At 72.2% G+C, this 115343-nt stretch carries 101 protein-coding genes and 3 pseudogenes (2 of these 104 running past the window's edge); 47 read left to right on the forward strand and 57 right to left on the reverse strand.

The annotated features are described in order from the left end of the window. Both BN6_RS27900 and BN6_RS49170 read left to right on the forward strand, forming a co-directional pair. On the forward strand, positions 1 to 2123 hold the 3' portion of the coding sequence (locus BN6_RS27900) for an AfsR/SARP family transcriptional regulator (RefSeq protein WP_041314306.1). Its footprint begins 649 nt before the window's first position; 2123 of the gene's 2772 nt are visible here — the last part of the coding sequence; its start codon lies off the left edge, out of view; its stop codon occupies positions 2121 to 2123. 121 nt (positions 2124 to 2244) lie between these two features. After that, positions 2245 to 2465 (forward strand): annotated as a pseudogene (locus tag BN6_RS49170) (transposase); the annotation flags it as partial. Between the two features lie 23 nt (positions 2466 to 2488). Here the strand turns inward: BN6_RS49170 and BN6_RS46055 are convergent. Then, complete coding sequence (locus tag BN6_RS46055; protein ID WP_041314309.1) at positions 2489 to 2782, reverse strand: hypothetical protein; 294 nt, start codon at positions 2780 to 2782, stop codon at positions 2489 to 2491. 307 nt (positions 2783 to 3089) lie between these two features. Then, on the reverse strand, positions 3090 to 3539 hold the full coding sequence (locus BN6_RS27910; RefSeq protein ID WP_015103171.1) for a MarR family transcriptional regulator: 450 nt from the start codon (positions 3537 to 3539) through the stop codon (positions 3090 to 3092). Between the two features lie 73 nt (positions 3540 to 3612). Here BN6_RS27910 and BN6_RS48160 point away from each other — a divergent pair, with 73 nt between their 5' ends. From BN6_RS48160 to BN6_RS27920, 3 genes are all read left to right on the forward strand, one after another. Continuing rightward, positions 3613 to 4116 (forward strand): hypothetical protein, encoded by a 504-nt coding sequence (locus BN6_RS48160; RefSeq protein WP_197540204.1) that lies wholly within the window; start codon positions 3613 to 3615, stop codon positions 4114 to 4116. A gap of 130 nt (positions 4117 to 4246) precedes the next feature. Further along, the gene (locus BN6_RS48165) at positions 4247 to 4393 is read left to right on the forward strand and encodes a hypothetical protein (protein WP_015103173.1); all 147 of its coding nucleotides are present in this window, start codon (positions 4247 to 4249) and stop codon (positions 4391 to 4393) included. Positions 4394 to 4717: 324 nt separating this feature from the next. After that, a complete protein-coding gene (locus BN6_RS27920; RefSeq protein WP_197540205.1) occupies positions 4718 to 5695 on the forward strand; it encodes a chymotrypsin family serine protease in 978 nt (325 codons plus the stop codon). A 55-nt stretch (positions 5696 to 5750) separates the two neighbouring features. On the opposite strand, the gene BN6_RS27925 is transcribed toward BN6_RS27920, so the two are convergent. Then, positions 5751 to 6305, reverse strand: coding sequence for a hypothetical protein (locus tag BN6_RS27925; protein WP_015103175.1), 555 nt, complete (start codon positions 6303 to 6305; stop codon positions 5751 to 5753). Between the two features lie 369 nt (positions 6306 to 6674). Between BN6_RS27925 and BN6_RS27930 the strand changes: the two genes are divergently transcribed. Further along, the gene (locus BN6_RS27930) at positions 6675 to 7193 is read left to right on the forward strand and encodes a pyridoxamine 5'-phosphate oxidase family protein (protein ID WP_231904768.1); all 519 of its coding nucleotides are present in this window, start codon (positions 6675 to 6677) and stop codon (positions 7191 to 7193) included. A 781-nt stretch (positions 7194 to 7974) separates the two neighbouring features. Here BN6_RS27930 and BN6_RS27935 read toward each other — a convergent pair. From BN6_RS27935 to BN6_RS45070, 6 genes are all read right to left on the reverse strand, one after another. Next, positions 7975 to 8550 carry a snapalysin family zinc-dependent metalloprotease gene (locus tag BN6_RS27935; RefSeq protein ID WP_015103177.1) on the reverse strand — a complete coding sequence of 192 codons (576 nt, stop codon included), beginning with the start codon at positions 8548 to 8550 and terminating at the stop codon, positions 7975 to 7977. Between the two features lie 313 nt (positions 8551 to 8863). Then, the gene (locus BN6_RS27940) at positions 8864 to 9421 is read right to left on the reverse strand and encodes a hypothetical protein (RefSeq protein ID WP_015103178.1); all 558 of its coding nucleotides are present in this window, start codon (positions 9419 to 9421) and stop codon (positions 8864 to 8866) included. Positions 9422 to 10240: 819 nt separating this feature from the next. Beyond that, positions 10241 to 11272, reverse strand: coding sequence for a MerR family transcriptional regulator (locus BN6_RS27945; protein ID WP_015103179.1), 1032 nt, complete (start codon positions 11270 to 11272; stop codon positions 10241 to 10243). Then, positions 11259 to 11987, reverse strand: a complete 729-nt coding sequence (locus tag BN6_RS27950; protein ID WP_015103180.1) for a HEAT repeat domain-containing protein — start codon at positions 11985 to 11987, stop codon at positions 11259 to 11261. Before BN6_RS27950 ends, BN6_RS27945 begins: the two co-directional genes overlap by 14 nt. Before the next feature lie 156 nt (positions 11988 to 12143). Continuing rightward, a complete protein-coding gene (locus BN6_RS45065) occupies positions 12144 to 12503 on the reverse strand; it encodes an FAD-dependent oxidoreductase (RefSeq protein WP_015103181.1) in 360 nt (119 codons plus the stop codon). Next, a complete protein-coding gene (locus tag BN6_RS45070; protein ID WP_015103182.1) occupies positions 12497 to 12712 on the reverse strand; it encodes a hypothetical protein in 216 nt (71 codons plus the stop codon). The genes BN6_RS45065 and BN6_RS45070 overlap by 7 nt, the downstream gene beginning before the upstream one ends. 408 nt (positions 12713 to 13120) lie before the next feature. Between BN6_RS45070 and BN6_RS42545 the strand changes: the two genes are divergently transcribed. Continuing rightward, positions 13121 to 13603, forward strand: coding sequence for a hypothetical protein (locus tag BN6_RS42545; RefSeq protein WP_148303054.1), 483 nt, complete (start codon positions 13121 to 13123; stop codon positions 13601 to 13603). A gap of 21 nt (positions 13604 to 13624) precedes the next feature. Then, positions 13625 to 14014: a hypothetical protein gene (locus BN6_RS27965; protein ID WP_015103184.1), complete on the forward strand. Its 390-nt coding sequence runs from the start codon at positions 13625 to 13627 to the stop codon at positions 14012 to 14014. A gap of 60 nt (positions 14015 to 14074) precedes the next feature. Here the strand turns inward: BN6_RS27965 and BN6_RS27970 are convergent, their stop codons facing one another. The 6 genes from BN6_RS27970 to BN6_RS27990 all read right to left on the reverse strand — a co-directional run bounded on the left by BN6_RS27970 (position 14075) and on the right by BN6_RS27990 (position 17384). Further along, positions 14075 to 14758, reverse strand: a complete 684-nt coding sequence (locus tag BN6_RS27970) for a type 1 glutamine amidotransferase domain-containing protein (RefSeq protein WP_015103185.1) — start codon at positions 14756 to 14758, stop codon at positions 14075 to 14077. Between the two features lie 34 nt (positions 14759 to 14792). Further along, entirely contained in the window at positions 14793 to 15017 is a 225-nt protein-coding gene (locus tag BN6_RS27975) for a hypothetical protein (protein WP_015103186.1), read from the reverse strand. A 104-nt stretch (positions 15018 to 15121) separates the two neighbouring features. After that, positions 15122 to 15499: a hypothetical protein gene (locus BN6_RS27980; RefSeq protein ID WP_015103187.1), complete on the reverse strand. Its 378-nt coding sequence runs from the start codon at positions 15497 to 15499 to the stop codon at positions 15122 to 15124. 297 nt (positions 15500 to 15796) lie between these two features. After that, the gene (locus tag BN6_RS27985; RefSeq protein WP_015103189.1) at positions 15797 to 16183 is read right to left on the reverse strand and encodes a hypothetical protein; all 387 of its coding nucleotides are present in this window, start codon (positions 16181 to 16183) and stop codon (positions 15797 to 15799) included. Positions 16184 to 16674: 491 nt separating this feature from the next. Continuing rightward, on the reverse strand, positions 16675 to 16830 hold the full coding sequence (locus tag BN6_RS47505; protein ID WP_173430499.1) for a DUF6307 family protein: 156 nt from the start codon (positions 16828 to 16830) through the stop codon (positions 16675 to 16677). Further along, positions 16827 to 17384 (reverse strand): DUF5994 family protein, encoded by a 558-nt coding sequence (locus tag BN6_RS27990; protein WP_015103191.1) that lies wholly within the window; start codon positions 17382 to 17384, stop codon positions 16827 to 16829. Before BN6_RS27990 ends, BN6_RS47505 begins: the two co-directional genes overlap by 4 nt. A 544-nt stretch (positions 17385 to 17928) precedes the next feature. Between BN6_RS27990 and BN6_RS27995 the strand changes: the two genes are divergently transcribed. The 4 genes from BN6_RS27995 (at position 17929) to BN6_RS28010 (ending at position 21917) form a co-directional block, all read left to right on the forward strand. After that, a complete protein-coding gene (locus BN6_RS27995) occupies positions 17929 to 18831 on the forward strand; it encodes an acyl-CoA desaturase (RefSeq protein WP_041314318.1) in 903 nt (300 codons plus the stop codon). Between the two features lie 42 nt (positions 18832 to 18873). Continuing rightward, positions 18874 to 19257 (forward strand): HPF/RaiA family ribosome-associated protein, encoded by a 384-nt coding sequence (locus BN6_RS28000; protein WP_015103193.1) that lies wholly within the window; start codon positions 18874 to 18876, stop codon positions 19255 to 19257. Between the two features lie 84 nt (positions 19258 to 19341). After that, complete coding sequence (locus BN6_RS28005) at positions 19342 to 19665, forward strand: helix-turn-helix domain-containing protein (protein ID WP_015103194.1); 324 nt, start codon at positions 19342 to 19344, stop codon at positions 19663 to 19665. Between the two features lie 494 nt (positions 19666 to 20159). Next, positions 20160 to 21917: a M28 family peptidase gene (locus BN6_RS28010; protein ID WP_015103195.1), complete on the forward strand. Its 1758-nt coding sequence runs from the start codon at positions 20160 to 20162 to the stop codon at positions 21915 to 21917. A 142-nt stretch (positions 21918 to 22059) separates the two neighbouring features. On the opposite strand, the gene BN6_RS28015 is transcribed toward BN6_RS28010, so the two are convergent. Beyond that, the gene (locus tag BN6_RS28015) at positions 22060 to 22902 is read right to left on the reverse strand and encodes an alpha/beta fold hydrolase (RefSeq protein WP_015103196.1); all 843 of its coding nucleotides are present in this window, start codon (positions 22900 to 22902) and stop codon (positions 22060 to 22062) included. A 62-nt stretch (positions 22903 to 22964) separates the two neighbouring features. Between BN6_RS28015 and BN6_RS28020 the strand changes: the two genes are divergently transcribed. Together BN6_RS28020 and BN6_RS28025 are read left to right on the forward strand one after the other, a co-directional pair. Continuing rightward, positions 22965 to 23699, forward strand: coding sequence for a TetR/AcrR family transcriptional regulator (locus tag BN6_RS28020; protein WP_015103197.1), 735 nt, complete (start codon positions 22965 to 22967; stop codon positions 23697 to 23699). A 116-nt stretch (positions 23700 to 23815) separates the two neighbouring features. After that, a complete protein-coding gene (locus tag BN6_RS28025) occupies positions 23816 to 25027 on the forward strand; it encodes a GNAT family N-acetyltransferase (protein WP_015103198.1) in 1212 nt (403 codons plus the stop codon). 21 nt (positions 25028 to 25048) lie between these two features. Here BN6_RS28025 and BN6_RS28030 read toward each other — a convergent pair whose 3' ends face one another. Further along, a complete protein-coding gene (locus tag BN6_RS28030; protein ID WP_015103199.1) occupies positions 25049 to 25498 on the reverse strand; it encodes an Lrp/AsnC family transcriptional regulator in 450 nt (149 codons plus the stop codon). Between the two features lie 161 nt (positions 25499 to 25659). Between BN6_RS28030 and BN6_RS28035 the strand changes: the two genes are divergently transcribed. Continuing rightward, on the forward strand, positions 25660 to 29097 hold the full coding sequence (locus BN6_RS28035) for an indolepyruvate ferredoxin oxidoreductase family protein (RefSeq protein ID WP_015103200.1): 3438 nt from the start codon (positions 25660 to 25662) through the stop codon (positions 29095 to 29097). On the opposite strand, the gene BN6_RS48170 is transcribed toward BN6_RS28035, so the two are convergent. Together BN6_RS48170 and BN6_RS28045 are read right to left on the reverse strand one after the other, a co-directional pair. Beyond that, entirely contained in the window at positions 29001 to 29618 is a 618-nt protein-coding gene (locus BN6_RS48170) for a DUF4926 domain-containing protein (protein ID WP_015103201.1), read from the reverse strand. The two genes, BN6_RS28035 and BN6_RS48170, sit on opposite strands and share 97 nt — an antisense overlap. A 59-nt stretch (positions 29619 to 29677) precedes the next feature. Beyond that, positions 29678 to 30043, reverse strand: a complete 366-nt coding sequence (locus tag BN6_RS28045) for a YybH family protein (RefSeq protein ID WP_015103202.1) — start codon at positions 30041 to 30043, stop codon at positions 29678 to 29680. A gap of 94 nt (positions 30044 to 30137) precedes the next feature. Between BN6_RS28045 and BN6_RS28050 the strand changes: the two genes are divergently transcribed. Next, positions 30138 to 31019, forward strand: coding sequence for a LysR family transcriptional regulator (locus BN6_RS28050; protein WP_015103203.1), 882 nt, complete (start codon positions 30138 to 30140; stop codon positions 31017 to 31019). A gap of 436 nt (positions 31020 to 31455) precedes the next feature. Then, positions 31456 to 31995, forward strand: a complete 540-nt coding sequence (locus tag BN6_RS42550; protein WP_015103204.1) for a DUF5994 family protein — start codon at positions 31456 to 31458, stop codon at positions 31993 to 31995. Positions 31996 to 32190: 195 nt separating this feature from the next. Here the strand turns inward: BN6_RS42550 and BN6_RS28060 are convergent, their stop codons facing one another. Then, positions 32191 to 32913: a GntR family transcriptional regulator gene (locus tag BN6_RS28060; protein ID WP_015103205.1), complete on the reverse strand. Its 723-nt coding sequence runs from the start codon at positions 32911 to 32913 to the stop codon at positions 32191 to 32193. A 150-nt stretch (positions 32914 to 33063) separates the two neighbouring features. Here BN6_RS28060 and BN6_RS28065 point away from each other — a divergent pair, with 150 nt between their 5' ends. Then, positions 33064 to 34263 (forward strand): ROK family transcriptional regulator, encoded by a 1200-nt coding sequence (locus BN6_RS28065; RefSeq protein ID WP_015103206.1) that lies wholly within the window; start codon positions 33064 to 33066, stop codon positions 34261 to 34263. Here the strand turns inward: BN6_RS28065 and BN6_RS42555 are convergent. Continuing rightward, positions 34260 to 35147: a DUF4365 domain-containing protein gene (locus BN6_RS42555; protein WP_015103207.1), complete on the reverse strand. Its 888-nt coding sequence runs from the start codon at positions 35145 to 35147 to the stop codon at positions 34260 to 34262. The two genes, BN6_RS28065 and BN6_RS42555, sit on opposite strands and share 4 nt — an antisense overlap. A gap of 151 nt (positions 35148 to 35298) precedes the next feature. Next, a pseudogene (locus BN6_RS50295) lies at positions 35299 to 35508 on the reverse strand (proline racemase family protein); the annotation flags it as partial. 152 nt (positions 35509 to 35660) lie between these two features. On the opposite strand from BN6_RS50295, the gene BN6_RS28075 reads away from it, so the two are divergent. Next, the gene (locus BN6_RS28075) at positions 35661 to 36617 is read left to right on the forward strand and encodes a DNA polymerase domain-containing protein (RefSeq protein ID WP_015103208.1); all 957 of its coding nucleotides are present in this window, start codon (positions 35661 to 35663) and stop codon (positions 36615 to 36617) included. Positions 36618 to 36649: 32 nt separating this feature from the next. On the opposite strand, the gene BN6_RS28080 is transcribed toward BN6_RS28075, so the two are convergent. Next, positions 36650 to 37435, reverse strand: coding sequence for a hypothetical protein (locus BN6_RS28080; RefSeq protein WP_015103209.1), 786 nt, complete (start codon positions 37433 to 37435; stop codon positions 36650 to 36652). Between the two features lie 256 nt (positions 37436 to 37691). On the opposite strand from BN6_RS28080, the gene BN6_RS28085 reads away from it, so the two are divergent. Both BN6_RS28085 and BN6_RS49175 read left to right on the forward strand, forming a co-directional pair. Next, positions 37692 to 38993, forward strand: a complete 1302-nt coding sequence (locus tag BN6_RS28085) for a M28 family metallopeptidase (RefSeq protein ID WP_015103210.1) — start codon at positions 37692 to 37694, stop codon at positions 38991 to 38993. Positions 38994 to 39074: 81 nt separating this feature from the next. Next, positions 39075 to 39857: a hypothetical protein gene (locus tag BN6_RS49175; RefSeq protein WP_041314329.1), complete on the forward strand. Its 783-nt coding sequence runs from the start codon at positions 39075 to 39077 to the stop codon at positions 39855 to 39857. A 327-nt stretch (positions 39858 to 40184) separates the two neighbouring features. Here BN6_RS49175 and BN6_RS50300 read toward each other — a convergent pair. From BN6_RS50300 to BN6_RS28130, 9 genes and pseudogenes are all read right to left on the reverse strand, one after another. After that, positions 40185 to 40325 (reverse strand): annotated as a pseudogene (locus BN6_RS50300) (methyltransferase domain-containing protein); the annotation flags it as partial. A gap of 22 nt (positions 40326 to 40347) precedes the next feature. Further along, a complete protein-coding gene (locus BN6_RS47020) occupies positions 40348 to 40512 on the reverse strand; it encodes a hypothetical protein (RefSeq protein WP_015103212.1) in 165 nt (54 codons plus the stop codon). Positions 40513 to 40560: 48 nt separating this feature from the next. Continuing rightward, complete coding sequence (locus BN6_RS28100) at positions 40561 to 40944, reverse strand: hypothetical protein (protein WP_015103213.1); 384 nt, start codon at positions 40942 to 40944, stop codon at positions 40561 to 40563. 58 nt (positions 40945 to 41002) lie between these two features. After that, on the reverse strand, positions 41003 to 42580 hold the full coding sequence (locus BN6_RS28105; protein ID WP_015103214.1) for a dipeptide ABC transporter ATP-binding protein: 1578 nt from the start codon (positions 42578 to 42580) through the stop codon (positions 41003 to 41005). Beyond that, a complete protein-coding gene (locus BN6_RS28110; RefSeq protein ID WP_015103215.1) occupies positions 42567 to 44849 on the reverse strand; it encodes an arylsulfatase in 2283 nt (760 codons plus the stop codon). Before BN6_RS28110 ends, BN6_RS28105 begins: the two co-directional genes overlap by 14 nt. A 16-nt stretch (positions 44850 to 44865) precedes the next feature. Further along, positions 44866 to 45663 (reverse strand): ABC transporter permease, encoded by a 798-nt coding sequence (locus BN6_RS28115; RefSeq protein WP_051075774.1) that lies wholly within the window; start codon positions 45661 to 45663, stop codon positions 44866 to 44868. After that, positions 45660 to 46619, reverse strand: a complete 960-nt coding sequence (locus tag BN6_RS28120; RefSeq protein ID WP_015103217.1) for an ABC transporter permease — start codon at positions 46617 to 46619, stop codon at positions 45660 to 45662. The genes BN6_RS28115 and BN6_RS28120 overlap by 4 nt, the downstream gene beginning before the upstream one ends. Continuing rightward, positions 46616 to 48181, reverse strand: a complete 1566-nt coding sequence (locus tag BN6_RS28125) for an ABC transporter substrate-binding protein (protein WP_015103218.1) — start codon at positions 48179 to 48181, stop codon at positions 46616 to 46618. The genes BN6_RS28120 and BN6_RS28125 overlap by 4 nt, the downstream gene beginning before the upstream one ends. After that, entirely contained in the window at positions 48178 to 49365 is a 1188-nt protein-coding gene (locus BN6_RS28130; RefSeq protein ID WP_015103219.1) for an ROK family transcriptional regulator, read from the reverse strand. Before BN6_RS28130 ends, BN6_RS28125 begins: the two co-directional genes overlap by 4 nt. A 316-nt stretch (positions 49366 to 49681) precedes the next feature. On the opposite strand from BN6_RS28130, the gene BN6_RS28135 reads away from it, so the two are divergent. Together BN6_RS28135 and BN6_RS28140 are read left to right on the forward strand one after the other, a co-directional pair. Continuing rightward, positions 49682 to 50629 carry a TauD/TfdA dioxygenase family protein gene (locus BN6_RS28135; protein WP_015103220.1) on the forward strand — a complete coding sequence of 316 codons (948 nt, stop codon included), beginning with the start codon at positions 49682 to 49684 and terminating at the stop codon, positions 50627 to 50629. A 175-nt stretch (positions 50630 to 50804) separates the two neighbouring features. After that, positions 50805 to 53003, forward strand: coding sequence for a hypothetical protein (locus BN6_RS28140; RefSeq protein ID WP_015103221.1), 2199 nt, complete (start codon positions 50805 to 50807; stop codon positions 53001 to 53003). 4 nt (positions 53004 to 53007) lie between these two features. On the opposite strand, the gene BN6_RS42560 is transcribed toward BN6_RS28140, so the two are convergent. Next, a complete protein-coding gene (locus BN6_RS42560) occupies positions 53008 to 54660 on the reverse strand; it encodes a caspase, EACC1-associated type (RefSeq protein ID WP_015103222.1) in 1653 nt (550 codons plus the stop codon). Positions 54661 to 54888: 228 nt separating this feature from the next. Here BN6_RS42560 and BN6_RS28155 point away from each other — a divergent pair, with 228 nt between their 5' ends. From BN6_RS28155 to BN6_RS28180, 6 genes are all read left to right on the forward strand, one after another. Continuing rightward, positions 54889 to 55320: a hypothetical protein gene (locus BN6_RS28155; protein ID WP_015103223.1), complete on the forward strand. Its 432-nt coding sequence runs from the start codon at positions 54889 to 54891 to the stop codon at positions 55318 to 55320. A gap of 308 nt (positions 55321 to 55628) precedes the next feature. Next, positions 55629 to 56723 (forward strand): hypothetical protein, encoded by a 1095-nt coding sequence (locus tag BN6_RS28160; protein WP_148303055.1) that lies wholly within the window; start codon positions 55629 to 55631, stop codon positions 56721 to 56723. A 49-nt stretch (positions 56724 to 56772) separates the two neighbouring features. After that, complete coding sequence (locus BN6_RS28165) at positions 56773 to 57318, forward strand: PadR family transcriptional regulator (protein WP_015103225.1); 546 nt, start codon at positions 56773 to 56775, stop codon at positions 57316 to 57318. Beyond that, the gene (locus BN6_RS28170) at positions 57315 to 59360 is read left to right on the forward strand and encodes an NADPH-dependent 2,4-dienoyl-CoA reductase (protein WP_015103226.1); all 2046 of its coding nucleotides are present in this window, start codon (positions 57315 to 57317) and stop codon (positions 59358 to 59360) included. The genes BN6_RS28165 and BN6_RS28170 overlap by 4 nt, the downstream gene beginning before the upstream one ends. 291 nt (positions 59361 to 59651) lie before the next feature. Beyond that, positions 59652 to 61220 (forward strand): PH domain-containing protein, encoded by a 1569-nt coding sequence (locus BN6_RS28175; RefSeq protein ID WP_015103227.1) that lies wholly within the window; start codon positions 59652 to 59654, stop codon positions 61218 to 61220. Between the two features lie 99 nt (positions 61221 to 61319). Next, a complete protein-coding gene (locus BN6_RS28180) occupies positions 61320 to 61931 on the forward strand; it encodes an HD domain-containing protein (protein WP_041314341.1) in 612 nt (203 codons plus the stop codon). A gap of 6 nt (positions 61932 to 61937) precedes the next feature. Here the strand turns inward: BN6_RS28180 and BN6_RS28185 are convergent, their stop codons facing one another. After that, the gene (locus BN6_RS28185) at positions 61938 to 65147 is read right to left on the reverse strand and encodes a S8 family serine peptidase (protein ID WP_015103229.1); all 3210 of its coding nucleotides are present in this window, start codon (positions 65145 to 65147) and stop codon (positions 61938 to 61940) included. Between the two features lie 118 nt (positions 65148 to 65265). Continuing rightward, a complete protein-coding gene (locus BN6_RS28190) occupies positions 65266 to 66069 on the reverse strand; it encodes a helix-turn-helix domain-containing GNAT family N-acetyltransferase (protein WP_015103230.1) in 804 nt (267 codons plus the stop codon). A 381-nt stretch (positions 66070 to 66450) separates the two neighbouring features. On the opposite strand from BN6_RS28190, the gene BN6_RS28195 reads away from it, so the two are divergent. From BN6_RS28195 to BN6_RS28205, 3 genes are all read left to right on the forward strand, one after another. Continuing rightward, entirely contained in the window at positions 66451 to 67584 is a 1134-nt protein-coding gene (locus BN6_RS28195; protein ID WP_015103231.1) for an HAF repeat-containing protein, read from the forward strand. Positions 67585 to 68713: 1129 nt separating this feature from the next. Then, positions 68714 to 69433: a helix-turn-helix domain-containing protein gene (locus tag BN6_RS28200; protein ID WP_158509454.1), complete on the forward strand. Its 720-nt coding sequence runs from the start codon at positions 68714 to 68716 to the stop codon at positions 69431 to 69433. A gap of 487 nt (positions 69434 to 69920) precedes the next feature. After that, positions 69921 to 70580 (forward strand): LmbU family transcriptional regulator, encoded by a 660-nt coding sequence (locus BN6_RS28205; protein ID WP_015103233.1) that lies wholly within the window; start codon positions 69921 to 69923, stop codon positions 70578 to 70580. A gap of 264 nt (positions 70581 to 70844) precedes the next feature. Here BN6_RS28205 and BN6_RS28210 read toward each other — a convergent pair whose 3' ends face one another. Continuing rightward, positions 70845 to 72383: a 4-hydroxyphenylacetate 3-hydroxylase family protein gene (locus tag BN6_RS28210; RefSeq protein WP_015103234.1), complete on the reverse strand. Its 1539-nt coding sequence runs from the start codon at positions 72381 to 72383 to the stop codon at positions 70845 to 70847. A 579-nt stretch (positions 72384 to 72962) separates the two neighbouring features. Here BN6_RS28210 and rfbA point away from each other — a divergent pair. The 4 genes from rfbA to BN6_RS28230 are packed head-to-tail and all read left to right on the forward strand — an operon-like array spanning position 72963 to position 77444. Continuing rightward, on the forward strand, positions 72963 to 73835 hold the full coding sequence (gene rfbA, locus BN6_RS28215) for a glucose-1-phosphate thymidylyltransferase RfbA (RefSeq protein ID WP_015103235.1): 873 nt from the start codon (positions 72963 to 72965) through the stop codon (positions 73833 to 73835). 59 nt (positions 73836 to 73894) lie between these two features. After that, a complete protein-coding gene (locus BN6_RS28220) occupies positions 73895 to 75019 on the forward strand; it encodes a class I adenylate-forming enzyme family protein (protein ID WP_015103236.1) in 1125 nt (374 codons plus the stop codon). Further along, the gene (locus BN6_RS28225; RefSeq protein WP_015103237.1) at positions 75016 to 76548 is read left to right on the forward strand and encodes an aromatic amino acid ammonia-lyase; all 1533 of its coding nucleotides are present in this window, start codon (positions 75016 to 75018) and stop codon (positions 76546 to 76548) included. Before BN6_RS28220 ends, BN6_RS28225 begins: the two co-directional genes overlap by 4 nt. Continuing rightward, positions 76545 to 77444: a methyltransferase domain-containing protein gene (locus tag BN6_RS28230; protein ID WP_015103238.1), complete on the forward strand. Its 900-nt coding sequence runs from the start codon at positions 76545 to 76547 to the stop codon at positions 77442 to 77444. The genes BN6_RS28225 and BN6_RS28230 overlap by 4 nt, the downstream gene beginning before the upstream one ends. Before the next feature lie 72 nt (positions 77445 to 77516). On the opposite strand, the gene BN6_RS28235 is transcribed toward BN6_RS28230, so the two are convergent. From BN6_RS28235 to BN6_RS28310, 16 genes are all read right to left on the reverse strand, one after another. Next, positions 77517 to 78251 carry a hypothetical protein gene (locus tag BN6_RS28235; protein ID WP_041314345.1) on the reverse strand — a complete coding sequence of 245 codons (735 nt, stop codon included), beginning with the start codon at positions 78249 to 78251 and terminating at the stop codon, positions 77517 to 77519. 32 nt (positions 78252 to 78283) lie between these two features. Next, positions 78284 to 79558: an activator-dependent family glycosyltransferase gene (locus BN6_RS28240; protein WP_015103240.1), complete on the reverse strand. Its 1275-nt coding sequence runs from the start codon at positions 79556 to 79558 to the stop codon at positions 78284 to 78286. 5 nt (positions 79559 to 79563) lie between these two features. Beyond that, entirely contained in the window at positions 79564 to 80832 is a 1269-nt protein-coding gene (locus BN6_RS28245) for an activator-dependent family glycosyltransferase (RefSeq protein WP_015103241.1), read from the reverse strand. Between the two features lie 61 nt (positions 80833 to 80893). Beyond that, complete coding sequence (locus BN6_RS28250; RefSeq protein ID WP_015103242.1) at positions 80894 to 82171, reverse strand: activator-dependent family glycosyltransferase; 1278 nt, start codon at positions 82169 to 82171, stop codon at positions 80894 to 80896. A gap of 257 nt (positions 82172 to 82428) precedes the next feature. Beyond that, positions 82429 to 83691, reverse strand: coding sequence for an activator-dependent family glycosyltransferase (locus BN6_RS28255; protein ID WP_015103243.1), 1263 nt, complete (start codon positions 83689 to 83691; stop codon positions 82429 to 82431). 5 nt (positions 83692 to 83696) lie between these two features. Beyond that, positions 83697 to 84956, reverse strand: a complete 1260-nt coding sequence (locus BN6_RS28260; protein ID WP_015103244.1) for an activator-dependent family glycosyltransferase — start codon at positions 84954 to 84956, stop codon at positions 83697 to 83699. A gap of 5 nt (positions 84957 to 84961) precedes the next feature. Then, entirely contained in the window at positions 84962 to 86236 is a 1275-nt protein-coding gene (locus tag BN6_RS28265; RefSeq protein ID WP_015103245.1) for an activator-dependent family glycosyltransferase, read from the reverse strand. A gap of 23 nt (positions 86237 to 86259) precedes the next feature. After that, positions 86260 to 87522: an activator-dependent family glycosyltransferase gene (locus tag BN6_RS28270; RefSeq protein WP_015103246.1), complete on the reverse strand. Its 1263-nt coding sequence runs from the start codon at positions 87520 to 87522 to the stop codon at positions 86260 to 86262. Between the two features lie 21 nt (positions 87523 to 87543). Then, the gene (locus tag BN6_RS28275) at positions 87544 to 88806 is read right to left on the reverse strand and encodes an activator-dependent family glycosyltransferase (protein ID WP_015103247.1); all 1263 of its coding nucleotides are present in this window, start codon (positions 88804 to 88806) and stop codon (positions 87544 to 87546) included. Positions 88807 to 88811: 5 nt separating this feature from the next. Then, positions 88812 to 90095: an activator-dependent family glycosyltransferase gene (locus BN6_RS28280; RefSeq protein WP_015103248.1), complete on the reverse strand. Its 1284-nt coding sequence runs from the start codon at positions 90093 to 90095 to the stop codon at positions 88812 to 88814. A 22-nt stretch (positions 90096 to 90117) separates the two neighbouring features. After that, on the reverse strand, positions 90118 to 91386 hold the full coding sequence (locus BN6_RS28285) for an activator-dependent family glycosyltransferase (RefSeq protein ID WP_015103249.1): 1269 nt from the start codon (positions 91384 to 91386) through the stop codon (positions 90118 to 90120). A gap of 13 nt (positions 91387 to 91399) precedes the next feature. After that, a complete protein-coding gene (locus BN6_RS28290; RefSeq protein ID WP_041314348.1) occupies positions 91400 to 92407 on the reverse strand; it encodes an NAD-dependent epimerase/dehydratase family protein in 1008 nt (335 codons plus the stop codon). A gap of 252 nt (positions 92408 to 92659) precedes the next feature. Continuing rightward, positions 92660 to 93652: an aldo/keto reductase gene (locus tag BN6_RS28295; RefSeq protein ID WP_015103251.1), complete on the reverse strand. Its 993-nt coding sequence runs from the start codon at positions 93650 to 93652 to the stop codon at positions 92660 to 92662. A 386-nt stretch (positions 93653 to 94038) separates the two neighbouring features. Next, on the reverse strand, positions 94039 to 95748 hold the full coding sequence (locus BN6_RS28300) for a PH domain-containing protein (RefSeq protein ID WP_015103252.1): 1710 nt from the start codon (positions 95746 to 95748) through the stop codon (positions 94039 to 94041). After that, positions 95745 to 96275, reverse strand: a complete 531-nt coding sequence (locus tag BN6_RS28305) for a PH domain-containing protein (protein WP_015103253.1) — start codon at positions 96273 to 96275, stop codon at positions 95745 to 95747. The genes BN6_RS28300 and BN6_RS28305 overlap by 4 nt, the downstream gene beginning before the upstream one ends. A 368-nt stretch (positions 96276 to 96643) precedes the next feature. Next, positions 96644 to 96988, reverse strand: coding sequence for a hypothetical protein (locus tag BN6_RS28310; protein WP_015103254.1), 345 nt, complete (start codon positions 96986 to 96988; stop codon positions 96644 to 96646). 366 nt (positions 96989 to 97354) lie between these two features. On the opposite strand from BN6_RS28310, the gene BN6_RS28315 reads away from it, so the two are divergent. The 3 genes from BN6_RS28315 to BN6_RS28325 are packed head-to-tail and all read left to right on the forward strand — an operon-like array spanning position 97355 to position 99792. Then, positions 97355 to 97903 carry a GNAT family N-acetyltransferase gene (locus tag BN6_RS28315; RefSeq protein WP_041314352.1) on the forward strand — a complete coding sequence of 183 codons (549 nt, stop codon included), beginning with the start codon at positions 97355 to 97357 and terminating at the stop codon, positions 97901 to 97903. A 15-nt stretch (positions 97904 to 97918) separates the two neighbouring features. Further along, a complete protein-coding gene (locus BN6_RS28320) occupies positions 97919 to 99211 on the forward strand; it encodes a cysteate synthase (protein WP_015103256.1) in 1293 nt (430 codons plus the stop codon). A 47-nt stretch (positions 99212 to 99258) separates the two neighbouring features. Beyond that, a complete protein-coding gene (locus tag BN6_RS28325) occupies positions 99259 to 99792 on the forward strand; it encodes a GNAT family N-acetyltransferase (RefSeq protein ID WP_015103257.1) in 534 nt (177 codons plus the stop codon). 88 nt (positions 99793 to 99880) lie between these two features. On the opposite strand, the gene panD is transcribed toward BN6_RS28325, so the two are convergent. Beyond that, positions 99881 to 100303: an aspartate 1-decarboxylase gene (panD, locus tag BN6_RS28330; RefSeq protein WP_015103258.1), complete on the reverse strand. Its 423-nt coding sequence runs from the start codon at positions 100301 to 100303 to the stop codon at positions 99881 to 99883. 345 nt (positions 100304 to 100648) lie between these two features. On the opposite strand from panD, the gene BN6_RS28335 reads away from it, so the two are divergent. The 6 genes from BN6_RS28335 (at position 100649) to cysC (ending at position 107021) form a co-directional block, all read left to right on the forward strand. Further along, positions 100649 to 101758 (forward strand): DegT/DnrJ/EryC1/StrS family aminotransferase, encoded by a 1110-nt coding sequence (locus tag BN6_RS28335; protein WP_015103259.1) that lies wholly within the window; start codon positions 100649 to 100651, stop codon positions 101756 to 101758. Between the two features lie 74 nt (positions 101759 to 101832). Beyond that, positions 101833 to 103239: an NDP-hexose 2,3-dehydratase family protein gene (locus tag BN6_RS28340; protein ID WP_015103260.1), complete on the forward strand. Its 1407-nt coding sequence runs from the start codon at positions 101833 to 101835 to the stop codon at positions 103237 to 103239. A 103-nt stretch (positions 103240 to 103342) separates the two neighbouring features. After that, positions 103343 to 103954 carry a dTDP-4-dehydrorhamnose 3,5-epimerase family protein gene (locus BN6_RS28345; protein WP_041318432.1) on the forward strand — a complete coding sequence of 204 codons (612 nt, stop codon included), beginning with the start codon at positions 103343 to 103345 and terminating at the stop codon, positions 103952 to 103954. 67 nt (positions 103955 to 104021) lie between these two features. After that, entirely contained in the window at positions 104022 to 105017 is a 996-nt protein-coding gene (locus BN6_RS28350) for a Gfo/Idh/MocA family protein (RefSeq protein WP_015103262.1), read from the forward strand. Between the two features lie 58 nt (positions 105018 to 105075). After that, positions 105076 to 106305, forward strand: a complete 1230-nt coding sequence (locus BN6_RS28355; protein ID WP_015103263.1) for a class I SAM-dependent methyltransferase — start codon at positions 105076 to 105078, stop codon at positions 106303 to 106305. A gap of 188 nt (positions 106306 to 106493) precedes the next feature. Next, positions 106494 to 107021, forward strand: coding sequence for an adenylyl-sulfate kinase (cysC, locus tag BN6_RS28360; RefSeq protein ID WP_015103264.1), 528 nt, complete (start codon positions 106494 to 106496; stop codon positions 107019 to 107021). Positions 107022 to 107075: 54 nt separating this feature from the next. On the opposite strand, the gene BN6_RS28365 is transcribed toward cysC, so the two are convergent. The 3 genes from BN6_RS28365 to sigC form a co-directional block, all read right to left on the reverse strand. Next, positions 107076 to 109430, reverse strand: a complete 2355-nt coding sequence (locus tag BN6_RS28365) for a penicillin acylase family protein (RefSeq protein WP_231904770.1) — start codon at positions 109428 to 109430, stop codon at positions 107076 to 107078. A gap of 146 nt (positions 109431 to 109576) precedes the next feature. After that, a complete protein-coding gene (locus BN6_RS28370; RefSeq protein ID WP_015103266.1) occupies positions 109577 to 110836 on the reverse strand; it encodes a DUF418 domain-containing protein in 1260 nt (419 codons plus the stop codon). Between the two features lie 362 nt (positions 110837 to 111198). Beyond that, a complete protein-coding gene (sigC, locus tag BN6_RS28375; protein WP_015103267.1) occupies positions 111199 to 111768 on the reverse strand; it encodes an RNA polymerase sigma factor SigC in 570 nt (189 codons plus the stop codon). Positions 111769 to 111832: 64 nt separating this feature from the next. Between sigC and BN6_RS28380 the strand changes: the two genes are divergently transcribed. Then, entirely contained in the window at positions 111833 to 112600 is a 768-nt protein-coding gene (locus tag BN6_RS28380; protein WP_015103268.1) for a zf-HC2 domain-containing protein, read from the forward strand. A gap of 406 nt (positions 112601 to 113006) precedes the next feature. Here BN6_RS28380 and BN6_RS28385 read toward each other — a convergent pair whose 3' ends face one another. Continuing rightward, positions 113007 to 113435 (reverse strand): DUF7144 family membrane protein, encoded by a 429-nt coding sequence (locus BN6_RS28385; RefSeq protein WP_148303057.1) that lies wholly within the window; start codon positions 113433 to 113435, stop codon positions 113007 to 113009. Between the two features lie 275 nt (positions 113436 to 113710). Here BN6_RS28385 and BN6_RS28390 point away from each other — a divergent pair, with 275 nt between their 5' ends. Beyond that, positions 113711 to 115343, forward strand: the 5' portion of a protein-coding gene (locus BN6_RS28390; RefSeq protein WP_015103270.1) for a glycoside hydrolase family 15 protein. 206 nt of this gene lie beyond the right edge of the window; 1633 of the gene's 1839 nt are visible here — the first part of the coding sequence; its start codon is at positions 113711 to 113713; its stop codon lies beyond the right edge, outside the window.

Below are 115343 nucleotides of genomic sequence, written 5' to 3' on the forward strand. Positions count from 1 at the left end.
GTCGGCATCGAGACTGGTTGGCGGAGGAATTGGGCGCGGATCCGCGCGATTCCCTGCGGAGCCTGCATCGCCGGATTCTCGCCTCCGACCCCACCTTGGACGCCGTTGCACGTCCCGCCTCGACAGTCACACCGGTGGTCGTCCCTCGGCAACTGCCCGCGGTCCCTGCGGCCTTCGTCGGCCGTCTGGACGAACTCGGTCGTCTGGACATCGCAGGGGATGCGTCCTTCACGACCACGGTCGTCTCCGCGATCGCGGGCAACGGCGGTGTCGGGAAGACGTGGCTGGCGCTGCACTGGGCACACCGTCGGCTGGACCGGTTCCCCGACGGTCAACTGTTCGTGGACCTGCGCGGATTCGGTCCCGACGGACGACCGATGGAGGCAGGCACGGCCTTACGCGGGTTCCTCGACACGCTGGGCGTACGGCCGGGCGCTGTCCCCGCGGACCCGCACGCCCAGTCGGCGCTGTTCCGCAGCCTGGTCGCCGGCAAGCGGATGCTGATCGTGCTCGACAACGCGGCTACCGCCGACCAGGTAGAACCGCTGCTGCCCGGCGGTGGTTCCTGCACCGTGCTGGTCACCAGCCGCAACCACCTTCCCAGCCTGATCACCCGGCACGGAGCCCACCACCTGGCGCTGGACGCGCTCACCGAGGCCGAGGCCCGCGCACTGCTGACCCATCGCCTGGGCGCGGCCCGCGCCGATGCCGAGTCCGCGGCGATCGACGCGATCATCACAGCGTGCGGGGGCCTCCCGCTGGCGTTGGGCATCATCGCCGGCCGGGCACAGTTGCGGCCCGGTCTCCCGTTGTCCTTACTGGCCACCGAAATCATCGAATCGGGCTTGCACGCGCTCGACGACGAAACCGCCGGCCTGCCGGCCGTGCTGTCTTGGTCCTACCGGGCGCTGAACGCCGACCAAGCCACCGCGTTCGCGTTGCTCGGAGTCGCGCCGGGCCCTGACATTGCCCTCGCGGCCGTTGCCGCACTGCTCGACCGACCTCTGTCCGTGACGCGCACGGTGCTGCGGGGCCTGGTGCACGCTTCCCTGCTGGAGCAGGACTCGCAGGGCCGCTACCGGATGCACGACCTGGTCCGCCAGTACGCCGCCTCGTTGCCCGTACGGGACGGCGGCCTGGCACGGCGGCGGGTCCTCGACCACTACGCCCACACGGCGAGAACCGCGATGCGCCTGGTGCATCCGCGCATGCGAGACTTCGCGCACGACCCTGGCTTACCAGGACACGCCCCGGAGCCGCTGGCATCACGGGAACAAGCGTGGTTGTGGTTCCGCCATGAACAACGGTGCGTACTGGCCGCCCAACGCCTCGCCATCGACCTGGACGACCACCGGACCGCTTACCTTATCGCGCGCTATCTGTACCCGTTCCACTTCATGACTGCGGATTTCGCACACGAGGTCGAGTCGTGGCGGACCGCGCTTCCCGCCGTTCTGCGACTTGACGACCCGACAGCACATGGCGACGCCTACCGCTCCCTCGGCTGGGCACTGTGTTCAGTGGGCCGACTCGACGAGGGGACACGTTACCTCGACACCGCGCTCGGTATCGCCGAGGAGACCGGCGACGACCGTTGCCTGTCAGGGGTCTACATCGCTTTCGCCCTTGCCTTGGGTGACCAAGGGAGGCACGCGGACGCACTGCGCAGCGCCACCCAGGCCATCCACCTCATCAGTCGAACTGAACCCTCGCCGAGCACGAGCACGGCCCGGACCATCGCCGCACACCACGCGGCCCGCCTTGGACACCACGACCTTGCCACGGCGCACTGCCATGCCGTCCTGCAGGAGTTGCGCGGACACCCCGACCGCGACATCGAGGCCAACGTCCTGTTCACCTTGGGCCTGGTGGCCATTGGCACCGGTGACACCCGACACGCCGTGACCCAGCTCGAAACCGCTCTCGCCCTCTTCCGCGACGATGCCAACACCTTCATGCAGGCCGACACCCTGGAAAAGCTCGCCGAGGCACTAGACGCCCTCGACCACCACGACCAAGCCCGCCGACACCGGCGGGCCGCGGCGTCGCTTTATCTAGCCCAGCAACGTCAGAACGATCTCCGTCGCGTCCGGCAACAAGAAAGCAATCAGTCGCAACGCTGAACGGGACGCTGTCACACCCGCACCGCACAGCCGTTTCCACACCGGCAGTGTCGCTCCCGACAAAGTCGGACCGCCGAACTCGACAATCCTTCGCCTGGTCCACGCCTCAAACTGGCAGGACGCCCGCTACCCCGCCATCATCCGGCTCCAGGACAACGCCTGGGCCGAGTTCGTGCCGTTCCTGGCCTTCGACGTCGAGATCCGGCAGGTGATCTGCCCGACCAACGCCATCGAGAGCGTCAACGCCCGCATCCGCCGCGCGGTCACTTCCCCCACGAGCAGGCCGCACTCGAGTGCGTATACCTCGCGGTGACGAGCCTGGACTCGACCAGCACCGGACGCAAGCAACCCTCTTCAACCCCGACTTACACCGCTCGTTTGACCGACCGATGGCTCATCCTGCCCAACGGGGCCGCGACGGTCACCGCCGCCTGCCGGACGTCCCCGCCCGGGAAATGGGCAGCATCGCGGAAGTTGCCGCCGGCCTGCTGAGCGCGAGGATTGTGCTGTCCGAACCAGACAGACTGTTCCGGCCCTGCGAATGGTGCGTGCAGATGCACGTCACCGTGCAGGACACCGGCCTGCGCCACCGTCGCGCGATCGACCGCGACCGCGTGCTGGCCGCCCTCCGCCGGAACCCCGCCCACCGGCTCACTCACCCGATCCCGCTCTCCACGCCTCGGCCGATTCCGACCCGCGGCACGGCAACGATCACACCTTCGCCAGCCCGGCACACTGCAGGACTGCGGACATGGCCCAGTGCCACCTCCCGGCCGAATCAGGCGTCGGGACTGCTTCACGGCACCACTGTCCGAGCGGCGATGCGGACTGACCGCTGCCACCGGCTGTGAACCCTGCGCCCCAACGGAGAGCGATCTAGGCACTATCCACAAAGGACAGTTTGGGTCCGTTGTTTGGCGGGTTGAGGGCGTTAAGTGCCGAGCAGGGTTGGCGACTCGCTGGCGGTCAACTTCCGGACGTGTCGCGGCTCGTGGTCAGCTTTCGGGTTTCTTCGCGGAGCACCTCCGCCGTTCGGGTCGCCCAGTCGGCGATGAGTTGCTGCTGTTCGGGGTTGTAGCGGGCGGTCACCTCGCCCATTGCCGCGTTGAGGCCCGCGAAGGCGCTGCCGAGTGCATTGCCCACGGCCGTGACCAGGACGCGTCGACGGTCGGTCGGGTCGGGGTCGCGGCGGGCCAGGCCGGCGCGTTCCAGGCGGTCCACGACGCCGGTCACGGCGCCCGGCGTGAGGTTGATCCGCTTGGCGAGGTCGCCTGCCGTCATCGGACCGTGACGGCCGATGAGGGCGAGCGCGCGCTGGTCGACGGCGGTGACGCCGAGGTGCGCGCCCACCGCTTCGTGGAACGCCACCACGGCGGTGCTCAGCTCGCGTCCGAGGTCACGCCCGAGGTCGCTCATGGGAGGCACTTTACCGTGGCCAATATTTCAGTACACTGAACTAAAATGTTCAACCTGGGAGGAACCTGTGCGGATGTGGGGCGCGGAGCTAAAGCTGGCGCTGGAGGTGCCGCACTGGACGTGGCGGTTCTACCTGCGGCACCTGCCGTTGATCGTGGGACTGTCGCTGATCCCGTCCGTTCAGCGGCTGATCGCCGTGAACTGGGGCATCCCCGGCGGGTGGGCGGTGGCGTCGGAGATCGTCGTCGTGGCGGTGCGGGTTGGGCTCGTGCTGGCCGTCGGACGGCTCGCGCTGCGCGGCGGGAAGGCGACGTGGGAGCGGTTCACGACGTTCGCGACGGCGCACTGGCGGAGCCTGGTGTGGCAGGGCGTGCTGCTGTGCGTCGCGTTCCTGGTGTTCGACGTGGTGGCGGAAACCGTCGTCGGCGGGCTGCTGCCGACGGAGGCGCGGCAGGGCTACCAGGCGGTGCTGCTGTTCGTGAAGAACCCGACGATCATCGCGTTGACGCTGGTGTGGTGGGTCGGGCTGGTGCGCCACACTTCGTGGACGGCGCAGGACCGGCGCGTCGCGGTGTGAAGGCCAGTGATGGCCGTGGTGCGGTGCAAGGCTCGATCACCGATGCCCTGGCCCGCTGCGACGCGTTGCGCCTGCGCCACGGCCTGTTCACCTCCACCCCCGACGCCGCCACGGGCGCAACCAGCACGGCGTGGCCCGTCGGCTCCGCTCCGGACTGCCGTATGTCTCCGCCTTGCCGGTGGCCGGGCTGCGCGCCGACGCGGACCGGCTGGCACGGGACATCCGCGAGCCGAACACCGCCTACCACGCGCTGATCCCGGACGACGAGGTTGGGTAAGGGGTTTCCCGAGGCGCCCTCTCCGGCAGATCGCCATGCCTGCCTCCTGGGTCACGGCGCCGCACGTTTCCCAGGAGTAGAGCCGGTATCACGTTCCCGCCGCCTCGCCCGTTGCTCGGATTCGACCGGCGCGCTTTCTGCCGCAAGGCAAAGACGGCGGGTCGTGCCCTGCTCTTACGACTGCCCCTATGGGCACACGTCGACCGAGCCGTATCTGGCATCCCCATCGGTCCGTCTTCCCTTGCGGGAGAAGCGGAAGGCATCTCCCAGCTCACGAACATCCCATCTGTGAAGGGAAAGCACGTGCGCCTGAGGAAGAAACTCTTGACCTCGTTCATCGCCGCGCTGGCCGTCGTGTCGTTCTCCGCCGGGACGGCCCAGGCCGACGACAAGAACGGCGGCGTCGCGAAGCTGGGCGGGCAGCCGCCGGTGGCGGCCGACGTCGCCGCGGCGAAGTCCTCCCCGACGGTGAGCGCCGCGGCCAGACAGGTCTCGGCCACGATCCAGTCGCGGATCGTCGACCACGTCCGGACTCGCGGCACCACGCACACGTTCGGCACCTACGCCGACGCCCTGACCGGCAAGGTCGTCGTGGAGACGGACGCGCCCGCCCACGTCGTGGCCTCGCTGGTCGGCGATCACGCCGGATCGGTCGAGGTCCGTCGGCAGACCGCCAAGGACGACTACAGCCGGCGGGACGACGTCCCGGCCTTCTGGGGCGGTTCCGGCATCACCTTCGCGGCCCCGAACGGCCACTGCTCGGCCGGTTACACGGTGCAGAACTCGGTGGGCACGCGGTTCATGGTCACCGCGGGGCACTGCTTCGCCGACAACGCGGTGGCGGTGACCGAGCTCGGCGGGCGGGTCGTCGGCACCGCGAGCGGCAACGGCTTGTCCGGCCAGGACATGGTGCTGCTGGGCGGGCAGTCGTACAGCCCGTTCATCTACGTCGGCGGCGTGGACAGCGGGACCGGCCACCACGTGGCGTCGGCGTCGGACCCCGTCATCGGCTTCGCCAACTACTGCCACAGCGGGCGGACGACCGGCGAGCACTGCGGCCACACCGTCAGCAGCACCACGGGGACGGTGTGCACCTCCAGCGGCTGCAAGTCGCCGGTCATCGTCTACAGCGGCGGCACGCTGCCGCAGGGCGGTGACTCGGGCGCCCCGTTCTACGCCCTGAGCGTGGGCGGCACCGACAAGCACATCCGGGGCCACCACATCGCCAGCAGCGGCAGCACCCGGTACGCCGAACCGTGGAGCCGGGTCCAGGCCCGGTACGGCGTGTCGATCGTGACCTGAGCCCTGCTCCGCAACGCGGCCGGGAGCGGATCCGCACCGTCCCGGCCGCACCCGTTCAGACCACCTCGATCGGCCACGGGCCTCCCGCGACCACGACCGCCGGCCCGTCGTCGCGGTTGACCACCACCACGGCGAACACGTCGTAGCGCCCGGCGTCGAGCGGCTCGGCCGCCGCACAACCCCGGACGCTCCCCCGCGCGCTGAACTCCCGGCCAGTGCCGGGGCGGAGGTCGATCGACGCGCCCACCGAGTCCTTGGCCGGCGGCGTGGCCACGACCTTGCCGCCCGACGCCACGTACACGTCGGCCTCCGGGGACGTCGTGCCCGAGACCGCGGCCCCGGTGCTGGTGAGCTTCACCGTGCCGGCGAACGCCCCGTCCCCACCCCGGTCGACCCGGGCCGCGAACTCCCCGGTCAGGGTCAGGCCGTCCACCCGGCCGGGCAGGACGTCGACGCCGTCCCCGCACGCGAGGGCCGCGACCTCGTCGGGTGTCCGTTCCACCGACTCGCCTCCTGGGGACGGTGCCGCCTGGTCGCCGCCGGGTGCGCATCCGGTCGCCACCACCAGGGCGAGTCCGAGCACCACGGTGATCGATGGTGTCCACGGCATGTGCGCCTCACTCCCCGTGCGCCTCGTCGGTCACCAAGTGGACGGAAGGCACCCGGCCCGCAGTTGCTCGACAGACGACACCACAACCGCCCGACCAACACATCGCTTTGCGAGGCCCAAGTATGACCGTGGTCACAGATCGACATCCGCCGGAATGACCGCCCACGATCTAACGGTTGAACCGGAGGTCAAACGTTAGAATCGAAAAGTCCCGCTCACGCCTGCCCTGCGCCAACCCGAGGCCGCGACCGGCGAGGCCGCTCCCTGACCTGGAGGACAGCGATGACCAGCCGCTTCGCTCAAGTCATGTTCACCCCGGAAGTCCAGCTCCACCAGCAACAGCACGGCAGCCGGGACGCCTACTCCAGGATGGCCGACGCCGCCGGGCCGGTCCGCGACCGGATCGGTCCGGACGAGGCCGCGTTCATCGCCGAACGTGACAGCTTCTACGTCGCCACCGTCGGCACCACGGGCTGGCCCTACATCCAGCATCGCGGCGGCGCACCAGGATTCCTGCGCGTTCTCGACGAACACACGCTCGGCTTCGCCGACTTCCGCGGCAACCGCCAGTACATCACCCGCGGCAACCTCGACCACGACGATCGCGTGGCCCTGTTCCTGATGGACTACGCCAACCGCACCCGGATGAAACTCATCGGCCGCGCCCGCGCCGACGACTCACCGGAGATGGTCGAGCGGCTCTCGGTTCCCGGCCACAGCGGCAAGATCGAGCGCGCCGTGCTCATCGACGTCGAGGCGTACGACTGGAACTGCCGCCAACACATCCCCCAGCTGTTCCCCCGCGACGCCGTCGAACAGGCCCTCGGCACGCTCCGCGAGCGGATCACCGAACTCGAACAGGAGAACGCCCGACTCCGGCAGCGTTGACCCCCAACACCTTCAGCAACGACCAGCGACCGGACGCCCTGTCGTGCCGCCGATCGGACGCTGAAACGCCTGCTTCTGCCGATGTGCGTAGGCTTTGTGGCCCGAAAGCTCTCCGTCCAGAACGGTGACGGCGCCCGCCTGGGTCGGGCCGGGGTGCCGAAAAAGCGTTGACCGGCGGTCGGCAGGGTGAACATCATGGCCGACGTGCAGCAGTGACCAGTGAAGCCCAAGGGTTGACGGCGGGGTCGAGCAACTCCCCCGCCGCCCTCCGCCGTGCCGCCCGACGCCCGCACCGCGTGATCGGTGCGGGCCGCACTCCACTGGTTCCGAGGCGACTCACCGCACCACGCCTCCTGCACGAGCACCGGAGACCACCGAAGCCATGAGCGACCTCCGCAGTACCGTCCTGCCCGCCGAACGCACCGTGTCCGGCCACGACCGCCAAGCGCTCTGGGCCGTCGACACCCTCGGACTGTCCGCCGTCCACGCACAGCGGGCACCCGTCCGCGAACGCATCCACGCCCCACTGCCCGAACGCGACCGGCGACGGATGTTCCAGGGCGACGAACACCTCCACGGCCCGTCATCCGGCCGGGGCGGCCACGCCACCCGGCAAGGCCGGGTACGAGCCGGACGAGAACGACACCTCGGCACCGGGGCCCGACACGCCGCGCTCCGCGCCCGACTACGGGGCCGAGGCCGCCGCCGGCTGTGAACGGCGGTCATCCGGACGAGCGGCCGGCCCGGAGTTCGGGGCCGGCCGCCGTGGAGGGTGTGGTTCCTAGAACACGAAGCAGTCGGCGAAGCCGGCTTCACGGGAGTCCGGCGCGACGGCCGCCGCACGGCCGCCCGCATTGCGCTCGGCCCGGGCCGCCTCGGTCGAGTGCGGCGTGGTCGACTTGCAGGACACCGGCGAGCTGTGGCCCGACATCAGGTGGTCGCAGCGGCCGTTGCGGTTGTCCGGCAGGCCGAGGATGTGCGCCAGTTCGTGCGCGGCGATCCTCGGCGGGTAGAAGCCGTCGTTCACGGCCTGGCGGCCCATGTACACCGTGCCCCGGCCGAAGCCGGACGTGGTGGCGCGCGGCCAGCCGTTGTCCGCGTACACCCGGATGGTCGCGTTGCCTCCGGTGGCCGGCTTGAGCTGGACGTTGCGCACGGCCTTGTTCCAAGCTTCCGCGCCCTCGTCGACCGCGGCCTTGAACTCCTGGGCCTGGCTCGCGTCGTAGTAGACGATGCGTACAGCGGTCGGCGCTGCCACGGCCGTGCCGCTGCCGAACCCCTGTACCAGGGTGAATGACAGCAACAGGGTGATGGCCGTCGCCAGTGAACGAGCGGTACGGCGAAGGGTCGTCGTCATGGGTCACCTTTCGATCTGCCGCTTGATCCGGGTCCTCGGTCGCGATGCCCGGACACAGGGTGGTGGCGCACGCGCCGTGACACACGCGACGTGCCCACTGCCGCCGCAACCGTTGCCCAGCAGCGCTGCGGACGGCCAAGTCTGAGAATCCTCCTCCCTTCGAGCCGCTACCCGGAACCTACTTTCTTCCTGTCTCTGCTGATTCGTGGTGACTGCGGCGCATTCGACGACAGCACCACGATGGTCCACAGTGGACAATTCCCGCTCGGGGGGATTCCCGTTCGAGATCCAGCCCGGCGGCCTCCCCTGCCCTTCACAGGTTCGGGAAGACAGCCACCAAGAACCACTGGACCAGCACCGCCCAGAACGCGGTGGTGGCCAGGAGGATCGGCAGCGGGTTCCGCCACGGCAGGAGCAGGAAGGGGTGGACGACCAGCCACGCCGGCTTGCCGTACTCGCGCACGACGCCGCGTGCCGCGTTCGAGAGCGGAACCCCCGGCTCCACGCGGCCCAGGAGCGCCTCGGACACCAGCCCGTAGAACCTGAACACGACCGGGAAGAGCCACAGCGCGACCACGCGGATGAGGAACGTTTCGGAGGAACCCCCGACGTAGACCACCAGCGCCATCACCAGGCCCGCGACCAGCGTGGCGGCGTAGAGGGCTCGCAACACCGCTGAACGGTGACCGCCGTCGCCGACGCGGTCGTGGTACGGATGGGTGCGCGCCAAGTACTGGTGCAGCCGCAGGTGACGGAACTGGTAGGTGGCACCGACCTGGCGCAGGACACCTCGCCGATGAGCGTCGTCCAGAAACGCCACGATGCGCACGGGCAGGCGGCTGGGCACCTTGAGGCCGGCGACACGCAGCACGCCGAGCGCTCCCCACGCCGAGGCCGCCCACAGCGAATTCCACCTCGAAGGAGTGGCGGAGTCGGTCCACGCCGGTGAACACCAGCAGCAGGTATCCGTACAAGACCGCGAAACCGAGCCCCACGGCCATGCTCGCCGCGACGCCCATCCCCGCTGCCCGCAGAGCGCGCAGGAGTTGTGCCGGTCTGGTCGGGAAGCGGTTCGGTGCGTAACGGTGGGCTCGACAGACGTCCGGTGGCCATCACCCCGGTCCCGACGGCGAACCCGAGTCCGGCTGCGGCCTCCGGCTGTATGCGGTACGCGCCAAGCCGACCATCAGGGGCGTCGACAAGGCCGTGGCCAGCGCGCCCGCGGGTTGGTGGAGCAGGGTGCTCGGCCACGGGGTCCCACTTGGCGGCGAAGCGTTGCGGTGTCGCCTCTCGCAGGTAGGTGGTCACGTCGTCCGGTCGCAGCCGGTCAGCGGATCGGTTCTGCTGCCTCGCCAGGCGCAACGCGGCGATCGAGGCGTACCGCCCCGGCACGCCGACCAGGAGGCTGAGCAGCAGCCCCAGGACACTGGCCCAGTCGTCCGCCTCGGCCAACGTCCGCCCGGCCAGGAACAACGCCACTCCGGCTACCACGGCCACCAGCCGACCACGACCACGGCTGCGCCGGATCACCCAAACCTCCGCCTGAGGTACAGGATGACGGACGGACGTGACGCGAGCCTGCCCTCAGCCGGGCCGTCAGGGTCGCGGCACCGCTCGCGCAGGACAGCGGCGTGATCACCGTGCATGTGTGCTGTCCGGCGAAACACGGCCGGAGTGTCGCGACGGCGACCTAGGAATCCTCGCGATCCCGTGCGGAGCGTTCGTCGAGGACTCCGGCGAGGGCCGTCGCGACGAGGGCGACCGCGCGGTCGTCGTCGTGGGACAGGCGACGCAGGACGTCCCGCGCGGTCGTCCCCGCCAGTTCGACCAGCGCCTGGGTCAGGCGTATCCGCGTCGCGGAATCCGCTGTGGGCGCGGCGAGTTCGGCGACCAGCGCGGTCATGATCCGGTCCGCCCACCCCGGGTCCGCGGACAGCGTTCCCAGAACCTCCGCCGCGTCGACGTCGTGGGAGCCCTCGACCACCATCGCGACGAGTGCCGGCACGGCCGCCGGCACGCCACGCCTGCCCAACGCCAGGGCGGCGTGCCCGCGCACCGTCGCGTCCGGGTCGCCGAGCGCGTCGGCGAGCACCGCGGTGGTGCCCGGTGCCTCGTCCATCGCGGCGATCGCCGACACCGCCCGCCGCCGGACTTCCACGTCCGCCGACCGCGCACCAACGGCCAGCGTCGCCACGCCGTCCTCGCCCGACCTGGCCAGCGCCCAGCGCAGGGCACCCGCGACGTGGGGATCGGACTCGGCCAGGACCGCGCCGGCCAGCAGCTCGGCGGGGACCGGGCCGTCCGCCGGCCGGGCCAGCACGGCCTGCTGCCGGCGCGCGGCGCTGGTCGAGTCGAGCCCCTGCATGAGCTCGACGATGCGCAGGACGCCCTGCCAGCCGGCGGGTGCCGACGCGTCGACCGCGCGCAGCCGCTCCAGCAGCTCCCGTTCGCGCTCCAGGCGTTCTTCGGTGACCCGGATGAGGTCGCCGACCAGGGCGGACGGCGTGAACGTCGGGTCCTGTAGCGCGCGTCCGACCTGCTTGAGCGAGAGGCCGAGGGTCCGCAGGCTCTCCACGTGGAAGATCCGACGGACGTCCTCGGCGGAGTACTCGCGGTAGCCGCCGACGGTGCGGCCGGTCGGTCGGACCAGTCCGAGGGCGTCGTAGTGCCGGAGCATCCGGGTGCTCACGCCGGAGTGGCGCGCCACGTCACCGATCAGCACCGTCGGTCTCCGCCGGCTCGACCACCCCGGACGCGGCGACGGCGGCGGCTCGTTCCGGGCCGAGCGCGACGACCCGGGTCGCCTCGGCGATGGCCGCGTCGTAACCGAGGTCCGGGTTCCGCGACAGGAGCACGGTGGCGTGGGCGTGCGCGGCGATCACCGGGTCGGGGTTCGTCGCCGCTTTCGCCAAGGCGGGCTCGAACACGTCACCGAGGTCGACCAGGGCCCGACTCAGGCTCAGCCGCACGTCGCGGTCACCGCGGCCGAGCTGCGTGACCAGGACGTCGACCAGGCCCGTCCGCTCGTCCTCGGGCACGAGGGCGACCGCGACGCGCCACGCGGTCCGCGCGACCTCGTCGTCGGCGTCGCGCAGCATGTCGCGCGTGATCCACGCCCACGCGCTCCTGTCGCCGATCTTGGACAGCGTGTGCAGCGCCTGGCTGCGGGCCTGGCCGCGCTCGGAGTCGAGTTCGCGGCGGATCCGGGGCAGGGTGATCTCCGGCGCGAGCCGGGTCAGCGCCCAGGACAGCATGTCCCGCACGAAGAAGTCGGGCTCGACCGCGCACCGCTCGACGAGCGTCTCCAGGTAGCCGGGGTCGGGGTTCGTGCCGACCGCCAAAGCCGCCTGGAGCCGGACCGACGAGTCGCCGGCGCTCAGGGCGTTGGCCACGTGCGTGTTGTGCGCGGTTCCGTGTGTCGTGTTGATCGGGACCACCTCCTGCGCCCAGTGGACGCCTTGTCACCGTGTCAAGGTCAAGCCCGCGACCAGCGGATCAGAAGATCGACCGGTGCACCCAGCACGGCCGGTAACCGTAGCGGACACCGCAGGTGATCGCGCGGCAATAAACCGCGACCACGCAGCCGCACGTCGTCACGGGGTCGGGCGGTCGGCCATTCCCGACTCGGCCGTGTCCGGTCGGGTGGTGAGCGGGCCGGGATCGTAGGTGTAGAGCCATCTCGTGGCCTTCGGGTAGACCCGAGGGAAGACGATCGGCATCACGAGGTCGCGGATGCGGGACGCGAACCGGCCCGCTGTCTTGGCGTCGCGGTTGGCGGCGGCCGCGTCGACCATCTTGCCGACCCGTGCCCGTCGCTCCCGGTCGAACCCGGTCAGCGCGTCCTCGACGGACAGCGCGTCGCGCAGTCGCTGTGCCGGCATGACCGCGTCCTCCAGCGCCATGGATGCGCCCTGGCCCGCGCCGACCGGGTGCGCGGCGTCGCCGATCAGCACCGTCCGGTCCCGGTGGCGAAGGTTTCCAGCAGCTCGTCCATCTCGACGGTCCGCGGGTCCCGAACGTGCGGAGCGCTGACCTGGGCGGACCACCAGGTGGTGCTGTCAGGTGCGGTGAGGTGCACGAACGCGCCACGCCGCGCGAAGATCATGTCGAACGACCCGGTGGGGCGGCCGAGCCCGGTCGACGTGCCCGACACCGTGTACATGCCCGCCTAGCGCGGCTCGGGCGCGGTCGGCTCGACCACGGCCCGCATACCCGACCAGATCCCCTCCGCTCCCACCACCAGGTCCGCGCCTTCCGGCCGACCGCCCACCCGCCGACCGGTGACGACCAGCGCCCCCGACCGCACCGCTTCGGCGCGCAGCGCGGCGACCAGGTCGGCACGTCACAGCGTCATGGCGGGCCGGGGGTCCTCGGCGAGCCGACCACGCGGCACGTCGCCGAGCAGCCTGCCGCCACCCGACCACATCCGCTGCCGCCACACCGGAAAACCCGCCTGCCGCACCGGTTCCAGGCAGCCCAGGCCTCCAGGCAGCGCAGGCCGTTCGCCGCCAGGCTCACGAACGACCCCACGGGACCCGCCGGGTCCTCGTACGCCTCGTACACGGTGACCTTGATCGCGCTCCACGAGTCCGCGATGACCGACGGCCACAGCCCCGACCAGGCGTGGCGACGACTGACCCAGGACACCGCCGTGCTGCGCGAACACCTGGAGTGGCTGGCCGAGCAGGGCCGCCCGCTGCCCGGCGACCCCGCCCTGGTCGCCGCCGCCATGGGCGGCATGCTGTCCAGCCTCGCCTACGCGATCCTGCGCACCGACACCACCGGGCTGTCCGACGACCAGGTCCTCGACACCCTCACCGCCCTGCTCGCCACCGGCCTGCGCGGGACCTGGCCGGGGTCCACCTCCGGGCTGGGCATCGCAGCAGCCAGGAGGTCGGCGAAGTGGGCGCCGGCGGTATCCACGGCTGCCGCCAAGCGGATGTTTCCGGGGGCGAGCCGGGGCCGGGGCGCGGTGTGGTGGGGTAGAACGGCGTGGGGTGCGGACGATGTCCCGGCGGGCCTTTCGACTCGGGTCCCGCACCTGCCCACGTGACTTCGACGGAGAGCAGGCCTCGTGACCCGACTCGACCGCTCCGGGCGCCGCGCCCTCGTCTGGGGCGGCGTCGCCCTGCTGACCAACGGCCTGACGCTCCTGCACCTGCTCCTGGACCGGAAAGTCGCGTCGGACTCCCCGCTGGACGTGGACACCACGACCGTGATCGTCGTCGCCACCACCGCGATCACCGTCCTGGCCCTGGTCGCCTCGATCACCGCGCACCGGTTACCCGGGCTCGTGCTCGGGGCCACGGCCGTGCTGACCCTGGCAGCCGCGGCGGCCATCGGCTACGTGGGCTTCGCCTGCCTCGACAACCGCCTGGTGTTCGCCCTGCTCGGTGCCGCCGGGATGATCAACCTCGCGGCGACCCTGCCCTCCATGGCCCAGGACAAACCGGCGCCCCGATGAGATTCCCGACCGCACCGCCGACCTGAGCCGGCGTCGTCGTGCCGAGCGCCGCCGGGCTGCTCACAGGAGGTCGGCGACCTTCTTCGCCGTCTCCCGCGCGGAGCCCGGGTTCTGGCCGGTGACGAGATTGCCGTCGACCACGGTGTACGAGACGAACGGCAGTACCGCTTTCCGGTACAGCGCACCGCGTTTCTTCATCTCCTCCTCGGCGTTGTAGGGCACCAGCTCGTCCACCTTCGCGAGCACTTCCTCGCGCCAGGCGAAGCCGGTGACCTCGCGCCCGGCGACGAGGTGGGAGCCGTCGGACAGGCGGGTGTTGAGCAGGCCGCAGTAGCCGTGGCAGACGGAGGAGACGATGCCGCCGCGTTCGAAGATCTCGCGGGTGATCCGCTGGAGTCCTTCGCTGTCGGGGAAGTCGTACATGACCGCGTGGCCGCCCGTGAAGTAGATCGCGTCGAAGTCCGCGGCGTCGATCTCGTCGGGAGCGGCCGTGTTCTCCAGCAGCGCCATGCGGGCGGGGTCGGCGCGCCACTGCTTGGCGGTCTTGTCGTAGTTGGGGAACTTCAGCGATCGGGGTTCGAGCGGCGACGGGCCGCCCTTCGGGCTGACGATCGTCTGCTCGAAGCCGCGATCCTCGAAGATGCGGAAGGCGTGGGTGAGTTCGGACAACCACAGGCCGGTGGGGTGGGACGGGTCGTCGTAGTGCCCGACGTTGGTGACGACGTTCAAGATGCGCTTGGCCATGCGGGATCCTCCTGGTGTGACGAGCGCCGGGGCGTCACGGTTGTCGGGTGGGACGGGCGACTTCGGCATTGTCGGGCCGGTCGGTGTCGGGCGCGACCTGACGTGCGCACCTCGCCTGCCGTGAGCGCGCCGAAAGGATCTCGGCGAACGCGCCCAGACCCGCCTTGCGGTAGGCGCGTCCCAGGATCGAGACCGCCTCCGTCCAGTCCGGGGTGGGCTCGTCGGCGAGCGAGCGGATCAGGTGCACCTCCCGAGCCACGCTCACCACCCTTGTCAGCCGGGTGGAGCGGGCGCGTGCGGGAAGCGGGTGGCGGGCAGCGGGCCGGCCGGTAGTGGCAGGTCGAGCGGAGGGAACGTTGGGCGTCATAGAGGGCGCTCAGGGGCGCCGTTCCGTTCGTGCGCCGCCTCTTCCACATCCAGCACCCGCAACGGGTCCGCTAGTGCGGAGATCTCCGCGCGCAGGCGCTCGGTACCGGGCGTCCGGTCGACCAACCGCTCCAGCCACCCGGCCACGTCGTCCAGCTCCGCCGCCGGCCCGTCGACCAGGTGGTCGGACAACGCGGTCACGAGCACGTCGAGGTCGTCGCCCGGGAACAGCCGCTCGACACCACCGCGCGTCACAGCGGGCAGGACGGTGCTCAGCGGCGGCCACGCCGATGCGGCCATCCGGTCGTCCTGGGCGAGGGCGTCGGCGCCGACCCCGTACTCCGCCAGAAGGCGCAGGGCCTCCCCCAACGCCACCCATTCCGCCGCGACCCTCAGCGGGTCGCCGCCAGCCGACGCCCGTAACTGCCCGGCCGCACACGTTCCCGTCCCTCACGCCCCGGGGCACCCGCCCGCTCCGCCTGGGCGCACAACTCGTCCACCAGCGCGAGGTGCGCTGCGGTGTAGCGGGGCACGGTCGTTTCCCGTCCTCGTGGACGAAAGGCAAGATAGCGGGATCACGACGTGGTGCCTCAGGCGCTCTCGCAGGCGCGGCCCACCGCGCCGAGATGGGTAGGGAGGTGCGCACCTGCGCGAACGGGTCGTGGCCTGTCGTCAGCGGTCGGCGCGGCGGCTGGACGGGTCGGCCAGGGAGGCGACCAGTGCGTCCCAGTCACCGGAGTGGCAGGACCAGCGGGCCAACGGGAGCTTCGTGCGGTTGCCGTTCCGGCCGACCGCGAACAACCGGCCGCCTTCGGACTCCAGGCGCTGGTAGGGGTAGTCCTTCGGCGCCCGGCCGATGACCATCACCCAGACCGCGTCGGGCAGCACCGCGAAGTACGGGCGCACGAAGTACGACCAGCCGAGGGCGATCCCCACCACGCCCACCACGATCGCGACGCTGAACGTGCCCACCACCGTCGCCCAGATCCCCAGGGCCAGCAAAGCGACCCCGATCAAGAGGACGAACCAGGCGATGACCGGGCTGAAACGGACCTTCATGCACACCTCTCCCGAACGGCGGTCGAAGGAGTGCGAGGGTAGGGGAGGTCGGCTGTCGGCGTGGGCGGTTCGCGGGAGGTTCGGCACGGTGCGCACGACGCTGTGGTCACCGTGTCGCAAGACGATCCGCCGAACCGCCGCAGGGACCGCACCCGGTCTCGGCGGCGGGCGGTGCGCCGACGATTCCGAGGGTGGTCTCCGCGACCGGCTCGGGCGGGTGGTCGTCACCCGGTTCCGCGCCCCGGCACGGCTCTGTTCAACGAACATCACCGGCTCGCCCAAGACGTCCTGATCGCCGCGACCGGACGCCGAACAGGGACAGTGCCGTCTACAGTGGACAGTCTGGCGCGCAGTGGGCCACCAGCCGCGGCCGACTCGTCGCGATCTGTCCCGGCGATGCCGACGAGCCGCTGGGTGCAGCGGTTGCCCGTCGGCGGCGCGGCGCGGTCTTCACGACCTCGAAGGCGGGGTGGTGCGGCGGGGGTCGGCGATCAGCGGACCTTCTCCGGGATGCGGTCGAGGGCGACCAGCACGTGCACGGCGAGGTCTCGCGCGTCCTTGGTGCTGAGCTTGGAGTGGGTCGACAGGGTTTCCTGCACGAGCGCGATCCTGTGCTCGTACAAGGACACGAAGGTCGATGTCGTCATGAAGTGCACCTGTTCTTCTGTTGGGGGATCCGACCGCCGCCCGCTTCCCGGCCGTCGAAGACGACGCGGGTCGGGTCGGTCGGGTGTCGTGGTGGCGCGGTCGCCTCGCCGCCGGCGGCGAGGAGTTCGCCGACGGTCTGGACGTTGTCGCGGTCCACAGCGAGGGTCATGATCCGGTGCGCGGCGGCCGGTTCGGTGTTCGGCGGCACGACCAGCAGCGTGATCCGGCGCTTGTCCGCCGCGATCAGGTCGACGGTGTGCGCGGGTTGCGAGGTGAACCCGTCCAGTCGGAGCTGACGGCCGCTCGCGGCGACGCGGCGGTGCGCGGAGTTCCACTCGGCGAGGCCGTAGTTCACCCGCACGATCTCGCCCAGCCGCGCCGTGAGCGCCGCCGGCAACGCGGGCAGCTCGGCGGCGAGGTCCCGGGAACGCGGCCACCAGGCACCGTCGACGTGCCCGGCGGCGTGCGCCACCGGCCGCAGCCGAAGTCGCCGCGGGTGCCGGGGCGGCTCGGTGACCGGCGGGGCGAGGGGAAGGTGGGGTGCCGACGTCATGCCGGAACTCCCGTCTCCGGCCGGAAACGGCCGATTCGCTGCTTCGTCGAGCACGACATGGGCTTGACCGCCCACATTCGGGGTGTTCTCGACAACCCGACCCTACACTCATCGGCTCGCGATCCTGCCACATTTCGGTTTATCCGGAAATTCTCCCCGATCGTGATTTTTCCGGAGAAATTCACCGCATGCCCGATTTTACGTGTAGCATCAAAGTGGAGGCGATTTTCCGGAATTTCACCGCCCACCCGCGCGCCGCTGACGCCCCTGCCTGAGCCGCCGAACGGACCGGCCGCATCACGAGGGTTGCCGCCACCGCGAACCGGGTATCCGTCGAGCATGACGATCTGGCCCGAGTCGTCCGCCGCCCGTGTTCGCGCCCAATCCCGCCACGCCTGATCCAGCCGCGCCCGATCCCCGCCGATCGCCCCCACTCCGCACTGGTCGCCCCGGACCCCGGCGATGGAGCACACATCCCGTTTCCGGAGGTACGAGAGTGAGCACGAGAATCGCATCCGACCTTTCCCCAGCCGCGCCGCAGCCCATGGTGGCCGGCGAGAAGACGACGACCGAGATGTTCCTGGTCAAGTTGTTCGCCGTGGTGCCGGCGCTGGCGCTCGCCGCGGCGGTCCCGCTGGCGTGGGGCTGGGGCCTCGGCTGGGTCGACCTCGGCCTGGCCGCGTTCTTCTACACGCTGACCTGCCTCGGGGTGACGATCGGGTTCCACCGCTACTTCACGCACGGCGCGTTCAAAGCCACCCGCGGGCTGCGGATCGCGCTCGCGGTGACCGGCAGCATGGCCATGCAGGGCCCGATCATCGGCTGGGTCGCCGACCACCGCCGGCACCACGCCTACGCCGACCGCGAGGGCGACCCGCACTCCCCGTGGCTGTTCGGCACCTCGGCCCGCGCGCTGGCCAAGGGGTTCTGGCACGCCCACCTGGGCTGGCTGTTCCAGCGGGAGCAGACCAACGCCGCCCGCTTCACGCCCGACCTGCTCGCCGACGCCGACATCCAGCGCGTCAACCGCTGGTTCCCCGCGCTGACGGTCGTCACGCTGCTCGCGCCCGCCCTCGCCGGCGGGCTGATCACGTGGAGCTGGTGGGGCGCGGCGACCGGGTTCTTCTGGGCCGGCCTGGTGCGCGTCGCCGTGCTGCACCACGTCACGTGGTCGGTGAACTCGATCTGCCACCTGATCGGCGACCGGCCCTTCACCGCACGCGACAAGTCCGCGAACTTCTGGCCGCTGGCGATCCTGTCGATGGGCGAGTCCTGGCACAACTCCCACCACGCCGACCCGACCTGCGCCCGGCACGGCGTGCGCCGCGGCCAGGTCGACGTCTCCGCGCGGCTGATCCGGGTGTTCGAGAAGCTCGGCTGGGCCACCGGGGTCCGCTGGCCGCGCCCGGAACGACTGGCCCGCAACCTCAAGACCACCGCCCCCTGACGTCAGCGGGCGCAGCACCATCCACACAGGACGGACGAGCACATGCGCGAAACCCCCCAGGGTGAATCGATCATCGCCCAGCGCCTCCACCTCTCCACCGGCTTCCTCGCGTCCGAGCACGGCTGGGTCACCGAACACCTGGCCGCACTCGGGTCGCGGTTGCGCTCGTTCCACGACGACCAGGTGGAGCTGGAGATCAGCCTGAAGGACCGCCAGGGCGTCGACCAGCGGGTGACCCTGGAGTGCTGGATCAACCGGACCCCGCGCCTGCACCTGGTCGCCACGTCCTCGAAGCGCGACCTGCCCGCGGCGCTGAGCGAGGTCCGCAACGAGCTGATCCGCCAGGTGGACGAGGCCAAGACCCGCACCGAACCACGCCACAACCGGACCTTGCGGGTCGTCCCCGACCTCCCCGAACCGGAGTAGTCCCCGCCGCCGGCGCTCCGAACCACCCACACGTGCGATGCACACACGGTACGTCGGTCGCGCACACAGTACTAGACTGGCCTCGTGAAGTCGGAAACCTCATCGCAGTTGTGGGACTACATCCGGAAGAACCTCGACAACAGGGGGCTGACGACCGGCGACCTGGCGCGGGCGACCGGTGTCCACCGGAGTCGGTTCACCCAGTGGCGGCAAGGGCGGTCGATCTCCATCACCACGGCGCGCTCGGTGGCCGGCCTGTTCGACACCGGCGTCTTGGAGGTGCTGGTCGCCGCCGGGCTGCTCGGGGACGACGAGGTCCACCTGCAACGGGCCCAACCCGATCTGGCCCTGCTCACCGATGAGGAACTGCTCGCCGAACTCGGCCGCCGCCTCCACGCGCGCCGGTGAGCGGCACCGGGCAGGACGTCCGGTGGTGCTGCGCCGGGCGGGGATGCTCCACAGTGGCCGGCTCGGGATCCCGGCCGTCGGACGACGGGCCGCTGAAGCACGAGCCCGTGGCGGCACGTACCGCCGGCGTGCGCCATCACACCGGCTCCGACCCGCCAAGTGGCGTACGGGAGCTACTGCATGTCGCCGCGTCCGGCTTCCCGGTCCACCGTCGCCTTCCGGGTGCGGTCGGCAGCGGGCACGGCCCGGAGTTGCACCGAAAACCCCTGCGTCAACGGTGAAACTACCGAAATGTCCGTTCCCTTGGGACAGTCGTCCGGTAGGCAACCCCAAAGTGTGCCGGTACGCCGCCGTCTCCGGTACCTACCGGAAGCCCTAGTTCGCCGAGCGTCCGCAATGCGACGCTTCGCTGGTTCGGCCGGGGCCACCGCACACCGCCCATACCTGCTGGGCGGGGACGGCCGGACAATCCCTGCCTCACGAGGAGCATTCGGATGAAGCACAGAACCCTGGGTGCGGCGGTCGCTCTCGCGGCCCTCGCCTGGGTGACGACGTCCGCGGGGCCCGCGCTGGCGACCGACGCCCAGCAGCCCGGCGCAACCGCCACCGCCACCGCGCTCGCGGCGCCGAACATCGACGTGGCCGCGGTGCAGGGCCACCTGACCCAGTTCCAGTCCTTCGCCACCAGCGGCGGCGGCAACCGGCGGGCGGGCAGCAGCGGCTACACCCAGTCGCTGGCCTACGTGAAGGCCAAGCTCCAGACCGCCGGCTACACGGTGACCGAGCAGCGGTGCACGAGTTGCACCTACGTGTCGAACAACCTGATCGCGGACTGGCCCGGCGGCGACGCCAACCAGACCATCATGTTCGGCGCGCACCTCGACGGCGTGTCGGCGGGTCCGGGCATCAACGACAACGCCTCGGGTTCCGGCGCGCTGCTGGAGAACGCCCTCCAGCTCGCCGCCCGCAACCCCACGATGACCAAGCACGTGCGGTTCGCCTGGTGGACCGACGAAGAGCAGGGCCTCAACGGGTCGCGGTTCTACGTGGGCCAGCTGACCGCCGCGCAGAAGTCGGCGATCAAGGCGTACTACAACTTCGACATGGTGGCCTCGCGCAACGCGGGCTACTTCATCAACAACATCAGCACTGCCGCGGCCGCACCGCTGCGGGAGTACTGGACGTCGTTGAACCTCTCCCCCGAGGAGAACGTCGAAGGCGCGGGCCGCTCGGACGACGCGTCGTTCCAGCGGGCGGGCATCGCGTCCTCGGGCTACGCCACGGGCGCGTCGGCGCGCAAGACCAACGCGCAGGCGCAGAAGTGGGGCGGCACGGCCGGCGGCGCGTACGACGCCTGCTACCACAGCTCGTGCGACACGACGAGCAACATCAACCCGACGGCGCTGGACCGCGCGTCGGACGGCATCGCGTACACGATCTGGAAGCAGGCCGTGAGCGACACGCCGGCGAGCGACTTCTCGCTGTCGGTGAGCCCGGGTTCGGGTTCGATCGAGGTCGGCAACACCGGCACGTTCACGGTCAACACCCAGACGACGTCCGGTACCGCGCAGAACGTGGCGCTGACCGCGACCGGCCAGCCCACCGGCGTGTCGGTGGCGTTCAACCCGTCGAGCGTGCAGTCCGGTTCGTCGTCCACGGCGACCGTGTCGGTCGGCTCGACGGTGGGCAGCGGCACGTACCCGATCACCGTGCGGGGCGCGGGAACCGTCGCCAAGACGGCGACGTACACGCTCACCGTGACCGGTGGCGGCGGCGGTAGCGACTTCTCGCTGTCGCTGAGCTCGTCCTCGGGTTCGGTGGAGGTCGGCAACTCCGGCACGTTCTCGGTGAACACCGCTACCACGGCGGGCTCGCCGCAGACCGTGTCGCTCTCGTCGAGCGGCGCGCCCAGCGGGGTCACCGTCGCGTTCAACCCGTCGAGCGTGCAGTCCGGCGCGTCGTCCACGGCGACCGTGTCGGTCGCGGCGACGGCGACCGCCGGCACGTACACGATCACCGTGACCGGCTCGGGCACCTCGTCCCGCTCGGCCACGTACACGCTGACCGTCACCGGCGGCGGCGGTCCGGGCGGGTGCAACGGCGTGCCGGCGTGGACCGCTTCGGCGTCCTACGTGCCGAACGACCTGGTCTCGCACAACAGCCACAAGTGGAAGTCGGTCTGGTACTCGGTCGGTGCGGAGCCGGGTCACCCGAACTCCTGGGCCGTGTGGCAGGACCAGGGCGCCTGCTGATCCCCCAGCGGCTGATTCCCAGCACCTGATCGACGGCACCTGATCGACGGCACCTGATCGACGGCGGCTGCCGGCTCACCCGAGCCGGCAGCCGTTGTCGTTCCAGCGCGGCGCTCTGGCGGCCGTGGAGGTGCGGCGGAAGTCAGGACGTGGCAACGGTCCTCAGCCACGGGGTCAGGACGGGGAGGACCGCGTCGGCCCGCATGGCGGTCATGTGGTCGGTGTCGGGGACGAGTTCGACCGCCCAGCCGCGGCGGACCAGTTCGTCGCGGTGGCGTCGGAGCGCGTCGGCGATGACGACGTGGGCGTTGTCCCACTTGGGCCCGTAGGTGATGTTGTCGTTCTCGCCGGCGAACACGAGCCTCGGGACGTCCAGCCGGTCCAGGGCGGCGCGTTCGTCGAAGTCCTGGAGCGACTCGTAGAGGGTGACGTACTGGCGGGTCTGGTCCGGGTTCAGGGTCACCTCGACGGTGTCCCAGTCCCCCGGCACCGCTTCGGTCTCGGCGGGTTGCCCGCCGGCGAGGGCCAGTCGGTGGGTGGCGAGCGTGACGGTGAGCATCGGGCCGTAGGGGGCGTCCAGCGGCGGGAAGCCGCCCATGGCCAGGGCGGTGAGGCGGTCGGTGCGGATCGCCAGTTGGAGGCCGGCCAGCCCGAGCCAGGAGTAGCCGTAGTAGGCGAAGCGGTCCGCGCCCGCCGCGTCGGCGATGGTGAGCAGGTCCGCGGCGACGGCGGTGGCGTCGAGGGTGTGCGGTTTCGGGTGCTGGGCCAGGTGGCCCTCGTAGTCGGCGGCGACGACCCGGAAGCCGGCGTCGGCGAGGCTCGTGGCGAGGGTGTGCCCCAGGTTCGGGTCGGCGCCCCACGCGCGCATCCGCTCGGCCGTGGCGTCGTCGCTCAGGGCTGTGCCGACGGGCAGCAGGACCGCCGGCCCGTCGCCCAGGACCGACACCTCCAGGGTGGAGCCGTCGTGGAGTCGTGCGGTGGTCATGGGGTGCCTCCCGGGAGTCATGAAAACACTATACGCGGTAAATACTATAGGCTGTAAGGACTATGAGTTCCGATCAGGACGTCGACGCCCACGTCCGCCGGCTGTGGCGACACCGCGGCACGACGCTGCCCACCCCGCGCCGCGGCCCCAGCAGGCAGTTGGACCTGGACGAGATCCTGCGGACCGGCATCGCGATCGCCGACGCCGAGGGCCTGCCGGCGGTGTCGACCCGGGCGATCGCGGCGAAGTTCGACAAGACCGCGATGGCGCTCTACCCGTACGTGGGCACCAAGGAGAACCTGCTCGCCCTCATGCAGGACCACGCCTGCGCCCTGCCCGTGTGGGACGACCCCGGCACGAGCCTGGCCGACGCGCTCCAGGCGTGGGCGGACGCGCTGTTCGACCTGTACCTGGCCCACCCGTGGCTGACCGAGCGGCCGTGGTCGCAGGCCACGCAGGGCCCCAACGAGCAGGACTGGCTCGAACGCCTGCTGGGGATCTTCCACGCCTGGGACGTCCCGTCCGGCGCGCTCCCGCCGACCGTCACCATGCTCTACGCCACCGTCCGCGCCACCGCGAACACCGCCGCCGCGTACCGGCGGATGGACGGGCAGGACGTGACGGAGTGGAGCCGGCACGCGCGGGCGACCGCCGAGCAGATCCCCGACCTGCGCGACCGCTACCCGCTCTCGACCGGCCTCGTCCCGCTCACCCCGCACTGGCGCGACAACCCCCGTGCCGCGCTGACCGGTGCCGTCCGGCTCGTCGCGGCGGCGTTGGGCACGACCACCCGCTGATCGGAAGGCCCGAGCCGGCCGGACGCAATCCGCTTGACGTGGCAACGAGTCGACTGTGCACTGTGGAGGGATGCCACGGGTCGTGGCGCCGGTAGCGCGAGGAGGCTGCGGCAGCGATGGAGATCCGCCCCACGACCGACGAGGACTTCGACGTCTTCGTCGCCACGCTGCACGCCGCGTTCGGCCGCTTCCCGGACACCCCGACCGACGGCGGTGGGCTGTGGTGGTCGGCGACCGAGATGGACCGCAACCTGCTCGCCGTGACGGCGGACGGGCGGCCGGTCGGCACGGCCGGCGCGTACTCGTTCGAGCTGACCCTGCCGGGTGGGGCCGTCGTCCCGGTCGCCGGGGTCAGCGTCGTCGGGGTGCTGCCCACGCACCGCCGCCGGGGCGTGCTCAGCGCGATGATGCGGCACCAGCTCGCCGACCTGCGGGCGCGCGGGGAGGTCGTCTCCGTGCTGCTGGCCTCCGACGCCCGGATCTACGGCCGGTTCGGCTACGGGCCGGCGACCTACGCGCAGCGGCTGGAGGTGCCGCGCCACCGAGGGGCGTTCGCCACCCCGCGAGCCGGCGCGGCCGACGACACCGGCACGGTCGAGGTGCTGCGCCGGGCCGAGTGCGGTGAGCTGCTGGAACAGGTCTACGACCGGTACCGGCGGGCGCAGCCGGGCGCGCTGGGCCGTCCGCACCGCTGGTGGGCGCTGCGCGCCGGTCAGCCGCCGATCGCGCCGGCACCGCGCTACATCGCCCTGCACCGCGACGCCGCCGGCGTCCCGGACGGGTACGCCTGCTACTCGCTCGGCAACGCCGGCACCCTGACCGTGGACGAGATCATCACCGCCGACGACGCCGTGTTCACCGCGCTGGCCCGGTTCGCGCTCGGCCACGACCTGGTCACCGAGGTGGTGTTCAAGCAGGTGCCGCGCGACCACCCGGTGCGCTGGCAGCTCGCGGACTTCCGCGCCGGCGTGGTCGCCGAGGACACCGACTGGCTGTGGGTGCGGCTGCTGGACGTCCCGCGCGCGCTGACCGCGCGCGGCTGGTCCGCCGACGGCGAGCTGGTCCTCGACGTCGAAGACCCGTTCCTGGGCGAGCGCGGCCGGCACCTGCTGACCGTCCGGGACGGCGTGGCCACCTGCGTGCCCACCGACCGGGAGCCCGACCTGTCGCTGGGGATCGACGACCTGGGCTCGGTCTACCTCGGCGGCACCGCCCCGAGCACGCTGGTGCGCGCCGGGCACGTCACGGCCCACCACCCGGCCGCGGCCGCCCGCGCCGACGCCCTGTTCCGCACCGAGCGCCCGCCGCACTGCGTGCACTGGTTCTGACCCGGCGGCCGGGCGGGCCGGTCAGCCGTCCTGGCCCCTGGTCCACGAGTCCAGGGCGATGAGCGTCTTGGTGCCGGTGACCTGGTGGTGGCGGCGGATCTCGTCGATGGTGCGCTGGAGGTGGGCCATGTCCCGCACCCGCAGCCAGACCAGCGCGTCCGGGTCGCCCGCGATGGTGAACACGGCCTGCGCCTCGGGCATCCGGGTCGTGGTGTCGAGGATGTCGGAGACCTTGGTGTTGCCGACGAACCGGAGTTCGGTAAACGCCTCGATCCCCCAGCCGAGCTTGGCGTGGTCGATCTGCACGGTGAACCCGGTGATGACGCCGATCTGGGTCAGCCGGTCGATGCGCCGCTTCACCGCCGCCGTGGACAGCGTGACCCGGCCCGCGATGTCGGACAGCGTCCGGCGGGCGTCCTCGCGCAGCAGGGCGAGGATCTCGTGGTCGGTGGCGTCGAGTTGTTCCGGCACGGCCGCCAGGGTAGTTCACCACGCAAAGGATCGGTCCTGTCACGGGGGTGGGCGCGTGTTCTTTGCGTCGCGACGGCAAGATGCGCGCCGGATGTTGCGGCACGTTCGGACACCGTGTGGTGTGACCCACACCGCATCGGTGTCGAGTGAAGGAGCACGGCGTGGAGGCGTTCACGTTGGAGGACCGCTACCTCCGGGAGGACGGGGTCGTGCACCTCAGCGGGGTGCAGGCCCTGGTGCGGGTGCTGTTCGACCGGGTCCGCCACGACCGGGGCCGGGGCGAGGACACCGCGGTGTTCGTCTCCGGCTACGAGGGCTCGCCGCTGGCCGGCTACGACCTGGAGCTGGCCCGCCGCGCCACCCTGCTGGCCAAGCACGACGTGGTGCACCGGCCCGGCCTCAACGAGGAGCTGGCCGCGACCTCGGTGATGGGCAGCCAGCTCACCGGCGCGCTGCCCGGTCGCCGGTACCGCGGGGTCACCGGCGTCTGGTACGGCAAGGCACCCGGGCTGGACCGGGCCACCGACGCGCTGCGGCACGCCAACCTGGCCGGCACCGACCCGCACGGCGGCGCGGTGGCGCTGGTCGGCGACGACCCGAACGCGAAGTCGTCCACCGTGCCGTGCGCGTCCGACCTGGCGCTGGCCGACCTGGCGATCCCGGTGTTCTACCCGGCCGACTCGCAGGACGTGCTCGACCACGGGCTGCACGCGGTGGAGCTCTCCCGCGCGGCCGGCGTGTGGTCGTCGCTGAAGATCGTCGCGAACGTCGCCGACGCGTCCAGCACCGCGCTGGTCTCCCCGGGCTGGACCGCGCCGGAGATGCCCGGCCACGCCTACCGGCACAAGCCCACCTCGCGCCTGCTCGGCACCGAGCTCGCCGGTCTGGAGCGCAGCCTCTACACCGTGCGGCTGCCGCTGGCGCTGGAGTACGTGCGCGCGTCGGGCGTGAACCGGATCGTCCGGGGGCGCGCCGGCGACCGGGTCGGGATCGTCACCGCGGGCAAGTCCTACCTCGACGTCCGGCAGGCGCTGGACCGGCTCGGGCTGACCGGGGACACCCTGTCCCGGCACGGGATCCGGCTGCTCAAGCTCGGTGTCATCCACCCGGTGGAGCCCTCGGTCGTGCGCGAGTTCGCCGACGGCCTGGACACCGTCGTCGTCGTGGAGGAGAAGCGGTCGTTCATCGAGGCCGCGGTCAAGGACGTCCTGTACGGCCGCGCGAACGCGCCCGCCGTGCACGGCAAGACCGGCCCGGACGGGCGGACGCTGTTCGGCGAGATCGGCGAACTCGACCCGGACGGCATCGCCACCGGCCTGGCCCGGCTGCTCGCGCCGCTGGGCATCGAGTCGGTCGACGCGTGGCGGCAACGCGGCCGGCGGGAGCGGATCGCCGTGCCGCTGCTGGCGCGCACGCCGTACTTCTGCTCGGGCTGCCCGCACAACTCGTCCACGAAGGTGCCGGAGGGCACGATCGTCGGCGGCGGCATCGGCTGCCACACGATGAGCCTGTTCATGGACCCCGAGCAGGTCGGCTCGCTGGTCGGGGTGACCCAGATGGGCGGCGAGGGCACGCAGTGGATCGGCATGGCGCCGTTCGTGGAGACGCCGCACTTCACCCAGAACATCGGCGACGGCACGTTCACCCACTCCGGCAGCCTCGCGGTGCGGGCGGCGGTCGCGGCGGGGGTGAACGTCACCTACAAGCTGCTCTACAACTCGGCGGTGGCGATGACCGGCGGGCAGGACGCGGTCGGCGGGCTGCCCGTGGAGAAGATCGCCGCGCTGCTGCTGCTGGAGGGCGTGCGGAAGGTCGTGGTGACCAGTGACGCGCCGCGCGCGCTGCGCCGTCGCTCGTTCCCGGCCGGCGTCGAGGTCCGCGACCGCTCCGAACTGCTGCGCACGCAGGAGGAACTCGCCAAGGTCGGCGGCGTCACCGTGCTGATCCACGATCAGGAGTGCGCGGCGGAGAAGCGGCGCAAGCGGCGGCGCGGCAAGCAGGAAGCGCCCGCGACCCGCGTGGTGATCAACGAGCGGGTGTGCGAGGGCTGCGGCGACTGCGGCACCAAGTCCAACTGCCTGTCCGTGCAGCCGGTGCCGACCGAGTTCGGCCGCAAGACCGCGATCCACCAGTCGTCGTGCAACGTCGACTACTCGTGCCTGGACGGCGACTGCCCGTCGTTCCTCACCGTCGTGCCCGGCGGCGGCAAGCCGCGCCGGTCGGCGGCCGGCGAACTGGCCGCCGACGCCGTGCCCGAACCCGTGCGGGGCGGTCCGGACTTCGCCGTGCGGATCACCGGCATCGGCGGCACTGGAGTGGTGACCGTCGGCCAGATCCTGGCCACGGCGGCGGTGCTGGAGGGCCGGCACGTGCGCACCCTGGACCAGACCGGGTTGGCGCAGAAGGGCGGCGCGGTGGTGTCGGACCTGAAGGTGACCGCGGCCCCGACCGACCGCGCGGCCAAGCTGGCGGCCGGCGAGTGCGACCTGTACCTGGCGTGCGACGCGCTGGTGGGTGCGGACCCGGCCAACCTGGCCTCGACCGACCCCGCGCGGACGGTCGCCGTGGTGTCCACGACAGAGGTGCCGACCGGGAAGATGGTGGTCGACACGTCGGTGGCGTTCCCCGAGCCCGGCCGGATCCACTCGGTGCTGGAGTCGGCGACGGCGCGGACCGTGGCGCTGGACGCCCGCGCGGTGGCCGAGGAGCTGTTCGGGGACGGGCAGTTCGCCAACATCCTCCAACTGGGAGCCGCCTACCAGACCGGCGCGCTGCCGCTGCCCGCGGCCGCGATCGAGCGGGCCATCGAACTCAACGGCGTGGCGGTGGCCGCGAACGTGCAGGCGTTCCGCCACGGCCGCCGCCTGGTCGCCTCCCCCGCCTCCGCCGCGCCCACCCCTCCGGCCGAGTCGGCACCGGCGCTGTCTCCGGCGGCGCGGGCGGTTCGCGCGGTGGTGCGGGCCGAGCCCGGGACGGAACTGGCGCGGGTGCTGGACATCCGGGTGCCGGAGCTGGTCGCCTACCAGGACGAGAAGTACGCGCGGGCCTACGTCGAGTTCGTGGAACGGGTGCGGGTGCTGGAAGGCGGGTCCACCGACGTGACGGTGGAGGTGGCTCGCAACCTGTACAAGTTGATGGCGTACAAGGACGAGTACGAGGTGGCACGCCTGTCGCTAGACCCTGCGCTGACCGAGAAGATCAAGGCGGAGTTCGGCGAGGGGGCGCGGGCGGCCTACCGCCTGCACCCGCCGGTGCTGCGGGCGTTGGGGATGAAGAAGAAGATCGCGCTGGGCCCGTGGTTCCGGCCGGTGTTCCGGGTGCTGGCGGCCGGCCGGAAGCTGCGCGGGACACGGCTGGACCTGTTCGGGTACGCGCACGTGCGGCGGGTGGAGCGCGAACTGGTGACCGAGTACCAGGCCGCCGTGGTGCGGGCGTTCCGGGCGTCCGACGTGGACCGCGCGGCGGTGGCGGAACTGGCCGCCCTGCCGGACATGGTGCGCGGCTACGAGGACGTGAAACTGGCCAACGTCAAGCAATACCGCGACCGCCAACAGGAAATCCTGGCCCGGCTGGCCGACCTCCCCGTGCCGACGGCCTGACCCGGGAGCGGCGGAGCCCCGTCACGGCGGCTCCGCCGCGCCTCCCCGACTGCCGACGCCCCCAGGCCCGTGGCGGGTCGACCTCGGAAGCGCAGCTGATCAGGGCGCAACGTCAGCAGCGCCGTCGTGCGGCCGTCGTCGTCCACGAACTCGACCTCGTAGTCGGTCGGGTACTCGTCCACCACGGTGCCCACCGCGCCGCTGCGCAGATCGTGCTCCGGCAGGTCCACCACCAACTCGGCGATCTCGTGGAGCCGCATCCGGTAGCTCGCGGCGGTCCCGTACCAGCCGGTGACGTGGTCGAGAGCCTCCATGACGAGTTCTTCCTCGGCTTCGCGGCCCTGGCTCCGCATGTCCAGCATGAGCCCGGTCAGCACGTCGATCAGCAGCCCCTCCGGCACACCGTCGGCCTGACGCCGAACCGTCAACGCGTGGATCCGCCGGTAGTCCCGATCGCCGTCCAAGACCTCCAGCACCGCTCGCGTGAACTCGACGCTGTCGAATCGAACAGAATGCCCCACGGTCGCCACCTCCCAGAGGGCCCCATGATTCCGCACTCGCCGTGCGTCGAGGGGTGCGATCAGCCGGTCGGGGTGACGAACTCCGGCTGGTCGAGCAGGCGCAGCCAGCTGCCGTCGGGCTGGCGGCGGACGACCTGGGCGCGTGCGCCCGAACCGTCCTTGGGCGGGGTCGAGGTGAGCGCGATGTCGTCGCTGACCAGGGTCGGCAGTGGGGTTTCCAGTTCGAAGCGGGGGTTGTGGGCCAGGACGCCCGCCCACAGTTCGCGGATCGCCTCGCGGCCCACCGTCTGACTGCCCGGCGGGTAGGCCAGGACGGCGTTCTCCTCGTAGAGGGCGGCGACACCGGCCGCGTCGCCCGCGTTCGACCGCTCGACGAACAGGCGGGTGAGGTCTTCGGGGCGCATGGCCTTCTCGTGGTCCGTCATGGTTCCTCCTCGTTGAGCCGTTGTGCTACCAGCCTCGCCGCGATCGGAGCAGAAGTCCAACAGATGGTTCTGATGGGAACTAGAATCCTCAGTCATGGAGCTGAGGCAGCTGGAGTACTTCGTCGCGGTCGCCGAGGAGCGCAACTTCACCCGCGCCGCCGAGCGCGTGCACATCAGCCAGTCCGGGGTGAGCGCTCAGGTCCGGCAGCTGGAACGCGAGCTGGGGGCGGAGCTGTTCGACCGGTCCGCGCGGACCGCCACGCTGACCACGGCGGGGAAAGCGGCGCTGGAGCACGCCCGCGCCGCGCTCGCCGCCGCCGAGGCGGTCGGGCAGGCGGTGGGCGAGGTGACCGACCTGATCCGGGGGCGGCTGGACCTCGGGATGGTGATCGGCTGCACCGTCACGCCGCTGTTCGACGCGCTGGCGGCGTTCCACCGGGCGCACCCCGGGGTGGAGATCTCGCTACAGGAGGCCAACTCCGACCAGATGGTGGACCGGGTCCGGGCCGGCACCCTCGACCTCGCGCTGATCGGCGCGGCCGGCGGCACCCCGGACGGGCTCGCCGCGCTGACGGTCGTCAGCGAACGGCTCGTCGCGGCGGCCCCGCCCGGCCACCCCGCCGTGGACGGCCCGCTCACCCTGCGGAACCTGGTCGGACACCCCCTGGTGTGCATGCCGCCGGGAACCGGGCTGCGCGCGGTGTTCGACCAGGCGTGCGCGGCGCACGGGGTGCGGCCGGCCATCGCGCTCCAAGCCAGTGCGGCGGACGCGATCGCCGACCTGGCCGCGCGCGGACTGGGTGTCGCCGTGCTCAGCGAGTCGATGGCCGAGCACTACCGGGACCGGCTCGACGCCGTGCCGATCAGCGACGTCGACACGCCTGGACTGCTCGCCCTGGTCTGGAAGCCCTCGCGGGGCCCGGCCGTGCGCGAACTGGTGGCGCACTGCCGGCGGGCGTTCGCCACACCGGCGTGACGCGCCGGGTCAGCTCGATGCCCCCAGGGGCCGACGCCGCCGATGCGCTCGACAGCACCACGCGCGGGTCGCGTTCGATGTTGCGCACCTTGAGGTGCCGGGACATGTGGCCGCTGACCAGGTCGTCACCGTCGAGGCCCAGCCGGATCACGGTGACCTGCGGGCTGCCGTCGGCGTTGACTAGTGGGCGCTTGTCGTGCGCTCGCTGCGGGGCGCGTACGCGTTCCGGCGCGTAGGGTCGGTGTTGTCCGGCATGAGGCGCCCTGTCCGAGCGACACCCGGATCTCGCTTCCTGTGAATCTCGGTCGACACACCACTGGCGGGGGCCCTGATGGCCGTGGCCGTCCTGCCCTGGCCGTCGGAACCGCCCGACTGCGCCGGCCGTCCGCAAGAACCCAGGCTGACCGCTGTCGCGGCCGGAGATCGGAGCACCGGCATGACGTCGGTCCCGTCCACCACCCCCACCACCGACCGGACACGCCCGCCGCTGCGGCTGAGCCTCAAGCCGCCCGCGCTGCCGACCGGGCACGTCGACGGCGCGTGGTGGCCGCGTTCGCGCGACCTCGCCGCCGAACTCCCCGCGCTGGCCGAAGCCCTCGCCGACCGGCTCGGCGTCGTGGCCCGGGTGGTGTTCGCCGAGACGTTCTGGGGATCGACGGTGCCCCAGGTCGAGGTGAACGCGCACCCCGTCGCGCTGGTCGGGTTCGCCGCGCTGGACACCGACGTCGTGCAGGTCGCCGGTGCCGACCGGCGGCACCTGGACCTGCTGGTGATCCCACCGGACGCGGAGAGCCCGGCGGCTGCCCGCGCGCTGGCGCTCGCCGCCGCGGACCACACCCGCCTGCCGGCCCGGATCCTCGCCGCGGCGGGCATCTCCACCACGCGCGCTCCGGTCGTGGTCGAGCACTCACCCGTGCACCGCACGCGACACCGCACCCACACCGGCGGACCGGAGCGGACCCGCCCGGCCGAGTGACCGACAGCCGCTCGGCGAGCGAAGTGTCCTTTGTGGACGATGGAAGAGCCGGATTGCGCCGGAGCCGTTGCGGCTGCTCGCGCACCCCGTTGTGCGGGACGAGCAGACGGTCTCGGTGGTCGACACGGCGGTGCGACCATCGTCGAGACGGCTGGGCGCACCGGCTGGGCGCGGACCGGCTGGGCGGCCGGGCGGTCAGCCGGTGAGCGGGATGGTGAACTTCGGGGCCGAGCCGCCGGTGCTCGACACCGTTGTCGTGGCCTCGACGGGAGTGCCGGACGAGCCGTGGGTGATCCGGTGGACCACCAGGACCGGGGCGTCGACCGGGATGTCGAGGGTGTCGGCCTCGTGCCTGCTGGGCAGGCGGGCGTCGAGCTGCACGGTGGCCACGATCGGGTCCAGCCCGGCGTTGCGCAGCAACGGGGTCAGGTCCGGGTGCGGGGTGTCGGTGCGGTCGGAGATGTCGTGCCCGGTGTGCTGCTCGATGGTGGTCGCCACCGCCTTGGGCAGCCACTGCTGGTCGATGCTGGTCACCCTGGTGCCGGTGTGGTGGTGGCGGATCCGGTGCACCACCAGGCTGCCGGTGGTGAGCCCGAACCGGCCGGCGACGTCCGGGCCGGCGGCGGTCCAGCCGCTGAGGACCACCTTCGGGTAGGTCGCGCCGTCCGGCAGGATCCGCGGCGCCTGGGGCTGCGACGGGACCGTCGTGCCGCAGACCAGCGTGCCCAGGCCCTGCTTGGACGTGGCGACGCCCTGGGCCACCAGCACGGCCACGGCCGCGCGCGCGGTGCCCCGGGCCACGCCGAACTTGTGCATCAGGTCGTGCAGGGTGGGCAACGCGCTGCCCACCGGGTACTCGCCCCGGTCGATGGCACCGATCAGGTGATCGGCGATGAGCCGGTACTTCACGTCTTCCACAGTCGCTCCCCCCAAGCCGAATCTCACCGCAGGGACGTGAGCTGGGCGCACTTAGTAACGAACCGTTCGATACTCTGCTATGGTCTGGACCATCTGTCAAGGGCTTGGACCTGCTAGCGTGCGCGACGAGAGCACGGAAGCGAGGCGCACGTGTCATCCGGATCGGCGGCCACCGGGCCCCACGTGCTGCGGCGGATCAACGCCGCGGCCGTCCTCAACGCGCTGCGCGACGCCGACGGTCACACCGCCACGGTGTCCGACCTGGTGGTGGCCACCGGGCTGTCCCGGCCGGCGGTCACCCGGGCGCTGACCGCGCTGGCCGAGGCGGGCATCGCGGAGTTCTCCGGCCCCACCGAGCACCAGATCGGCCGCCCCGCCCAACGCGCCCGCTTCCGCGCGGAGCTGGGCCACGTGGCGGGCATCGACGTCGGGCCGCACAAGGTCCTGGTGATGATCGCCGACCTGGCCGGCAACGTGCTGGCCGAGCGCGAGGCCGTCAGCCCGACCGGACCGGACATGGTCCCCATGCTGCGCAGCACGCTCACCGCCGTGTCCGTCGAGGCGGGAGTGACGCCGACGGACCTGTGGTCGGTGGCCGTGGGCACGCCCGGGATCGTGGACCACGAGCGCGGCGAGGTCGTGCTGGCCCCGAGCATCCCCGGCTGGTCCAGCCTGCCGGTGATCGCCGAGCTGCGCGACTGGCTGGGCTGCCCGGTGGGCATCGAGAACGACGTCAACCTGGCCGTGGTCGCCGAGCGGTGGCGCGGCGAGGCGGGCGACAACCTGCTGTTCGTGCAGTGGGGCGAGCGCATCGGCACCGGCATGGTGATCGACGACAAGCCCTACCGCGGCGCGTCCTCCGCCGCCGGCGAGCTCGGCTTCATCGACCTGGTCACCGACCTGGACGACGAGCCCAAGCCGGCGACCGACGGGCTGGGCGCGTTCGAACGGCTGGTCGGCGCGGGCGAGATCCTGCGCCTGGGCGTGCAGCGCTGCGACAGCCCGCTGCGTGACCTGCTGGCCGAGGGCACCGACATCGCCCCGCTGTTCACCGCGGCGGAAGCCGGCGACCCGGCGGCGGCCTCGGTGGTGGACACCATCGCGACCCGCTTCGCCCGCGGCCTGGCCGTCCAGCTCCTGATCATGGACCCGCAACGGGTCGTCGTGGGCGGCGGCGTGTCCCGCGCGGGCGAGGTCCTGTTCGACGCGGTCCGCAAACGCCTCGGCCGGATGCTCCTGGTCCCGGTCGACCTGCGGGTGTCGGCGCTGGGCGCGCGCAACGTGGCCCTGGGCGCGGTCCGGATGGCCCTGGACCACGTCGAACAACGCCTCACCGCACTGCTGTCCTAGACGTCCGGAAGAGCCGGCGCGGACCGCCACGACCGGCTCGCGTCCGCGCACGCGCGGAGCCAGGCCAGTTCACCCTGGTTCACGATGAAGGTGTCTCCCACCACCGGCGGAGTGTCCACGAACGACCGGAGGCCCACCTCCGGCAACTGCTCGGCCAGGTGCCCCCTCTCCGCGTTGCCCAGGAAATCGGCCAGCTCGGCCAAGGTCGTCAGACCGAGCGCCGCGTACCGGTCGCCCCGGGTGAGCGCCTCCGGGGTGATCTCGATGGGCCGCCAGTCCCAGTCGTGGTGCAGCAAGCTGGCGCTGTGATCGCCCCGGCGCTGGTGGTAGACCATCTCCTCCCCGTACTTGTTCATCCAGAACGAGATGTAGTCGGTCGTGTCGAACACCTGCCCGCTGAGCTCGCTCAACGCCAACCGCAGCTGCCCGCGTTCGGCCACGTACTCGCGCATCCTCCCCACGAACAGCGGCATCGACGCCTCACTCAGCACATCGGTCCGCGAGATCGCGATCGAACGGAGCACTTCCCCGTCAGCTCTGGCGCGGCGGAGCTGCTGCGACGCATTCGCCCAGTACAACTGGTCCGTACCGGGGTCGTGGACGACGCACACGACCGGGACGTTGGACTTGAGCCACGAACTGCCGTGACGTCCGACCTTGACCCGGTACCCGCCTCCCGCGCGGTACGAGACGCCGCCCTTGACCTGGACGGCAATGGTGTCCCCGGTGGTTCGTCCGCCCTCGACGAACCGGACGTACAGATCTTCGCCGAAGTCGTTGTGGCCATCGATCTTCTGAACGATGTGGGAGTGCTCCTGCATGAGGGCGGTCACGCGGTTGACCGCGCGATCCTCGATGATCCTCTTCGGGTCGACGCTGCTCAACTTCTCCACCGTTCAGGGGACGCGCCCGGTTTGGTGGCAGCGGGCGCGGATGCGCTTGATCTTGCCCGGCCGGTCCGCTGATGATCCACCGCTGGAAGCCGCGCGGGAACGGGTCGGTCGGGTCCAGCAAGTACTGGGACATGCCCGGTTGTCCAGGCTCGGCCGACAACGTCCCCAGTACGGCGGTGTGGTCGGCTAAGGAATTGGCGGTCAGGCGGCCGGTGAAGCGGGTGACGATGAAGGAGTCGTTGACGAAGTCCTGGTGCGAAGGGCGTTCGCCGCGGGCGTGCAGTTGGGCCATCCGGGCGCAGGCTCCCGGCCCGCACGGGGAACGGTCGAACCAGCCGGGGTGGATGGCCATCGCTTTGCGCGAGTGGGCACCGGCGTGGTCGGGTGCGGTGAACTGGTCGACACCCAGCACCCCGCCCCGCCCGCACACCGCTCACGACCGGGCACCCTGCCCCATCCGCGAGCCCACTTGCCGAGCGGACCGCGACCGGGGAGGGTGGTCGGGTGGGTGCTGCCGAACAACGCGACGGTGTGTCGCTGACCAACCTGGACCAGGCGCTGTTCGACGGTGCCGACGCCACCAAACGCGACCTGGTCGACTACCTCGACGCCGTGCGCGACCGGATCCTGCCCGGACTGGCCGGACGGCCGCTGTCCGTCGTGCGCGTGCTGCGCGGCCAGGACCCGTTCATGCAGAAGAACGTCCCCAAGTACACACCGGACTTCGTCAAGACCACTCCGGTGTGGGCGGACGCGTCCAAGCGGCAGATCAACTACGCCCTGTGCGACGACCGCAAGACCCTGCTGTGGTTCGGGAACCAACGCGCCGTGGAGTACCACGTCCCGCTCAGCCTCGTGGACGACCGCGAGCACCCCCAGTACGTCGTCCTCGACCTCGACCCGCCCGAGGGCGAGCCGTTCGGCGCGGTGGTCGGCGCGGCCCGCCTGGTCCACCGGGCGCTGACCGACGCGGGCCTGTCCGGCGCGGTGAAGACCAGCGGTGCCAAGGGTTTGCACATCTTCGTGCCGATCACGGCGAGCGATGACGACGCGGCCGCCGCAACCCGCGCGCTGGCCGCCCGCGCCGAGCGGATCGACCCCGCGATCGCCACCACCGCCTACATCCGCGAGGAGCGCGAGGGCAAGGTGTTCCTCGATTCGACGCGCGCGTACGGCGCGACGGTCGTCGCCGCCTACAGCCCCCGGATCCGCCCCGGCACGCCGGTGTCGTTCCCGGTGTCGTGGGACGACCTCGACCAGGTCACGCCACGCGACTTCACCCTGCGCACGGCCGTGGACCTGCTCGGCGACGCCGACCCGTGGGCGTCCGCGCTGCCCGCGCCACAGGCGCTGCCCGAGGACCTCGTGGCCGAGGGCCGGGAGATCCCGGTCGCCCGGGTCGTCGCGATGCACGAGGGCAAGCGCCGCGCACGGGCCCGTCGGGCCGAAGGCTCGGAGTGACCGGTTAGCCAGAAACAGCTACCCGGAGACGGCTACCCGGAGACGGGCTCCAGCCAGTTGTAGTGGCCGGGCTGCCCCATCCGCTCCCAGCGGCTCCACCCGGTGCCCGGGTAGTACCAGGGGCCCGGCTCGTCGCGGTCGAGGCGGTCGTAGGTGATCACCGCGTCACGGGCCGTCTTGCACTCCGGGTGCTCCGCGGCGAACCGCACGACCCTCGGACGCACGGCGAACGTCCACTCCCGCACCGGAGTGGCCTGGTCGTCGGTGAGCCACCAGGTGCACCAGTCGGTCTCGCCCCAGTGCAGGCTCGTGGCCCAGTGGCAGGCCAGGCGCACCACACCGGCGTCGGCGGCCGGGCCCGTCAGCGCGTCCACGCGGGCCAACCACGGCCGCAGGTCGTCGTGGACACAGGCCAGTCCGCAGAGCAGGGTCACGACGTCCGGGGCGGGCCAGGTCTCGACCGCGGTTGCCAGCACGTCGCCGAGCGCGTCCTCCAGCACTCGGCGGTCCTCGTCCGGCCACGCCGACAGGTCGGCGAAGTCCGGCGCGAGGCTGCGCAGCGCCCGGTCCACGTCAGTGCTCCGCGCCGCCACGAGGGCCACGAGCCTGGGCGCGAACCGCCGCCACAGCCCTCGCCACGTGGCCGGACTCCAGTGGCCCGAGGGCTCCAGCACGGCCCGTTCCAGCAGGTCGTCCGGTACCAGGTGCGGGTCGCCCGCGAGCAGCCGGAGGTCCTGGTCGGCGTAGCAGGCCCCGCACCCGTCGACCAGGTCGGCGTCCCCGGCGGCAGCGAGGCGGTGCAGATCCTCTGTGGACATACCGCCGAGCGTAGGTCGGCGCCGCCGGTGCTCCCACCGGAATACCGGGCCGGCTGCCGGCCGCCCGGTCGTTGCGCTGTGTGTCTGGAACGAGGGAGTGTTGCGACAACGAGGGGGTTTAGTCGTAACTGAAACAACAGCGCCGGCGGAGATGTCGGAATTGCGTCCGAATGTGCTACGACGAACGTCGCTACCGCCGAATTGCCGCAGGCCGCAGGCTCGACACCGGCTATCCCTACACCCTGCGGAGGCAGCCATGTCCTTGAAGAGGACGACGCCGCTGGCGAGCGCCCTGCTCCTCGCCACGGCCCTGCTGAGCCCACCAGTGGCCTCGGCGGCACCCGGCGCGCTGGCCGTGCCGGACATCTCGTTGGCCAACGTCCAAGCCCACCTGAGCAGCTTCCAGACCATCGCCAACAACAACGGCGGCAACCGGGCGCACGGCCGGCCCGGCTACCGCGCCTCGTTGGACTACGTCAAGGCGAAGCTCGACGCGGTCGGCTACACGACGTCCATCCAGCAGTTCACCAACAGCGGCGCGACCGGCTACAACCTGATCGCCGACTGGCCCGGCGGCGACGCCGACAACATCCTGATGCTCGGCGGCCACCTGGACAGCGTGAGCGCCGGCCCCGGCATCAACGACAACGGCACCGGGTCGGCGGGCATCCTGGAGGTCGCGCTGACCGTGGCTCGGGAGAACCTCAAGCCGCAGAAGCACCTGCGGTTCGGCTGGTGGGGCGCGGAGGAGCTGGGGCTGATCGGCTCCACCTACTACGTCAACCAGCTCCCGGCGGCGGAGAAGTCGAAGATCAAGTCGTACCTGAACTTCGACATGACCGGCTCGCCCAACCCGGGCTACTTCGTCTACAGCGCCAGCGGCCAGCCCAGCGGTTCGCTGGCGCTCCAGCAGACGCTCGAAGCCGGGTTCACCGGCAAGGTCGCCACCGAGCTGACGTCGGTGGGCGGGCGCTCCGACCACGCGGCGTTCGCGCGGGCGGGCATCCCGGTCGGCGGCCTGTTCACCGGCGCCGAGGTCACCAAGACCGCGGCGCAGGCGTCGAAGTGGGGCGGCCAGGCGGGCGTCGCGTTCGACCGGTGCTACCACCGGGCGTGCGACACGTCGAGCAACATCGACAACACCGCGCTGGACCGGATGACCGACGTGATCGCGTACTCGCTGTGGACGCTCGCGGGCACCGGAACCCCGCCCGGCGGCGAGAAGTTCACCCAGGACGAGGACCTGAACCTGCCCGACCAGGCCACCGTCGAGAGCTCGCTGACCGTGTCCGGCATCTCCGGCAACGCGCCCACGGCGCTGGTGCTCGGCGTGGACATCACCCACACCTACCGCGGCGACCTGGTGATCGACCTGGTCGCGCCGGACGGCACCGCGTTCCGGGTGAAGAACTCCAGCAGTGACAGCGGCGACAACCTCGTGACGACCTACACGGTCAACGCGTCCGGTGAAGCCGCGAACGGCGTGTGGAAGCTGCGCATCCGCGACGCGGGTCCACAGGACGTCGGCAAGCTCAACAGCTGGTACCTGCAGTTCTGAGGTGGGACCGGCGGCGGGTCGCCCGCCGCCGGTTCGCGAAAAGGGCTCGGCCGGGCCGGCGTGCTCTGCGACGATCCGGTCGTGGTCACCGCCCAAGCGCTCTGCGAGCTGTTGACCGACCTCGACGCGCCGGGCCGGCTGGAACGCCCGCGGCTGACCGCGCCCGAGGTGCTGCACGAACGGGTGGAACGGCTGGCCTTCCGGCTGGAACGGGCGGCCGGGCGGTGCGCGGTCGAGCGGTCACCCGCCGGTGCCGACCACCACGGCCGGCTCACCCTGCCCGGCCCCGTGACGATCGTGGTCGGGCGCTACGGCTTCGAGGTCGCGTTCGCGGCCGGCCCGGTGCTGGGCGAGGAGCAGTTCGCGCGGGTCAAGACGGCCATCCACCAGACCGGGTTCCACACCCTGCCCGACGTGGCCGCGCTGGTGCCCACCCGGCCCGGCGGCGTGCCGCGCCGGGTGGTGACGGCGCGCTCCGGGGAGGAACTGGCCGGGCAGGTCGCGCGGCTGCCGTCGACCGGGGACGTGGGCGTGCTGCGCGACCGGATCCTGCGCGCGCTCGGGCTGCCGGTGACGCCGGTCGACGGCGTGCCGGAGGCGGTGGACCCGCTCCCGCCGCACCGGGTCCTGGTGGAGGTGGAACGGGTGGCGGCGTGCGTGGCGGCGCTCGCGGCCGGCGCGGACGAACTGCGGTGGGCGGCGATCGACGACGTGGTGCTGGACCGGCCGGGCATGGAGGCGATCAAGGCGATCCGCGACGAGTTCCACTGCGCCGTGGGGGACGCCGTCGAGCGCTACGACCGGCGCACCGAGCACCTGCTGCGCACCCGACCGCACGGGATGGCCGCCGGCACCGCCGCCTGAGCACCAGCCGGCCCGGCCCCACGCGGCGAGGGTGAACTGCGGGACGTCCCGGAAGGTCGGGTCGGCCGGCAGGTCGTGGAAGCGGGCCAGGTCGTCGGGGGTGATCGCGGACGTGGCCAGCAGGTCCGGGGCGGCGCTCGCGACCAGTTCGGCCCAGCGGTCGTCGGGACCGCCCATGCGGCCCAGCAGGCCGGTGTGGTCGACCTCCCGCAGGCCGGCGGCGAGCAGCCGAGCCGGCAGGCCGCGCGCCCACTGGACGTCCGAGCCCCGGTCGCGGTAGTGCCGCAGGTAGGCCGCCATGATCCGGGTGACGACCGGGTAGGGGGAGGACTCCGGCGGCAGGTGGAACGGGTCTTCCAGGACCAGCCAGCCGCCGGGTTTGAGCCACGTGGTGGCGCGCGCGACGAGGTCGGCGCGGTCGGCCAGGTGGCAGAACAGGTACCGCGCGTGCACCAGGTCGAACCGGCCGGGCGCGAAGTCGCCGGCGACGCTACCGCCCCCGAGCGCTAACGCTCCGAGTCGTCCGCCCGGTGTCGACCGGGAGTCCGAGGGGGTCGGGGTCGGGCGTGGCCTGCCGCAGGTCTCGCGCGGTCTCCTTGGCCTCGTCGATGAGCTCGCGGGTGTGGTCGAGGTCGGCTTCGCTCGGTTCGGTCATGGCGCACCTCCACGACCGGGGTTGCCGGCCCCGGCCGGGCCAAACCGGTCAGCGGTGGCTGCCCTTGACGTCCTCGAACCACCACCGGGGCGGCGGGTGCACCCAGCGGACCAGCAGCAGCACCAGCACGAGCCCGAGCGCGCCCACCGCCGTCGCGGGCCACGCCCACGTCCGGCGGGTGGTGAGGGCCGCCTCGCAGGTGGCCACGGTCTCGGCCACCTGCGAGGCGGGGCGCTTGCCGCCCGGGTCGTGGGCGACCGAGCTGGGCAGGCCGGTGGCGACGCTGCCGCAGTCGACCGCCTCGCCCCGGCCGCCCTCGACGCCGATGGTCAGCACCAGGCCGGAGCCGCCGACGAGCAGCAGGAGGCCGAAGACGAAGGTCAGAACCGTGTGCAGGTATGGGTTCACGGAGAACTTCTCGCTGCCCGTCACACCTCCATCCTCCCAGGTCCACGACGGTGTTCCAGCGGAAACTCCCGTTTTCGGCCGATCACGCCGGGACGTCGGCGAGGCCCGTCCGTCTGGCCCGCTGGGCGACGGGGTCGGGCAGCGGGACGGCGTCGACCAGCCGTCTCGTGTAGGCGGCGGTGGGGGTCCGCAGCACTTCGTGGTGCGGGCCGTGCTCCACGACACGACCGTTGTGCAGCACGGCGACGCGGTGTGCGAGGGAGTCGACCACGGCCAGGTCGTGGCTGATGAACAGGCAGGCGAAACCGCGTTGTTGTTGGAGTTCGGTCAGCAGCGCCAGGATCGACGCCTGCACGGACACGTCCAGCGCGCTGGTCGGCTCGTCGGCGATGAGCAGGTCCGGGTCGAGGGCCAGCGCCCGCGCGATGCCGACGCGCTGGCGTTGGCCGCCGGAGAGCTCCCGGGGCCTGCGGGTGGCGAAGTCGGCGGGCAGCCGCACCGCGTCGAGCAGTTCGGCGACCCGGGCCCGGTGGTCGCCGGGGGCGCGGTGCACGCGCAGCGGTTCGGCGACGCACTCGGCGATCGTCATCCTGGGGTTCAGCGAGCTGCCCGGGTCCTGGAAGACGAAGCCGAACCGGCGGCGGGCCGAGCGCGGATCGGTGTCCAGGACCAGGGCGGTGCCCGCGTCCGGGCGCAGGACGCCCGCCGCCACCCGGCCCAGGGTGGACTTGCCGGAGCCCGATTCGCCCACCAGGCCGACCACTTCGCCGCGCGCCACGTGCAGGTCCACTGTGGACAGTGCGGTGAAGTCGCCGTAGCGCACGGTCACCCCGGTCAGCCTCAACGCGTCCGCGCCGGTGTGCGGCAGGGCCGGGTCGCGGTGCCCCAGCCGGGGGACGGCCGCCAGCAGCTCCCGGGTGTACGCGCGGGTGGGCGCGGCGAACAGCTCGTCCACCGGGGCCTGCTCGACCAGTTCGCCCCGGTGCAGCACGGCCACCCGGTCAGCCAGGTCGGCGACCACGCCCATGTTGTGGGTGATCAGCAGGATCGCGGTGCCCAGCCGGTCGCGCAGGTCACGCAACAGGGCCAGGATCTCGGCCTGCACGGTCACGTCCAGCGCGGTGGTCGGCTCGTCGGCGATGATCAGGTCCGGCTCGTTGGCCAGCGCCAGCGCGATCACCACCCGCTGCTTCTGGCCGCCGGAGAGCTGGTGCGGGTAGTGCCGGACCCGGGTGGCCGGGTCGGGGATGCCGACCAGGTCGAGCAGCCGGACCGCGTCCCGGCGGGCCGTCTGCCGGGTCAGCCCCCGGTGGGCCCGCAGCACGGCGGCGATCTGCCACCCGACGGTGTGCACGGGGTTGAGCGCCGTCGCCGGTTCCTGGAAGACCATGGCGACCGAACGCCCGCGCACCTCCCGCAGGGCCTCCTCGCCGGCACCCACCAGTTCGCGGGTGCCCAGCAGCACGCTGCCGCGCACCCGTGCGGTCGGCGGGAGCAGGCCCAGGACGGCGCGGGCGGTCACGGACTTGCCGGAGCCGGACTCCCCCACCAGCGCCAGGATCTCGCCCGGCGCGACGGTCAGGTCGAGGCCGCGCACCGCGCGGACGTCACCGAAGGAGACCTCCAGGCCGGAGATCGTCAGCAGGTCAGTCGTAGACACGTTCGGCCTCCGCCCACAGTCGCGCCACCAGCTTCGGGTCGTAGTCGGCCTGCTCCCCCGGTTCGTAGCGCACCCGGTGCAGCGTGCCGGTGAACGGGAACGTGCCGTCGCGCACGTGCGATTCCCAGTCGACCGGGCCGCCCCGGTCCGCGCCGACGCTGATCCCGGTGAACGGGGCCAGGCCGATCAACTGCGGTACGGGGTCCAGCGCCGCCGCGCCGGAACCGGTCTCCAGCACGAACTTCCAGCGGAACCCGGGCAGCGCCTCGGCGCGCAGCACCACGCGGGCCTCGCCTTCGGGGACCGGGACCGGGGTGGTGCGGTGGATGTCGCCGTACGCGTTGTAGGTCAAGTGGGCGTGGCCGTCGTCCACGTGCACGACGTAACCACCGCCCTGGTCGCCGTGCGCGAACAGCACGCCCCGGTCACCGGCGGTGGTCTCGACGTCGGCGAACGCCGTGAACGAGCGGAACTGGACGAGCTGCGCCGAGCGGTAGCGCTCCAGCAGCGGGGTTCCGGGGTAGAGGTCGACCGGGCGTTCCAGGCGCTCGTCGGACGGCCGGCGCAGCGATGCCGCCGGGCTGTGGTCGGTCAGCGGGAACACCGCGTTGTGCCAGGCGGCGGCCTCCCAGGCGGCGGCCAGCTCGGCGAGTTTCGCCGGGTGCCCGGCGGCGACGTCCGTGGTCTCGGTCGGGTCCTCGGCGACGTGGTAGAGCTCCCACTCGCTGTCGTCGTACGGGGTTCCGGGGCGGTGCCGGGTGACGATCTTCCAGCCGTCGGCGTAGTAGCCCCGGTTGCCGCCGGTCTCGGTGTACTGGGTGGTGTGCGGGCTCGGCGCGTCGGGCGAGCGCAGGACCGGGACGGCGCTGACGCCGTCCTGCTCGGCGGCGGGCACGCCGTGGCGGTGCTCCGCGCGGGGCACGCCGGCGAGGTCGAGCAGGGTCGGCGCGACATCGGTGACGTAGACGTACTGGTGGCGCAGCCCGGGTTCCAGCCCGGCGGGCCAGTGCACGATGAACGGCGTGCGCACGCCGCCCGCGTAGGTGTCGAACTTGTAGAGCCGGAACGGGGTGTTGGACGCCTGCGCCCAGCCGCGCGGGTAGTGGATGGTGGTCTGCGGGCCACCGAGGAGGTCCAGTTCCCTGGCCACGTCCCGCTCCCAGTCCCCCGGCACGCCCGGCACGTGCACGAACTGGCTGAAGTAGCTGCGGGTGCCCTCCACGCCGCCCTCGGCGGTCGCGCCGTTGTCGGAGGTGAACACGATGACGGTGTCGTCCAGTTCCCCGTGCCGCCGCAGCGCTTCGACGATCCGCCCGACGCTGTCGTCCACATTGGACAGCGAGGCGGCGTAGACCTCCATGTACCGGGCGAACAGCTCCTGGCGTTGCGGGGACAGCTCGTCCCACGGCGACACGTCGGGGTTGCGCGGTGGCAGCACGGTGTCGGGCGGGAACAGGCCCTCGGCGAGCTGCTTGGCGAACCGGCGGGACCTGATGACGTCCCAGCCCTCGTCGTAGCGGCCCCGGTAGCGGGCCAGGTCCTCGGGTTTCGCGCCGAGCGGGCCGTGCATCGCGTGGTGGGCGAAGTAGAGGAAGAACGGCTTGTCGGGATCGTTGGCGCGCAACGTGTCGATCATCCGCACGGCCCGGTCGGTCAGGTCGTCGGTGAGGAAGTACCCGTCCGGGTAGTCGCCGTCGTAGGGGCTGTTGTCCCAGACCAGCCGGTGCGGGTGGTGCAGGTTGGTCAGGCCCTCCAGGCTGCCGAAGTACCGGTCGAACCCGCGCTGCACCGGCCACGACGAGCGGTCCGCCGCGTCGTGGCTCGCCGCGTCCCGGGTCAGGTGCCACTTGCCGACCGCGAACGTGGCGTACCCCGCGTCCCGCAACGACTCCGCGAGCGAGGGCGCGTCGTCGGGCAGTTGGAACGAGTACGCCGGGTAGCCCGGGTCGGCGTTGGCCGGGAACGCGAACCCCGCGCGGTGCGGGTTCAGCCCGGTCAGCAGGGCCGCGCGGGACGGCGAGCACAGCGGCGTGGTGTGGTAGTTGGTCAACCGCAGGCCGCCGGCCGCCAACGCGTCCAGGTTCGGGGTCGCCACTTCGCCGCCGAACGGGCCGATGTCGGCGTACCCGAGGTCGTCGACCAGGACCACGACGACGTTCGGGCCGCGCGACCGGCGTTCGGCGGGCCACGCGGGGCGCGAGGCGGCGAACGTGCGGCCGACCCGGCCCGCGAAGCCGTCGTAGCCCCGGGCGTGGGGTGGGATGGTCATCGGGAGCAGTCCTTCCTCAGCCCCGGGCCGCGTTGGCGGCCTGGGCGATCAGCTGGAAACCCAGCACCAGCAGGGCGGTCACGGCCAGCGGGCTGAGCGCGAACAACGGGTTGAGGTCCAGGTAGCGCAGCGACGTGGTGAGCACCGCGCCCAGCGACGGGTCCGGCGGGCTGACGCCGATGCCGAGCACGCTCATCGCCCCCTCGATGAACACCGCCACCGACATGGACAGGGCGAGCTGCACGACGACCGGCTCCAGCGAGTTGGGCAGCACGTGGGTGCGCAGCACGTGCCCGCGCCCGCCGCCGATCACCTCCGAGGCGGTCACGAACTGGGCTTCGCGCACCCGGAGCACGGCGGAGCGCAGCAGCCGCCCGAAGATCGGGATCTCCACCGCCACCACCACGATCACCACCGACGTCGTGCCGGGCCCGATCACCGCCGCCAGCCCCACCGCCAGGATCAGCTGCGGGAACGCCAGCAGCACGTCGAACAGCCGTTGCACGGCGACGTCCAGCGCGCTGGTGAACGTCGCCAGCGCCCCGATGGCGCACCCGATCAGCGCCCCGAGCGGCACCGCCGTGAGGCTGATCAGCAGGTCGACCCGGATGCCGGACAGCAGCCGCGCCAGCACGTCCCGGTTGAGGTCGTCGGTGCCCAGCGGGTGCGCGGCGGAGGGCCCGAGCAGGTTGGCGTCCGGGATCTGCTGGTAGGGGTCCCACTGCACGAGCAGCGGCCCGACGAGCCCGGCCAGCGCGACCACCCCGACCAGGACCAGCCCGACCAGCCCACGACCCCGCAGCAGCGCGTTCACCTCTTGCCGCCCAACCGGATCCGGGGGTCCAACGCCGCGTGGGCCACGTCGGTCAGCAACTGCACGACGACGAACACCGTCACCGACAGCATCAGCAACACCTGCACCACCGGGTAGTCGCGCCGGGTGACACCTTGCTCGACCAGCAACCCCAGGCCCGGCCACGCGAAGATCGACTCGACCAGCACCGCGCCGCCCAGCAGCGCACCGGTCTGCAACCCCAGCGTGGTCACCGCGACCGGCAGCGCGCCGCGCAGCGCGTGCCGCACAACGATCTCCCGTCCGCGCACGCCGGCCGCGCGGACCGTCGTCACGTAGTCCTGGCGCAGCTCACCGCGCAGCGTCTCGGCGAGGAACCCGGTCAGCACGCCCGCCACCGGCAGCGCCAGGCACACCGCGGGCAGCACCAGGTACTGCGCGGTGATGTCGACCCGGTCCAGCAACCCGGCGGGCGGCACTCCCCCGGTCGGCAGCAACCGGAAGAACACCCCGAACACCAGGATCAGCACCACGCCGGTGACGAACGTCGGCAGCGCCACCGACGCGGTGTGGAACGCGGTCAGCAGCCGGTCCACCCACGGGTTGCGGGTCGCCGCCCACACCGGGCCGAGCACCAGCGCGGTCAGCACCGCCAGCAGCAGCGCGGCCAGCGTCAGCGTCGCGGTGTTGGCCAGCCCGTCGGCGACCAGCCCGGCGATGTCGCCGCCGATCAGGAACGACCGCCCGAGGTCGCCGGAGAGCAGCCCGCCGACCCAGTGCAGGTACTGCGCCACGACCGGCCGGTCCAGGCCGAGTTCGGCGCGGATCGCGGCGACCGCCTCGGGTGGCGCGTCGGCACCGGCCAGCACCGCCGCCGCGTCCCCCGGGATGGCCCGGATCAGCAGGAAGATCAGCACCGACGCCAGCCACAGCACCACCAGCGCCGACGGCAGCCGGCGCAGCAGGTAGCCGATCACCGCAGGTGCGCCTTGCCGAGGTCGAGCTCACGCCGCCGCGACCAGTCCACGCCCTGCAACGCGTCGCGCGCCACGAACTGCTCCAGCACCACGCCGATCTCGGCCAGGAAACCGCCGTCCAGCAACTGCTCGGACACCTTCCGGTACGCGGCGACGGCCTCTGGGCCGGTCGCGGCGGGCAGCTTCCACGCGGCTTCCGCGGCGCCCGTGTACTCCGGCGAGGAGAAGTGCGAGGCGTTGCGGCGGGCGTTGAACGGGTAGGCGCTCACCGTCAGCGTCGCCGGCGACAACTGCGCCCACGAGTGGTTGGTGGTCCACAGGCCGGGGAACTGCGCGCCGATCAGCTGCTTGACGAACTGGGTGGAGTCGACGGGTTCCAGCTTCACCGTGATCCCGGCCTCCGCCAGGTTGTTCTGCACGACCTGCGCGATGGCGGTGAACACCGGGTCGTTGCCGACGTACGCGAGCGGGATCTCCGGCACCGGCGCGCCGTGCTCGGCCAGCAGCGCCTTGGCCTTGCCGACGTCACGCCGGTAGCGGCCGTCGAGTTCCTCGTCGTAGGCCGGACTCGTGCGCGGCCACGGCAGCGAGGCCGGGTATCCCTTGTCCCGGAACACTTCCTTGATGATCCGGTCGCGGTCCAGCGCGTAGGCCACGGCCTGGCGCACCTTCGGGTCGTCCAGGCCGGGCGCGGTCACGTTCAGACCCACGTACGCCTGGAGTTCCGCGCCGTCCAACGGGATCGAGCGCAGGCCGGGCGTCGACGCGGCGGCCTCCGCGTCCCGGTAGCCGATGCCGCGCGCGAGGTGCACCTGCCCGGACTTCACCGCCGCCAGCAGCGACTGCCCGTCCGGCACGACCCGCACGTGCACGCCGTCGAGGTGGGGCGCGCCGTCCCAGTAGTCGGCGTTGCGGGTGAACGTCAGGTCGGTGTTGGGCCGCCACGACTCGAACGCGAACGCGCCGGTGCCGACGAACCGCTTGCCGGTCGCGATGTCGCCCGCCGTCTCGGAGTCGATCACCGGCACGGTCGCCAGCAGGTCGAACAGGTTGCTCACCGGGTGGTCCAGGCGCAGCACGACCTGGTCGGGCGCGGGCGTCTCGACGGCGGTGACGACCTTGGCGGTGCTGATCAGCTGGCCGTTCCACTTCGGGTCGGTGTAGGTCGCCAGCGAGAACTTGACGTCCGCCGAGGTGAACGGCCGGCCGGTGTGGAACTTGACGCCCTGGCGCAGCTTCAGGGTCACCGTCCGGCCGCCGTCGGTCGCGGACCACTCGGTGGCCAGCGCGGGCTTGGGGTCGAGGCTGTCCCGGTCGTAGTGCACCAGGTTGTCGTACACCAGGCCGACCAGGGTGGTGATGGCCGCGTTGCTGTTGGTGAACACGTTGGCGGGCACCAGGTCCAGGTTCACCCCCACCTCGGCGACCCCACCCTGTTCGGGCGCGGCCGACGGGTCGCCGGCGGAGGTCCGCGCGTCCACCGCCGACTGGCAGGCCGTGGCGGCGAACAGCAGCGTGGCCCCGGCGAGGGCCTTGAGCGTCGCACGTCTGGTCAGGTTCATCGGGCGGTTGCCTTTCTGGCGTCGTCGAGCAGGTCCAGCGGGTGGTCGAACAGCCGGTTGAGCAGGCCGGTGCACGCGGCGGTCGCCTGCAGCGCGGGGCCCAGGCGGGTCACCGAGACGATGTCCGCGCCGGGCAGGGTGGTGGTCTCGGCGAACGCCCGCAGCAGGTCCGGCAGGCGTTCGGCGGGGTCGGTGATGGCCTGGCCGCCGAGCACCACGCGGTCCGGGTTGAACGCGTCGCGCAGCAGCCCGACCGCACGGCCCAGCGCGGCGGCCCGGTCCGCCAGCAGCCGCCCGGCCGTGCCGTCACCGCGCCGCGCGGCGGCCCGGACCAGCCGGATGTCGGCTTCGGCGACCACACCCGCGCGGACCGCGCGCTCGGCGACCGTGCGATCCGCGACGGTCGCCTCCAGGCAGCCCGTCGACCCGCACGGGCAGCGGGCGTCGCCGCCGATCGGCAGGTGCGCGACGCTGCCGCCGCCACCGGGGCCGCGGTGCAGCGCGCCGTCCACGGCCAGCGCGACGCCGACCACCTCGCGGGCGTAGAAGTAGAGCAGGCTCGACACCCGCGGACCCCAGCCGAACAGCAGTTCGGCGTTGGCCATCGCGGCGACGTGCCCGTCCAGGTGCACCGGCAGGCCGGTGGCGCGGTGCAGCAGGTCGGCGGCCGGCACCCGGTGCCAGCCCAGCCGCTCGTGGTCGAGCAGGCCGCGCGCCGAGTCGACCAGGCCGCCGCTGGCCAGGCCGATGCCCACCACCGTGCGGCCCGCGCGGCGGCGCAGGAACGAGCGCACCTTGCCCGCGATGTGCGCCAGCGCGTCCTCCGCGCTGCCGCCGGGCGTCGGGATCTCGTCCGAGTCCAGCAGCGTGCCGCGCAGGTCGGCCAGGCCGTAGGTGGTCGTGCTCACACCGATGTGCACGCCGCACGCGGCGAACACCGTCTCGTCCAGCGCGATCGGCACCCGCGGCCGGCCGATCGCCCCGGCCGGCACCAGGTCGGGGAACTCGCGCAGCAGGCCGACGTCCATCAGCGCGGCGACCTGCCTGCTCACCGTGGGCATGCTCAGCCCGGTGTGCTGCCCGATCGCCGCGCGCGACAGCGGGCCCTCGCGCCGGATCACCGACAGCACGGCGGCGGCGTTGGCGGCGCGGACGCCGGGGCGGGCGCGCGGGGTCTCGATCACGGTGGCGAACCTCTCCGGAGCGGTTCTCGGGCAGCACGGGGACGCCCGTTTTCGTTCGGGCGGGCAAGGAAGTCACGGGAGGCGGCGGACGGCCGGCGGCGAAGGTCAACAACAGCGGTGCACAGGCGAAGACTCCGTGTGTCCACTTCGGAAGTCAACGACGTCCGGGATATGGAATGCCGACGCCCACTTATTTTCAGTGCTTCACGGAACCTTGTTGGCGCGGCCGGGCCGTTCGTACCGTCGAGACGCGGGCCGGGTCCCGCTCTGCCGGCCGCGAATCCGCGGCGCGAACCGTTCAGCCGAAGGGAACACCGTGAGCGTGTCTGTGGAAAGCGTGGGGGCGGACGTGGCCGAGGCGTCGGTCGGGGCGTCGGTCGCCCGGCTCGGCTCGGCCATCGGCGCACGGGTCGACGGCGTGCGCCTGGGCGGCGACCTCGACCCCGGGACCGTCGCGACGATCCGGGCGGCGTTGCTGGCCAACAAGGTCATCTTCTTCCGCGGCCAGCAGCACCTGGACGACGCGGGCCAGCTCGCGTTCGGGGAGCTGCTCGGCACGCCGACGCTGGCGCACCCGACCGTGCGCGGGCGTGACAACGTCAACGTGCTGCCGATCGACTCCGACTACGGCAAGGCCAACAGCTGGCACACCGACGTGACGTTCGTGGACCGGGTGCCCGCCATCAGCATCCTGCGCGCGGTGCACCTGCCCCCGTACGGCGGCGACACGACGTGGGCCAGCACCGTGGCCGCCTACGAGACGCTGCCGCCGTCGTTGAAGGCGTTGGTGGACAACCTGTGGGCGGTGCACACCAACGCCTACGACTACGCGGCCAACATCGACGAGTTGCGCATCGGTGGTGTGGACGTGAAAACGGAGGAATACCGCAAGGAGTTCGTGTCCGACCTGTACGAGACCGAACACCCGGTGGTGCGCGTGCACCCGGAGACCGGCGAGCGCGCGCTGCTGCTCGGGCACTTCGTCAAGCGGCTGGTCGGCTTGTCCTCCACCGAGTCGCAGGCGGTGTTCCAGTTGCTCCAGCAGCGGGTCACGCGGTTGGAGCACACCGTGCGCTGGCACTGGCAGGACGGCGACGTGGCGATCTGGGACAACCGCGCCACGCAGCACTACGCGGTCGCCGACTACGACGACCAGCCGCGCCGCCTGCACCGCATCACGCTCGCGGGCGACGTGCCGGTGAGCATCGACGGCACGCCGAGCGTGGTGCGCAAGGGCGACGCCACGCACTACTCCGCCTTGTGACCCCGTGCGGCGGCACGGACCGGGCACGCGACACGCACCCGGTCCGTGCCGCCGCTGCTCATTCACGATCGCCGGCAGGTCATCAACGGTCGTCGGGTGTGGGTCGCAGCGGGGTGATCGGGGGTCGGAGCCCGGTGTTAGTGTGCGGCCGAGCGCACTCCGGGGGAGATCGTCGGTGGATTCCGTGGAGCAGGACGTGTGGGTGTCGCTGCGCGAAGCCCAGGCCATGGAGCACACCGGGAGCCGCACCGAACTGCTGGCCGGGCTGGTGCGCCGGGCCGACGCCGGGGACGTGCCGCGCGCCACCTACCTGTCCCGGCGGCTGCTCGCCGACGCGCACCGGGTCGACGGCCGGTGGGACGAGGTGTTCCGGCTGTTCCGCGAGTGCCTGGACGAGTACGACCACCGGCCGTGGCGGTTCGACGACGAGGACGAGGTCTCGCTGCTGAGCTGGCACGCGTGGCTGGTCGGCTGCATGGTCGACTTCCCGGACCTCTCGCTGGTCGAGATCACCGCCGCGCTGGACGACGTGGAGCGCCGGTTCCTGGCCGCCGGGTTGGGCTTGCACGAGGTGCACGCGGCCCGGCGCGGGGTGGCCGCGCACCTGGGCGACTGGCCCACCGCCGACCGCGCGTTCCGCCGCTGGGCCGACACGGCCGATCCCGCCGGCGACGACCGGTGGCGGCGGCTGGTCGAGGTGGAGCAGTTGCTGGCGCGCGGCGAGGAGGCGTCGACGGCCCGCGCGCACGAGCTGGCCCGGCCGGTGCTGGCCGATCCGTCGACGGTCGACCGGGCGGCGGTGTCGGCGCGCAGCCTGATGTTGCTGCCGGTGGCGCGGACGGGCGCGTGGGCGGACGCCGTCGTGCTCTACCGGCGGTTGCTGCGCGGCATGTCCGGCGAGTTCCACTCGTTGGAGGAGCACGGCCGGATCGTCGAGTTCTGCGCGCTGACCGGCAACGAGGACGCGGGCGTGGACTGGCTCGGTCCGATGCGCGGGTTCCAGGCGCGCCGCCGGCCGCTGGCGACCATGGAGTTCGCCGCGTCGGTCGCGGTGCTGGCCCGGCGGATGGTGGAGCTGGGGCGCGGCGACGCCGAGCTGGACCTGGGCGAGGACCCGAACTCGGGCCCGTTCCGGGTGCTGGCCGACCGGATGCGGCGGCTCGCGCTGGACCTGGCGGACCGGTTCGACCGGCGCAACGGCACGTCCGCGCAGGGCGACCGGATCCGCGCCCGGCTGGCCGCCCGGCCGCTGGTGGAGCACCTGCCGCTGGCCCCGACCACCCGCCGGCCGCTGCCCACCCTGCCGCCGCCGCTGCCCGCCTCGGCGCTGCTGGACCGGGCGGAGTGGCACGACCTGCGGTGCGAGCCGGACGAGGCGCGGGCGTGCCTGGCGGTGCTGCCCGCCGGGCTGCCGGAGGACCTGGCGGCGCGCGAGGCGGAGCTGCGGGCGAAGTTCTTCCAGAGCGGCCGGACCGAGCCCGAGCTGTGGTGGGCGGCCGACGTCCACCGGCGCAACGGCGACCTGCGGCGGGCGCTGCTCGTGCACTGCTGGCTGGGGCTGTGGATCGTGGCCGAGGGGCGGCCCGCGCAGGGCGCGGCGCTGACCGCCGACGCGGTGGCGGGCCTGCGCCGGCTGGGCGACGAGACGGCGTGCGCATGGGGCGAGCACTGGGCGGCCTACGTGGCGGCGGCGCTCGGCCGGCCGGCCGAAGCGGAGCAGGCGGTGCGGCGCGGGCTGCGGCACGCGACCGGCGACCCGCTCGCCCGGGGCTCGCTGCTCCTGCTCGACGCGTCGCTGTTCCCGGACCGCACGGTGGGGTCGGCCACCGCCGCGCTGACCGCGTTCGTCGAGGCGGAGGCCCCGGAGAAGGCGCTGGAGGCGTTGGCGCACTTGGAGAACGCCGACGCGCACCACGGCCTGGTCGACCCGCTGCTGGCCCGGTTGGCGGGCCGGCGGGACCGGCTGGTCGGCCGGCTGCGCTACCTGCGGGCGTGCGCGCTGATCGACGCCGGCCGGCTCGCCGAGGCGGCGGACGACCTGAACGAGGCGATCGGTCAGGCGTCGCTGCGGGCCGGCGGCGCGACCGTGGAGCAGTGGTACCGGCTGGCGCAGGCCGACGACGCCGCCGGGCGGCACGAGGACGCGGTGGACGCGGGCCTGCGCGCGGCGGCGTGGCTGGACCACCTGCGCGACACCGAGGACGCGGGCTGGGCGGAGTGGGCCGACCACGCCCGCTACCTGGTGGCGGAGAACTTCCACCGGCTCGGCGACCGGGCGGCGGCACTGCGCGAGTACCGCCGGGTGGCCGACGGCGGCGGCCCGCTGGCGGCGTCGGCGTTCGTGGCCGGCAGCGTCCTGCTGGACGCCGGCTGACCGGTCAGCGCGCCGCCGGCAGGGCGGCGACCACTTCGAGGTAGAAGTCCGCGATGCGGCGCAGGCCCGGCTCGTCGGCGGTGGTCTTCTCGGCGCGGCTGCGCCCCGACACCTTCGGGTCGTCCACCACGTGGGCGAGCGCGGCGAGGGCCTCGAAGTCGTCGCCCAGTCCGAGCGCCAGCACGGTGAGCGGCGCGGGCGCGTCGCCCACCAGGCTCGCGTACGCCTCCTTCCACTGGTCGGCGAGGTTGGTGGGCCAGCCGTCGGTCAGGAACGCGATCACCACCTCGGCCACTTCCTGGCCGGTGGCCGCGAACCGCGCCGCGTCCTGGCCGATCCGCTCGCGCAGCAACGTGAACGCGGCCGCGTACGAGGTCGCGCCCCGCACCCGCAATGCCGGCACCAGCGTCGTGTCGGCGGCCTCGGAAGTCATGGACAGCACCACCTGGGCGTCCGAGCCGAAATCGATGAGGCCGAACCTCAGCACCTCGGCGCCGGAGGCGGCTTGGCGAATCTGGCGCAGGATCTCCGGCACGGCCGCGTTCACGGCGTCGATCCGCTTCCCCGTCATTGAATACGAGACGTCCACGACCAGGTACAGCGGGACCACCCGGGTCGGCGCGCGGGGCGGCGCGGCGGGAGGCCGCACCTGCTGCCCCGGCGTGTCCACCGAGCGCAGCAGTTCACGGGCCCGCTCGGCGACCACCGGCACGTCCTCGGCGGCGACGAGCTGGAGGCGCTGGTGGGCGGCGAGGACCTGGCCGGGTTCGGCGGAGGTGAGCCACTCGCCGAGCGAGCGCACCGAGCCCTCCCGCACGTACGGCAGAGGGCTTTCCAGGCTCGCCTTCAGGTGTTCGGGCAACGGGGTCGGGACGACGGCCGCGCCGAGCGGGTTGCGGGCCAGGATGATCGAGTCCACGCCCCGGAACAGCCAGCGCTGCGGGGTCTGCGGCCGGTCCGGGTGTTCCCGCACCCGGTCGGCGGCGAACTGGAACGCGTCCTCCACGGTGATGTAGCCGGTGTTGTCGCGGTCGGCGGCACCGGTGCGCAGACCGTCCACCAAGGCGGCGGTGAACACCGAACCCCCTTGGGACACCAGGGCTTCACCCTCGAACGAGTACTCGGTGGCACCGGACGCGGTCAGCACCGCCCGCCCGCGACCGCCCACCAGCCGGCGTTCCAGGTCCACCTCGGTCCCGCCGGCCTTCGCCCCGCGCTCGAACGCGCCGCTGAAGCAGCAGTCCAGGATCAGCACCTGACGGCCCGCGCGGCAGTCGTCCAGGCGTTCCAGCAGCCACCGCGACTCGACCGCCGTGGACGCCAGCCAGTCGCGATCGGTGTCGGCCGTGGCGAAGTACAGCCTGCCGCGTGCGTCGACCAGGCCGTGGCAGGACAGGTAGACGACCACGAGTTCGTCGGAGTTCCGCTCACCCAGGAACCGGTCGACCGCCCGGCGCACGTCGGACTCCGCGCGCTCGGACACCACCGTGACGTCGAACCCGCCGATGGCGGGGTCGGACAGCACCTCGGTCATACCCGTGGCGTCGACCGCCGGGGACCGCAGCTTGGCCAGCCGTTCGTCCGCGTAGACACCGTTGGCCAGGACCAGCGCGGCACGCGAGTCGGCGGGCTTGGGTGCCGGGTGTCGCAGGTGCACGTGCCCGTGTCCTCCTCCTGGCGTCGGGGAGAAGAGTAGCCACGCCCGCGCGGTCGTCCCTCCGGCCGCCGCCATACCGAGACCGGCTCGGTTGCCGGGCTCGTCCGGACGGGTGAACGGAGATCGGGACGGGTAACAGCCGCCGACCCGTCCGGTATACCTCCGGTCGAGTGGCCCGCACGTCGCCGACGGCGCAGGAGGCCGACCCACGAAGGGCGAGGCGGGGACGTGACCGGACTGATGACCGCGAGCGCGGACGTCCTCTCGGCCGAGCAACTGCCGCTGCTCCAGCTCGGGTTCACCGCGTGGGTCGTGCTCGCTGCGGCGACCGGGGTGGCACTCGCCGTTGTGCTCCTCAGCCGCCGGCTGCAAGCGCGCGACCAGAGGGCCGGGGTCACCGTGACGTTCGACGGTGACCGCACGGTGCGGAGCTTCCGTTTCACGCTCACCGTGCGGGGCCACCACGTCGAGATCGCTCACGGGCCGGGCACCGGGCCCGCGTACGAGATCAGGAAGACCGGACCGACCACCGCGGAACTCACTCGACCCAACGGTCACCCGCTGCGGCTGGAGCACGACGTCCCCGTGCGCCTGGGTGAGGGGATCTGGTTGAAGTACGTCGACAACGGTCGTGGGGCGCAGGATGACGAACTGCTCTGAAACGCCGTGGTGAGGAGGTTCGGATGACCGCCACGGACGTGGTCGACCAGTTCGTGCTCGAAGTGCCGTACGACTACTTGAGAATTCGCAGCTCTTCGATGCGGCCCTCGCGAGCAGAGGAGTGGGCGCGGAGACTCCGGCCGTTCCTCCAGGACACGATGGAGTTTTCGGGGGCACCGGCCTCGTGGCTCGCCTACTACGCGTTCGACGGGTTGGGCAGAGCGGTGGTGTGGCGGGCGCGTGGCCGGCTCGACGCACATGTGGTGGTCGGTCCCGACCACGTGCTGACCCCGCGCAGGGCGTTGGCGATGGCGACGTGGGACGGCTGGAGAACGGCCGACGGCAACAGCGGGACCGGCATCATCCCGATCTCCAAACTCGCCGCCCAGGATCTTCCAGTGGACGCGGACAGCGGCTTCCCGTCGAAAACTCACCTGACTTCACTGATCGCCGCGCGTCTGCGGAATCCCGAGGCGCCTCTGGCGGTGGTGGGAGCACCCGAGGCGAAACTGATACCGCTTCTGCTCGGGCTCGTCGAGGCGGTGGGTGAGCGGGCGGGCTCGCGGTTGTGGACGTTCTCGACCCACGTGACGGCGGCTTTCCTCTCCTCCCCCCACGAGGACGAGCCGGAGATCGTGTTCCTGCCCGGGATCGACCGGCGGCCGGAGGCCGTGCACCGGACGGTGGTCTTGCTGGACGAGCCGGGGCCGGAGGACTCGCACTGGCAGGCGGCATCACGGTTGGCCGACGCCTATGTCTCCTCCCGCACAGGGCGGCCGTCGGGCGCCGGCAGCATGAAGTTGGCGACCGCGCTGCGTCACGCGAAGTCCCCGGAGGAGGCGGCGGGCGTGCTCGCCGCGATCGAGGAGGCAGGACCGCGGAAGTCGGCGTCGGAGCGGCGGGCGAACCGCGCAATTCTGCTGGACCAGGACTTTCCGTACGGCACGGACAGCGGACGCGCGCCGATCGACGTCATCGGGGAGCAACTGCCGGTCGTCTACCCGACGGTCGCGAAGCTGTGTTTCGGCAACGCCATGGAGGACATCACCGCGTCGGACGAGAGCACCCTCCGCGAGCTGCATGCCCTGCTGCTGGACGGGACGATTTCGACGGAGTTCGTCCGGGCGCTGGTCGGTCAGGCGGTAGCGGCCGGGAAAGCGCACCTGCTGGCGCACGTGATCGGCGTCCTCCAGCTTCGGAGTGATGGTGCGCCGGTGACCGAGGAGGTGTGGCACCCGGCACCGCAACCACAGCTCGTGAGGAGCGACAGCCCAACCCCGCTGCCGCCGGTGTTCACGGTGGTGCGGTGGGTGGCGCGGCCGGGTATTGCGGCGGTGTTCGTGCTGGTCGGTCTGCTGATGTTCCTGCTCGGACTGATCGTCGGGCTGCTCCCGTACCAGTAGGTGTGCAACTGGTTGCACAGCACGCCAGTGCATATTACTGTCCGGTAGCATGGCGTTGGAGCACGCGATCCTGGTCTCGTTGGAGGAGCGCCCCGGCACCGGCTACGAGCTGGCGCGGCGGTTCGGCAAGTCCATCGGGTTCTTCTGGGCGGCCACCCACCAGCAGATCTACCGCACGCTCAAGCGGATGGTCGGGCTCGGCTGGGTGACCGGCGAGGAGATCGCCCAGGACGGCCGGCCGGACAAGCGGCTCTACCGGGTCGCCGACGCGGGGCGGGTTGAGGTGGCGCGGTGGCTGGCCGAGGCGGGCGAGCCGACCACCCTCCGGCACGAGCTGTCGGTGAAGGTCCGGGGCGCGTCGCTGGGTGACGTGGCCGCCGTGACCGCCGAGGTGGCCCGGCACCGGGACGTGCACGCCCAGCGGCTCGACGCCTTCCTCGCCATCGAGCGGCGGGACTTCCCGGACCCGACCGCGCTGGCCGGGCAGCGGCTGCACCAGTACCTCGTGCTGCGCGGCGGCGTCCGGGCGGAGCGGGCGCTGGTCGAGTGGTGCGACGAGGTGCTGGCCGCGATGCGGGAGGACGACCGCCGATGACCGACTACCCGAACCTGCTGCGCCCGCTGGACCTGGGCTTCACCACCCTGCGCAACCGGGTGCTGATGGGTTCCATGCACACCGGCAACGAGGACCGCTCCAAGGACTTCGGCGCGCTCGCCGCGTACTTCGCCGAACGGGCGCGCGGCGGCGTCGGCCTGATGGTCACCGGCGGCTTCTCGCCCAACCGCGCGGGCTGGTTCTACCCGTTGTCCGGCAAGCTCTCCACGCCGCGCGAGGCCCGCCACCACCGCGAGCTCACCGACGCCGTGCACGAGGCGGACGGCAAGATCGCCGTCCAGCTCCTGCACGCGGGCCGCTACTCCTACCACCCCCTGGCGGTGTCGGCGTCCGCGATCAAGTCCCCGATCTCGAAGTTCCGACCACGCGCCCTGTCCGACCGAGGGGTGCGCGCGCAGGTCGCCGCGTTCGCGCGCAGCGCCGAGCTGGCCCGCGAGGCCGGCTACGACGGCATCGAGATCATGGGTTCCGAGGGCTACCTCATCAACCAGTTCCTCGCGCCCCGCACCAACAAGCGCACCGACCGGTGGGGCGGCAGCCCGGCGAACCGGCGGCGGGTCGCCGTGGAGGTCGTGCGCGCGTGCCGGCGGGCCGCCGGGCCCGACTTCATCGTGATCTACCGGCTGTCGGTGCTCGACCTGGTGCCCGACGGGCAGACCTGGGACGAGGTCGTGGCGCTGGGCCAGGAGGTCGAGGCGGCGGGCGCGACCATCATCAACACCGGGATCGGCTGGCACGAGGCGCGCGTGCCCACCATCGTCACGTCGGTGCCGCGCGCGGCGTTCGCCGGGGTGACCGCGAGGCTGCGCCCGCACGTCGGCATCCCGGTGGTCACCTCCAACCGGATCAACATGCCGCAGGTCGCCGAGGAGGTGCTGGCGCGCGGCGACGCGGACCTGGTGTCGATGGCGCGGCCGTTCCTGGCCGACCCGGAGTGGGTGCGCAAGGCCGAGACCGGTCGCGCCGACGAGATCAACACGTGCATCGCGTGCAACCAGGCGTGCCTGGACCACACGTTCGCGCTGAAGAAGGCGTCCTGCATGGTCAACCCGCGCGCCGGCAACGAGACCACGCTGACCCTGCTGCCGACCCGCGTTGTCAAGCGGGTCGCCGTGGTCGGCGCGGGCCCGGCCGGGCTGTCGGCGGCGGTCGCGCTGGCCGAGCGGGGGCACCGGGTGGAGCTGTTCGAGGCCGAGGACGACATCGGCGGGCAGTTCGCCATCGCCCGCCGGATCCCCGGCAAGGAGGAGTTCGCCGAGACCATCCGCTACTACCGGCGGCGCGTCGAGCTGACCGGCGTCCGGCTGCACCTGGGCCGGCGCGCGACGGCCGACGACCTGGTCGGGTTCGACGAGGTGGTGGTGGCGACCGGTGTGGTGCCGAGGGTGCCCGCGATCCCGGGCGTCGAGCACGCGCTGTCCTACGCGGACGTGGTGCGCGGCGGCGCGCCGGTCGGGGCGCGGGTCGCGGTGATCGGCGCGGGCGGCATCGGCGTGGACGTCAGCGAGTTCCTCACCCACACCACGTCCCCCGCGCTCGACCCGGCGCGGTGGCGAGCCGAGTGGGGTGTCGCCCGGTGGGATGGGGACCAGGGGGACGCCACCGAGCCGGGCGCGGCGCGCGGCGGCTTGGTCGAGCCCCGGCCGGAGGCACCGGCCCGGCAGGTGTACCTGTTGCAGCGCAAGGCTTCCCGCATCGGCAAGGGGCTGGGCAAGACCACCGGGTGGGTGCACCGGGCGACGCTCGCGGCGAAGAACGTCGAGCAGTTCACCGGCGTGAACTACGAGCGGATCACCCCGCGGGGCGTGCACGTCACGTTCGGGCCGAAGCGGGAGCGGCCCCGGCTGCTGGAGGTCGACACGGTCGTGGTGTGCGCGGGCCAGGAGTCCGTGCGCGACCTGGTCGACGCGCTGGCCGGGCGCGGGGTGCGGGCGCACGTCATCGGCGGGGCGGACGTCGCCGCCGAACTGGACGCCAAGCGCGCCATCGACCAGGGCACGCGGCTGGCGGCGGTGATCTAGGAGGTGGTCGGGCGCGGCCCGATCCAGCGGTGGCGCAGCGGTTCCGGGCGGGGGTGGAGGCCGGCGGCTCCACGGCGACCACCGCGCCGTTCGCCGGCGACCTCACCTCGCACAGCCCGGTGAGGTTCCGGCCGTTCGAGGGCGTCGACGTGATCGAACTCGTTGCGGACGGCCGGGTCGGCACGTTCACCGTGGTGAATCCGGCCGCGGTCCGCGCTGACCGTCGTCGGCGCGGCCGGCTACGCGGGGCTGGTGGCGGACGGCGTCCTGCCGTGCCGCAGGATCTCCGGTATGAGCCGACCGTTCACCGCCGGGGACCTCCGCCGCTGGGAGGCGCACGCCGTGCCGGCGTGGGTCTACAAAGGTGTGCTGCTGGCCGGCTGGGGATTCGTCTTCGGTTACGCCATCACCGCGCCGACCTCGTGCACGCCCGTCGCGCCGTGCCTGCCCGACCCGTGGCTGTCGGTGGCCGCGGCGGCGCTGCTGGCCACGCCCGTCCTGCTGTGGCGGGAACCGGTGCTGGGGTGCGCCCTGGGTGCCGGGTTCGGGCTGACGGAGGTGGTGTCGGAGGCGGACGACGGCATCCGGCTCGCGTTCGGCCTGCACGGCCTGGCGTGCGCGCTGGTCGCGTTGTGGCTGGTGGAGGCCCGGCGGGCGCAGCACCGCGTGGTCGGGTCGCTGAGCACGCCGGTCCGGGTGCCGAACGCGACGCCCGCGCGGTTCACCGGGCGCACGGTGGTCGCGGTGCTGATGTTGCTGGTGGGGTTGCTGGCGCTGGTGAAGTACCTGGTCGACTCGTCGGACCTGGCCGAGCACACGGCGGCGGCGACCCGGTTCGGCGGCCGGGTGACGGCGGTCGGCGAGCACGACGTGACCGTGCAGCTCGCGTCGTCGCGGCGGACGTTCGACGTGCTGTCGACCGAGGGCTACGCGGTGGGGTCCGAGGTGCCGGTGCTGGTGGACGGCGAGTGGGCGCAGCTGGTCGCCGAGCCCCGGGACGTGACGTTCCCGCTGACCGTGATGACGATCTCGCTGGGCATGGCCGCGTTCCTGCGGTTGCGCGACCTGGCCGGGCGGCGCGCGTGGCACCGGGTGTTCGCGGGCCCGTCGCCGGCGGTGGAAGTGCTGGTGCGCGCGGACATGCGCGGACGGGCGGTGCTGCACACCGTGGACGGGCGGCCGTTCGCGTCGATGCCGGTGTCGCTGCCGTTCGAGGACGACCGGATGCTGGCGGTCGGCGACCTGAGCCACGGCGGCTGGGTGGTGCTCTCCGGCCCGGACCAGGTCCTGCTGCCCACCCGGCCGCTGCGCCCGAGCCACCGGGAGCTGCCGCGCTTCGACGACCCGGGCGAGGAACTGCTGGGCGTGGCGCTGGAAGTCCCGCCGCTGCCCTACCCGGTGCCGCCGCACCGGCGGGACGTGGTGGCCGGGCGGTGGCTGTTCGCCGCGGCGCTGTTCCTGACCGTCGGTGCCATGACGCTGGACGGGCCCGTCGTGCTGACGGCGTTGTGGACGGCCGGGACGTGCGTGCTGGCCGGGTGGGTGCGGGGGCGCCCGTCGGCGGTGTTCCACCACGACCACGCGTCGGTGCGGTCGTGGCTGCGGACCTACCGCGTGCCGTGGTCGGCGGTGACCTCGATCCGGCGGGACGGTGAACGGCTGGTGCTGGAGCTGGAGTCGGGTGCCCGGTTCACGCTCGCGTCGAGCAGACGGCCGGTGGCCGAGCTGGGCGCGTTGGCCCGCCGGCTGCACGACCTGGCCCCGACCCGCGAGGAGGACGTGACCTCGCGGTTCGGCGGCGCGCTGCCCGTGGTGCTGTGCTTCGCCGTGGCGGCGGGCGCGGTGCTCTGGCTGACCTAGCCGACCCGTGAGGTCGGGCACTCGGCCGGCGTGCGGTGTGGCCGCAGTGGTGATCGTCGGGGGTGCGGCCGGTGTGGCAGCACACCTAGGCTCACCGCCGTGGACTTCTTCACCGGACCCGACACGGCCGCCGCCCGTGCCGCGCACGACGTGTGCCACGAGCACGCGGAACCGTGGCTGCGCAACCACTCCCTGCGGGCGTACTCGTGGGCAGCGGCCCACGCCGCCGCGCGCGGGATCGACCACGACGCCGAACTCCTCTACGTCGCCGCGCTCCTGCACGACCTCGCGCTGACGCCGGCGTTCGACAGCCACCTGCTGCCGTTCGAGGAGGCCGGCGGCCAACTGGCCAAGGTGTTCGCCGCGGGCGCGGGCTGGGGCAAGGCGCGCCGCGACCGGCTGGCCGAGGTGATCGTGCTGCACATGCGCGACGACGTCCCGGCCGAGCAGGACCCGGAGAGCCACCTGCTCCAGATCGCGGTGAGCGCCGACGTCTCCGGCCGCCGGCTCGACCTGTTCGGCGACCCGTTCAAGGCCGGGCTGCTGGACCGGTTCCCGCGCCTGGGTTTCGCGCCCGCGTTCCTCGACCGGGCCCGGGACCAGGCCGACCGCAAACCCGACTGCGCCGCCGCCGCGCTGATGCGCACCGACTGGGAGAGCCGCGTGCGGAGCAACCCGCTGGACCCGCCGACGACGGGCCCAACGGGCTGACCGGCGCTACTTCAGCGCGTAGGCGCGGATGATCGTCTGCTCCACCGCGTTCCCGGCACGGTCCTCGGCCGAGGCCCGCAGCGACACGAACTTCGCGCCCGCCGGGTGCAGCACCGCCGCGATCCAGCGCTCACCGGTCTTGACCAGCGGCACCGGCTTCCACGACGCGCCGTCGTCGTACGACACCTGCACGGTGGCCCGCACGTCGCCCGGCTTCGCGGCCCCGTTGCGCTGGACGTACACCGGGAACGCGAACGGGCGGCCGGCGGCGGCCCGGTTGTGCTCGTCCAACCGCGGCGCGAACCGGACGGCCGACAGCGGCAACGCCGCCGGGTCGCCGGCCACCGTGTCCGAGGTGAACGTCCAGGTGGCGCTCACCTGCGTGGACAGCTCCGCCACGCCGTCCCGCGACGCCTCGGTGTGCAGCCGGAACGAGCCCTTCCCGGCGGGCACGACCGCGTACAGCGAGCCCGCGTCGGGCGACTCGGCCACCGGGACACCGTCCCGGTGCAGCGTCGTGCGCGCCTTCGTGACCTGCGAGTACCCGTAGTGGCCGGGGTCCTGGTCGGTGAACAGCGGCACGCTGACCCGCACCTGGTCACCGCGCCGGCCGGCCCAGTCGTCGGCCCGGCGCACGGCCGGGAACGCGGGCCCGAACACGGCCTTGTTCCACTCGACCGCCGTGGCCGGCCCCACCCGGAACCGCCGCGCCGCCGCGTCGCTCTGGTAGGTGTCGGGCGGGAACGCCGTCGGGTTCGCCATCTGCGTGAACGAGCCGTACCAGTCGACGCCCGGCGAGTACCGGTGCAGGACGCGCAGCGGCAGCGGCCCGCCCGCCACCTGGTCGAGGAAACCCGCCTGGCCGGGGCCGGACGCGGCGACCCGCGACTCCACCCGCGCCAGGTCCCGGTCGGCGTACCGGTAGGCCAGGTCCGCCGGGATCCCACCGTCGTCCGTGGACGACACGTGGTACTGGTAGGGGCTGCCGACGAACCGGCCGTCGCCGTCCGGCCGGGCCAGCACGCTCTGCACGGTGAACGCCGCGCGGCCGGGCCACGACGTCCGGGACGGCACGTAGAACTGCCGGTCGAAGGTGTTGCCGACGACGCCGGACCCGGTGTCGCCCCACTCCGTCTTCATCGCGATGAGCGTGGACGCGTTGCCCGGCGCGGCCTCCGGCTCGTCCACGCGGGTCGTGATCCGCTTGCCGGCACGGGCGTCGAACTCGAGCGCGGCGGGCCCCGCCACGACGACCTTCGGTTCGGCGAACCAGGTGGTCTGCCGGTCCTCGCCCTGCACCCACGCGTCGAAGTAGTAGGTGTCCTTCGGCAGCCTGGCCCTCACCACGCCCGACGGGTCGTGCTGGAGGTGCGCGCGGGCCTCGTTGACGCTGACCAACCGGTAGAAGTAGGCGGGCGTCAACGCCCCGTCGCGGTCCCGGAACGTGAGCTGGACGTCGTAGCTCTCGACCTCCTTGGTGACGCCGACCGGCGTGCGCACGACGGTGTCACCGCCGGTCGCGACGAGCACGCCGCTGTAGATGCCGTCCGGGCCGGCCACGGACGTCCGCACGGTCACCGAGACCTCCGCCGACGCGCCGGGCGCGACGGTGACCTCCGCCGGCGTCACCACGGCCATGCCCGCCGGCGCGGGGTTGCCCTTCGGGTCCTTCAGCTCGGCCGCGACGCGCAGCGCCACCGGGGACGTGCCTTCGTTGCGGTAGGCCAGCTTCCGCTCGATCGGCGCGTCGTCGGCGTGCGGCCAGCTCGCGGTGCCCAGGCTCAGCGAGGACGGCGACGCCTGCACGGCCTGGCGGGTCGCGCGGGCCACGTCGACCCGGCCCGCGCCCTGCTCGTGCACCGACAGCGCCGGGTTCGGCTCCGCACTGCCCGCCAACGCGCTCTTGAGCTGCTGCGCGGTCCAGCCGGGGTGCTGCGCGGCCAGGATCGCCGCCGCGCCCGCGACGTGCGGGGTGGCCATGGACGTGCCGGACAGCGCCACGTGCGTGGCGTCGACCGGGTCGCCGATCGTGCCGTTCTTCGCCTTCGCCGCGGCGATGCCCACGCCGGGCGCGGTGATGTCGGGCTTGATCGCGTCGTCCAGCCGGCGCGGACCGCGTGAGGAGAACCCCGCGAGCTTGTCCTCGCGGTCCACCGCGCCCACGGTCAGCGCCGCGTCGGCCGCGGCCGGGCTGCCGATGGTGCGCTCCGACGGCCCGCTGTTGCCCGCGGCCACCACGAACAGCACGTCGCTGTCGGCGCTGATCCGGTTGAGCGCCTGCGACATCGGGTCGCTGCCGTCGGTCGGCCACGGACTGCCCAGGCTGAGGTTGACCACGTCGGCGCGCGCCTCGGCCGCCCACTGCATGCCGGCGATGATGTCGGACTCCCGACCGCCGCCGGAGTCGCCCAGCACCTTGCCCACCAGCAGCTTGCTGTCCGGTGCGACGCCCTGGTAGCGGCCCGAGCCGGTGATGGTCGCGGCGACGTGCGTGCCGTGGCCGACCCGGTCGTCGGTGCTGTCGCTGTCGCTGAAGTTCTTCGCCTCCACGATCGCGTCGGCGAGGTCCGGGTGGGTCGCGTCGACCCCGGTGTCGAGCACCGCGACGGTCGCGCCGCGCCCGGTGTGCCCGCCCTGCCACGCCGCCGGCGCGCCGATCTGCGGGACGCTGCGGTCGAGCGTGGCCCGGACCGGCCCGTCCAGCCACACCTTCGCAACGCCCGCCGCGCGGGCGCCGGACCAGAACGCGGTGTCCTTCGCGGCCTCCAGCGCGTACCCGCCGACGCTGGGCAGTTCCCGGGTGCCGCCCGTGACCTGGGCGCCGCCGGAGGTGACGATCAGCGGGGTGGCCGGGCTGGACCGGTCGTCGTAGCCGGCCCGGATCAGGCCCGTGACGTCGAACAGCCGCGCGTCCAGCCGGCCGGAACGCAGGTCCGCGGCGGCGTCGGACGGCACGACGTTCAGGTCGCCCCGTTCGTCCTTGAAGTGGTGGAACAGCACGTCGGCGCGGCCCTGTCCGGCCCGCACCGACACTTTCCCGCCGCGCAGCTCCACCCGGTCGCCGGTCACCAGCGTGACAACGCCGTCCGGTCCGGGTGTCGTGGGCCGCTGCTCCTGCATTCGCTCCGCGAGCGCGGAGCCGGGACCGGTCACGGCGGTCAGCACGGCCGCCATCACCACCCCGGCGACCAGGAGTGGTGTTCTCCTGCGGGTCATAGGTGTTCTCCCCAGATCACCGTGGCGGCACCTGAGCGGCCGCCACTCCCCTCGGTGACAAAGACACACCCGACCGTGATCCCGTTGCTTCCCGGTCCGGATTCACCCGCCCGCCGACTCAGCCGATCCGGCGCTCCAAGAGCACGGTGTCCCGCCAAACGCCGTGGTGGCGCGCGATCCGCTCCCGCACACCGATGGTGCGGAACCCCGCAGCGTGGTGCAGGACGATGCTCGCCCGGTTCTCCGGGAAAATCGCGGTCTGCAACGTCCACAGCCCGCCCTCGTCGGCGGCCGCCACCTGCCGGTGCAGCACCGCCTTGCCGACACCCCGCCCCCGCGCGTGCGCGGCCACGTAGATCGAGGTCTCGGCGACCCCCGCGTAGCACTCGCGCGACGAGACCGGCGTGGCCGCGCCCCAGCCCGCGACCCGACCGCCGACCTCGGCGACCCAGCGGTGGTCGGGCAGCCACTTGGCGTCCAGCGTGCGGCGGCTGGGGACCTCCGCCTCGAACGTGGCGTTGCGGGTCGCGATGCCCTCGCCGTAGATCCGCCGCACGTCGGCCCAGTCGTCCTCGGTCATGGCGCGCACCGGTACGTCCGGCGGCGGGGTCACCGGGGCGGGCCGGGCGACCGTGCCGAGCACGGCGTCCGCGGCGCTGGGCAGACCGGCGCGGGCGGCGGGGTCGACCGACACCAGGGTCGCCGGGCCGTCCGGGCGCACCCTGAGGAACCCGACCCCGGCGAGCCGGCGGACGTGGTGCGAGCAGGTCGACTGGCTGACCCCGAGCCCGTCGGCCAGCGCGCCCACCGCGATCTCGCCCCCGTGGGTGGCGACGATGTGCAGCAGCCGGACCCGGGTCGGGTCGGCCAGACAGGCGAACCGGTCCGCGTAGCGCTGGGCGTCGTCCACGGTCAGCGTCATCGGGAAGTCCTCATGCCGCCATCTTCAGCAGCCGCCACTCCCCCGGTCAATCGAACACCGTCGATGTATCACACGCCACTACATCGACTTCGATCGATGATCCCGTGGTCGTCGCCCACCGGACCAGGTCCCCCGGAACTGCCGCAGCGGTCGATGGTGGGCTCGGCGACGACGCTCGGCGCGTTCGCGTGCGAGGAGGTCCAGACCTCCGCCGGGCCGGATTCCGTGCGCGTTCAGCCCAGTCGGAGCACGCGCGCGCCCCGACGTGACCAGAATCCCGGCTGATGCCGTGATCATTCCGCTATCCGGCGGACGCAGATTCCACCCGACCGCCGCTAGCGTCCGAGACGCGCCGCCAACGTTCACCACATCGGAGCGACCATGCCCCACAAGCGCGTCCTGGTACCACTCCTGCTGGCGGCCGCCCTGCCGCTCGCACTCGCGACACCCGCCGAGGCCGCAGCGCCCCGCGTGACGATCACCGAACTCCCGGCCCTGGCCGGCGGCACCGCCCGCGTGGTGGGGCTCAACGACAACGGCGAGGTCGCCGGCACCAACTCGGGCAGCACCGGCTCGCGGGCCGTGCTGTGGAACGGCGGCGCGCCGGTGGACCTCGGTCGCGGCAACGCCACCGCGATCAGCGCCCGCGGGCAGGTGCTGAGCCTGGAGTCCATGACCAGTGGGGGCACCTACCAGCAGCACCCGAGGATCTGGCACGCCGGCACGACGACCAACCTGGCCCCGTCCGGTTCGGGGTGGGTGATCGCGAACGCGATCAACGCCACCGGCGACGTGCCGATCACGTACTCCCGTTCGCCGTACGGGTACCACCAAGAGGCCGCGGCCGTGTGGAAGACGGACCACCACGTGGGCCTGTCGGTCAGCGGCCCGCACCTGAGCATCTCGGTGATCACCGACAACGGCCTGACCGCCGGCACCCAACTGCCGATGTTCGGCGACGACAAGAACGCGTTCCGCTGCCAGGAGACGTCGTGCACGCGCCTGGCGGCCGCGCCGGGAACCGGCCCGTACGCGGTGGTGGCGGCGAACGAGTCGGGCGTGATCGTCGGCAACCGCGACAACCGGCCGTTGCGCTGGCAGGGCGACGCGGTGACGGTGCTGCCGGGCGGGGTGGGCGCGGTCGCGTCCTCCCAGCAGGCGGTGAACGAGCGCGGCCACGTCGTCGGGTGGACGCAGGACGCGTCGGGCGTCCGGCGGGCCACGGTGTGGCGCGGCGGGCGCCAGGTCGTGCTCAACGTGCCCGGACCGTCGGAGGCGCTGGCGATCAACGACAAGGGCGACATCATCGGCTACAGCTCGGCGTCGGGGCAACAGCGCGCGTTCTTGTGGCGCAACGGCCGCGCGGTCGAACTGGGCACCCTGGGCGGCACCCACAGCGTTCCGGTGGCCATCAACAACAACGGCGTCGTCATCGGCCACTCGACAACCGCCGACGGCTCTTCCCGCGCGGTGAAGTGGACCGTGCGAAAGAGCCGGTCCGCCACAACCGGGTGATGATTGGACGCTGTGCGCACTGACTGAACGCCACCAACCTAGGCCGGAAACCGCAGTTTCCGGCCTAGGTAACCAAATCGGGCGAATGGACCGGTGTTCAGGCACCAAATCAAGATCATTTTCGTTGCCTGAAAAAATGATGTCGCGCTCAGGCGGAGCGTCCAGGCGGAGCGCAGAGGCCCCGACGAGGGTGGCACCGGAGGCCGCCGGGAAGCGAGTGATGGCGAAGATCCTCGCCCTGGCAGACAACGGCTCCACCCCACGCCCCACCCAACCGCGACCGCCACACCGGTCGCCCACGTGGCGGGGCTGTGCGGTGCTCGTGGGCGGACTTGGATGTGTGGCGGGAAGTTCTCGCGCCGGCTGCGAACTGGGGGTCCGGGGGTTCCCCACCGGCCGAGGGAGAGCGCTCGGGTGGGCCGAGGGAGAGCTTGTGAGTGAGGCGAGGCTGGTACGGGGGCCGGTGGCGTTCGGCTTGCCGAACGGTTCGTGGTGCGACTGGGGGCCGCACGGGCGGGGTGCGCGGGCGGGGCGGGCGGCCGTATTAAGGCGGGTTTCGGGGTGGTTGTCTGCGGCCCGGGTCGAGTGGCGGGTCTTGCGGATTGGTGGTAAGTGAATAGGCGTCCTGGCTCGGTGACCCAGGACACTTCACTCCGTTCGGGTGTCGTACGTCCCACTTGGTGACCGATTGTGACGGATCGGAGTCGCGGTCGGAGATTCCAGCCACAGAACGGCTCTCAGTCGCTCCGACGTTCGGTCGAATGGGTGTCCACCATGCTCACCAGGCGTGCGAACATCTCCCGCCGGGCGCAACCGGAATCCCCTGCCGACCGGGGCGATGTGCGACCGAAGGGCTTTCCCGCACCGACCGGGTCGTTTTGTCCGAAAGCTCCGGCGAGTGCCCCAAACGTGTATTGTGTGCCCCACGTGGGGCGCACGAGCCAGGATTACACGTAGGGAGTACTCCATGGGGGGGCCAGGGGGATTTTATGGTTCAGATAATGTTCGGGAGTCGGTGACCGCCGCCCCGGCAGCCCGCCTGCGGCCGGGTGTGCGGGAATATCTGGGGTTTCGTCGTGAATTTCACGTTCCGCAGCGCCGACTCGACGTGGCGGCCGCGGTGACGTCAATGGTGCTGTTGTTCGAGTGCACCACCGCCGATGTCGCCGGGTCACCGGCAACCGCCACGTCGCGGGTTTCCGGTTTGCGCACCCGGCCGGTCCACCTCCACTGCCACGGGCACCTGCACGGCATCGAGGTGGTGCTCGAACCGTGGGCGGCGTTCTCGCTCTTCGGCAGGTCGATGGACAAGTTGACCGACACCGCGGTCCCGGCGGCCGAACTGCTCGGCGACCGCGTGCACGGGCTGGCCGAGCGGCTCGGTGCCGCCGCGGACTGGACCGAGCGGTTCGGCCTGGTCGACGCCGAGCTGAGCCGGTGGCGGTCGATGCGGCCGTGCTCGCACCAGGTCCAGACGGCGTGGTACCTGCTGGCCCGCACGAGCGGCACGATCCCGATCGCGGAACTGGTCAGCGCCACCGGCTGGAGCCAGCGGCAGCTGGAACGCCGGTTCCGCGAGCAGATCGGGCTGCCGCCCAAGGCCGCCGCCCGGGTGCTGCGCTTCGAGCGGGCGCTGCGGCTGCTGGTCGCCGGTGCGCCGCTGGCCGAGGTGGCGGCCGCGTGCGGCTACTACGACCAGGCGCACCTCAGCCGCGAGTTCACCGCGCTCGCCGGCCGCTCGATCAGCCAGTTCCGGCAGGAGCGGGTGAGTATAGCCGAGAACCCGGCCGGATCGGCCGGACGGGGGGCGACGATTTTATCCAAGACTGCCGGCCGCTCCGGTGACTAAATTTCGGTCTGTGGCCACACGCGAAGAGCAGGGTTGCCCGGCCACCTGGGTGGCGACAATGCAGCGAACAATCGGCTCGAGACGCCGCCAGGTCCCCGCACGACCTGACGGCGACCTGCGTTGAGCGCGCAGCCGGGGGCAAGTTCCGGCGGTGTTCCACCGAGTTACGGGTGATGGAATACCGCCAATACACCGACTTGTCGACCCCGCGCTGCCGTTTTACCAGGACTGGGGGCAGGTCATTCCTTTGACGTGCCGGAAAGAAATCGCCGGACGCAGCCCCGGTGGCGGTCGTTCCCGACCGTCCACCGGTTTCGTCGTGGCCGCTCAACTGGGGCGACCGGCCACGGCGCGACACCCGGGCACTCCGGCGACCTCACGCCGCGGACCGCGGCGATCGACCCGTGCCCGGCACTTGCGCCGGGCACGGGTCCGGTCGGCCGTCGGTCGGTGGCACATCCGACGAAGCAGGAAGGGCTAGCGAGACGTGGCGCTGAACGAGTTGCAGAAGAGGGACACGGCTTCGGTCGGGTACGCGCGGAACGGTCCCCCCGTCCAGCGCGGGGGAAGTGCCTCGAAGAGCCGGATCCTCACCACGCGCGTCGGGCTGCGCATCCCGGATGCGCTGAACTTCGACATCTGGGAGCGGGCCGGCTTGCAGCTCTCCCGGATCGCCGACTCCTCGGCGTGGTGCCTGGGCGACTGGCTGATCTACGGCCAGAGCAACTACGTCGGCCGGTACCGGCAGGCGGTGGAGATGGCGGGGCTGGAGTACCAGACGTTGCGGAACTACGCCTGGGTCGCGCGGCGGTTCGAGCTGTGGCGTCGGCACGAGAAGCTGAGCTTCCAGCACCACGCCGAGGTCGCGGCGCTCTCGCCGGACGAGCAGGACAAGTGGCTCACCCGCGCCGAGCAGGGCAACTGGTCGCGCAACCAGCTGCGCAACCACCGGCGGCTGGCCGAGAACAACGGCCAGATCCCGGAGCCGGTCAGCGTGGCGCTGCTCAAGCTCAGCGTGGACCACGAGCAGATCGAGCAGTGGCGCGAGGCGGCCCGCAGGTCGAGCAAGCGGTACGAGCAGTGGGTGATGACCGCGCTCGACGCCGCCGCGAAGCGCGAGTTGGAGCTGGAGCCGCAGGACGCGTGAGAGGCGGGCGCCGGGAGAGCGGTGCCCGATGTTCCACCCTGATGTCCCCCACCGATCTCCGACCTCGACCCTGGTCCGGCCACAGTGGAGCCTTCCCGCGCGCACGCGGGGAGACGCGCCGGTGAGCGGGTCGTCCTGACCGGAAGACACGGTGTGAGGTCCGCGGAGGACGTGGTGAACCCGGCCGGGTTCACCACGTCCTCCGCCGGTCCGGGCCGGCCCGGGGTCGATCAGGCGCGGGATCTGATCGGGTGCAGAGGTTGATCAGGTGCCGGGGTTGATCAGGTCGGGCCTCGTCCAGCCGTCGAGGTCGTACTCGGACATGCACTGCTCGGCGAAACCCTTGAGCGCGGCGGCTTGGCCGTTCGCCTGGTACGCCTGCAGGGTCTGCACCCGGATGCCCTCGTGGTCGCCGCCGTAGTTGCGCTCGTAGAGCTCGTGCCGGCCGGCGAACTCGGTGCCGACCGCGTCCCACAGCAGCTTCAGCAGCTTGACCCGGTCGATCGCCTGGATGCCCCGCGAGCCGCGCAGGTAGCGGTCGAGGTACGGGCGGACGTCGGGGTTCTTCCAGTCGGCGGCCGAGGAGTTCAGGTAGATCAACCCGCTGCCGAGGGTCTGCTGGATGATCTCCTTGATGCGCGGGTAGCCCACGCCCATGAAGGTGCGGTACGCGAGCCCGTAGTTGAGGTTCGGCTGCACCGAGCCGCCGACCCACGAGTTCGGCGACTTGGCCATCGCGTCGGACAGGCCCCAGAACACGTCGCGCCAGTTGAGCACTTCGCCGACCTGCGCCTGCACGCCCCGGAAGTGCGTGGTGCCGGTGACCTCCACCGCCTTCATGACGCAGCCGGCGATGAAGTCCAGCTTGACCGCGAGGCGGGTGCAGCCGTGGAAGGTGAAGCGTTCGAGGAAGCCTGACCCGGTGGCGAAGGAGTTGGCCGCGCCCGCGTCGTACATGAACACGTTCTCCCAGGGCACCAGCACCCGGTCGAAGATCATGATCGAGTCGTTCTCGTCGAGCCGGCTCGACAGCGGGTAGTCGAAGGGCGAGCCCTGCGTCGCGACCATCAGCTCGTAGGAGGTGCGGCAGATGAGCTTGAGGCCGGGCGAGTTCATCGGGACCGTGAACACCAGGCCGAACTTCTTGTCCCGCACCGGAAGCCCGTAGTGCGCGATGAGGTTCGCGTTGGTCATCGCGGAGCCGGTCGCGACCACCTTGGCGCCGGAGACGATCAACCCGCTGTCGGTCTCCTCCTCCACGTGCACGCAGATGTCGGCGGTCCGGTCGGCGGGCCGGTCCCGGTCGACCGGCGGGTGCACGATCGCGTGGTTGAAGTACAGCACCCGTTCCTGGGCGTCGCGGTACCAGCGGCGGGCGTTGGCCTCGAACGGCCCGTAGAACTCGGCGTTGGCGTCGAGCGTGCCGAAGAACGCCGCCTTGTAGTCCGGGGTGCGGCCCATCCACCCGTACACCAGCCGCTGCCAGCCGACGATGGCCTCGCGCGCGGCGACCAGGTCCTCCGACGACCGGGCGGTCTTGAAGAACGGGTGGGTGAACCCGCCGTTGCCGGTGTCGGTGGGCACCCGCAGCACACCTTCGGACGCCGGGTCGTGCAGCACGTCGTAGAGCCGCGCGATGGAGCGCACGCTGTTGCGGAAGGCCAGGTGCGTGGTGACGTCGTCGACCCGCTCGCCGTAGATGTAGACCTCTCGGCCGTCCCGCAGTGATTCCAGGTACTCCTCGCCCGTCATCGGGCGGACGTTGTTGAGCCGGCCCGCCGGCGCAGGTGACGTGATGGTCATTTCGCTGCTTCTCCGTCGCGAAGGCTGTTCGGCCGATCTCCGCCCGGTGGCGTCGATCGCACTGCTGAGGTGATGGGTGGTCGAGAACGCGGGGTGCCGGCGTGGCGGAAGCCCGGCAGGGCGGGGGAACCGCGGTTCGGGCGGCACGCCGGTGGTCGTGGTGACACCGTGCTCGCCAGGGGTGGTGCGCCGTCCCGCCGGCGAGACGGCGGCGGACCGGTGGCGGCGTGCCGGCCGGTGGCCGAGCGCACCGGGGCTGTTCGTTCGGCGATCTTCTCGCGGCCCGTCGTGAAATACAATTAGTCCGCCGGTGGCTTTCGCTGTCGCGGGCCACCGGTCCGGCGGTTCGGCGGAGGTGGCCGACCTCGGGAAAGGTTCGGAGTCCGAGTCTATTCACCGGGTCCGCCGGCGGCGGCCGGGCCGGTGCGCCGGGAGCTTTCCGGTCCGCCGATCCGGCGGCGCGGTGCCATGATCGCTGTAAGATAAAAACATCGACGGTCCGGGGGCGCTCGTCAGGTCGCGCCCTCGTGGTGACCGGCAATCCTGCGCGTTCCCCAAAAGCAACGAACGGGTCGGTCCATGAAGGGGATAATTCTCGCCGGGGGCAGTGGTACGCGGTTGTACCCGCTCACGAAGTCGACGTCGAAACAACTGCTGGCGATCTACGACAAGCCGATGGTGTACTACCCGCTGTCGGTGCTCATGCTGGCCCAGATCAGGGAAATCCTGGTGATCTCGACACCGGACAGCCTGCCGGCGCTGCGGAACCTGCTGTCCGACGGGTCGCACCTCGGGCTCGACATCACCTATGCCGAGCAGACCGAGCCGCGCGGTATCGCCGACGCGCTGCTGATCGGCGCGGACCACATCGACGGTGGGCCCTCCGCGTTGATCCTGGGCGACAACCTCTATCACGGTGCCGGGTTCTCGCGTATTCTCCGGGCATCCCGCGAACGGCTCGACGGGTGTGTGCTGTTCGGTTACCCGGTGTCCGATCCGGAGCGCTACGGGATCGGCGAGACCGACGACCGGGGCAATCTCGTCTCGATCGAGGAGAAACCGCTCCGGCCGCGTTCGGACAACGCGATCACCGGCCTCTACTTCTACGATTCCGACGCGGTGGAGATCGCCCGCGGGCTGGCTCCGTCGGCCCGCGGCGAATTGGAGATCACCGATGTCAACCGGCACTACCTGAAGCAGGGCCGGGCGAGCATGTTCCGGTTGGGCCGCGGGTTCACCTGGCTCGACGCGGGCACGCACGACTCGATGCTGGCCGCCGGCCAGTACGTGCAGGTGATCGAGCAGCGCCAGGGCGTGCGCGTGGCGTGCTTGGAGGAGATCGCGCTGCGGCTGGGCTACATCGACGCCGACGCGTGCCACCGGCTCGGCGAGGGGATGAAGAACTCCGAGTACGGCCGGTACCTGATGCAGATCGCCCAGTCGCTGGGGTGACCGCCGGTGTCGGGCGCTTGGGAGGTTGTGCACGACGCGCGGACGGGAAGGGAGTGCCGGTGGGCTATGCAGAACTGAGTCCGGAAGAGCTCTTGGGGCTCGGCTTCGCCGCACCCGGGGTCACCGAGGACGCCTGGTCGGTGCGGTGGGACGCGGCGGTGCCGGCCGCCGCCGCGCTGTGGGCGACCACCCCGCCGACGGTCGACTTCCGCACCTCGGGCAGCACCGGCCCGAGCCGGAGCAGGCGGCGGCTGCGGGAGAACCTGTGGCTGGAGGCGGGGATGCTCGCCGACCTGGTCGCGCCGGACGGGCCGGAGGCGGCGGTGTGCTTCGCCCCGCCGACGCACGTCTACGGCGCGCTGGCCAGCGTGCTCGTCCCGGCCCGGCTGGGGATCCCGGCCTGGTACCGCCCGACGTTCTTCGGCGCCATGCCGGAGGTCGGCCGGGGCCGGGTCCTGGTGGTGGCGACGCCGTGGATCTTCACCCTGCTGCTCCAGCACCTGGACTGGGTGCGCGGCCTGGAGCACGTCACGGTGCTCTACAGCAGCGCCGTGCTGCCCGCCGCGGCCGGGGAGTTCCTGGCGGAGGCGGGTCCGGAGCGCACCCGGATCGTGGAGGTGCTGGGGTCGACGGAGGCCGGCGGCATCGCGTTCCGGCAGTGGCGGGCGGGCACTCCCCCGGCGTGGACGTTGTTCCCGGACGTCGCGTTCGCCGGCGGGCCGGGCGAAGGCCCGGACGACGAGGTCCCGCTGGTGGTGAGCAGTCCCCGCCTGGCGTTCGAGCCCGGCCGGCCGCCGCCCGCCACCTGGGAGACCGACGACCGGGTGGTGCCGCTGGACGGCCGGACGTTCCGGCTGGTCGGCCGGGCCGGGCGGCTGGTCAAGGTGAACGGCCGCCGGATCAACCTCGACGAGGCCGAGCACTCGGTGCGGGCCGCGCTGGAGTGCGCGGACCTCGCCCTGGTGCCGATCTTCGACCGGATGATCGGCGAGCACGTCGAGCTGCTCGTGGTGCTGCGCGACGGGACGGTGCTGTCCGACCTCGACCTGCCGGCGGCGTTCGCGCGGCTGGGCGTGCGCCCGAAGAGCGTGCGGGTGGTGCCCCGGATCGACCGGTCCCCGCTGGGAAAGCTGCGGCACGGTCAAGCTCCAGAAACAGACGACGCGGAGGTTGGGACAAGGTGACGCAGGTCGTGGAACGTCAGGCTGATCGGCTCAGCAGCAGGGAGTACCTGGCCCGGGTCGTGCGCAGCGCCGGGTGGGACGCCGGTCTCACCTCGTGCACCGACGAGGAGATCGTCCGGATGGGCGCGAGCGCGCGCACCATCGAGGAGTACCTGAAGTCCGACAAGCCCATCTACGGCCTGACGCAGGGCTTCGGTCCGCTGGTGCTGTTCGACGCCGACTCGGAGCTGGAGCAGGGCGGCTCGCTGATCTCGCACCTGGGCACCGGCCAGGGCGCGCCACTGGCCCCGGAGGTGTCGCGGCTGATCCTCTGGCTGCGCATCCAGAACATGCGCAAGGGGTACTCGGCGGTCTCGCCGGTGTTCTGGCAGAAGCTCGCCGACCTGTGGAACAAGGGGTTCACCCCGGCGATCCCCCGGCACGGCACGGTCAGCGCGAGCGGCGACCTGCAACCGCTGGCGCACGCCGCGCTCGCCTTCACCGGTGTCGGCGAGGCGTGGACCCGGGACGCCGACGGCCGGTGGTCCACCGTGCCGGCCGTGGACGCGCTCGCCGCGCTGGGGGCGGAGCCGTTCGACTGGCCGGTGCGCGAGGCGCTGGCGTTCGTCAACGGGACCGGCGCGAGCCTCGCGGTGGCTGTGCTCAACCACCGGTCCGCCCTGCGGCTGGTCCGCGCCTGCGCCGTGCTCTCCGCGCGGCTGGCGACCCTGCTGGGGGCCAATCCCGAGCACTACGACGTGGGGCACGGTGTCGCGCGCGGCCAGGTCGGTCAGCTGACCGCGGCGGAGTGGATCCGGCAGGGGCTGCCCCGGGGCATGGTGCGCGACGGCAGCCGCCCGCTCCAGGAGCCGTACAGCCTGCGGTGCGCGCCGCAGGTGCTCGGCGCGGTGCTCGACCAGCTCGACGGCGCGGGCGACGTGCTGGCGCGGGAGGTCGACGGCTGCCAGGACAACCCGATCACCTACGAGGGCGAGCTGCTGCACGGCGGCAACTTCCACGCCATGCCGGTGGGTTTCGCCTCCGACCAGATCGGGTTGGCCATGCACATGGCCGCCTACCTGGCCGAGCGCCAGCTGGGTCTGCTGGTCAGCCCGGTGACCAACGGCGACCTGCCGCCCATGCTCACCCCGCGCGCCGGGCGCGGTGCCGGGCTGGCCGGGGTGCAGATCAGCGCGACCTCGTTCGTCTCGCGGATCCGGCAGCTGGTGTTCCCCGCCTCGCTGACCACCCTGCCGACCAACGGCTGGAACCAGGACCACGTGCCGATGGCGCTCAACGGGGCGAACTCGGTGTTCGAGGCGTTGGAGCTCGGCTGGCTGACGGTCGGGTCGCTGGCGGTGGGCGTCGCGCAGCTCGCGGCCATGACCGGCCACGCCGCGGAGGGCGTCTGGGCGGAGCTGGCCGGGATCTGCCCGCCGCTGGACGCCGACCGCCCGCTGGGCGCCGAGGTGCGCGCCGCGCGCGACCTGCTGTCCGCGCACGCGGACCAACTGCTCGTCGACGAGGCAGACGGGAAGGATTTCGGATGAGCACACAAGGACTGCGCGACACCGCACGGGCCTACAACGAGGGCGTCCAGCCGTTCGTCGCGCCGTTGCCGGAGGAGGTCGGTGACTACTTCGACCGCAACCACGAGGTGCTGACCACGATCTACCACGGCAACATGCACTACGGGTACTGGAACGGCCCGGAGGACGAGGCCGGGTTCGAGGAGGCCACCACGCGGCTGACCGACCTGGTGATCGACAAGCTCGCCGTCGAGCGGGGCGCGCGGGTCCTGGACCTGGGTTGCGGCATCGGCCGGCCCGCGGTGCGGCTGGCCGAGCGGACCGGCGCGGAGGTCGTCGGGGTGTCGGTCAGCGCGAAGGACGTCGCGCGGGCCGGGGAGACGGCGGCGGCGGCCGGGCTGGCGGACAAGGTCTCGTTCCGGCTCGCCGACGCGATGGAGCTGCCGTTCGAGGACGGGTCGTTCGACGCGGTGTTCGCGCTCGGGTCCATGGGGCACATGCCCGACCGGGGTGACGCGTTGAAGGAGGTCGCCCGGGTGCTGCGGCCCGGTGGCCGGGTGGTGCTCACCGACGAGGTGCTGCGCGGCGCGGCGCTGGAGGACGAGGAGCAGGCCTACATCCTCGCGATGGTGGCGGCGACCTGGTGCGCCGGGCCGCCGACGGTGGCCGAGCGGTACTCGGACTACTGCCGGGTGGCCGGGTTGGAGCTCGACGAGCTCAGCGACATCACCGAGCACACCAAGTACACGTTCTCGAAGATCTACCAGGGTTTGCAGTCCTACCGGGCGGAGCACGGCGAGCTGCCCGAGGACATGGCCGAGATCCTGGAGATGGGCGAGGACATCGACTGGGCCGAGCACCACGACGAGGACCAGACCGAAGGCGCGGTCATCGTCACGGCGCACCGAGCGACGTAGCCGCGGCCCGGTCCGGCACGCACGACGAAGGTGGCCTTCCCGTCGAGGGGGAGGCCACCTTCGTCGTCGGGGCTACAGCTCGGGTTCGGCCCACTCCGGGTGGCCGACCTCGGCGAGCGCGGCCAGCACCCGGTCCCGTTCGGACTCGGCGAACCGGTCGAGGATGTCGGCGGAGTTGAGCCGCCGGAACTCCGCCGGCTGGTCCCGCGGCGGGGCCACCCCGAGGAACTCCAGGCAGCGGGCGTGGTCGGTGCCGCCGACCAGCCCCTGGTAGGTGAGGTTGACCACCGGTCCGCGCGCGGTTTCCCGGTAGTACCGGAAGATGCTCGTGCGCCGCTTGACGTGGTCGCGGAACGCGGCCGGGTCGAACCGCTCGATCTCCCGCTTCGCGTAGCCCGCGTCGAGGCTCTCCCGCTCGGTCACGTTCCACACGTCGGTGATGTTGGCCTTGCTCAGCGAGGAGTACGAGGCGAGCTTGTTCTCCCGCTCCAGGATGATCTTGTGGACCTCCGGGTCCTGGAGCACCTGCTGGCAGACCGCCGCGGACTGCTCCCGCCACATCTTGAAGCCGATGTGGGTGCGCCCCGGCGGGCACTCCGAGAGCACGGTGTTCGCGACGGCGACCGCGCGCAGCGACCTCGGCCGGATCGCGCGCAGCTCCGCGGAGTCGCCGACGATCCGGTCCCAGTGCTCCGGGTGGAAGATCTCGTCGTGCATCAGCACGCCCGGCGACCGGTTCAACAACGACATCAGGTGCGTGGTCCCGCTCCTGGCGAGACTGAGCACGACGAACTTGACGTGGCCCATGCCGGCTGCTCCTCCTGGGTCCTCGGTGGCGGTCACTGCGGCGCGGGCCGGTGCACGGCGGTGAGTTCCTCGATCCGCGGCACCAGCTCGTTGGGCGAGGGCAGGGCGCGCACCTCGTCGCGCAGCGAGGCCGCGTGCGCCCGGAAGCCGTCCTCCCGCAGCAGGCGCAGCAGGTTCTCCCGGACCAGCTCGCCGGTAGCGACGTCCGAGTGCACGGCCAGCCCGGCACCCTGCTCGACGAGCAGCTGCGACAGCAGCGGCCCCTCGAAGTGGCACGGCAGGGCGAGCTGTGGCACGCCGTGCGCGCTGAACGTGCTCAGGGTGCCGAACCCGGCGTGGTGGATGACCGCCGAGCAGCTGGGCGCCAGGGCGTGCAGCGGGACGAACGGCACGACCCGCGTGTTGTCCGGGACGTTCGTGAGCTTCTTCTGCTCTGACTCCGCGATGGTGGCGACCAGTTCGATGTCGAGGTCGGCGACCGCGTCGAAGATGCCCTGGAAGTCCACGCCGTACCCGGCGAGCCGGTCCATCGCCGTGGTGCCCACGGTGAGCGCGACCCGCGGCCGCTCGGGCTCGGCCCAGAGCCACTTGGGCACCACGGCGGGACCGCCGTAGGGCACGTACCGCATCGGGACGTAGTGCGTGTCGCCGTGGATGCTCAGCGAGATCGGCAGCTGCTCGACGGTGAACTGCCCGAGGGCCATGTCCTCGGTGTACTCGAACCCGTACCGGCGGCCGTAGGAGGCGAGCCACTCGGCGAGCGGGTCGGCCCGCTTCTCCGCCGGCTGCCGGGCTTCGAAGTGCTTGAAGATCTCCCGGGTGGCGGCGAAGACGTCCAGTCCCCACAGGACGCGGGCGTGCGCCGCGCCGCTGGCCTTCGCCGCGATCGCCCCGGCGTAGGTGAACGGCTCCCAGACCACCAGGTCCGGCTTCCAGTGCCGGGCGAAGGCGACCAGGTCGGCGATGATCGGGAAGTTCTGCGGCTTGTGGGTGTCGGCGACCGCGTCCCGGTGGAAGAAGAGCAGGTCGTCCCAGTCGGCGTTGGACGGGTCCTCGGCGACGTTCCACGGCGGCGGCAGCCCGGCCCGCGCCACGTCGATCAGGTCGGGGTCGAGCACCAGCGTCCGCCACGGGTCGCTGTCGCGGCCGACCGGCACGGCGGTCAGGCCGGCCTGGGTGATCAGGTCGGTGAACCGCGGCTGGCTGGCGAAGCGGACCTCGTGCCCCGCCGTGCGCAGCGCCCAGGCCAGCGGGACCATCGACAGGAAGATGGTCTTCTCCGGGTTGACGGTGAACAAAACGCGCATCCCGATCACGCACCTGTCCGGTACTTCGCGGTCAGCTCTTCCAGCTGCGCCACGAACTGGTTGGGGGTGGGCAGGTCCCGGACCTCCGACTGGAGGGCGGCGGCCCGCTCGCGGAAGCGGGGCTCGGTGAGCAGCCGCCGCACGCCGTGGCGGACCTTCGGGCCGGTGGGCCGGACGACGTGCATCCGCAGCCCGGCGCCCTGCTCGGCGTACTTGCGGGCGAACAGCGGTTCGTCGAAGTGGTAGGGCAGGAGGAGCTGCGGGACGCCGTGCATGGCGAACGTGCTCAGCGTGCCGAACCCGGCGTGGTTGATCACCGCCGAGCAGGTGGGCGCGAGCGCGTGCAACGGCACGTAGGAGACCAGGCGCACGTTGTCCGGGACGTTCCTGAGCTTCGCCTGCTCGGCCTCGGCGATGGTCGCGACCAGCTCGATGTCCAGCTCGCTCACCGAGTCGATGATCTCCTGGACGTCCAGCGTGTAGCCGTCGAAGTACTCCGTGGCGGTGGTGCCGAGGGTCAGGGCGACCCGGGGCCGCTCGGGTGCGGTCCACAGCCACTTGGGCACGGCGGCCGGGCCGCCGTAGGGCACGAACCGGGTGCGCACGACCTCCTGGCCGGTCGCCAGTTGGAGGCTGGCCGGCAGCTGGTCGATGGTGAAGTGCCCGGTGGTCATGTCCTCGGCGAACTCCGCGCCGTGCAGGCCGCCGTACGCCCCCAGCCACTCGGCGAGCGGGTCGGCGCGCCGGTCCGGCTCCTGCTCGGCCTTGAGCCGCAGGAAGTGGTCCCGGGTGGCGCCCCAGACGTCGATGCCGAACAGGACGCGGGCGTGCGCGGCCCCGACCGCCTTGGCCGCGATCGCCCCGGCGTAGGCCAGCGGGTCCCAGATCACCAGGTCCGGCCGCCACGACCGGGCGAAGGCGACCAGGCCCGCGATGATCGGGAAGTTCTCCAGGTGGTGGCACTTCTCGACGACCTCGACGTGGCCCTGGAGCATCCGCTCCCACTCGGCGAACCGGTCGTCCTCCACGCAGTCCCACGGCGGGTGCAGGCCCTTGCGGGCCAGCTCGACCGTCTCCCGGGACTCGATCCGCTTCGCGGTGTCGGCGTCGCGCCCGACCGGTACCGCGGTGAGCCCGGCCTGGGTGATGGTGTCGGCGAAGGCGGGCCGGCTCGCCACCCGGACCTCGTGCCCGGCCGTGCGCAGGGCCCAGGCCAGCGGCACCATCGACAGGAAGATGGTCTTCTCCGCGCTGGCCACGAAAAGCACGCGCATGGTGTTCTCCTCTCTCAGGTCAGGCGTGACCGCGCGGTGGCGGGCGGTCGGCGCAGCGGTGTCACCGGCCGGCCCGTACCGCGGCGGCGAGTTCTTCCAGCTGTGGCACCACATCGTTGGGCGAGGGCATGGCGCGCAGCTCGTCGCGCAGCCGGTTCGCCCCGTCCCGGAAGCGGGGTTCGCCGAGCAGGCGCAGCACCGCGTCGCGGATGGTCCGACCGCTCGCCTCGGCGGTCCCGATCACCAGGCCCGCGCCCTGCTCGGCGAGCTTGCGGGCGAGGATCGGCTCGTCGAAGTGGTGCGGCAGCGTGAGCTGCGGGACGCCGTGCAGGGCGAACGTGGTCAGGGTGCCGCCGCCCGCGTGGTTGATGACCGCGGCGCAGGTGGGCGCGAGCACGTGCAGCGGCACGTAGGACAGGACGCGGGCGTTGTCCGGGACGCGGGCGAGCTTGCTCTGCTCGGGCTCGGCGACGGTGGCCACCACCTCGACGTCCAGGTCGGCCAGCGCGTCGAGGATGTCCTGGATGTCGATGGTGTACCCGCCGAAGTGCTCGGTGGCGGTGGTGCCGAGGGTGAGCGCGACCCTCGGGCGCTCGGGCGCGGCCCACAGCCACTTCGGCACGGTCGCCGCGCCGCCGTAGGGCACGTACCGCATCGGCGCGCGGGGCAGTCCGGTCTCGGCCTGGAGCGAGGCGGGCAGCAGGTCGACGGTCAGGTCCCCGGAGGTCATGTCCTCGGTGAACTCGAAGCCGTGCTTGCGGCCGTAGCCGCCGAGCCACTCGGCCAGCGGGTCCGCCCGCCGCTCGGGCGGCTGCTCGTCCTTGAGCCGCAGGAAGATCTCCCGGGTCGGGGCGTAGACGTCGACACCCCACAGCAGCCGGACGTGGGCCGCGCCGCAGGCCTTGGCGGCGATCGGACCGGCGTAGGTGAACGGCTCCCAGACGACCAGGTCGGGTTTCCACGACAGCGCCAGCTGCACCAGCCCGCCGATGATCGGGAACGTCTCGTACTTGTACCGCTCGACCTCCGCCTCGTACGGCGGGAAGACGCGTTCCCAGGTGGCGTTGTCGGGGTCCTCGACCACGTCGTAGGGCTCGGAGAGCCCGCACCTGGCCTGTTCCACCATCTCGTCGGTGATGCCCATGGAGACCAGGACCCGGTCGAAGTTCGAGCTGCGGCCGACCGGCGCGGCGGTGAGCCCGGCCTGGGTGATGGTGTCGGAGAAGAACGGCTGGGTGGCGAACCGGACCTCGTGCCCCGCCGTGCGCAGGGCCCAGGCCAACGGCGCCATGCTCATGAAGATGCTCGTCCCCGGGTTGGCGGTGAATAGCACGCGCACGGTGGGTTCCCCTCTCGATCGGTGTCAGCGGACGGCGGTGCGGAGCCCCGTGGCGGGCTCGTCGGGCGGGCTCGGCGCGGCGCTCCCCCGCTGCCGGAGCCGGCCGCCGGGGGCGGGCGCCCTGGCCGGCGCGGGCGGGCCGGCGCGGGAAACGCACCTCGTGGCCGGCCGTGCGCGCAGCCCCGCCTGCCGGTCCACAAGTGGGAGAGGGGTCGGCACCGGGAACGCTCGCATGGGCCTGGCCCCCTTCCGCCCGGTCACCGGGTCCGGTGCGCGGCGGTGAGCTCTTCGAGCCGCGGCACGAGCTGGTTCGGGGTGGGCATCTCGTGGATCTCGTCGCGCAGCGCCGCGGCGCGTTCGCCGAAGGAGGGCTCGGCCAGCAGGCGTTGCACGGCTTCGCGCACGGCCGGGCCGGTCGCCTGGTCCGCGCGGATCGCCAGCGTCGAGCCCTGCCGGGCGGCGAGGGCGGCGAAGGCCGGACCGTCGAAGTCCCACGGTGCCGCCAGTTGCGGGACGCCGTGCCGGGCGGTGGTCAGGAACGTGCCGAAGCCGCCGTGGCTGATCACCGCGGCGCAGGTGGGGGCCAGCGCGTGCAACGGGGCGTAGGACACGATCCGGGCGTTGTCCGGCAGGCGGGTGAGCTTCTTCTGCTCGGCACCGGACAGCGTGGCCACCACCTCGATGTCCAGCGTGGCCAGGTCGTCGAGCACGTTCTGCACGCCGACCGCGTAGCCGGCCTCGTGCGCGGTGAGGCTGAGCCCCATCGTCAGCGCGACGCGGGGCCGCCGCGGCGGTGCGGTCAACCAGTCCGGCACGGCCGCCGGCCCGCCGTAGGGGATGTACTGCACCGGGACGTAGTCGAGGTCAGCTTCCATCCGCAGCGAGCCGGGCAGCTGGTCGATGGTGAACCGGCCGGTGGCCAGGTCCTCGCCGTACTCGAAGTCGTGCAGGCGGGCGTAGGACTCCAGCCAGTCGCCCAGCGGGTCCGGCCGGCCGGCCTTCACCCGCACCATGTGCCGGCGGGTGACGCCGAAGACGTCGGTGCTCCACAGCAGCCGCGCGTGCGCGGCACCGCACGCCCTGGCCGCGATGGGCCCGGCCAGCGCCAGCGGCTCCCACAGCACCAGGTCGGGTTTCCAGTGCCCGGCGAACTCCACCAGCGCCGCGATCATCGGGAAGCACGCCGGTTTGTGCCAGTCGTTCACCGCGTCCACGTAGCCCTGGTGCAGGTACTCCCAGCTCGCCTTGTCGGGCTCCTCCGCGACGTCGTAGGGGGCGGGCAGGCCGTAGGCGGGGTCCCACGTCCAGTCCCGCAGGTCGGGGTGGCGGGGGATCAGGTGCCAGAGGTCGACGTCCCGGCCGACCGGGACGGCGGTGAGCCCCGCCTGGGTGATCGTCGGGGTGAAGGCGGGCTGACCGGCGAAGAGCACCTCGTGCCCGGCGGTGCGCAGGGCCCAGGCCAGCGGCACCATGGTCAGCAGGTGGGCCTTCTCCGGGTTGGCGACGAACAGGATCCGCATCGACCTCAGCCCCCGCCGACGGTGAGTTCGAGCCGGCGCACCAGGTCGTTGGGCGACGGCATGGCGGCCACCTCCTGCCGCAGCCGCTCGGCCGCCAGCCGGTACCGGGGTTCGGTGAGCAGCGCCACGAGCCGGTCGCGGATGGTCTCCGCGCTGGTCTGGCCGGGGTGCACGGCGGTGCCGGCGCCCTGCGCGGCGACCCGCTTGGCCATCGCCGGGCCGTCCCCGTCCCACGGCACGATGAGCTGCGGCACGCCGTTGAGCGCCGCGGTGGACAGGGTGCCGAACCCGGCGTGGTGGATGATCACCGAGCAGGTGGGGGCCAGCGCGTGCAGCGGCACGTAGGACACCAGCCGGGTGTTGTCCGGGATCCGCTCGATCTGGTCGTGCACGGTGGCCGGCAGCGCGACCACCAGCTCGATGTCGAGGTCCGCCAGGCCGTCGAGGATCTCCTGGAACCCCATCGCGTAGCCCGCCCAGGACGCGGTGCTCAGCCCCATGGTGAGCACGACCCTCGGCCGGGTGGGCGGTTCCCGCAGCCAGTCGGGCACCACCGCCGCGCCGCCGTAGGGCACGTACCGCAGCGGCAGGTAGCTCAGGTCGCCTTCCAGCCGCAGGGACGGCGGCAGCAGGTCGATCGTGTGGTGGCCGGTGACCAGGGCCTCGGTGAACTCGAAGCCGTACTTGGCGGCGTACCCGCCCAGCCACTCGGCCATCGGGTCCTCGCGGTCGCCCTCCGGCCGGCCCGCCCGCAGCCGCAGGAAGTGGTCCCGGGTCACGCCGAGGGTGTCCACGCTGAACAGCAGCCGGACGTGCGCCGCGCCGCAGGCCGCCGCGGCGACCGACCCGGCGAAGGTCGTCGGCTCCCACACCACCAGGTCGGGCCGCCAGGCGCGGGCGTACTCGACCAGGTCCGCGACCAGCGGGACGTTGCTCATCCGGTGCCACCGCGCGACTTGCAGGCGGTAGCCCTCCAGCAGGTACTCCCAGGTCACGTCCTGCGGCCGCCAGTCGGCGGTGTCGTAGGGCACCGGCAGGCCGTCCAGTCCCGTGACGATCCAGTTGTGGTCCAGCTTCAGCATCCGGTCCAGGCCGCGGTCGGAGCCGACCGGGACGGCGGTCAGCCCGGCCTGGGTGATCTCCGCGGCGAAGCCGGGCGCGGAGGCGATCCGGACCTCGTGCCCGGCGGTGCGCAGCGCCCAGGCCAGCGGCACCATCGCCAGCAGGTGGGTCTTCTCCGGGTAGGTGGCGAACAGCACGCGCATCGGCATCATCCGTCGGCTCGGTACTTGGCGGTGAGCTCTTCCAGTCGCGGGACGAGCTGGTTCGGGGTCGGCAGGTCGAGCATCTCCGCGCGCAACGCCCGTGCCCGCTCGGTGAACGAGGGCTCGGCCAGCAGCCGCACGACGCTCGCGCGCACGGACGCGCCGGTGGCCGCGGTGGCGTGGGTGCTGAGCCCGGCCCCCTGCGCGACCAGCCGGTTCGACAGCGCGGGCTGGTCGACGTCCCAGGGCAGGGTCAGCTGGGGCACGCCGTGCATCGCGGTGGTGGCCAGGGTGCCGACCCCGGCGTGGTGGACGGCCACCGCGCAGGTCGGCAGCAGCGCGGCCAGCGGGACGTAGGGCACCAGCCGGGCGTTGTCGGGGATCGCGGGCAGCTTGGCCTTGTGCTCGTCGGTGATCGTGCCCACCACTTCGACGTCCAGGTCGGACAGCGCGTCGAGCACTTCCGCGACGTTGAACGGGTACCCGTCGGTGCGGTCGGTGACCGTCAGCCCCATGGTGATGGCCACGCGCGGGCGCTCCGGCTCGTCCCAGAGCCAGCGCGGCACCACCGCCGGGCCGCCGTACTGCACGTGTCGCATGTGGACGTTGTGCAGGTTCGCGCCCACGCTCAACGACCGGGGCAGCGAGTCGATGGTGAAGTGGCCGGTGGCCATGTCCTCGGTGTACTCGCCGCCGTACTTGCGCGCGTAGCTGCCGAGCCAGTCGGCCAGCGGGTCGGCCCGCTCGCCCGGCGGCCGTTGCCCTTTGAGGCGCAGGTAGTGGTCCCGGGTGATGCCGTAGACGTCCGCGCCGACCAGCAGCCGCGCGTGCGCCGCGCCGCACGCCTTCGCGGCGATGCTCCCGGCCTGGGTGAGCGGTTCCCAGACCACCAGGTCCGGTTTCCACGCCCGCGCGAACGCCACCAGGTCCGGGATCATCGGCACGTTGCTCGTCTTGTGCCAGCGGATTGCGAGGTTCGCGTACCCGTCGTGCAGGTGCTCCCAGGTGACGTCCTCGGGACGTGACTCGGCCGCGTCGTAGGGCGCGGGCCAGCCGGCCTGCTTGCCGCCCAGCCAGATCCCGACCCGGTTCAGGATCGTCCAGAGGTCGAGGTCGCCGCCCACCGGCACCGCCGTCAAGCCGGCCCTGGTCACCTCGTCGACGAGTTTGGGCTGCACCGCGAAGCGCACCTCGTGGCCCGCGGTGCGCAGCGCCCACGCCAGCGGGGCCAGCATGAGGAAGTGGGTCCTCTCGGCGTGGCAGGTGAAGAGGACGCGCATCGGTCTCGTTTCCTTCCGGCGGGTCAGCGGGTGCGGAACTTGGCGGTCAGCGCTTCGAGCTGCGGCACCAGGTCGTTGGGGGTGGGCGAGGTCTCGATCTCCGCGCGCAGCGCGAGGGCGCGTTCGCGGAAGCGGGGTTCGGTGAGCAGCCGCCGCACGGCGTCGCGCACCTTGTCCCCGGTGGCCTCGCTGGTGTGCAGGTCCAGCCCGGCGCCCTGTTCGGTGAGCAGCCTGCCGAGGATCGGCTGGTCGTAGTGGTAGTGCACGGTGAGCTGCGGGACCGCGTGCAGCGCGGTGGTCGCCAGGGTGGCCGCGCCGCCGTGCTGGACGATCACCGAGCAGGTGGGGGCCAGCGCGTGCCACGGCACGTAGGACACCAGGCGGACGTTGTCCGGCAGCGCGCCCAGCTTCGCCTGCTCGGCCTCGGCGACCGTGGCGACGACCTCGACGTCCAGTTCGGCCAGCTTCGCCAGGATCTCGGCCACCGAGACGTTGTAGGAGCCGTAGACCTCGGTGGCGCTGAGCCCCATCGTGAACCCCACGCGGGGTTTGGCGGGTTCGGCCCACAGCCACTTCGGGACGACGGCCGGACCGCCGTAGGGCACGTACCGCGTGCGGACGTAGTCGAGGTCCGCTTCTACCTGGAGGCTCTTGGGGAACTGGTCGATGGTGAAGTTCCCGGTGAACAGGTCTTCGGAGAACTCGAACCCGTACTTGCGGCCGTACCCGGCGAACCAGTCGGCGATCGGGTCGGCCCGGTCGTCCGGCGGCTGCTGGTCGCGCAGCGTCCGGTAGGTCTCCCGCACGCCGCCGAAGACGTCGATGCCGAACAGCATCCGGGCGTGCGCCGCGCCGCACGCCTTCGCCGCGATCGCCCCGGCGAAGGTGAGCGGCTCCCAGACGACCAGGTCCGGCTGCCACGAGCGGGCGAACGCCACCAGGTCCGGGATGAGCGGGAAGTTGCCGTACCGGTGCCACTGGTCGGCCGCTCCGGCCATCCCGGGCTTGAGGTACTCCCAGGTGGCGTGCTCCGGGGTGTCGAAGGCGTCGTAGGGCGGCGGGATGCCGGGGCGCTCGGCCTGCAACGCCTCCTCGGAGTCGGTCATCCGCAGGTCGCGGTCGCGGCCGACGGGCACCGCGGTCAGCCCGGCCTGGGTGATGGTGGCCGCGAACCTCGGCTGGCTGGCGAAGCGGACCTCGTGCCCGGCCGTGCGCAGGGCCCAGGCCATCGGCACCAGGTACAGGAAGATCGCCTTCTCCGGATTGGCGGCGAACAGGACGCGCATCGTGGTGCTCCCCCGGTGTGGTCAGCGGACGGCGAGTTCTTCCAGCGCCGTGACGAGTTCGTTCGGGCTGGGCAGGGCGTGGATCTCCGCGCGCAGCGCGTCGGCGCGCTCGCGGAACCCCGGCTCCGCCAACAGCCGGCGCACGCCGTCGCGCACGGCGGAGCCGGTGGCCCGCTCGGCGTCGAGCACCAGCGCGGCCCCCTGCTCCCCCGCCCGGCGGGCCAGCTCCGGCTCGTCGAAGTCCCACGGCACGGTGAGCTGCGGGACGGCGTGCAGCGCGGTGGTGAGGAACGTGCCCGGCCCGGCGTGGTTGATCACCGCGGCGCAGGTCGGCACCAGCTCGTTGAGCGGCACGTAGGAGACCAGCCGCGCGTTGTCCGGGACCCGGCCGAGCTTGCGCTGCTCCGACTCGGCGAGCGTGGCGACGACCTCGACGTCGAGGTCGGCGAGCGCGTCGAGGGTCTCCCGCGTGCTGAAGCTGTAGCCGCCGAAGCGCTCCGTGGCGGTGGTGCCGAGGGTGAGCGCGACGCGCGGCCGGTCGCGCGGTTCCCACAGCCACCGGGGAGCCGCGGCCCGCCCGTTGTAGGGCACGTACCGCATCGGCAGGTAGTGCAGGTCGGCTTCCATCCGCAGCGAACCGGGCAGCTGGTCGATGGTGAACTCGCCGGTGACCATGTCCTCGGAGAACTCGAAGCCGTACTTGCGGCCGTAGCTGCCCAGCCAGTCGCCGAGCGGGTCGGCGCGGTTCTCGGCGGGCTGGTCGGCGTGCAGCCTCAGGTAGTTCTGGCGGGCCACGCCGAACACGTCGATGCTCCACAGCAGACGCGCGTGCGCGGCACCGCACGCCTTCGCCGCGATCGGCCCGGCGTAGGTGTTGGGCTCCCAGACGACCAGGTCGGGTTTCCACGCCTGGGCGAACTCCACCAGCCCGGCGGCGATCGGGAAGTTGTCGAGCCGGTGCCACGCGTTGAGGACGTAGTCGTACCCGGCCTTCATCGTGTCGTAGTCGTGGTGCTCGGGCCCCAGCGCCGCGGTGTCGTACGGCGACGGCATCCCGGCGCGGCCCTCCTCGGTGCCCTCGGGGTCGAGGTCCACCATGCGACGCCAGCCGCCGTGGCCGCGACCCACCGGCACCGCGGTCAGCCCGGCCTGGGTGACCACGTCGGCGAAGGTGGGGTGGCAGGCGAACCGCACCTCGTGCCCCGCCGTGCGCAGCGCCCAGGCCAGCGGCACCATCGCCAGGAAGATGGTCTTCTCCGGATAGGTCGTGAACAGGACTCGCACCGACCTCACCCCCCGATCCGGTAGTCGGCCGTGAGCTGTTCGAGCCGGGGCACCAGCTCGTTGGGGCTGGGCAGCGCGCGGATGTCGTCGCGCAGCCGCTCGGCCCGCGCGCGGAACGACGGCTCGCCCAGGACGCGGAGCAGCCCGGCACGGATCGCCGGGCCGGTGGCCTGGTCGGCGCGGATCATCAGCGAGGCTCCCTGCCGGGCCGCCCGCCGCGCCAGTTCGGGCTCGTCGAAGTCCCACGGCACGGTGAGCTGGGGAACGCCGTGCACCGCGGTGGTGAGGAACGTGCCGGGGCCGGCGTGGTTGATCACCGCGGCGCACGTGGGCACGAGCGCGTGCAGGGGCACGTACGAGACGACCCGCGTGTTGTCCGGGACGCGGGTGAGCTTGCGCTGCTCAGACTCGGCGATCGTGGCGACGACCTCGACGTCGAGGTCGGCCAGCGCGTCGAGGACGTCCTGCGTCCGCACGGCGTAGCCGCCGAACCGCTCGGTGGCGGTGGTGCCGAGGGTGAGCGCGACCCTCGGCCGTTCGGGCGGTACCCGCAGCCAGTCCGGCACGGTGGCCGGGCCGCCGTAGGGGATGTACCGCATCGGGACGTAGTGCAGGTCGGCTGCCACCCGCAGCGAAGCGGGCAGCGGGTCGAGGGTGAACTGCCCGGTGACCATGTCCTCGGAGAACTCGAAGCCGTAGCGGCGGGCGTAGCCGTCCAGCCACTCCCGGGGCGGGTCGGCCTGCTCCCCCACCGGCTGCGCGGCCTTGCGCTTGAGGAACAGCTCACGGGTCGCGCCGAAGACGTCGATGCTCCACAGCAGGCGCGCGTGCGCGGCGCCGCACGCCTTGGCCGCGATCGCCCCGGCGTAGGTCAGCGCCTCCCAGATGACCAGGTCGGGTTTCCACGCGCGGGCGAACTCCACCAGGCCGGTGATGATCGGGAAGTTGTCGAGCCGGTGCCAGTGGGTCACGCGCAGCGCGTACCCGTCCCGGAACTCCTCCCAGCCGATGTCCTCGCCGCCGGGCACCACGCAGTCGTAGGGGGTGGGCAGGCCGACCCGGGTCTCCTCCATCATCTCCTCGGACACCCCGGTGTGCCGCAGCACCTGGAACAGGTCCCGGTCCCGGCCGACGGGCACCGCGGTCAGCCCGGCCTGCGTGATGGTGGCGGCGAAGTGCGGCTGGCCGGCCACCCGGACCTCGTGCCCCGCCGTGTGCAACGCCCAGGCCAGCGGCACCAGGGACAGGAACATGCTCTTGTCCGGGTTCGCGGCGAGCAGGACACGCATCGTCTCGTCCTTTCCGACCGGGTCAGCGGGCGCGGTGCTTCGCGGTGAGGTCTTCCAGGACGGGCACCAGCTCGTTGGGCGTGGGCGAGGTCTCGATCTCCTCGCGCAGCACCACGGCGCGCTCGCGGAAGCGGGGCTCGGCCAGCAGGCGGCCGACCGCGTCGCGCACGGCCTGCCCGGTGGCCTCGCTGGTGTGGATCTCCAGCCCGGCACCCTGCTCGGCGAGCAGCTTCGCCAGGATCGGCTGGTCGTAGTGGTAGTGCAGGGAGAGCTGGGGAACCGCGTGCAGCGCCGTGGTCGCCAGCGTGGCCGCGCCCGCGTGGTGGACGATCGCCGAGCACGTCGGCGCGAGGGCGTGCCACGGCACGTAGGACACCAGCCGGACGTTGTCCGGGAGCCTGCCGAGCTTGGGCTGCTCGGCCTCGGCGACCGTCGCGACGACCTCGATGTCCAGCTCCGCCAAGGAGGCCAGCACCTCGCTGAACGGGATGTTGTAGCCGGCGAAGATCTCCGTCGCGCTCAAGCCCATGGTGAACCCCACGCGGGGCTTCGCGGGCTTGTCCCACAACCACTTCGGGACGACGGCCGGTCCGCCGTAGGGCACGTACCGCGTGCGGACGTAGTCGAGGTCCGCCTCCACCTGGAGGCTCTTCGGGAACTGGTCGATCGTGAAGTTCCCGGTGAACATGTCCTCGGAGAACTCGAACCCGTACTTGCGGCCATAACCGGCGAACCAGTCGGCGATCGGGTCGGCCCGGTCCTCCGGCGGCTGTTGTTCCTTGAGCCGCCGGTACAGCTGGCGCACGCCGCCGTAGACGTCGATGCCGTTGAGGATCCTGGCGTGGGCGGCGCCGCACGCCTTCGCGGCGATGGCGGCGGCGAACGACAGCGGCTCCCAGAGCACCAGGTCCGGCTGCCACGACCGGCAGAACGCCACCAGGTCGGCGATGATCGGGAAGTTGCTCACCCGGTGCCAGCCCTCGACCGCACCGGCCATCCCGGGCCTGAGGTACTCCCAGGTGGCGTGCTCCGGGGTGTCGAACGCGTCGTAGGGCGCCATGATGCCGGCGCGCATCGACTCGACCTTCGCCGCGTCGCCCGCCGTGATGCGCCACGGGTTGCGGTCGTTGCCCAGCGGCACGGCGGTCAGCCCGGCCTGGGTGATCACCCCGGCGAAGGCCGGCTGGCTGGCCACCCGGACCTCGTGCCCGGCGGTCCGCGCCGCCCACATCAGCGGCACCAGGTACTGGAAGATGGTCTTCTCGGGGTTGAGCGCGAGCAGGATCCGCACGGGTCGTCCTCCCTCAGTCCGCGCCGGGCGCGGAGTCCCGGGCGAAGGCGGTGGCCAGCCGGTCCAGGCCGTCGAGCAGCGCGACCCGCGGCACCCAGCCGGTGGCGCGCCGGAACGCGGACGGGTCCACCACGAAGTCCAGCAGGTCCGTCGGCACCGAGTGCTCGGCCGGCGGCACCGAGAGCACCGGGACCGGCTGGTCGCCGGTGGTGGCGGCGACCACCTTCGAGATCGTGGTGAACAGCTCCGCGATGCTGGTCGCCACGCTGGTGCCGATCAGCCACGACCCGCCGGTCACCGCCTCGGGCGCGTCCAGCGCGGCGACGAAGGCCCGCGCCGCGTCGTCGACGCAGAGCAGGTCGCGGTTGACCGTGCCGTCGTGCCACATGGTCAGCGGCTGTCCGGCGAACGCCCGGCGCATCATCGCCGAGACCACCCCGCGGTCCAGGTCGGTGGCGTCCAGGCCACCGGAGTAGAGGGTGGCCAGCCGCAAGGTGGCGCCGCGCAGCACGCCCTCCGCGTCGGCGGCCGTGATCGCCCGCTCGGCGGCCATCTTCTGGAGGTCGTAGGTGGTCAGCGGCCGGTCCGGCTCGCTGCCGTCGATGCGGGCCGAGGTGGCGCGGCCGACCTGCGACATCGACCCGGCCAGCAGCACCAGCGGCGGCTTCTCGGGCCGCTGCCGGCGCAGCGCCTCGACGATGTCGTGGACCAGGCCGACGTTGACCCGCTCGGCGACCGGGTCGGTGGCCGCCACCCGCCACGTGCTGGCACCGGAGATCTGCGCCACGAGGTGGATCACCACGTCGGCGCCGTCGACCGCCGCGGCCACCGCGCCGGGCTCCCGCAGGTCGACCTGGCGGACGTCGATCTCCGCCAGGGCGCCCCGCGGCACCGCCGTGGCCCGGCGGCCGACGAGCCGCAGCCGGACCGGCCGGTCCGCCAGTTCGCGGGTGACGGCGGTGCCGACCAGCCCGGACGCGCCGAGCACGGTGATGAGTTGTTTCGCCGCCGATTTGCCCACGGGTTCTCCTTTAGACCTTCCAATTGCCGCCACCGGCCGCACGAACAGCGTCCGACGTCCCGGACCGCCCGGTGCGAAGAATGGGCCGGACCGATTTCGGCACTGGTTCCGGGATTTCCGTCGAGTGCCACCCGAGCAGTGGACGCGGGTATTCGGCGTCGGTGCCGAGTGTATTGCCCCGGCCGGCCCGGGAGCACCGAACCCGGCGGGCGATTTCCGAGGTGTCCGCCGGTCCCGCTGGCGGGACGGGAGTCAGCCCACCGCCTCCTCCGGGAGCTCGGTGGCGAACCGGGTCCGGTCCCAGCTCATCTCGCCGGTGGCCGCGGGCAGGGCGTCGATCTCCTTCAGGTCCTCCTCGGTCAGCTGGAGGTCCGCGGCCGCCGCGTTCTCCTCCAGCCAGCGCACGTGCCGGGTGCCCGGGATCGGCACCACGTTGTCGCCCTGGGTCAGCGTCCAGGCGATCGCCACCTGGGCCGGGGTGGCGTCGTGGCGGGCGGCGATCCGGTGCAGGCCCCGCACGATGGCCTGGTTGGTGCGCATCGCCTCCGAGGCGAACCGCGGGTCCCGCTGACGGGAGTCCTCCGCCTGGAGCTGCTCGTGGTCGAGCCGCCCGGACAGGTACCCGCGGCCGATCGGCGCGAAGGCGAGGAAGCCCACGCCGTGCTTCTGCGACCACGGCAGGATGTCGTCGAGGCTGTGCGTCGCCCAGACCGAGAACTCGTACTGCACGGCCGTGATCGGGAAGATCGCGTGGATCTGCTCCAGTTCCTCGCAGGTGGCGTGGGAGATGCCGAGCCGGCGCACCTTGCCCTCGGTGACCAGCTCGCCCAGCGCGCCCCACGACTCGGCCAGCGGCACGGCGGGATCCACCCGGTGCAGCTGGTACAGGTCGATGGCCTCGACCCCGAGCCGGCGCAGCGAGCCCTCGCAGGCCGACCGCAGGTACTCCGGTCTGCCGTCGCGGCCGAACTTGCCGTCGGGCCGGGCCACCAGGCCGCACTTGGTCGCGATCCGCACCTCGCCCGAGTGCGCGGCCAGCGCGCGGCCGAGCAGCCGTTCGTTGCTGAACGGGCCGTAGGCGTCCGCGGTGTCGAAGATGTCGATCCCGAGCTCCACCGCGCGGTGGATCACCCGGACCGACTCCTCGTCGTCGCGCTCCTTCGGCCCGTAGCCGTGCGACATCGAACTGCAGCCCAGGCCGATCTCGCTCACCGAGAACGTGTCCGTGAGTTTCGTGTGACGCATTTGGGTCCCCAACCTATTAAACCAAAAGAGTGCGATTGCCGCTCTTTGAGAGTAAAATTGCTGGGTCAGTGGTTCGCCGACTGGCGAGTGGCTGCTCTCCGGGAAAACAGTGCGTTCGCACCTGCCGGGCAGTGCGCCCGTCCGGATTGCGACAGGCGTGCCGGAAGTCGACCGGCGACCGCTGCGCCGTTTAGCTGTGATTGCAGACTACCGCACCACGCGGGCGGTGTGCCGGATTGCGCCGGGCTTTGCCGGTGGTCGGTGAATTCCGGTCCGCGGTGCTCGGAGCGCGGCGGAAGAACCGGCCGGAAATGAGCCGGCACCGGAACCCGACCGGAATTCCCCGGTCGGCTCCGGTGCCGGAGGCGGACGTGCGCGGCCGGGCGCTACCGGCTCCGCGTGCGCTCGCCTGCCCGCCCGGTCGGCGTGATGAACTGGCTCGCCAGGTCCGGGGTCGCGGCCGCGACGAACGCGAGCGCCTGGCGGGTGCCGGCGTCGGGCAGCACGTAGTGCCGTTCTCCCGCCGGGGTGGGGATCTGCACCGTCACCCGGCGGCCCATCCGCTGGAAGATCGACTGGCGCAGGGTCCAGCCGATCACCGCGCGGTTCTGCAGCGCGACCGTGGAGCGGGTGAACGCCCCCCGGCGGACCACCAGGTAGGAGCCGCTGAGCGCGTGGCCGAGCGCCAGGTACGCGAACGCGGCGGCGAGCAGGGCCACCGGCCAGAGCGCGACCCCGATCCACCAGGCCCAGTCCGGCAGCGCGTCGGTCGCCCCCAGCCAGAACAGCACGCCCGCGAGGGCGGCCGGGCCGTAGGTGGCCCAGATCAGGCGCCGGGTCAGCGCACCGCGCGGGTGGCGCGCCAGCGGCGCCTCCATCGGGCTCGGTTCGCCGGTGAGCACCTTGGCGGCCACCTCGCGGGCTTCCCACAGCCGCACGCGGGGCAGGATGCCGGCCGCCCCGTTCTCGTCGGAGCCGCCCTTCAGGCCGGTGGTGACCACGCTCGTCCGGGTGAGGCCGAGCCAGCGCCACAACAGCGGTTCCTTGAAGTGGAGGCCGCGGATGCGCGTCTCGTCGCGGTACACCGTGCGGGTGCTGAGCAAACCGCGCCGGGTGAGCAGCGCCGGGCGGCCCTTGGTCGCGGTGCGGACGAGCGCGAAGTCCCAGTTGGCCATCACGAAACCGAGCCCGAGGACGACGACGCCCAACGGGTAGGCGACCGCGCAGCACAGGGCGAGCGACCACCAGAACCCGCGCCGCTCGTAGTCGACCAGGCCCTGGACGATCTCCAGCAGGTCGACGCCGAAGGGTTGGAGGGTCCAGTACAGGCCGAAGACCGGCGCGCCGAACGCGAAGATGGCCCACACGCTGAACATCTCGTACAGCACCCACGGCTTGCGGAACCGGGCGAGGACCTCTTCAGGCGGTCCGGGCTCCGGCTCGACAGCCGACTGCTCCGCCGCCTGCCCGGGCTCCTCCTCCGCCACGGGCCGCGGTGCCGGTTCGTCGGCCCCGTCCGGCATCAGCTGCCGGCGCAGCGCTTCGGCGGTGGGGATGGTGAGCGCGTCGAGCTTGAACGACGAGCGCGACTCCCCCGACCCGATGTGCACGACCCGGACCCCGGCCAGCCGGTGCCGCAGCCGCACGCTGCTGTCCACGCTCCGGATGCGGTCGCGGGGGACGTAGCGGTACTGGCGCACCAGCCAGCCGGACTTGCGCTCGACGCGGTCGCCGGTGACGCGGTACCGGGTCACCAGGAAGCGCAGGAAGGCCAGCACCGTGGCGAAGACGCCGATGGCGCTGGCGATGAGCAGCGGCCACACCGGACCGGCCGGGGTGTTCAGCACGACCGTGGCCAGCACGCCCGGGACGATCGACAGGACCAGCCGGACGAGGTTGACCCACACCATGCGGACGCTGAGCCGTTCCCAGGCGATCTCCGGGTGGCTGCCGGGGCCGGGATCCGGCTCGCCCGCACCGGCTTCGAGCGCGTCGGCGCGGTCGACGGCCGCTTCGGCGGTCACCTCGGAAGTCGGGTCGGCGGTCGGGCCGGTCGCGTCGGAAGTCGTGTCGGAGGTGGAGTTCCCGGCGGTCACGTCGCGTCCCCCGGCGTGGCCTGGGTGATCTTGTTGAGGTGGCGCACGGTGTCCTCGGCGACCCGGACGTCCAGTCCTTCGATGGTGATGCCGCCCTCGCTGGACGCGGTGACCACCTTGACCGTGGCGAGGCCGAGCACCTGCTGGAGCGGACCGCGCTCGGTGTCGATCCGCTGGATGCGCGAGATCGGGATGATCCGCCATTCCCTGGTGAGCCAGCCCTGGAGCACGTAGACCGCTTCGTCCGAGGTTTCCCAGCGGTGCACCAGGTAGCGCCAGGTCGGCATGACGGCGAGGTTCACCAGGTAGATCGCGCCGACGACCAGGATGATCGGCAGCAGCCACGTCCGGATGGAGTCGAACAGCGCGTACAACGTGACCAGAACGCCCACCACGCCCAACCCCCAGAACAGCGCGTTCAGCGTGCGCCAGAGGATGAACCGGCGATCGACGCGGTGGCGCGGGGAGAGGACGGCGTACTCCTCCGAAGCGAGTCCTACCGGTGCAGGACGGGACGTTTCGGTCATGACTCCATGCTCCATCAGTTCGTGAGCCGAGGCAACGAGGTGATCTCGGCGGGGCAGGTCGCGGTGCGAACCCCGGCGTTCTCGGTGGGAGCTGCTCGGGCAGGCGTACCAACAGATCGCGCGGTGCGCGCGGAACGGGACCGCGATCCGCGGCGGGGCCGGGTTCACCCGAACCGGGGCCGGGCCGGGCCCGGAAAGGTACCAGGGCCACCGATCGCGGCCCCGCAGCCCGCCCGCCGGACACCGGATCCGCCGCCGGCGGACGTCGTCTCGCCGGCGGGACAGCGGCGCCCGGCACCCGGCCCGCCCGGTCACCGGGCCCGCGAACGGTTGCGGGCAACGGATCACCGGCCGGGCGGGCCGCGGCGTCAGTTCCGGGCTGGGTCCTGCGCTCCCGCCGGGGTGTCGGGCTGCTCGCCCGCCGCGGCGGCCGCGTCGTCCTCCGCGGCCAGCGTGACGACGAACGCGGCCAGGTCCCGGAAGGTCTCGCCCTCCCGGAAGTTCTCGAAGCGCTCCAGCAGCTGCATCCCGGTGGTGTTCTCCAGTTCCAACAGGATCTGCACCATCGAGAACGAGTCGAGGTCCATCAGCGACTGCGGCTCCGGCACGTCCGGCTGCTCGGCGCAGATCAGCTGGGCGGTGTTGCGCACCATCTCCTCGACCTCGTCGACGAGCGTCAGGTCGACCTTCGCGGCGAGATTGTTGTCAGACATGTCTTCAGTGGCTCCTTCACTTCTTCCGTGCGGCCGAGACGGCGTCGACACGTTCAGAATGCGAGATCGCGGGGATGGTCCTCGCCTTGCCCGTTCGCGCGGAACGGAGTGCGCCTTCGGCACGACTCACGTCCGGCGGTGCTCCACCAGCGGGCGGGCAAGCGGCACCCCGGCTGACAGTAGGCAGCGCGGCCGACCCCGGTCAACAAACGAATCAGGTTGGCTCGCAACGGTTTCCGCCGCCGGACTCGGGCCGCTTGCCGGCCCGGCCGGCTCGGGTACGCTGGCGATCCACCGGGGTCCGGCCACCCCCGTCCGCCTCAGAACCGCGAATACGGAGGGGGACCCATGTCGCTCTTTCCCCACGTGCGAGCCAGAAGGGTCGAACTCCGTCCCGGAGTCGCCGCCGACGGCCTGCTCTTCTACCAGCTCCTGCTCCGGGTCGGAGTGGAGAACCTGCCCCCGCCCGCCCGGGTGGCCGGGCAGTTCTTCGACAACTCGGCCGCGCTGTTCCGGATCCAGCGGCGCGGCTCCGGCGAGGTCATCGGGTACGCCACGCTGCGCGAGCTCGGCCAGGCCGGGCACGTCCGGCTCGCGGTGTACGTCGAGAAGGACAAGAGCCGCCACGGGGTGTCCGGCGAAGCGCTGTACCTTGTGGTCAACTACGCCTTCGCGGCGTACGACGTGGACCGCATCCTGTGCCGCACCACCGAGGAGAGCTTCGCCTACGTGCGGGGCGCCGGCGACGACGACCAGAAGCCCATCGGGATCTTCCCGGGGCACCGCTACTTCCGCGGCCGCCTGCTCGACCTGCACCACTTCCTGGTCATGCGGGACGAGTGGACCGCGTTCTGGAACGACGCCGAGCACCACATAGTCGGACCCGGCAGGTCGGTCACCGCCGCCGGCACGTGACGCCGGAGGAATCGCATGTCCGCAAGCCGCCCGCCCGACGGGCACTACCTGCTGTCGTGCCGGGTCTGCGGCCGCCGCCAACCCGACGACGGCCTGCTGCTCGACTGCCCCGCACAGCACGAACCCTCGTTGCTGCACACCGAGTACCGCGCGACCGCACTGGTCCCGCGGGCGACCGAGCGGGGCCTGTTCCGGTACCGGAACTGGCTGCCCATCAGCAGGACGCTGCCGGACGCGGGCGCGACGGTCACCTACCGGAGCACCACCGGCGTGGCCCGGCACCTCGGCATGGACGATCTGTGGATCGCGTTCAACGGGTACTGGCCGGAGCGCGACGCCCGGCTGACCACCGCGACCTTCAAGGAACTGGAGGCGTTCACCGTCCTCGGCCGCTGCCCGACGTCGAGCGCACCGCTGGTGATCGCGTCGGCCGGCAACACCGCCGCGGCCTTCGCCGAGCTGTGCTCCAAGCACGAGATCGGGTGCGTGCTGGTGGTTCCGGCGAGCGGTCTGGCGAAGCTGCGGTTCGCCGAGCCGCCGCACCCGTGCGTCCGCCTGATCGCGCTGGACCGGGCGACCTACTCCGACGCCATCGCGTTCGGCGACTCGATCGCCCGGGAGCACGGGCTGCCGCTGGAGGGCGGGACCCGCAACGTCGGTCGGCGGGACGGCTTGGCGACCGTGCTGTACAACGCCGTCGAGGCGATGTCCGACCTGCCCGAGTTCTACTTCCAGGGCATCGGCAGCGGAGCCGGCGCCATCGCGGTGCACGAGGCCGCGCAGCGCCTCGCCCGCGCCGGCCGGGCGGGTCCGCCACCGCGGCTCATGCTGTGCCAGAACGCGGAGTTCAGCCCGGTGCGCGCCGCGTGGCACGCCGGCCCGACCCCGCCCGAGGACCGGGCGCTGATCGACGCGGTCTACGCCGACGAGCTGACCAACCGGCGGCCGCCCTACGCCGTGCGCGGCGGGCTGCGCGACTGCCTGACCGAGAGCCGCGGCGAGGTGCTGGTGGCCGACGCCCGCTCGGCGCGTGCCGCCGCCGCGGTGTTCCGCGACCTGGAGGGCATCGACATCGAGCCGGCCGCCGCGGTCGCGCTGGCCTGCCTGCGCGACTCCGTGCTCGCCGGGACGACGCCGAGGTCGGCCAAGGTGCTGCTCAACGTCACCGGCGGCGGACGGGCCCGCCGGGAGCACGAGCACGACCTGGCCACCGCGGTACCGGACCTGCGCGTCGACCACGCCGAGGTCGGCTCGGCGTCGGTGACCAGGGCGGTGGAGAAGCTGATCAACTCCCTCGCCCGCGTGTGACGAACCGACTTTCCTTACCACGGAACAAAGATCGAGGTGGCGAACCCGTGCTCTTCCCGTACTCCGAGTCCAAGCGGATCACCCTGACCCCGGCGGCTCCCGAAGACGGCCCGGCCGTCTACGACGTCCTGCTCCGGCTGGGCCGCAGGACCCTGCCGCCGCTGGACGTCTTCCTGGCCGGCTACACCCACGGCGTGGACGCGCAGTTCCTGGTGCGGCACCGCGACGACGGCGAACTGGTCGGCGTGACGACCCTGTCCGAGCAGGAGACCGCCGGCCACATCCTGGCCTCGGTGCACGTCAACGCCGAACAGCCGGTGGCGATCGCGGCGGACGCCACGGCGCTGACGGTGAACTTCGCCTTCGCCAACTGGCGGCTGCGCAAGGTCTACCTCCAGTCCCACGAGGGCGACCTCGACGCGCTCGGGTTCGGCGACCGGCCCGCGGAGCTGGTCCGGGAGGAGGCGGTGCTGCCCGACCACCTGTACTTCCAGGGCCGGCGCTGGGACATGCACGTCTACGCGGTGTACCGCGAGCAGTGGGACGAGCACGGCGTGGAGTGGCTCAACCAGATCGTCTGACCGACCACGACAACGAACGCGGTGGGCGGTGCACTCCGGGGAGTGCGCCGCCCACCGCGTTCGTCCCGGCGTTGGCCGCCCGGTCACGTCAGACGGCGGTGTCGACCTCGTCGCCGCGCATCGTGTCGGTGCCCGGGATCGCGGCGGCCGCGTCGGCCCCGGAACCGAGCACGACGTTCTTCTCGTCCACGAAGACCACGCGCGGCACCAACTCGTCCGCCTCTTCCTCGGTCACCATGCAATAAGCGATGATGATGACCACGTCGCCGACCTGGACCAGCCGCGTGGACGGCCCGTTCACGCCGATGATCCCACTACCGGCCGGCCCTTTGATGACATAGGTGGAAAAGCGGCTGCCGTTGTTCAGGTCGACCACGGTGACCCGCTGCCCGGCCCTGATCTCGGCCGCCTCCATCAGGTCCTCGGCAATGGTCAGGGAACCGACGTAATGTAGATTCGCCTGGGTGATCGTGGCGCGATGAATCTTCGACTTGAGCATTTCCAAGTACATCGGCTCTCCTCCTGGCGAACCCGCGACCGGGTGCTGGTGCGGCCCTGCGGGCGGATCGGGCGATCGGCCCCAGGTTACCCAGCGGGCCCCGGCCGGGGCCATATTCCGGGGAGCCCGACCGAGCCGCCGGCGGTCCCGCCGGCGGGACACCCGAATGCCTTGTGGTGGCGCATTCGACATGGTTTCCTGGGGTTCGTTGAAATCGTGCCCGGAACCGCCGGCGCACGGGGCGGCGGACGGTTCACGGCCCGGTCGCGGAAACCACTCCGAATTGCCCCCCGGCGCTGCGTGCGAGTCCATCAGTCGGCCACCCGGTGGCTGACCACCCGGAGGAGTCCCACCTCGATGACGCTGTATGTCTGGGGTTATTCGCTGGAGTACGAGAAAGAACGCGACGACATCCTCGACGCGGTCGACTCGGTCTTTCGATCAGGCCGGCTGGTGCTCGGTCCGAGCGTCCAGGCGTTCGAGGAGGAGTTCGCCGCCTACCACGGCGTCGCGCACTGCGTGGGCGTCGACAACGGCACGAACGCCATCGTGCTCGGCCTGCGCGCCCTCGGGGTCGGCGCCGGCGACGAGGTGATCACGGTGTCGAACACCGCGGCACCGACCGTGGTGGCGATCGACGCCGTGGGCGCCACGCCGGTGTTCGTCGACGTCGACCGCGACACCTACCTGATGCGGGTCGACCAGGTGGAGGCGGCGATCACCAGCCGCACCAAGTGCCTGCTGCCGGTGCACCTCTACGGGCAGTGCGTGGACATGGCGCCGCTGGAGGCCATCGCCGCCCGGCACGGCCTGCCGATCCTGGAGGACTGCGCGCAGGCGCACGGTGCCCGCCACCACGGCCGGGTCGCCGGGTCGATGGGCAGGGCCGCGGCGTTCTCCTTCTACCCGACCAAGGTCCTCGGTGCCTACGGCGACGGCGGCGCCACGATCACCACGGACCGCGAGGTCGAGGAGAACCTGCGCCGGCTGCGCTACTACGGGATGGAGAGGGTCTACCACGTCGTCTCGACGCCCGGTTACAACAGCCGGCTCGACGAGGTGCAGGCCGAGATCCTGCGCCGCAAGCTCACCCGCCTCGACAGCTACGTCGCCCGTCGCCGGGTGATCGCCGCGCGGTACGAGGAAGCGCTCGCCGGCACCGGGATCGTGACGCCGAAGACGGCTCCCGGCAACGACCACGTGTACTACGTCTACGTGGTGCGCCACCCCGAGCGGGACCGGATCATCGAGGCGCTCAAGGCCAAGGACATCTCGCTGAGCATCAGCTACCCGTGGCCGGTGCACACCCAGACCGGGTTCGCGCACCTCGGCTACGCCAGGGGTTCGCTGCCGGTCACCGAAGAGGTCGCCGACCAGATCTTCTCGCTGCCGATGTTCCCCTCGCTCACCGACACCGAGCAGGAGTTCGTCATCGACGCGCTGCGCGAGGCGCTGGCGACGGTCTGACCGCGGACGGTCCGGCCGCACCGCGCTCCTCGGCCCACCGCCGAGCGCCGCAACGACAGGGAGGGCTCATCCGGATGAAGCGATTCGCCATCCCCCACGGGGACTTGGACAACCGGCTCTGGACGCCGGGGGGCTCGTTGACCTCCACCGCCGAGTTCCACGACTGGTGGGCCGACCGGCACGCGGCCGGCCACTTCGTCGTCGAGCGGGTTCCGTTCTCCGCGCTGCGGGAGTGGAGCTTCGAGCCGGGCACCGGGAACCTCGGCCACGCGAGCGGTCGCTTCTTCACCGTCGAGGGGCTGGAGATCCGCGAGGGCGGGCGGGTGGTCAAGGCGCAGCCGATCATCAACCAGCCGGAGATCGGCATCCTCGGCATCGTGGTCAAGGAGTTCGACGGGGTGCTGCACTGCCTGATGCAGGCCAAGATGGAGCCGGGCAACGTCAACACCCTCCAGCTCTCGCCGACCGTCCAGGCCACCCGCAGCAACTACACCCGGGTGCACCGCGGCACCGGGACCCGCTACCTGGAGCACTTCATCGGCCCCGGTCGCGGCCAGGTGCTGGTGGACGTGCTGCAGTCCGAGCAGGGGGCCTGGTTCTGGCGCAAGCGCAACCGGAACATGGTCGTGCTGGTCACCGGCGACGTGCCGGTGCACGAGGACTACTGCTGGCTGAGCCTGGCCCAGATCGGCGAGCTGACGCACGTGGAGAACCTGGTCAACATGGACGCCCGGACGGTCCTGTCGTGCATGCCGTTCGCGGTGCCCGACGAGGCCGCGGCGTCGACCGGGGAGCCGTTCCGGGACGCGTTGATCAACTCCTACCAGTACCAGCCCGAGGAGACCGGCGCGCCGGCGCTGCACACCGCGAGCGAGATCCTGAGCTGGTTCACCGAGGCGAAGACCGGCTGCGACTGGTCGGCCCGGCTGGCGCCGCTGGACGCGGTGCCCGGCTGGTCGCGCGACGACCGGGAGATCGGCGACGACGCGGGCGAGGACTTCCGCATCATCGGCGTCTCGGTCGAGGCCGGCACCCGGGAGGTGAAGAGCTGGACCCAGCCGCTGCTGTTCCCGCGCGGGCAGGGTCGGGCCGCGTTCCTCGCCCGGCCGATCGACGGCGTGCTGCACCTGCTCGTGCAGGCCCGGCCCGAGCACGGCCTGCTGGACATGGTGGAGATGGCCCCGACCGTGCACCTGCTGCTCGGCGAGGACCTGTCGGACGTGCCGCCGTTCGTCCGCGACGCCCTGGCGTCCGACGGCGCGAAGGTGCGCTACGACAACGTGCTCTCCGAGGAGGGCGGGCGGTTCTTCAACGCGCTGACCCGCTACCAGGTCATCGAGGTCGGCGAGGACGTGCCGGTCGAGGTGCCGCCGAACTTCTGCTGGCTGACCGTGCGCCAGCTGATCGACCTGCTGCGGCACGGGCACTACCTCAACATCGAGGCCCGCAGCCTGCTCGCCTGCATCCACAGCCTGTGCTGAGCGCGGCGGCGGACGGGTCGGCGGCGGTGTGCGGGAGGGCGGCCGGCCGATACCCTCGATTCCCGCGAAAACCCTTGGGAGCTGGTGGAAAGTGGTGCCGACGATGAAGATCACCGAGACGTCGATCCGGGACGCCTACCGGATCCACCCCGAGCTCCACCCGGACCGGCGCGGCCGCTTCCACGAGGCGTTCCGGGCCGGCGAGCTCTCCGCGGCCATCGGCTACCCGTTCGTGGTCGGCCAGGCGAACTACTCGGTCAGCGTCAAGAACACCCTGCGCGGCATCCACGGCACCACGCTGCCGCCGGGCCAGGCCAAGCTGGTCACCTGCGTGCGCGGCGCGGTGATGGACGTGGCGGTGGACCTGCGGGTGGGCTCGCCGACCTTCGGCGCCTACGAGGTGACCTACCAGGACGAGGACTCCGGCGTCGCGGTGTACCTGGCCGACGGCCTCGGCCACGCCTTCCTGGCGCTGACCGACGACGCCTGCATGAACTACCTGTGCTCCGAGGAGTACGTGCCCGGCACCATGATCATGGTCGACCCGCTGGACCCCGACATCGGCATCCCGTGGAACCTCACCGACCCGCCGGTCATGTCGGACAAGGACGCGGGCGGGCTGTCGCTGAAGGACGCGGCGTCCTCCGGGCTGCTGCCGACCTACGACGAGTGCCTCGCGCACTACGCGGCGCTGAGGGCGGCATCGCCGTCGTGACCGCCGGCCGCGCCACCGCGCCGACCCGACCCGTCCTTTCCCCTCTGACCAGCGGAGTTCCTTCCCCATGAAGAACATCGGCCCGGATCGGCGGCTACGTGTAGGGGTGGTCGGGTGCGCGGAGATCGCCGGGCGGCGGACCCTGCCCGCGATGGTCGCGAACCCCGACATCGAGGTGGTCGCGATCGCCAGCCGGGACGAGGGGCGCGCGCGGGAGTTCACCGACCGGTTCGGCGGCTCGCCGCTCAAGGGGTACAGCGCCCTGATCGACCGCGAGGACGTGGACGCGATCTACAACCCGCTCCCCCTGCTGCTGCACGCGGAGTGGACCGAGCGCGCGTTGACCGCCGGCAAGCACGTCCTGGTCGAGAAGCCGATGACCGACAGCCACAAGGAGTCGAGCCGGCTCATCGAGCTGGCCCGGGCCAAGGGTCTCGTGCTGATGGAGAACTACATGTTCCTGCACCACTCGCAGCACAGCGAGGTGCGCCGCATGGTGGACGGCGGGGCCATCGGCGAGCTGCGCGGCTTCTCCGCCGCGTTCACCTTCCCGCCCAAGCCCGCAGGCGACATCCGGTACCAGCCCGGGGTCGGCGGCGGGGCGTTCCTCGACTTCGGCGGCTACCCGGTCAAGGTGGCGATGTACTTCCTCGGCAACGACCTGCGCATCGGCGGCGCGGTCTTCCGGGAGCACCGCGACTTCGGCGCGGTGCTGTCCGGGGAGGTCCTGCTCTACACGCCGGCCGGGATCACCGCCCACCTCTCGTTCGGCATGGAGCACTCCTACCGGAACAGCTACCGGCTGATCGGGAGCACCGGCCGGCTGCTGCTCGACTGGGTCTTCACGCCGCCCGAGACCCACCGGCCGGTGGTCCGGGTCGAGCGGCAGGACCACCGCGAGGAGTTCGTGCTGCGAGCCGACCACCAGTTCGCCAACGCCATCAGCGCGTTCGTGCACGCCGTGCGCACCGGCCAGGACCTGCGGCCGCAGCACGAGGACGCGCTGGAGCAGATCACCCTGCTGGAGGGCATCCAGCGGCAGGCCGCGCACATCAGGGTCTGAGCGCGACCCCCTCGTCCGACGTGCTGTGTTGCCAGTTCCGACCTACCAGGAGCTACCAATGTCGAACAATTCCCGGTGTCGAGTGTGCGGCGGAACGGTCCGCGAGTTCTTCGACTTCGGCCGTCAGCCGCTCTCCGACGCCTTCGCGCCGCCGGACGCGGACTTCACCCAGGAGTTCTTCTTCCGGCTCGCCACCGGGGTCTGCGAGGGCTGCACGATGGTGCAGCTGATGGAGGAGGTGCCGCGGGACCGGATGTTCCACGAGGACTACCCGTACCACTCCTCCGGTTCCTCGGTCATGCGCGAGCACTTCGAGCAGTTGGCCAAGCGGTTCCTGGCCACCGAGCTGACCGGCGACGACCCGTTCATCGTCGAGATCGGCTGCAACGACGGCATCATGCTCAAGGCGGTCGCCGAGGCGGGCGTCCGGCACCTGGGCGTGGAACCGTCCGGTGGCGTGGCCGCGCTCGCGGCGACGAAGGGCATCCAGGTCCGCAACGCGTTCTTCGAACAGGGCACGGCCGGTGAGATCGTCACCGAGCAGGGCCGGGCCGACGTGATCTACGCGGCCAACACGCTGTGCCACATCCCCTACATGGAGTCGATCCTCACCGGCGTCACCGCGCTGCTCAAGCCGACCGGGGTGTTCGTCTTCGAGGACCCGTACCTGGGCGACATCGTCGAGCGCACGTCGTTCGACCAGATCTACGACGAGCACTTCTTCCTCTTCAGCGCCCAGTCGGTGCAGGCGATGGCGAGCCGGTTCGGGCTGGAGCTGGTGGACGTCGAGCGCCTCGCCGTGCACGGCGGCGAGGTCCGCTACACCCTCGCGCCGGCCGGCCGGCGCACCCCGACCCCGGAGGTCGCCGCGCTGGTGGCCCAGGAGCGGGAGCGCGGGATCGCGGACCCGGCCACGCTGGAGGCGTTCGGCGCGCGCGTGCTCAAGATCCGCGACGACCTGGTGGCGCTGCTGGAGAAGCTGCGCGCCGAGGGCCGGCGGGTGGTCGCCTACGGTGCCACCGCGAAGAGCGCGACCGTGACCAACCTGTGCGGGATCGGGCCGGAGCTGGTCGAGTTCGTCTGCGACAGCACGCCGGCCAAGCAGGGCCGGGTCACCCCGGGCACGCACATCCCGGTGCGCGAGTCCGCGGCGTTCGCCCAGCCGTACCCGGACTACGCGCTGCTGTTCGCCTGGAACCACGCCGAGGAGATCATGGCCAAGGAGCAGGAGTTCCGCGACCGCGGCGGCAAGTGGATCTTGTACGTGCCGGACGTGCGCATCGTCTGAGCCGCCGACCGGGCACGCCGCGCCGCCGGTCCGGTCCGCTGGGGCCCGACCGCACCGGGCCGGCAGGAGTCGATCGCCGCTCGGCCCGCCGGGGCCGGGCGGCGAGGCGTGCGCCGGGACGCCGGCGGGTTCTGCTGGGTGCGCGCGTTCGCGCACCGGGATTCGGTCACGACGGAGGAGGGACCGGGATGGGCGTCGGACGGACGGTGTGGCTGACCGGGCTGCCGAGCTCGGGCAAGTCGACGATCGCCGCGGCGGTGGCCGGGCGCCTGCGGGCCGACGGGTGGCCGGTGGAGGTGCTCGACGGCGACGAGATGCGCCGGAGCCTGACCGCCGGCCTCGGTTTCGGCCGCGCGGACCGGGAGGAGAACGTCCGCCGGATCGGCTGGGTCGCGGGTCTGCTGGCCCGCAACGGGATCACCGTGCTGGTGCCGGTGATCGCGCCGTACGCCGCCGACCGCGACAAGGTGCGGGCCGCGCACCAGGAGCGCAACGTGCCGTTCAGCGAGGTGTTCGTCGCCACCCCGGTCGACGTGTGCGCCCGCCGGGACGTGAAAGGGCTCTACGCGAGGCAGCGCGCCGGCGAGCTGACCTCGTTGACCGGGGTGGACGACCCGTACGAGCCGCCGGCGCACCCCGACCTGCGCGTGCCGGCGGACACCCAGTCGGTGGCCGAGTCGGTCGAGGCGGTGTACCGGCTGGTCGTCTCGCCCTGATCGCCCACGCCCGACGGCCCGTGCCGGGCTTCCCGCCCGGCACGGGCCGTCGCGCTACTTCGGCAGCAGCACGAAGACCTGCTTGGTGTTCGCCAGCACCGCGGCCCGGCTGTAGAGCATCGGGACGTACTTCCCGGTGCGCCAGCGGTCGGCGAGGTCGCGGTAGTGCGGGCTGTTCGGGTCACCGGACTGGCCCGGCGTGTTGATCACCTGGGAGGCGTCCCAGTTCCCGACGTCGAGCGCCATCCGGAACGACGCCCCGCCCAGGTGCGCGAACTCGCTCCCGAAGTCGAACGAGACCGACACGTCGACGGTGTTCCACGAGCCGCCCCGGGGGAACGGCCCGACGTTCCACTTCTCCGCAACCTCGGGAGCGACCTGGCCTGCTGCGGGGTGGTTGAACCTCGTCCGCTGCAAGTTGCCCCACTTCCAGTCGGCGGGTTTGCCGCCCAGCCGGTACTCGACCTCTTCGTAGGCGCTGGAGAGCGTGGCCAGCAGCAGCCCGTCGCGGACCTCCCGCGCGTCCGGGCCGAACCACCGCTCGGGGTTCTCCAGCGCTTCCAGCAGCACGGTGATGTCGGGCGAGTAGACCAGTTCCGCCGCGGGCGCGGGCAGCACCAGGGCCACGAACCCGGGGCCGAGGTGGTTGGCCAGCCACACCTCGAACAGCGCCGCGGCGGCCGAGTCCGGGTGCTCGACGCCGTCCCAGCCGCGCAGCATCGCCAGCGCGGCCTCGGTGCTCGGCTTGTCGGCCGGCAACCGGCGGATCAGTTCGGCCACCCGCCGGGCGATCACCGTGAGCTGGTCGTTCTGCAGCGCCGTCACGTCGGCGAGCGAGTGCTTCGGCTTGGCCGAGAGCACCTCCACGATCCGCTGGTACCGCGACGGCTCGGCCCACTCGAAGCCCAGCTGCCGGTCCTTCGGGTAGTCCGGCGGCAGGTTGTACTCGTTGGCCGTGGCCACGAAGCCCCGCTCGGGGTTGTGGCTGCGGGGCAGGTCCGCGCCGGCGTAGAACCCGTTCCACTCGTAGCGCCCGTCCCCCGGCACCGGCAGCAGGCCGTCGAAGCCGACCCGCTTGGGCACCAGGCCGCCGACCACCCAGCCGATGTCGCCGCCGGTGTCGGCGTAGACGTGGTTGAGCGGCGGCGCGCCCCAGTGGCCGACCGCCTGCTGGAACTCGGTGAAGTTCTTCGCCCGCAGGTAGCGCAGGCTGCCGTAGTAGGGCGACATGCCCGGCTCCAGCCACGCGGCGCGCACGGCGTACGCCCGGTGGTGCGCGGCGTCCACCTTGATCACCGGGCCGTGCCGGGTGAAGGCCAGCTCGACGGCCTGGTCCGCGCCCCCGGCGACCGGGATCTTCTCGGTCACCCTGGTGACGTTCTCCCAGCCGTCGCCGTAGCGGTACCGGTTGGGGTCGGCCGGGTCGAGCTCGTAGACGTAGAGGTCCTCCTGGTCGGCGGGGAAGACCGTCAGGCCGAAGCCGGCGTTCTGGTTGTGCCCGATGGAGATGCCGGGCGCGAACGCCTCACCCGCGCCGATGATGTCCAGCCCGGGTGCGTTGAGGTGCGCGACGTAGCGCGACGACGGCACGCCGATGCCGCGGTGCGGGTCGTTGGCCAGGATCGGCCGGCCGGTGGTGGTGCGCGACGGGCTCAGCGCCCAGTTGTTGCTGCCGCCGGCACCCGGCCGCCGGTCGACCGGCACCGCGCGCAGCCGGCCGTCGACGAACTGGACGCCGTCCCGGGCCAGGTTGTAGGTGCTCAGCACGTCCTCGGGCAGGGTGCAGGGGTCGAAGCCCTCGATCGCCGCCGGCTCGTGCTCGGGTTCGAGCCGGACGCGCACCCGGTCGAGCTTGACGTCCGCGACGCAGGCGAACCGCGCGCGCTCCACCTCGCTGGGCAGGTTGTAGCTCAGCCCGTGCAGCCGGATGCGGACCACGTCCTCCGGGGTCCAGCGCTTCGGCTTGTAGCCGAGCTGCTCGAACTCCTCGGGCAACGCCGTCGGGTGGCCGGCCAGCCACTCGACGTAGGCGTTGACGCCGGTGGCGAACGCGGTCGCGGCCTCCTTGGCCTCCGGGCCGTAGCTCGCCCACTCGCGTTCGATGTCGCCGCGGTGCAGCAGCAGCCGCGACGCCCGGTCCTGCTCGACGTAGTCGGGCCCGAAGACCTCGGCCAGCCGGCCCGTGCCCTTGCGCAGCCACAGGTCGATCTGGAACAGGCGATCGCGGGCCGCGTTGAACCCCTGGGCCAGGAAAGCGTCCCGCGCCGATTGCGCGTAGATGTGCGGGACGCCCCAGCGGTCGACCACCAGGTTCACCGGGCCGCGCAGCCCGGGGACCGGTATCACCCCGGCGCGGGCCGAGCCCGAACTCGCCGGGGTGACCACGACCAGACCGAGCAGGAGACCCAAGACGGCCAGTGTTCGACTGACCACGCGTGTTGTGCGGCGCATCGCGAAAACCCCCAAGTTTCCAGGCGATGTGGAATGACGAATAGTGGGCCGGCGGTCCGACCGGCGGGCCGCCGACCCGGTGTCAGGTGTTCCCGCCGATCATCTCAGCGATTGGCGACCGGGGCATCGGTTTTGCGCCGGCCGTACATGACCGCGCGCAGGACGACTTCGGCCGGCCCGCGCCGGCCCGCGCGTTCCAGCGCGTACGCGCCGAATACCGTGACCAGCCAGACAGCGGTCGCGAACAACGCCATTGTCGCGCTGGTCAGCTTTTCCCCGAGACCGAGCCCCCAGGCCGCGAGCACCGGCGCGAACAGCACCGAGTGCGCCAGGTAGCAGGACAGCGAACGCTTGCCCACCGCGGTCACCGCGACGACCGCCGGGTTCCGCTTGGCGCGATCGGACATGCGGTTCGCCAGCAGGGCGAAGATCGCGACGTAGCCCAGCCCGGCGGCGAGCCCGGTGCCGGTCTGCAACCCGTGCAGCGCGCCGGTGTCGGTGAGCGCGGCCGCGGGCACGTCGAGGTAGCCGAGGTTGCCCAGCGCCGCCGGCAGCCCGCCGAGCCAGCCGACCGCCACGCCGAGCACCGCGGTCCACCGCAGCAGGGTCAGGTGGCGGTGCGGCTCCTCCAGCACGCGGTGCCGCGCGGCCAGGAACCCGAGCAGCATCGCCGCGTGACCGGCGAAGGACAGCAGCCCGCCGGCGAAGGTGACGACCGACCACGTGCGCAGCCGGGTCCACATGGAGGCCAGGTAGTCCGGTTCGCCGGCGGCGTACGCGGCGGTGGTCGACTCGCCGGCGGTGAACTGGTCCGGGCCGAGGTCGCCGCCGGCGATCGCGAGCAGCGCGGGCACCAGCGAGGTCAGGACCAGCACCGCCACCGCGATCCCGCTCCACACCGCCAGCGCCCGGTTGCCGCGCCGCAGGAACAGCCAGCCGAGCACCACGCCGGCCAGCGCGTAGGAACCGAGGATGTCACCGGCCAGCAGCAGGGCGGCGTGCGCGAAGCCGAAGACCAGCAGGCCGACGCTGCGCTTGCTCAGCAGCACCAGCGCCGCCCGGCCCGGCGTGCCCGCCGCGGACTGGCGCAGGTAGAGCTGCATCATGCCGTAGCCGAAGAGGAATGCGAACAACGGGTAAACGCGCAGGTCGAGCACGACGATCATGAGGAATTGGACGGCCCGGTCCACCGTCCCGTCCTCGACCGGGTGCCAGCCCGATGGTCCTTGCGGGGCCGCCCAGAGGTAGAAGACGGTGTTTGATAACACGATCAGCAGCAGCATCAGTCCGCGGGCGAAGTCGGGTGCGAGCGCCCGCTCCTTCTGTTTCACCGCGCCACGTGCCGCGCGCTCGGGTTTCGCCATGGGGAAAGGTTAGCGCCAATACCGCCCGGTGCTCCCCGGTTTTACCATCGCGACGCCTTCCGATATGCTCCGCAGCGCACGGGCCCTGCCTCCGGCGACCATTCCCCGCGTCCGCGAAAGCGGTCGGAGCGGCTAATTCGGCGTACTCGCGGACCATCCTGGGTAGTCGGTCCCGGTGATTCCGCCGACAATTCCACCGGGGTCGGACCGCGATCTCGAATTCCAGGTCGCCGCGCTGTGCGCACCGACCTCATCACCCCGATCGGCCCATTGTCCGGCCGCGGCACCGTTGGCGGCGCTGTTGGCGCACCGTCGCGCGGCACCCTCGCACCGGAACGTCCCGCCGGCGGGCAGGCGCGGGGTCAGCCGGCGGTCATGCCCTCGTGGCCCTGGCCGCGCAGGAGTTCCTCGCGGGCGCGGGCGACGCGGGAGCGGACGGTGCCGATCGGGCAGCCGCAGACCTCGGCGGCTTCGGCGTAGGACAGGCCCAGGACCTGGGTGAGCAGGAGCGCTTCACGCCGGTCGGCGGGCAGCGCGGCGAGCATCAGGTTCAACTCGACCACGTCCTCGAAGCCGGCGGCGCGGCTGGTCGAGCGCTGGGCGTCGGAGGCCTGCTGGACGTCGGCCGACCAGGCGATCACCGGACGTGAGCCGGCGGTGCGGAGGTGGTCCACGACGGTGCGCCGGGCGATGGACAGCAGCCAGGTGCGGGCCGACGAGCGGCCCTCGAACGCGGGCAGGCTGCGCAGGGCGCGCAGGTAGACCTCCTGGGCCAGGTCGTCGGCCCGGCCGGGGTCGGTCAGGTGGGCGACCAGCCGCCACACGTCGCGCTGGGTGGCGCGGATGAACCGCTCCAGTGCGGCGCGGTCGCCGGAGCCGGCGGCCAGGGCCAGACCGGTGACCGCGTCGTCGTCACCGCGTGAGATCGACACAGCGCTCAAGGCTAGTGCACCCGGCCCCGGGAACTTCCACACCCGCGTGACCGACAATAGGGGCGTGGACTGCGACACCTGCCGGGAGGCCCTGTCGGCGCGACTGGACGGCGAGCCCGAGCCGGCGCCCGCCGGCGACACCGACGCGCACCTGGAGGGGTGCGCCGCGTGCCGCGCCTGGCAGGACGGCGCGGCGGCGTTGACCAGGTCGTTGCGGCTGCGGCCGGCCACCGCGACGCCGGACCTGGTGGACGCGGTGCTGGCGGCCGCGCCGCCGGTCCCCGCGACCCGGGGCTGGTACCCGCGGGCGGCGCTGGCGGGCGTCGCCGTCGCGCAGATCACCCTCGGCCTCGGGCAGGTGCTCGGGTCCGGACCGGCGGGTGGTCCGGCGGTGGGCGGTTCGACGGTGGGCGGTTCGGCGGGGCACGGGATCCACGGGGCCACCGGCGGCCACCTGTTCAACGAGAGCACGGCGTGGAACCTGGCCCTGGGCCTGGGGCTGCTGTGGACGGCGCTGCGACCGCGCGCCACGACCGGGCTGCTGCCGGTGGTGGCGGGGTTCGTGGTGGTGCTCGGCGCGTTCTCGGTGCAGGACCTGGTGAGCGGGGAGGCGACGGTCCAGCGGGTCACCTCGCACGCGATCCTGGTGCTGGGCCTGGTGCTGCTCGTGGTGGTGCACCGGGGCCGGCGCGACCCGGACGGCGGCCGCGTCGCCGAGCCGCTGCCGGACACGCCCGATCTCGGGGCGGGCGTCGCAGACCCGCCGGGGTCGACGCCCCGGGCCCGACCCCGGCCCCGGCTGCGGCCGGTGAGCCGGCGACGAGCCGCCTGACCGGGGCGAGGCCCGGGTACCAGGGGCGCGGCCGGCCGAGCACTGGACCACGGACCTCGCCACCGCACTGTCCGGTGTGGACATCTACGTCGACGTCCAGGTCACCACCGCGCGCAAGGCGGCGCTGCGCAAAGCGATCACGGCCGGCAGCGCGCCCACACCGAGAAGCCCACGGCGGAGACCACGGCCGGCGACGCGGCCTACGGTCTGTTCACACTGGACAACGGCACGATCGTGCAGTGAACGCCTCCGGGTCGACCGGACCGGGCTGGTGCGGTTCCAGGTCGACGGCACGGCTCGCCGTTCCCGCACGACCTGCACCCCGGCGCACGCGGTGTCCCGATGGCCGAGGCGGCCCTGCGCTCGTCGGCGGACGGGGTGAGCGTGTGCCTGCGATCACCGGGGGTCACGCCCGTTCGAGCGACCGGCCGTGCACCACGACCGCCCAGATCACCACCACGTTCAGGGCGATCACGATCGTCGACCACACCGGCTGGACACCCACGAAAGCCAACTGCGCCACGGCGTTCACCGAGGCGAAGAGCACCGTCGCGATCCGCGCCCACGCCGCGCCCGTCCACAGCGCGGGCCCGGTGAGTCCGATCAGGACGCCGAGAATCAAGTGGGTCCAGCCCCAGCCGGTCAGGTCGAACACCAGCACGGTGTCGTCGGTCGTCACGTAGTACTGGTCGTTGAACAGCGCCACCAACCCTTCGATCACGGTGAACACGCCGATGATCACCATCATGACACCGGCGAACGCGATCCAGCCCGTCCACGCGGCGTCGACCGGTGGGCGGCCGGCACGCTCGGCCTCGTAGAAGTCGTCGCTCATCTCGGTTTCCCTTCGCCTGCGGTCGTCGGCGACCACCGTGGCACCCGCCGGCGCGGGGGTTCACCACCCGAACCGGGCGAAGGTGCCGGTATCACCCGCGCCGGACCGCGGGCCGGTCGCAGTCACCCGGCGCGCGTGGCGACCCGGCAGCGCCGCCCAGGAATCACCCCGGCCGGGCACAGCAGCCCGTCTCATCCGCGCCGGTTGGCGGGCCGGCCGGGGTCACCTGGCGGGCGTGGCGACCCGGCCGGCCGTGCCGGGTGACGGTGGTCGGCATGACACCTACCCAGAACGGCCCACCGCGGATCGCGGACCACGGGCTCATCGGAGATCTGCGGACCGCCGCGCTGGTGGCGCTGGACGGCTCCGTCGACTGGTTCTGCGCTCCCCGCTTCGACTCGCCCTCGCTGTTCGGGGCGCTGCTCGACCCCGATCGCGGCGGGCGCTGCCGCATCCGGCCGGCCGGGTTCCGCGGGCCCGCGCGGCAGATGTACTTCCCGGACACCGCGGTGCTGGTCACCCGGTTCATGACCGACGAGGGCACCGGGGAGGTGGTCGACTTCATGCCGCCCGGCTCGGAGGAGGACGGGGTGCGGCGGCTGATCCGGATGGTGCGCTGCGTGCGCGGGACGCTCGACTTCGAGGTGGAGGTCGCGCCCCGGTTCGACTACGGGCGGCAGGACCACAGCGTGCACGTCGTGGAGAACGGCGTGGTGTTCGACGGCGGCGACACGCGCCTGGTGCTGCACGTGGTGCGGGAACCGGGCGAGACACCGACGTCCGACGTGCGGGCGGACGGGCGGGACGTGCACGCGCACGTGACGCTGCACGCCGGGCAGGTGCGCGGGATCGTGCTGGAGACCGGTGGTTCGGACCGGCCCAGGCGGGTGCGGGTCGCGGAGGTCGAGCAGGCCTTCCACGACACCGTGCGGTTCTGGCACGGCTGGCTGGGGCACTCGACGTACCGGGGGCGGTGGCGCGAGGCGGTGGACCGCTCGGCGATCACGCTGAAGCTGCTCACCTACGCGCCGACCGGCGCGATGGTCGCCGCGCCCACCGCCGGCCTGCCCGAGCAGCTCGGCGGCGAACGCAACTGGGACTACCGCTACACGTGGATCCGGGACGCCTCGTTCGGGGTGTCCGCGTTGCTGCGCCTGGGTTTCGTGGAGGAGGCGGCGGCGTTCACCAACTGGCTCGGTGAGCGCTACCAGCAGGCCGACGGCGACGACGGGCCGTTGCGGATCATGTACCGGGTCGACGGCTCGCCGGACCTGCCCGAGGAGGTGCTCGACCACTGGGCCGGCTACCGGGGGTCGCGGCCGGTGCGGATCGGCAACGACGCGGGCGGGCAGCTCCAGCTCGACATCTACGGCGAGCTGCTCGACGGCCTGCACCACGCGCACCGCAACGGTCTGCGCATCGGCCGGCGCGGCTGGCAGGCGCTGACCTCGGTGGTGGACTGGCTGTCGGACAACTGGGACCGGCCCGACGAGGGCATCTGGGAGACCCGGGACGGCCGGGCGGACTTCACCTACGGGCGGGCGATGAGCTGGGTCGCGTTCGACCGGGCGCTGCGCCTGGCGCAGGAGCAGAGCCTGCCCGCGCCGGTCGCCCGGTGGCGCGCCGAGCGCGACCGCGTCCACCAGCAGGTGTGGTCGCGCGGCTGGGACCCGCGCCGGCGGGCGCTGGTGCAGCGGTACGGCTCGGACGTGCTCGACTCGTCGCTGCTCCGGTTGGCGCAGGTGGGTTTCGTCGCGCCGCGCGACCCGATGTGGCTGGACACGCTGGCCGCCGTCGAGCGCGACCTGGTGGTGGACAGCCTGGTGCTGCGCTACGACCCGAGCGCCTCGCCGGACGGCCTGCGCGGCGACGAGGGCACGTTCTCCTTGTGCACCTTCAACTACGTCG

The sequence above is a fragment of the Saccharothrix espanaensis DSM 44229 genome (assembly GCF_000328705.1).
GTDB classification, from domain to species: Bacteria; Actinomycetota; Actinomycetes; order Mycobacteriales; family Pseudonocardiaceae; genus Actinosynnema; species Actinosynnema espanaense.

Coding starts and splice junctions, on each gene's coding strand:
- BN6_RS27910 (WP_015103171.1), bottom strand. CDS start 3,539: ATGAGCGACCTCGGGCGTGACCTCGGACGCGAGCTGAGCACCGCCGTG.
- BN6_RS48160 (WP_197540204.1), top strand. CDS start 3,613: ATGTGGGGCGCGGAGCTAAAGCTGGCGCTGGAGGTGCCGCACTGGACG.
- BN6_RS27925 (WP_015103175.1), bottom strand. CDS start 6,305: ATGCCGTGGACACCATCGATCACCGTGGTGCTCGGACTCGCCCTGGTG.
- BN6_RS27930 (WP_231904768.1), top strand. CDS start 6,675: ATGGCCGACGCCGCCGGGCCGGTCCGCGACCGGATCGGTCCGGACGAG.
- BN6_RS27935 (WP_015103177.1), bottom strand. CDS start 8,550: ATGACGACGACCCTTCGCCGTACCGCTCGTTCACTGGCGACGGCCATC.
- BN6_RS45070 (WP_015103182.1), bottom strand. CDS start 12,712: ATGTACACGGTGTCGGGCACGTCGACCGGGCTCGGCCGCCCCACCGGG.
- BN6_RS27970 (WP_015103185.1), bottom strand. CDS start 14,758: ATGGCCAAGCGCATCTTGAACGTCGTCACCAACGTCGGGCACTACGAC.
- BN6_RS27985 (WP_015103189.1), bottom strand. CDS start 16,183: ATGAAGGTCCGTTTCAGCCCGGTCATCGCCTGGTTCGTCCTCTTGATC.
- BN6_RS47505 (WP_173430499.1), bottom strand. CDS start 16,830: ATGACGACATCGACCTTCGTGTCCTTGTACGAGCACAGGATCGCGCTC.
- BN6_RS27990 (WP_015103191.1), bottom strand. CDS start 17,384: ATGACGTCGGCACCCCACCTTCCCCTCGCCCCGCCGGTCACCGAGCCG.
- BN6_RS27995 (WP_041314318.1), top strand. CDS start 17,929: ATGGTGGCCGGCGAGAAGACGACGACCGAGATGTTCCTGGTCAAGTTG.
- BN6_RS28000 (WP_015103193.1), top strand. CDS start 18,874: ATGCGCGAAACCCCCCAGGGTGAATCGATCATCGCCCAGCGCCTCCAC.
- BN6_RS28010 (WP_015103195.1), top strand. CDS start 20,160: ATGAAGCACAGAACCCTGGGTGCGGCGGTCGCTCTCGCGGCCCTCGCC.
- BN6_RS28015 (WP_015103196.1), bottom strand. CDS start 22,902: ATGACCACCGCACGACTCCACGACGGCTCCACCCTGGAGGTGTCGGTC.
- BN6_RS28020 (WP_015103197.1), top strand. CDS start 22,965: ATGAGTTCCGATCAGGACGTCGACGCCCACGTCCGCCGGCTGTGGCGA.
- BN6_RS28025 (WP_015103198.1), top strand. CDS start 23,816: ATGGAGATCCGCCCCACGACCGACGAGGACTTCGACGTCTTCGTCGCC.
- BN6_RS28045 (WP_015103202.1), bottom strand. CDS start 30,043: ATGACGGACCACGAGAAGGCCATGCGCCCCGAAGACCTCACCCGCCTG.
- BN6_RS28050 (WP_015103203.1), top strand. CDS start 30,138: ATGGAGCTGAGGCAGCTGGAGTACTTCGTCGCGGTCGCCGAGGAGCGC.
- BN6_RS42550 (WP_015103204.1), top strand. CDS start 31,456: ATGACGTCGGTCCCGTCCACCACCCCCACCACCGACCGGACACGCCCG.
- BN6_RS28080 (WP_015103209.1), bottom strand. CDS start 37,435: ATGTCCACAGAGGATCTGCACCGCCTCGCTGCCGCCGGGGACGCCGAC.
- BN6_RS28085 (WP_015103210.1), top strand. CDS start 37,692: ATGTCCTTGAAGAGGACGACGCCGCTGGCGAGCGCCCTGCTCCTCGCC.
- BN6_RS47020 (WP_015103212.1), bottom strand. CDS start 40,512: ATGACCGAACCGAGCGAAGCCGACCTCGACCACACCCGCGAGCTCATC.
- BN6_RS28110 (WP_015103215.1), bottom strand. CDS start 44,849: ATGACCATCCCACCCCACGCCCGGGGCTACGACGGCTTCGCGGGCCGG.
- BN6_RS28125 (WP_015103218.1), bottom strand. CDS start 48,181: ATGAACCTGACCAGACGTGCGACGCTCAAGGCCCTCGCCGGGGCCACG.
- BN6_RS28160 (WP_148303055.1), top strand. CDS start 55,629: ATGGCGACGTGGGACGGCTGGAGAACGGCCGACGGCAACAGCGGGACC.
- BN6_RS28165 (WP_015103225.1), top strand. CDS start 56,773: ATGGCGTTGGAGCACGCGATCCTGGTCTCGTTGGAGGAGCGCCCCGGC.
- BN6_RS28170 (WP_015103226.1), top strand. CDS start 57,315: ATGACCGACTACCCGAACCTGCTGCGCCCGCTGGACCTGGGCTTCACC.
- BN6_RS28175 (WP_015103227.1), top strand. CDS start 59,652: ATGAGCCGACCGTTCACCGCCGGGGACCTCCGCCGCTGGGAGGCGCAC.
- BN6_RS28185 (WP_015103229.1), bottom strand. CDS start 65,147: ATGACCCGCAGGAGAACACCACTCCTGGTCGCCGGGGTGGTGATGGCG.
- BN6_RS28190 (WP_015103230.1), bottom strand. CDS start 66,069: ATGACGCTGACCGTGGACGACGCCCAGCGCTACGCGGACCGGTTCGCC.
- BN6_RS28195 (WP_015103231.1), top strand. CDS start 66,451: ATGCCCCACAAGCGCGTCCTGGTACCACTCCTGCTGGCGGCCGCCCTG.
- BN6_RS28200 (WP_158509454.1), top strand. CDS start 68,714: ATGGTGCTGTTGTTCGAGTGCACCACCGCCGATGTCGCCGGGTCACCG.
- BN6_RS28210 (WP_015103234.1), bottom strand. CDS start 72,383: ATGACCATCACGTCACCTGCGCCGGCGGGCCGGCTCAACAACGTCCGC.
- rfbA (WP_015103235.1), top strand. CDS start 72,963: ATGAAGGGGATAATTCTCGCCGGGGGCAGTGGTACGCGGTTGTACCCG.
- BN6_RS28230 (WP_015103238.1), top strand. CDS start 76,545: ATGAGCACACAAGGACTGCGCGACACCGCACGGGCCTACAACGAGGGC.
- BN6_RS28235 (WP_041314345.1), bottom strand. CDS start 78,251: ATGGGCCACGTCAAGTTCGTCGTGCTCAGTCTCGCCAGGAGCGGGACC.
- BN6_RS28240 (WP_015103240.1), bottom strand. CDS start 79,558: ATGCGCGTTTTGTTCACCGTCAACCCGGAGAAGACCATCTTCCTGTCG.
- BN6_RS28245 (WP_015103241.1), bottom strand. CDS start 80,832: ATGCGCGTGCTTTTCGTGGCCAGCGCGGAGAAGACCATCTTCCTGTCG.
- BN6_RS28255 (WP_015103243.1), bottom strand. CDS start 83,691: ATGCGGATCCTGTTCGTCGCCAACCCGGAGAAGGCCCACCTGCTGACC.
- BN6_RS28260 (WP_015103244.1), bottom strand. CDS start 84,956: ATGCGCGTGCTGTTCGCCACCTACCCGGAGAAGACCCACCTGCTGGCG.
- BN6_RS28265 (WP_015103245.1), bottom strand. CDS start 86,236: ATGCGCGTCCTCTTCACCTGCCACGCCGAGAGGACCCACTTCCTCATG.
- BN6_RS28270 (WP_015103246.1), bottom strand. CDS start 87,522: ATGCGCGTCCTGTTCGCCGCCAATCCGGAGAAGGCGATCTTCCTGTAC.
- BN6_RS28280 (WP_015103248.1), bottom strand. CDS start 90,095: ATGCGTGTCCTGCTCGCCGCGAACCCGGACAAGAGCATGTTCCTGTCC.
- BN6_RS28295 (WP_015103251.1), bottom strand. CDS start 93,652: ATGCGTCACACGAAACTCACGGACACGTTCTCGGTGAGCGAGATCGGC.
- BN6_RS28305 (WP_015103253.1), bottom strand. CDS start 96,275: ATGACCGAAACGTCCCGTCCTGCACCGGTAGGACTCGCTTCGGAGGAG.
- BN6_RS28310 (WP_015103254.1), bottom strand. CDS start 96,988: ATGTCTGACAACAATCTCGCCGCGAAGGTCGACCTGACGCTCGTCGAC.
- BN6_RS28320 (WP_015103256.1), top strand. CDS start 97,919: ATGTCCGCAAGCCGCCCGCCCGACGGGCACTACCTGCTGTCGTGCCGG.
- panD (WP_015103258.1), bottom strand. CDS start 100,303: ATGTACTTGGAAATGCTCAAGTCGAAGATTCATCGCGCCACGATCACC.
- BN6_RS28335 (WP_015103259.1), top strand. CDS start 100,649: ATGACGCTGTATGTCTGGGGTTATTCGCTGGAGTACGAGAAAGAACGC.
- BN6_RS28340 (WP_015103260.1), top strand. CDS start 101,833: ATGAAGCGATTCGCCATCCCCCACGGGGACTTGGACAACCGGCTCTGG.
- BN6_RS28345 (WP_041318432.1), top strand. CDS start 103,343: ATGAAGATCACCGAGACGTCGATCCGGGACGCCTACCGGATCCACCCC.
- BN6_RS28350 (WP_015103262.1), top strand. CDS start 104,022: ATGAAGAACATCGGCCCGGATCGGCGGCTACGTGTAGGGGTGGTCGGG.
- BN6_RS28355 (WP_015103263.1), top strand. CDS start 105,076: ATGTCGAACAATTCCCGGTGTCGAGTGTGCGGCGGAACGGTCCGCGAG.
- cysC (WP_015103264.1), top strand. CDS start 106,494: ATGGGCGTCGGACGGACGGTGTGGCTGACCGGGCTGCCGAGCTCGGGC.
- BN6_RS28370 (WP_015103266.1), bottom strand. CDS start 110,836: ATGGCGAAACCCGAGCGCGCGGCACGTGGCGCGGTGAAACAGAAGGAG.
- BN6_RS28385 (WP_148303057.1), bottom strand. CDS start 113,435: ATGAGCGACGACTTCTACGAGGCCGAGCGTGCCGGCCGCCCACCGGTC.